Raw genomic sequence first — 115,343 nt, forward strand, 5'->3', positions numbered from 1 at the left:
TCAAGAACAAATAGACGCAATGCCGTTTGAAGTGAAAATCTACACTGATGGTGCTTGTGAACCGAACCCTGGGGAGGCAGGGACGGGCCTTGCGGTATATGAGAACAACAAGCTAACCGAGCTCTGGTATGGTCTGTACCAATCATTCGGTACTAACAATACTGCCGAGCTTCATGGACTCAACCAGGCTCTACTGCTTGCAAAGGAAAAGCTAGCAACAGGAAGTTCAGTTGGTATCTTTTGCGATTCAAAATACTCTATCGACTGTATTACAAAGTGGGCTAGTGGTTGGGAGAATAAAGGTTGGACTAAGTCAGGCGGTGAAATTAAAAATTTGGACATAATTAAACCAGCTTATTCTCTCTACCAAGAGATATCATCTCAAATTACGATTCACCATGTGAATGGGCATGTTGGCATTGAGGGTAATGAGTTAGCTGATAGGATGTCCATTCTGGCTATTGAGTCTCAGGATGAGAGTCTTTCTTTGTATAGAGAAACTCATAATATTCCTGAACTTTTGGCACTGCGTGCTGGTTGATAAATAAACATAACAAGAGACAATGGCGACAATAGCTAACTTAAACCACATCAGCCATCCCGAAGGCGTCATCCGGGCTGGCTATTTTGTCCTTTAAATCTGTGTGACTCAGTCCTCAGTTTGCGTCCGTTCAGCGATCCGCGCCTTCAGAGTTTGCACAAAGCTCCGTGATACCGGGATTGGATTATCTGCGCCTGCCAGCAGCACAAAGTGTTTGCGGGCCTGGTATTTAAGCGCTAACAGCTGCGTGGCATTAATGATGTAGCTGCGGTGCAGCCGGTAAAATTGTGACTCGGGCAATTGACTGCAAAAGCCATCAAGCGTTTGCTCAGAAATAATAGTCTCTGTGTTGTGTATGTCTGCTCCGGGCTGGGTCAGGTGCACCCGCCGATAGCGGCCAATACTTTCAATGTAATTGATGTGATCAAATTCAATGATCTTTTGCTGTGCATGATCACTGAGCGTCAGGCACGCTGCGGTACCCGACGGCTTACTCTGAATCTGCTGACGAATGATTTTGCCTATGCTTTTGGCAATCAGCTCCGGCCTGGCGGGTTTGATTAAGTAGTCGATGGCATTGGTGTCAAAGGCTTTCAATGCGTATTGTTCGTACGCAGTCATAAAAACCAGCTGATACTGCAAATCCTGCGTCGCTTTGGCGACATCAAAGCCATTGAGCTCTGGCATTTCAATATCCAGAAACACAATATCCGGGCGCTTAAGCATGATCTGTTCAATGGCGGATTTGCCATCGGCTGCCTCGGCAACAAGGGTGAGCTCATCAAAACCACTGATCACTTCTCTTAACTGTTGTCTGGCTGCCTGTTCGTCGTCGACGATCATCACGGTTTTCTTAGTCATACACGGCTCGGTTTGGTTATCGGGGTAGCTGGATAAAAGCGCTGGTGCCTTCATCGCAGGAAACCAGTTTGAAACTCGCGGCGCCCCGATAATGCAGATTCAGGGTTTCACGAATAATGCGCAGTCCCTCGCCCTGACTGAGCTGGGTGTCATCAAAAGGCGCGCCTGTATCCTGCACTTCAATCAGCAAGCTATGCTCCGTCGTTTCAATAATGATACTGATATGGCCTGCGCGTGCGTAGGGGGCAATGCCATATTTCACGGCGTTTTCAACAATCGGCAGTAACAGTAAGGAGGGAACCGGCAGCGGGTCGAGTTCACCCGGGCAATCCAGATCAAATGTCAGCCGATCGGCGAACCGTTTTTGTTGCAGCACAAGGTAAAGCTCCACCAGTTTGAGTTCCTGCTCAAGCGTAACAAACTGTTGTTTGGCCAGTTGAATGGTGTGGCGCAGTAGATCACTCAGGTCGTAAATCAGCGCTTTTGCTTTGCGCGGCTCTTGAGTAACTTCACTGGCGATCAGGTTAAGCGTGTTGAACAAAAAGTGCGGATTCGACTGCATTTTCAGCATTTGTAACTCAGCTTTTTGTGCCTGTAGCTGCGACTGAAAGTGATAGGTTTGCTGCTTGAGCATCAGCATGACCGCAATGTAGACCAGGGTCTCAAGTAACATAATCACTATGGGCAAAAAGGTCACCTGGGTCACTGCATCGCTGGTGGGCAAGCTGACGATGGGGCCAATCAGCACGTACAGCAGAATGATGGAAAACGGCCTGAGCAGCCAGATGTCATGACGACACCACGCAGGTAAAAACTGGGCGGGAAAAAACCGCGTACAGATTGACTCACACAGGTTAAACAGCAGGTAGCCTGCACAAAACCCGCTCCATATTTTCACTATCACCTGAGCAAACAGGGTCAGCGTAAATTTATCGAGCAGCAGCAACACACTGGATATCAGCAAGATGTTGAACCAGGGCCAAATCAGTAAAAATATCCAGGCCTGGGTGGTACTTTTGTTATAAAGCCCGGGCTGGCTCGCTGTGATAGGTGCTGTATTCACTCGGTGATCCATTCGTCATTGATAGAGTAAATGGTACAAGCAATTTTGCCTGGATGAAACGTTGCTACGACACCATTGGCGCAGACTTTTACACCATCTGCACGCAACAGGCTGGGGTGGCCAATTGTGTGGTGTTATTCCTGTGTCCTGATAAGACAAGTCATTGTCATCTGATACATAAGGAAAACAAACATGATTTACAACATTCGATCATCACAATTCAAATTAAAGCAGTCAGTGATGACTTTGCGTAAGGTCATTGGCGTATGCCTGTTCAGTAGCATATTGGTGGCCTGTAGTGACAACGATGATGACACGGCCAGTGTCGAAGAAACGGTCAGCGCAGATATCCCGGTAGAAACCCGGCCCGCAACCGGGCCGCTCAGTGAGGCCTGCCTGGAGGCAGAAATGGTGCCTTCAACCACCAGCAAAGGCGTGGAGTTTATCCGTACCCCGGATGCATGTTTTGATGAGTTACCCGGCTATGACTTTGCAGCGAATTATTTGGATATTGAAGGGCTGAGGCTGCATTACGTTGACGAAGGACCAAAAGACGGTGAAGTCGTACTCATGCTGCATGGCCAGCCGAGTTGGTCGTATTTATACAGAAAAATGATCCCCATTCTGGCAGAGGCCGGTTATCGAGTGATAGCGCTCGATAATATGGGGATGGGCAAGTCGGATAAACCACTCGATGTTGCAGCGCATCAGTACGAACATCATGTGGCTTGGACCAAGACGTTTATTAATCAGCTACAACTCACCGATATCAATTTGTTTGTGCAGGACTGGGGCAGTTTGATCGGGTTGAGAGTGGCAGGGAATATGTCTGAGCGCTTTGCCAGAATCGTCGTTGCAAACGGGGATATGCCGATATTTCCAACCGGTGGTAATCCGTTTCAGTTGCCAGACTTTAACATAGATGAGTCGCTAACAATGGATGCCAGTACATTCTTCGATACCCGATCGACGCACCCGATTGAAGGATTTCAGCAGTGGATCGATTATGCGGCTACAGCACCAGAGCTGATGGCGGGGGATGTGGTGCAAAAACTCTCTGCAATTGAACTGAGCGACGCCGAAGTCAATGCATACAATGCACCTTATCCCAATGTGCAATTTAAAGCGGCTATTCGCGCCTTTCCTTCGATGTTATCCGGCATAGAGGCTCAAAACTTAGCTGCGTGGCAAACTTTAGGCGCTTATCATAATCCGTTTATGTTTAATGCGGGCGAATATGATAAGGGGTTGGGGAGTGAAGCAAATCAAAGCAAGTGGGTTAATCATGTTCCAGGTGCAAAAGGAGTGGAGCATAGGCGCTTTCAGGCCGCACACTTTATTCAGGATGATGTGGGTGAGGATCTGGCGCTGCATTTGCTAGCCTTTATGCAAACGACTGCGCCGCAAGCACCATTGGTAACGGGAGGAGCAAATTACAATATGCGGTACTGCGAGATCTTATTACCTTATATGCAAGACGATAAAGTGATCGCTCAGGTATGGGGCACGCCGGGCGTGAATATGTGCGAGCAATCTCAGTGGGAAGCCATCGACTTTGAAGAGGTAGCAGCGCAATACGATGCCTTGAGTGCTATCCCAAACGGTCCGCGCTTTTTTGTAGTGGATGAAAGCCGGGGTGGGGACGTCATTACGCAAGATGCTGATACGCAATTTCGCCTTTTTGGTGAGTTGAAAATGCGCTTACTGACCACCGCTGACATGAGTGCTGCGCAGGGCGAGCAACTTCCTTATGTCGCCGGTGAAGTATCTAGAAGCAATACCTGGCACTTCTATAAAGGCAGGCGTATTTATGAGCTGACCGATAACACAGGTCAGGTTTTTGTGATGCAGTCGTTCAGCCGCATTTCGGACGCCTCATTGCAGATGGATGACTTGGCAAACCTGGGAGATAAACTCTCGCTGCCAGAGGGTTGGACGTTTTCAAGCCGTATTTTGACGGAACCGCTTGATGTAACAGCCGTTGAGGGCATTGCCTATGTATTGCAGGATGAGCTGGGCAATAGTTATCAGCTTCGCCAGTAATACCCTTGGTCACCTTACCTGAGGGGGAGGTGGCCGAACTGCCTGTAAGGGACGCATGAATAATTTTACTGATTTCAGAGAGTTCAAAGCACTCGTTTTTATTTCGCTACTTGTATATTTCTTATATGCAATTGCAGAGGTGTTTGTCTGGATAGCGGTTTTTGACTTTATGTATACCAATGACTTTACAGACGCTGAAATGGATGAGGCAATCATTAGATCTCCTGTGGTCATTGGTGCTCTTCTGTTCATTGTCGGCTTTTTTAACGCGCTCACCGCTTATTTTGTAGCAGGCTATCTAAAAGGCAATTTCGTAAAGTCAGCAGTGCTGACAATTATGGTGGTAGAAATGATCGATTTGCTTGTGGTTTATTTTTTACCTGTAGATGATATTGTGTTCCCTGTCTGGCGAAATATTATCTTTTTCACAGTTGGCTGGGGAGCGATTGTACTTGGCGCATGGGCAGCGTGTTATAAGCGTGAACGACAAGCCAAACTGAGTTGAGATGCGTAAAGCGCTCGGCCTGGCTGCTTGTATTATTTTAATTTAGATTGGCTAGTCTGGACCAATTCTCAGCACGTAAGCGATACCAGTCGGTTATTCTTTTCATACAGGGGTCTGGATCAGCCATGGGGTTTTCGTTGTTCAGGTAAAATTAAAGAGTCAGGTCAGGATGGAACTACTTACTTTAGCCATAGTTATTACCGCATTTATCTGTATTTTTACTCTGGAGGTCATTGCTCCCGCGTCTAAAAACAGCTGTGATCGGCGCTGGATGATCCTCGCCTCAGGTATCAGCTTATTTCAATCGATCAGTACGGTCGGTGCAGGTCTGATTTTTGTTGATGTATTTAGCACTGTGTCTTTACTGAGTTTTAGCAGCGAAAACATGTTCCTGCAGGGTTTGCTTGGTTTCTTGCTCACCAGTTTTGTTGCTTATTGGTGGCACAGAGCTATGCACAAGTTTGACTTGTTGTGGCGTGTCTTTCATCAGCTACATCATAGTCCCAGACGTATTGAAGCCCTCACGTCTTTTTATATGCATCCTTTTGATGGCGTTGCTGCCACGTTTTTGAATGCCTTGTGTTGCTATTTTATTCTGGGCCTCGATGCCTATGGGACTGCCGTAAGCCTGATCATTGCGGCTTTGTACAACATTTACATACACGCAGATCTGAAAACGCCATACTGGCTGGGCTTTGTGTTGCAACGCCCTGAAATGCACAGAGTTCATCATAAATATATGCATCATAAGCAAAATTACGGATTAGCTATCTGGGATCTGTTATTCGGCACTTTTTCCAATCCAAAAGCGTATGTCCGGCAGGTTGGTTTTGATAAAACACGTGAAAACAGGGTTTACGACATGCTCAAGACCAAAGATGTCTATAAGTCATGAACTGTGATAGACAGTGTCAATGCACTCAGTGATCCATGGCGGTTGATTGAGCACGCACAGAGTGTGCTTTTTAGTCTCGTTTTTCTTATTGTGATTTTTATCCTGCATTGCGTATTGCAATAACGCAATTGTTAAAAATAAAACCCCTTTAAAATCAGTGCTATAAAGTTGGCCTCATGCTTGCAATCTCTCTAACAGCAAATCAAAGCGTTGGAGAGTCACATGAAAAAGATATTGTTCGGAGCCTGCGTGTTTTCCGCAGGACTATCAGCCGCCCCATTCGACACATGTCCGTCCAAGGCCTTTTTGGTGCAGGGCAACACAGCAACTATGTATGGCGTTAACCTGGTCTCAGGTTCGTACACCACGTTCGCTGAAAATGTTGGTACCAACAACAAGCTCAATGGCATCGGGTTTAGTGTCCACGACCGTTACATTTACGGCTGGGATTACAGCAACAAAGACATCGGTCGGGTGGGAAAAGACTACGTGCTTGAGCCTATCATGACATCGGGATTCCCCGATACCAACTTTTACGTGGGTGATGTCGCTATTCACGAGAATGCATTTTATGTTTACAAGAAAGGCAGTAGCTTAGGCCTGTATCGCGTATCGCTCGACGAAAACAGCGACGACTATTTGCAGGCAGAGCGCATTATTGATGGTAGCGCGTTGAACCTGAATATTTTTGATTTGGCGTTCGCGCCCAATGAAAATGCCAGCCTGGCGTATAGTGTAGACAGCAATGGTAATCTGCACCGCATTGATGTTTCTAACGGCACCAGCACCAACCTTGGCAACGTGGGCCAGTCCGGGACATTCGGTGCCGTCTATTTTGATGTGGAGAGTAATTTTTACATCAGCAGAAATCAGGACGGGCATGTTTATAAAATAGATATAAACGATACAAATAATACCCAGCTTTTCGCGTATGGTCCGGTTTCCAATACTAACGACGGTGCACGCTGTGCAACGGCCCCGATTATTGATGATACAGAAGACCCAACCATAGACTATGGCGACGCACCGGATAGCTATGGCACCTCGCTTAACGCCAATGGTGCGCGTCATAATGTGGGTGACTTATTTTTTGGTCAGAGTGTCAGTGCAGAATATGTACCTAAAGCCACAGACGACGACAACGGCATTAGCTTTTTAACAAACCTTGAAACAGGCTATGAAACGCTGGTTTCGTTCACGCTATCAAAATCAGGGTATGTGAATGCCTGGATTGACTGGAACGGTGATGGCCAGTTCCAGGAGTCAGAGCGTGTGATACGCGAGTACCAGGGGGTTGCCGGTGAAAACCGTGTGCTCATACCTGTGCCTGTTGATGCTGTTGCAGGCAGCACCTGGGCCAGATTCCGGGTCTCGAACACCAGTGATATTGCACCACAGGGCGGGATTGATAACGGTGAAGTGGAAGATTTGAATGTCTCTGTTGTTGCCAGCAGCCTGATCCAGAACTCGACCTCGTGGAAAACCGCCGCGTTTGAAGACTTATGGCCGCAAAAAGGTGACTATGACTTTAACGACGTGGTGGTTCGATATCGTGTGACGACCAGCCAGATTGGTAACCAGGTTGTGCGTTACAACATTGAAGGTGCGCTGATTGCAGTCGGGGCCGGTTATCACAATGGCTTTGCCATTCGTCTAAAAGACATTGCCCGTAAGCATGTGGATGAAGCCCAAATTGAACTGACTATTGACGGTACGCCGCAGACGGGCAGTCCGCTGGAAGCTAACAGAAACGAAGCGATAGTCGTTATATTTGCCGATACCAGAGAGATGGTGCCGGTTCAGCCAGGCTGCAAATTCTTCAGAACTGAAACAGGCTGCAGTGATATCCAACGAGCACCTTATTCGTTTGAAATCACTATCCCCTTGGCAACCAGCTACAACGCGAATATCGCGACAAACAGCAAGGTTGACCCGTTTATTTTTGCAGTAGATGGTCATTACCACGGGCCATTCGTAGACCAGAACAATGGCCGAGGCTGGGAAGTCCATCTTAAAAATCATGCGCCAACCGAAGCGTTTGATAGCAGCTATCTGGATCAGGGGGATGACACCTCTTCAACCAACGGCTACTTCCAAACGTCTACGGGTTTGCCCTGGGCACTTATCATTAATTCTCAGTGGGACCATCCAATGGAGCGCGTTGATATGTCTCTTGCGTATCCTCAATTTGTGGAATTCGCCCAGTCAGCAGGCGCACAGAACGCAACCTGGTTTGAGAATCCAGTTTCTGATTACCAGTACACCATCAGCAACGCAGCGCAAAACTAGGAGAGCATCATGAACAAATTAATCGTAACTCTAATCACTTTATTATTAACGGCTTGTGGTGGTGGTTCTGGTGACTCACAGGGGCAAACTCAGACAAACAATACTGCATCAAGTGCTACCAGTAACGCGGGGCAAAGTAGTGCAGCCAATACCGAGCAAACACAAACAGCTAATGCTGCTGAGCAGGATAGCAATAGCGAAACGCAGGAAGGCTCTGCAGAGGAAGCGCAGAATGACGACACGCAACCAGCGCAAGACAGTGGCAGTACGGAAGGCATGGAGGCTGTGATCGTTGATGAAGCTTTCGACTTTCGTACTGATGTGCCCGTGGCTGTGTCAATTGCGTCCAATGTTGTGAATAGCCGTGCATTTATTAATATTTGTCAACAGGATGCCCCATTGACGGACGACGACACGTGTTTTTTAAGAGCGCCTGTCGATAGTAACGGTCTGTTTGTTCAAATTGTGTTGCCACACTCAGAGCAAAAGCTCAAAGCCGAGATCTGGTATTACAGCACCGATGTTGAGCCGCTGGTGTATAACTGGGAGTTTGACGGGTCGCAACAACAGCAAACATGGGAAATAAACTAATGTGCACTAAGTAATTCATATTGTGGTGACTCACAATAATCCAACGCAAAGCATATCCCTGCCCAGAGATATGCTTTTTTCTTTAATTGGTTAAATATGCAGCTTTCAGCCCTATGCCATATACATTAAAAAGTTCATCATTCACAAATGAATTGTTGTTTGAGGCGGTAACTATTGGGTGATGGTTTTTGTTCAGTTACTATTTATTCTTACAAAGTTTAGCTTGATGATCAGCCTGAACACTTAAGCCAGCTAACAGGCGGTTAAATATTGAGGTAATAAAGGACAATTGTATGAATGACGAACCATGGGTTAATAGTGAGCTTTTTAACGGGGAAGCGATCACAGGTAATAGAGCGGGTCTGGAAATGCTGAAGGCTGCGATTGAACAAGCGCTAGACAATACCTCTGGCTCTCAGTGTCACGATGTTTGTACCGAGAATATTGTTGTTCATCTGGCCGATAAAGAAAGCTATTATAATCAACTCAATCTGGATGAGCGCTCTGTACTTCAAAAGTTAAGGGATCAACTACTCGCAGTTACTTTTGTTATTTGGTTTTTCTTGTTGCCTTTTATTGCCGTTGGCTTAATGATTTACAACACCTATTTTGAGACAGTGAGTGCCGTTGCCTGATACCCGCTCAGCCAATTCAGGGGACCAAAATGCCCTGGTTACAGTAAATCAGGTGAGTGCTTTATGGGTTTAAAGAGAACTGTAAAAATCAGTGGAGTGATGTTACTGGCTTCACTATGCTGCGTCGGGTTTTTGATGCCTGAGTTTATCAATAAAACCGACTGTAAACGCGATACCAGCCAGCTGCATTTTCGACAACTGGGTGATGCATTAAGCATGCATAAGTTACAAACCGGCCAATATCCAACTAATAGGGAAGGGCTTGCGCATCTGACCTCTGCACACACCCATGGACATCAGGGGAAATTTATATCTACACTGCCCCAGAATAGGTGGAGGAACGACTATTATTACTTTAACCTTGAAGAGCGCCTTATTTTACTTTGGGATTTGGGGGCTGATTCCTTACCTGGTGGTGCAGAAGGAGGTCAGGACTTATGCTACCTCGTAAATCAGCATACAGATAACCCGGAGTTAACCTCACATATTGAGGCCGTTTTAGCTAAGCTACCTAAAGAAGCTGCACCTGTTTGCACCAAAATTTACTCGGGTGCTGCTCATCACTAATAACAAGAGTACAAATAAAGCTTATCTGCACTCCTGATCTTTCTAGAGTTTAAAGCTTTCCACCAGTTTGATGGGCTCTCCATCGACGTCCAATACAGCGACAACCTTCAGTACCCCGTTTTTGAGCTTTTCAGGCTGGCGTAAGTGCGGTTGCCAGCGCTTTTTTTCGTATGGAGATAGGGTGACATCCTGCTGCCAAAGTGCTGGTTGAGCTGCGGGGCTCTGGTAGGGAAGAAACTGCACCGACAGTTTGCCATGGGTGTCTCCGGAATAGGGTCCGGTCAGACTTATCTGCAGATCCGAGTTGTCTTTGCTGAGCTGGGCATTCAAATACACGCCATCAAATTGCTGATTTTCCAAAGTGATTTGACCCGTTTGTGTTAGGCCCTGCCAGCTCAGGGTGTAGCCTGCCTGGCTCTGAGTTACCGACAACGGCAGTTTGTGTCTTCCCGGCGTTAAAGAGAAAGATTTTCCGCTTTGAAGCTTAATGTCGGCAGTTTGCTGACTGGGGTTGTTTACCGAAATAAAAGGCACGTCACCGTCAAACCGCAACGAGAGTTCGATACCACTGAGCGCATACAACGCATCATCAGAGAGCTGTTGTTGCCAACTTTCGAGCATGTTTTGTAAGTTTCGGTTCAGTGCTGAGTGCAGGCTTTGATTGGTTTGTTTTGCCAGCTGAGTGTCCAGTGTGGCCATACAATTCGGCAGTTGAGCCGAAAATGCGACACAGGTATTGAAGGCTCTGTGTGCCAAATCTGCGCCTGCAAAGTACCAGGGGTTAGCTGTGACTATCTCAAGGTCTGGTACTTCATAGGTATGACTATACAGATATGGCGTAACAGTGTGATTCATGTTGCGACCCAGCAGGGAGACCTGTTGGAAGTCGATTGCACTCAATACGTTGTCAGGTACTGTAAAGGCAACCTTTTGTGTGCTGTTAGCTGATTTAATCTCAACTTCCAGCCCTGAACTGGTTGTGCGCAGATTGAGACCCAGTTGCAAGGTTTGCTCTAAACTTCTGAGAATTGCCGGCGTGAGTGCAACCTCCTGTGTGGTGCCGCTGGTAGTATCAATGACTGATAGTCGCGTGCCATCATTCAGTAGCACTTGCAACATCTGGTCCTGAGTAAAATCAGCTTTTTCAGTCAATCCAGCACGTTGTGCAAGACTGTCATTGCTAAGTTTGGTTAGCAAGCCTACCCCAATTTCACCTCGGGTCCGTTGTTCAGGTTGCAGTGTTAATAAGGCCGCGAAAGAATCTTTGCTGACCGGGTTGATTGCAGGGTGTGGCTGAGGTGCGGGGAAATCCAGTACCGGGTGGCGTGTGCTACGAAACGGCGTAATATCTAAGCGTTGAAGGGCTTTTTCATCGTTGCTGCGCAGCCAGTAGCCCGGGCCATTTTGCTCCCAGGGACCTCGTACAATATAAAAGCTCGGCTTTGCTGTTTGAACGAACTGGACAAAGTCGCGCTCCAGCTGTGGCCAGTCTGAAAAGGTGGTTTTCAGTAGGGCATTGGCGGTTGGCAAGGTAGCGTCAGAATCTGGGTTCAATGCCATCAGGGTGCGCAGGTAGCGTTTAAAATACTGATAGCGCAGTGGGTCACTTAACAAAAAATGCACGATGAAAAAGTTAAGGCCACGGCGCAGTTGTGGGTCATCATTGATCTGCTCAAAGCTGGGTTGTCCATTCTTATGATACTGCGCCAGTCCCATGATCTGGTAGTTCATAGGGGCACGGTCGAATACCATGACTCTGAGTTGTTTTTTGTCGCTGTCATAGGTGTGGCTCGCGATTGCGTCGGCCATGCCTTCGGTGATCCAGCTTGGTGCCCAGGTTGCATGACCATTGAGCGCCATATGAAAAGCGTGCATAGTTTCGTGGATCACAATATAGCGTTGATGGTGATGTCGGTGGCTTGGAAAACTGTATCCGGCACGGTTGTAATACATGGTTTCGCCCCCGGCTGTTTTGTGTACGCCACGCAAAAAACCGTCGTCCAGCATGGCTTCACGTACACGCTCACGAGAGCTGCCGTAGACGACAGCAATGCGCTGATTATCAATGTTCGCGGGTGCCATACCAAACAGCTCAACGTAGTGGGGGTAAGACATTTCCAATAGCTCAAGATAGAGGCGGACTTTTTCCTCGCTCAAATCGCTTTTGAGCGCAAAATGTTTGCTGACCCACCAGTTATAGCCTCGGCTATTGGTTATCTTGCCATCGCTGTATGTACGCGGTATTTGTTTACCGACATAGGTAATGTCGATGTGATTAAGCGTGCTGGTTCTGCCCGCTACGTCAATATCCACACGCATCTGGGCTGGGCTCGGGATTGTCTGTTCTATCTGGCCAGAAACTCGAGCCACCTGACTCTGAGGCGGTTTTTCTAACGACTGGCAGCCGCTCAGGAGTGCCAACGCAATTAAACTCAATCGTAACATTTTGACTTTCTCTTATTAGTGTTTTATGTATATTGTATACAATAATAATCAATAGGATCCAAGTCAATGTCGATAAATACATCAACCAGGCAACGAGATACAGGGAGGCAAAGTACAGATGCTTCTGAATCAGGGTTTAGCCGTGCATTTTATGTCGCTAACCTCATGGAAATATTTGAGCGGTTAGCCTGGTATGGCTTTTTTGCGGTGTCTTCTGTGTATATGACCACGCCCAGTGCTCAGGGCGGGGTCGGATTTACCGATCTTGAGCGCGGCGCGGTACAGGGGATCATCCCGTTTTTTCTCTATCTTTTGCCCGTACTGACTGGCGCACTGGGCGATCAGCTTGGCTATCGAAAAATGTTTTTGCTGTCATTCGCCATTATGGCTCCGGGGTACTTTTTACTGGGTCAGGCGCAAAGCTTTTGGCCGTTTTTTGCTGCACTAAGCCTGGTTGCTCTGGGGGCTGCTTGCTTCAAGCCTGTGGTAGTCGGCACTATTTCTCACAGTACTAACGACAGTAATCGCGGCCTTGGGTTTGGCATTTTCTATACCATGGTTAATATTGGCGGTTTTCTTGGGCCTTTGCTTGCTGGAGCGCTCAGGGCGATAAGCTGGGATGCTGTGTTTATGATGTCGGCATGCTGGATCTTGCTGAATTTTATTCCTGTTTTGTGGTTCTACCGTGATCCGCCGAGCCTTAAGCGGGAGAAAGCGTCGCTTCGTGATGTTTTGCGAGAAGCTCAGTCTGTGCTTGGTAATGGCCGTTTTGCGTTGACGTTGTTAGTCGCCGTGGTGCTCTTGATGTGTTCAGGAATCGAGGCCCTCAGCTATATTGAAGCGTTTTCACTCATTGGGCTCTGGCTGGCTATTAATGTGATTTGGGATCAGACCGCCCGCAGAGTCACGCAGAAGAAAGCTGTCTGGTGGGCACAACCCATGAGGATCAGTAATATGCGATTTGCAGTGTATCTGGCCATTCTTGCAGGGTTCTGGACAGTGTACAACCAGCTGTTTTATACCTTGCCTTTGTTTATCCGTGACTATGTAGATACCCGAGATTTACTGAACTTTATAGCCTTTTTTGGCGAGGATGTCGTTGCTTTCTTTGCATATGTAGATAGCACGCAGCTACAAAATGCAGTTCAGGTATTACATTCACAATTACAAGCGGGCACTGTACCAGCCGTTGAAGCCCTGCGCTTGGAGTGGGTTCACCTTAAAGTAAATGTACCAACCCACGAATTGACAACCCTGATGGCTGATTTGAAAGCGTCGGAAACACTGACGAGCGCAAAGTTGCAACAGACCACGCTCGCACTGCTTGAATATCGGCAGATTAATCCCGAGTATTTGATCAACCTGGATTTCGCAGCCATTGTATTGCTCCAGATCCTGGTTAGTTATTTGTGTCAGCGGATAAAGCCGTTTTATGTGCTGACAGCAGGACTGGTTGTTATGTTTGGGGCCTTTTCACTCATGGCCATAGAGCTGACAGCAACGAGTGGGGCATTGATGGTTACAGTGATCTTGTTAATTGCATTGGGAGAAATGCTGACCTCACCTAAAAGTCAGGAGTACGTAGCCAGTATCGCGCCGCCTTCACAGGCTGCCCTGTATATGGGCTACTACTTTGTGTCTATGGCTCTGGGCTTTTTGTTTGCCGGCTTCTTATCTGGGTGGAGTTATGCCACCTTGGTCCAGCAAGATGGCCGACCTGACCTAATGTGGGGGTTGTTTGGTGTATTGGCACTGGCGACGGCTATTGCTTTATACCTGTTTAACCGTTTTTTGATTCAAAGGCCTTTACAACAGGTTTCAGTGGAGGAACAAGCCGCTTTATAACGCTGTTTGTTCCGACGTTTGGCGAAGTTGGTCGCACTTAGGTTGCCTTTGTTGTCTTGCCATGACTAGACTGAGTCGACTAATTACTACAAAAAAGAAGCGAATATGTTGAAAACAACTCTGATCAGTGCCGCAGTGCTTATGGCCTGTGGCAATGCCTTTGCCGACACATTGGTACTCAATGCCGACGCTGCACTGGATGTTAACACAGGAAAACTCATCCGGCCCGCCACTGTGGTAGTCGAAGACAACACAATCGTGTCGGTATCACGAAGCAACCGTAAAGCCTACCCAGAAGATGCCACTGTGATTGATCTCAAAGGCCATACACTGTTGCCGGGGTTGTTTGATATGCATGTGCACCTTACCGGTGATGCACAAGTTCATGGTTACAAGCGCTTGCAGCGCACTGCACCGCGTTCGGCAATCACAGGAGTGCGTAACGCCAAGCGCACGCTTGCAGCAGGGTTTACGTCTGTGCGTAACCTGGGCGCTGGTGGCTATGCTGATCTGGCGCTGCGTGATGCTATCTATGATGGTGATGTACCAGGACCTCGCATCTTCGCATCGGGCCCGGCGCTGGGTATAACGGGCGGTCACTGCGACAATAACCTGTTTACCCACGAGCACAAGGTGGTAGCACAAGGGGTGGCCGACGGCCCCTGGGCAGTCAGACAAAAGGTGCGTGAAAACATCAAATATGGTGTGGACGTAATTAAGTTCTGTGCAACTGGAGGTGTATTATCCAAAGGCACTAAAGTGGGTGCACAGCAATATTCGTTTGAGGAAATGCAGGCGCTGGTAGCAGAAGTGCATTTACGTGGCCTAACCGTGGCTGCTCATGCGCATGGAACAGATGGCATTAAGTCAGCTATCCGTGCCGGGGTGGATTCAGTTGAACATGTCAGTTTTTTGGATGATGAAGCTATCAAGCTTGCCAAGCAACATGGTACTTATTTCTCAATGGATATTTACAATACCGAATATATCCTGAGTGAGGGAGAAAAAGCCGGTATTTTACCCGAAAGCCTGGATAAAGAACGAAAAGTTGGCGGCACTCAACGAGCCAGTTTTACGAAAGCCGTTAAGGCCGGTGTGAACATGGTGTTTGGCTCAGACGGTGGAGTGTACCCTCATGGTCAAAACGGCAAACAATTTAGCCGTATGGTCAAGTTTGGCATGAATGAGCTTCAGGCGCTTCAGGCCGCGACTATCAATTCTGCGACCTTGTTAAAGATGCAGGACAAGCTCGGTTCTCTGGAGGCGGGTAAGCTGGCTGATATCATTGCTGTACCGGGAAACCCGTTAAAAGATATTCAGGTGATGGAAACCGTAACCCTGGTAATCAAAGACGGCAAAGTGGAAGTGGATAAACGTCAGTAAATTTAATTACGCTCAATTGAAAGTGGCCTGTGCGGTTTTACCCGCAGGCCGCTTAACCTTACTTGAAAGGGCGAATTAACAAATTAAGACGCTGTGTTGTGAGGCTGCTTTTTTGCTTTGAGTGGATACAAGATGAGCAATGGTAGCATGAGTGCCAGCATCCACAGGTAAGCGCCAATATGCAACTGCAACAAGACCACACTTATGGAAGAGCCAATCATGGCAACGGGGTGGACGAAAAACACCACCACAATCACGGCAGTACAGAATCCCGCAATACGACCCAGTTTTTCCTTATAAGTGACCAGGCTTATCAGCCAACTGATATTTGCCAGCCAGGGTAATATCAGCAGTAGTCCGAGCCCGGGCATTTGAGGCAACATAACAAATCCAAAAAAAACCTGTGCAGGTCCCAGTATGAGTACTTCATAGCCATCGATAAGGTGTTCTGCTGAAGATTCCAAAGGAGAAATAGCAGGCAGGCATAGAGAAATAAGGTAAATGGCGATAGAAAGTTTGAGTGTTAGTTTCATAGAGTCCTTTGTGATTTAAGGTGGTAAAACATCACTTGCCCGCCACTCGCTGACTATCGTATATTTAATCTAATACTTTGTAAAATATACACTTTGATAGTTGTTCAATTCGCCTTGAATAACATGGCGTCTATTTCAGCTCGTTGGTTGCACCCCTTAGCTGTTTCCAATATGCTACCACTTGTCGTTTTTACGTTTTTGAGAGAGCTTAAATGAGTGTGTTAGGCACGCTGATCTACTCTAGTATGCTGGGTATGCTGTTACTGGCGTTGCTGCAGGCGGTTAATAAACCCCGACAGAGACAAACTACTTACCTGATAGCGTTACTCGCCTTACTGATAGTTCATGTGTGCGGTGAACTGGTAGTGTATTCCGGTGCATATCGTTACGTGCCCTGGCTGGTGGGTGCGCAGTTTCCCGTCCGTGTACTGTTAGGTCCGGCACTGTATTTTTACGCCTGTGCGACCATGTCTCCTAATCCTGAGTTTTCGAAACGGACTTATGCATGGGCGCTATCTGGCCCGATTTTGGTGATGGCGGTGATGGCTCCGTTTGTGTCCGGCCTGAGTTCTGCTGAGAAACTGGCACTGGCGGACCCGGCAACCCGAGATCCTCAGCACTACAAGCTGGCTTTATTCTCTTGCTTTGCCTCAACGCAGATCTTTGTTTTGTACACAGCGGTTTATTTTATTAGCGCTTTAAAACTTCATGCCCGTCACCGGCAGCAATTAATGGAACGTTTTTCTGACATTGAGTCACGTTCAATCAGTTGGTTTGCCGTCATCTTATTGCTGTGGGGCTTGGTTTGGCTGTGTTATGCCACCGGTTACATTTCGGTGTTCTTGGGTTGGCGCTGGTTTGGACAGGGGGTGATACTACCGATTTTTGAGGCTTGCGTACTACTTGCCTTCGCCTATCTGGCACTTAAACAACCGATTTTGACTCCGGCCGACAAAGGAGAGCCGAGAGCCCGGCAGCCTCGTACATCGACAGTAAGCCTGGATAGAATGCAACGTATTTCGGCTAAACTGGAAAAAGCGATGGAAGAAGAGCAATTGTTTATGGAAGAGGATTTGTCTTTGAATAAACTTTCCAGTGCAATTGGCGTAAGCGAAAATCACATTTCAGAAACTCTGTCTCAATTAATGCAGACCAACTTCTTCCAGTTTGTAAATCGCTATCGAATATCACAAGCTGAAAAATTACTCAAAGAAACAGACATGCAGGTGTCGAGCATTCAGTTTGAAGTGGGTTTTAACTCTAAGTCGACCTTTAACACCGCGTTTAAGAAAGCCACGGGATTGACTCCTTCGTTATATCGTAAGCAACAGCATAACTGATTAAAACAGCTGAAATAAATGCCGCTAAACATACTCTGGTGCTTTTGAATTGCCAGCTTTGCGCCTGACCGATTCTGTATAGGATTAACCCTGTGATAATCACGGTCGGCTCATAGAAAAACCTGGGAGGTAAATCAAATGGAAAGAAAAACAGACCATGGATCAGGCGACCAAGTCCCGGAGGCAGCAGCATTACAGATGCAAGCAGTATCCAGTGTGCGTGTTTGTGTGAAGAGCCGGCGCTGAAAATTGCCCGATACATAAAGAATGCGAAGAGCGGGAAAAGGGCGATATCAAGACTCAACACCAACCTGAATATAACGCTGGTGGTGACACGTTCCTGGTATACGGTGGTGTATAAAACCACCGTTGAGACAATAAAAGCCAGCAAGACAAAAGCAAGGCAGTATCCAAGTGTTCGGTGCGGTATCAAGTGCTTTTGGTAAACCAGTGTTGCCTGGCTGAGCATACCGGCCACCCAGACAAAGGACAAAGCGCCGTGCCAGTGATGCATCGTAGTCAGTGATGAAAACTGCAGAATATAACTGGGGATAAACCCCAGCAAAATTATCAGCCCAATGACCCAAAGCCAGGTTACATAGAATGCAAAGGGTAAGTCAGGGGTCTGCGTCTGTGACGGATATTTATAATCGATTACGGAACCCATTAGTTGTTTTGCCGTGTATGGATGTTTATGTTTACTCTACCATCCAATGCCTTGAGCGTGCATTGTCCGCCAATGGGAACGGTGAAAATAGGTGTTGTATGACCAAAGTCGAGATTGCACACGACCGGGCAAGATGTCAGTTGCTCAAAACTGCTCAGGAGCTCTGTCAGGTCGTTAAGGTCTACTTTGCTGTCGGCTTGAAAGCGGCCGACCACTAAACCGGCAATATGCTCAGCGCCCTGATGAGACAACAAAGATTGCAGGTTACGTTCAAATTCCGTCAGGGTCAGGTCACCCAGCAGGTTATCTTCTTCGACAAATAAAACCGCTCCGGTTAAATCTGGCATGTAACGGGTACCCTGCAATAAATTGAATGAGCAAAGGTTGCCACCCAAAATGGTGCCTTCACACGTCCCTTTGTTGACAATGATGGGGCCCGGGTTGGGTATAAAAGTGCGACTGGTTTGATCGATAAACCAAAGATCATCAGACCAAAACTCGCTGGCGCTAAGCGCATAGTCCGTGCCACCCAGTAAGGCGAGCTCAAAATGTCTGAGGGTAAATTCCAAACCCTGTTGCATGCCAAAAGAGGAAAAATGCGGACCCAGATAAGTAATCTGGCCTGTTATGGCATAAATAGCGTTGAGCAGTACGGTGATGTCGGAGTATCCGCAAAGCGGCTTTGGGTTATCCCGGAGTATGTCCCAGTTTAGATGGTCGAGCGTCCTGTTTGCGTTGTGGCCGCCAATGGTACTTAAAATGAGCGCAACTTCTGGGTCTGCAAAGGCGTCATTCAAATCTTTTGCCTTATCGAGTATCAACTGGGCTGTTGTAACTTCTCGGTGTATGTAATGGGGAGCAAAGTCGCAATGGATACCCAGCCCAGCCAGTGTTTCAATGGCGGTGGCCGTTGTTTCTCGGGACAAGATCTCAGCAGATCTGCTGGGGGATACAATGCGTGCCCGTTTTTTATGTTCGTTCATATGTTTCCTTATACCTGATTACACTGCATGTTAGGGCGTCTGATTTGGTTGCAGAAAAAACTGCCGGATGATGGGGCCGACCAGCGCCGGTAACTCCTGATGAGCGGCATGGGTGGTGAAGGGAATATTTGCAAAGCTGACGTCTTTAATACGCGCTTTGAGTGCAACGGCTTCTTCCAGAGAAAAAAGAAAGTCGTTGTCACCTCGCATGATCAGGGTAGGGCAATCAATTTGTGCCACCAAATCACAAGGGTAGCCAGACTCCTTGGTATCAAGCCAGAGCGTTTTTACTGCCTCAACCAGGGCAGGAAAGTTCGGGGCTGGGTTCGATGCCTGATAATAAGCGACTCCCTCAGGAAACAGCTCAGTCCACATTTCAACGGTTAGGCCGCGCAGTTTTTCAACCGCCGGATCACCTTCTTCCAGACGCCAGGATGATCCCAGTGTCAGCAATCGAGTAACCTGAGCCGGGTTTTGCACCGCCAGACGATAGGCGACTATCCCGCCATCGCTGAAACCAAACAGAAAGTAGCGTGAAATACCCAGCCAATCAAGCAATGCTTGCACGTCGCTTTGATATTGTGCATAGCTCAAAGGTACATCGCCCAGGCTTGATCTTCCCTGGCCTCGCAAGTCAATGGATATCAGTCGGAAATGAGTACCCAGATATTCAGTGAGTACATCCAGATCCCGGGTTGAGCCCAAACCTCCGTGCAGCATGGCCAGAGGAAAACCGTCCGGATTACCACTTTGCTCATAGTGAATCGATATGCCATTGATATCTGCATAGGCTGACTGTTTTGTCATGATAGAGCCCTTTATGTGGGGTATTGATACTGTAGTTTGTGAACAGCTTTATGAGTGGGTTCGATCTTCCACTTCGTCAAAGGTTTCAACGGAAATTCGCTCAGCCAACAGGCGCATCTTATGCATTTGTTCGGGGTTGCTGTTATCCCAAAAGTGCACCCAATCTGCACGCGAACGCCATTTGGCTATAGTTAGCACTTTATTTGGGTCATCAGAGCTTTGTAGCATAAAACTGCCCAGCGCACCCTGAACGGACTTATGAATTGCATCCATTGTCGCGCGCCATGTTGCCTGAAACTCGGCGATATTTTCAGTGGGTACTTGCCACCGATAAATTACCCTAAACATAGGTATGTCTCCCTGAGTTAGCCTGCTCATACTAGCGTAATATTGACACTGATATTGGTTATGTCTTTGAGTTTTCAGACTATCATCAGGCGTATTGATACGCTCGCATTTTTTGTACGTGTGCCTATATCTGCTGACAGAGTGTGTCACTGACCGCTCTAAATTTGGCACGGAACAGGTTACTCGGCATGCAGGGCGATACAGTTTCCTTCAGAATCTTCAAACTCCGCAACCCAGCCAAATCCGCAAACGGATGTTTTGGGGTAGAGGGTTTTACCTCCCAGAGACAGCACCTTAGCCAGTGTTGCATCGATGTCATCGGTATGAAAATACAGCCGCGTGCCCGCTTTAGATGGTACATAACTGTCTCCTGTAACCAGTGCACCGGTTATGCCGGTTGCCTGATCATTAGATGGGAATAGTGCCATATCATGCCCATCGATGACTGCATGTTCGAACTGAAAACCAAATACGGCGTGGTAAAACGCCATCGCGCGATCCAGATCTGTGACTGGAATTTCAAAATATCCAACTGGGTTGTTCTGTGGCATTTCTTTTTCCGCTTTTTAAAGGGTCAATTTAGTATGGCACGTTTGTGCCATGCTTTTATCCTAAGCTATGTGATCACATACTTAGCTGTTTTCTCGTCAGACATACCATTGCGTCATATGTACCTGAGCGTTACTTTAATTTGGCAGTATTATTTTACTTTTTGGTGAATATCCGGGCGGTAATTAAGCTATTACTCCCTTATGGCGTCTGCCTGAAAAACGAACTGACCTTTATTATTGTTAAACCCAATTGATTCGTAAAATCGATGTGCATCTTTTCTTAGTATGTTGCACCTAACTCTGACTGTTCCCGGGTGTTGCGCACGCACATGGTTAACCAGCGTTCGGCCTATCCCTTGCCCCTGGGCGTCAGGAGACACAATTAGCCCTCCGATTTCATAGAAGCCGGCTGATGCCAGTCTCCGTGCGTAGAACACATGTATCCAGCCCACGATTAGGCCATTTCGCTCTGCAACGTAGAGCTTGTCCTGAGGAGAGTTGAGTAGTGCATGCAGGTTTTCGTATGCCTCTGAGGGAGATAATTCGGTATAACCCAGATGGCCAGAGACTTGGTGAATTGCCTTTGAGTCCGATGCCTGCGGTTCTCTGATAATTACGGTCATATGGCTTTTCCTTAAAGTTTCAATTTCACAGTGTGATACCTGCCGTAACAGCTGCATGTTTTTATCGGGTATTTAAACATTGAGTGCGGGGAACTGGCTAAATAAGGCATAGTTAAGGATGCACTGCTGCGCCTCCAAAGGCTTCTGCCAGATAATTAATGATTGCTTCAGGTTGTGTGAGCGTTTGCTCATCGTCCAAAATAAGCACAGGCAACCACTGATTGTCCTCGCCAAGAAGTTCAACTACAGCTTTTCTTGGTTTCGCAAAATCAACGCGACGTACATCCACTTGGTCTGCCCAGTGAGGGTTTACAGTCAGTGCACCTTCAATCATGGCACAGTGGGAGCATATCCACATTTTTCCGGGCCCATCTTCAAAGGGCATGCTGAGTACAAACAAAATGGGTTTCACCTAAACTCCTTACAATAGGTTTTATTTCGGGAACAGAGTACATCAACTAATGTCAAAAGTGTCTGTTTATTCGACGAATGACGAGTTAGGTCCTGCATCCATGATCTATTACTCATGGGTTAAACAGTTGATGTAGGTGAGCAACTTAGCCAACACGACCAGCTAGCCAATCCAGTCGTGTTAAAGGAGAGTCAGTTTTGTGGCGCCTGTTAGCTGCTGAGTTTATCCAACAAGGTAGCAACTGTTTTGTGATTTCTGGTGGTGGCTCTGACCTTAAGTTTGCGCTCAAAAAAATTGGTATGTATTTTAGTTCTGCCATACCCGTTGGGGCAATAAACGTAAACCATAGTGCCACAGAGACGGTATTGATCTGGCAAGAAGGCTTGGTCGTCCATCTGCTCAGTCAGTTTGGTATCAGGTATGTCATTGAGGAAGGTAAAATGGCTTTTACTTACATCCTGATCAGAAACAAATGTAGGCATCTCATCGTAAATGGCTTGCAGTGCATCAAAGGTAAACAGGAACAAATCGACATCCTGATAGTCGTAGGCATCACCAAGCAATTGTGTGATCGTGGCTTTGATCTCTGAACTGGTCAGCGAGGTGTCAAAGAGCAGATTACCAGATTGCAGATAATAGCTGACATTATCCATCCCCAGTTCAGCGAGTTGCGTACAGAGCGTTTTCATGTTTACTTTACGCTGGCCGCTGACGTTAATTCCACGCATCAGGCACACATATTTCATACGATTGATCCTTTTTTACTTATTGTTTTTAAATGGCATACCCCAATGCATGCTAACCCCGTGTATCCCTGGAGTAAATAGCCGCTTCTGATGCTGTGAAGTTAGTCTTAAATGTAAAGGCATAGGGAGTATCTCCCTCTTGTCTCAAGTGCATCAGACGCGCTAATGCTTCTTCTTGCGTCGGGATATGATCTTCCTCAATCCACCATAGCACATAAGTATCTTCTGCCAGGCGATGAAACCATTCGCCTTTTCTGCGCATAAAGTCACGATGGTGGGTCCGGAACATGAAGTTTTTAAGCGCATCAACAGACTCCCACACCGACATATTGACAATAATACTGGGGTCGTCAAACATCTGAATGTGAGTTGCGTCGCCCGATTCGTCTTTCAGTCGCCAGACAAACCCCTCACTGTCTTCAGCAATACCATTTATCAGCTCTAAGTTGTCGACAAAATCTTTTATCTCGGGGGCATCTAGCGGGTATTTTGTTTTAGCTATATTTAACTGGGCCAGTTTCATGTGTGCGCTCCTTGAGGTTCTTGTAAGCCTTGATGTGGCGGTTGATGTTTTTTTATTCACGACCAATGGAGGATATAAGGTTGTTTTTCAGGAACACAAGGGCGCAGCTTTTGGATCATACCTGTACCGTTTTGTGTTGATTTGTCAATTGACTGAATAATAAAAGCTGAGGACATTGATTGCATAATTCCTGCTGAGGTGGGGTTGTAGATCTGCTGTCCATAAAGATATGTGCGTTATATATCGAGCAAGTTTGAGCGCGCTGAGTCTGCTTTTCATGCACTAGTTAACGTGCGTGGAAGGGGCTTCTTAGCAACAGGCTAAACCAATTTACTAGTAGTGCACTTTCGATATGACGAGACGGTATCAGAGCAGAGTCTTTCTGTTGTGCTACGCTCATATATTGACGGTGTATGTGAACGCATAGTTACAAGGATTATACCACTGTACAACACAGTGGCAGGGTTAGAGTCAGCTCAAAGGTTACTCTTTTACGCTCATATTCACACCTTCTGATGCTAAATAAAACCACGGTAAGCCTTTCATTGCATTAGCCTGGTTTAATACGTCTTCTTGGAGCACGTGCTTATGTTAAAGAAGCTAAAAATTGGTGCGCGAATATATCTAATGGGTACCTTACAGCTTGTCCTGATGCTGGTCATGGGTTTGGTTGCAGCCTCTCAAATGGTAAAAATTGGGTATGAGCTTTCTGATATTGCGGAAGAAGACATTCCGCTTGCAAACTTTGTTACTAAAATTACTGAACATCAGCTTGAACAGGCAATCATATTTGAACGAGCATTGTTTCATGGCTCGCTATCTTATCAGGGGCAAGCCGGAGCTGAGCAGACGTTACAGGAATTGAAACAACAATGGTCGCTGCTAAATAACAAGATAAATCAAGAATTCAAAGTCATAGAAGCATTTACGCAGCAAGCCATAACAAAGGTTCATTCAGACGAAGTCGAAGCCAAATTCAGGCAAGTGGCTGACTCAATAAAGTTAATAAATAAACACTATCAGCACCTTGTAAAGGAGTCTGATCATGTCTTGAGTGTTATAGGTAACGTTTCTATGCAAGAGCTGACAGACAAAGCGCACAAAGTAGAAGCGCTGGAAGACAACCTGAAAGACGAAACCATAGCCTTACTTGATGATATTCAGGCTTTTACTCAGAAAGCGGCTTTAAAGGCAGAAAGAGATGAACAGAATGGATTAAAATGGATATTGATAACGCTGGGTGTTGCGTTAGTTTTTAACTTGATTGCTCCTTTCGTGGTAGGGCATTCGATTACCAGCCCGATTTCAAATTTGTCAGAACGACTGCATGAGATAAGCGAGGGAGATGGCAATCTCACCATTTTGCTCAATGACACTGCCAAAGATGAAACTGGTGATGTAGCAAGGGCTTTCAATCAGTTTTTGAGCGTTTTAAGGGGGTTGATTTCTAAAACCAATAAACACGCTTTTGAACTGGGCAGTTCATCGCATCAGGCCTTAGAAATCATGCGCCGAACGGCTACGGATTTAGAACAGCAAAAACATCAAACTGCGTTGGTTGCGGCGGCAGTGACCCAAATGGCGGCAACAACAAAAGAGGTTGCACAGAACACCAGTCATGCAGCAGATGTCACACAGCAAGTTATTGGGAGTGTAGCAAGTGGCAAAAAGGTTGCGGAGGACTCGCAGTATATTATGACTCAGATGGCCGAACAGGTGTCTGAAGTATCAAACGTGATAGCAAACCTGGTTGCTGAAACAAACAATATTGGCAGTGTATTGGCATCTATTCAGGGGATTGCGGAACAAACCAATTTACTGGCACTCAATGCGGCGATAGAGGCTGCGAGAGCAGGGGAAAGTGGCAGAGGTTTTGCGGTGGTTGCTGATGAGGTCAGAACGCTGGCTCAGCGAACTCAGTCTGCAACTGTCGATATTCAGGATCTACTGACCCGGCTTCAGAGTGAGGCCAATGAGGCTGTACTCAGTATGAGCAAAGGCAGCGATAGTACCCAGCTGTGTTTAGAGAAAAGTGCACTGGTTAGCAAGGCATTTGCTGATGTTGAAAACTCCGTAGAAGAAATTGTTCAGCTAAATGTTCAAATTGCTACTGTGGCTGAGCAGCAATCTGTGGTGACGGAAGAAATAAATCAAAATCTTGTGAACATCAGCACATTGGCGGACGAGACCGCGCAGGGAGCAAAGGAAACGGAAAGTGCCAGTGAGAGTATGAAACTGAGGGTGAGTCAATTACAGACTGGTCTGGATTCTTTTAGTGTTTGATAAACACAGGAAGCTTACATTGTATTCAGAGTGGCCTGCAGCGTCTGGTTTATCATACAACACTTAAAGAAAGAACGGGAAGGCACTTTGGTCTAATTGTCAAAAGCGTCTTCGCTCATGCCTGCCTGATATAGATTTGAAGCGAGTTTTTTATATCAGGGACCGTTGTGATGGACTCGCGCCAATTGACTGCAATACCATTGAATCCAGAAAATGCGCCGGCAATTTGACCACCTATTGTCGCTGTTGTATCGGCATTATTGCCAAATTTGTGGTACGTAATTCAGCCCCGTTCAAACAAAATCCCGGCTCGGTGGCCGGGATGAGGGTATGGCTGGCTACTTGGTTTTGGGTATCACTTTATAGATCCCGCTGCCATCTATTCCCAGGTAAAGATCACCGTTGGGATGGGTCGCTATGCTGCGCACACGGCCGGCGCCTTCGAAGAGCTTACTGTGACCAACCACTTTATTGCCGTCAAGTTCAACCAGTACCAGATGGGCGAATTTCATTGAACCGACAACCAGATGGCCTTGCCATTGTGGGTATTTGTCGCTGGTAATAAATTCCATACCGGATGGTGCAATAGAAGGAACCCATACCCAGTCAGGTTGTTGCATTCCATCTCGGGTGGTTTCGTCGGTGATCTTTGTTCCGTTATAGTTAATTCCGTATGTGATCACAGGCCAGCCATAGTTCAGGCCCGGCTTGATGATATTGATCTCATCGCCGCCCCTAGGGCCATGCTCATGGGTCCAGATCTCGCCCGTTTTGGGGTGCATAGCCATACCTTGTGGGTTGCGGTGGCCATAGGAATACACACTTTTACGCGCATCCTTTTGTTTTGCAAATGGGTTTGAATCGGGGATAGTGCCGTCGGCATTGATACGATGAATTTTACCTGCATCATGATCTAAGCGCTGCGGGTGCACGTCCCGGTTGCCCCTGTCTCCAATCGAAAAGTACAGGTAGCCATCTTTGTCGAATTCAATGCGAGAGCCGAAATGAAAAGAGGGCTTGGTATTTGGAAAACCATCAAATATTAACTGCTTATCAACCAGCTTCATATCTTTGAGGCGTGCACGCATGATAGACGTATTGCTGCCTTTTTCTTCGCCTTCAAAGCCGGAATAAGAAAAATAGATCCAACCGTTTTCGCTATAGTCAGGGTCTACCTCGATATCCAGCAGGCCACCCTGGCGCTCAGCATGTACCTCTGGCACACCTTCGATCGGTTTGTCGACCAGCTTGCCCTCTTTGATCAGGCGAAGTTGCCCCGATCTGTCGGTGACCAGCAGCTCTTTGTCGTTTAGCCACACCATTCCCCAGGGGATCTGAATACCCCTCGCAACCAGTTCCAGTTGATAGTTATCAGCGCTCTTTGCAACTGGGATAGTTTGAGGCTCAACCGCCTGGATGCTCTGGGCAGAGATAAAAAATAAGCTTAATGCAATGTTGTTTAATGTTTTCTTCATGCTTGCTCAACTTAAGTCGACAGAAAGAGGCTCACAGATTAGCGCGTTTTGGTCAAAAATGTCACCGGGTGCGGTAAGCGGCAGGTTGCCAGCGGTCAGAGCGGGTGAAAATTGTTCGAACAATTCTTCTGGGCTAAAAATGGCTCAGAATTGCCAATAAACCGTTTACTGGTAACTATTCACTAACTTTAATGAGGGCGGTATCTCACGGGGTATATATAAGTAATTGATAATTAGCTTTATTATTCTTGGTTCTCTTGATGTTTTAGGTAAGAAGATAAAACAGCATAACTGCATTTTCACTACAGAATTTACAAACTGAAACCTCCATTGCACAGTGTTTTACATCCCTTACATTCGGGCGAAATTCTTTAATTTGAACGTGTCAGCGTTGTCATATAGGCTTGCGCGAATTTTTTAGCTTTACCCCGGAATGTGTCTCTATGTCATTTAATTCCCGACGCACTATTTTGTTTTCGAGTGCCCTGATCATTGGCTCTGCCTCCGTTGATACGAACGCGACAGAGTTAGATACGCTGAAGCGTGAACTTGTTAATTTGCAGCAAAAAGTGGTACAGCTTGAAGCACAACAAGAAGCGGACAATAAACCTGCTGAGCAGGGTGTAAAGGTAGGCGGTGCTATTCGCTTTAATTATGGTATGAACTCCTACGATCAGGACAGTGAGCGTCGTGGTGGTGACATCGACTTTGACCTGGCTCGTATTAATTTATCAGGTAAGGTTACTGATATCGGTATCAATGCGGAAGTGCGATTTCATGACTACATGCGGGTTGTGAAGTTTGCTTACCTGGACTACGACCTCACACCGCAGTGGCAGGCTCAGCTCGGCCTGGCTCCCGTACCATTTGGTAATACGCCGGTTGCATCACACAGCTACTTTATGACACCCAATTATTTCGTTGGTCTGGAAGAGGACTATGATTTAGGTCTGGTGTTCAAACGTACTATGCAGGATAACTGGCAACTGGATCTGGCCTTTTTCAAAAACGACGCTCACGGTGGCATAGATGGTGCGGCGGAAGATCGCAAAGACCGGTACTCGGTGGATATCGTTGGTCTGCGCACTGCGGGTGAGTACGTTTACGACACGCCTGAACAAAAGCTGGCTGAGTATAACACTCTGGCAGGGCGCTTTGCCTATCAGCTGGATCACGCTTTTGGTACTACCCAGATCGGATTCTCAGCACTGCATGGCGGTCTGGACAATGGCATCTCTCGGGCCGGCAATTATCACGCCTGGGCTGTGCATGCGTCTAGTCGATATCACCAGTGGTATGTCCATTTTCAACACACCGAGTATGATTATCAGGTCGATGAATTTACCCAGATTGCGGTTGCTGCAAATGCGATGTATGACACCATAGCGGCAAAGGCTTCGTCGACGACTATGGGCGTGTCCTATGACTGGCAGGTTGAGTTTGGACCGTTAACTGAGCTGACCGTTTATAATGACTTTGGCTTAATGCATGGCAAATCTGATGACAGCGCAAACACCTGGATGAATATCACCGGTATGGCTGTGGCGGCAGGCCCTGTATTTGCCTATGTCGATTTGGTACATGCCAAAAATCAACCTTTTGTTGGTGGCACGCTTGTAGGTGACAGTGAAGGCTCTGAGCGCCGTTTTAACATCAATGTAGGCTATTACTTCTAATCCCGAACACCACACAACCTCTGAGTATTCAGCTCAGAGGTTGGGCCGTGCAGACTGAATTACAGCTTGCAGTAATCCCCAGAGCAAGCCAGTTTTGAGCACTGCTGCGAGCAGTCCACCAGCGACGTAATCACACATAACACGCCTGCAGAAATAGACGCAGCTTGCTGACCGCCAGCAACCTGAGGTGTGGCGTGCTTTGCCAATCCAGCGTGTTTATCCGATAAACGTTTTAGTTGGGTCTTTTTAACCTTTAGTTTCATGATTATTCCTTGTTGATATGGGTATGTAATAGTCTCGGGCAGCGTCTTTTTTGGGTTGATTGAGTGCGCCGCCCACTGTATTTAATCGCATACAATTTAATTGGTCAAATAATTTTACTAAGTAAAAATATATTCAATGAATACAAAGCAGTAGTGTATTTTTGAGTGAGTATTTCACGGAAAGTTGGTCGACTCACAAAGTGATTGGGAAAATCATTTACCATGATGCATTGTTTTTATTTGTGTTTAATTGCTCAATGCCACTTGAAGTGAACCTGTGTTGAGTGCGAAGACGTGTATTGATTAAAGCAGGTTGGTTTATGGCGGCGCCGTTTGGAGCACGGCGCCTGAGGTTGATTAGTTATTTAACCCAAATGGATCGTCGATTGAATACGCTGGTTGGGTAAACCACTTTGGTCCGTCTGGCGTCATGTAAAAATGATCTTCCAGTCGGATGCCAAATTCACCCGGAAGGACCAGCATAGGTTCATTAGAAAAGCACATACCGGCCGCCAGCGGCTGCGGATTGTCTTTTACCAGATACGGCCACTCATGAATGTCCAGTCCTATACCATGTCCGGTGCGATGTGGACAGCCAGGTAACTGATAGTCAGGCCCCAGGCCTTGTTTAGCCAGATAGTTGCGGGCAGCGAAATCGACATCGCCACAAGGAGTGCCAATTTGCGCGGCCTCGAATGCGGCGAACTGGGCATTTTTTTCGTGTTGCCACATGGTGCGTTGATGCGCTGTTGGTTCACCGAATACATAGGTCCGGGTAATATCACTCAGATAGCCATGGAGCTTACAGCCAGTATCTATTAATACAACATCGCCCTGTTTTAGCGTCTGTGGGTCTTTTACACCATGCGGAAAAGAGGTGGCTGTGCCAAATAACACGATGCAAAAATAACTGCCGGTTGCACCCACTTTACGGTGCGCTTCATTGATGAAGGCTTCCACCTCTGTGGTGGTGATCCCCTCATGAAGTATCGAGGCTGCTGCTTTGTGCACTGCGAGCGTCATGTCCATGGCCCGCTGGATAAGGGCCAGCTCTGAGTCAGACTTATGCATGCGACAGTGGGCCGTGACGCACTTGGCGTTGATCAGGTTGAGCGCAGATCCGGCCTGACGAATGCCATCGGCGATAAAAAAAGCGGCGCTTTCATCAATGCCCAGCGTCGCATCCGGTGAAACGCCCAGATCAGTCAGCACCTTGGTCAACAGGCTGTAGGGGGACTGCTCTTCCTGCCAGGTATGCATAGGGCCTTCTATCACCTGATAGTCCTTGACCGAACCGACTTCAAAAAACGGTACTATAAACTGTACTTCGCCTTGCGCTGGTAAAATAGCGCCGACCATACGCTCGCTCGGATACCACTGTAACCCCGTAAAATACTTTAAGTTAGTGCCAGCATTCAGATAAACAGCAGCAATATTGTGCTGGCGCATAAAGGCTTGCGCTGTTTCTATGCGGTGTAAATACTCTTCGGGTTTAATTGCAACCACATCCCGTGTCATATCTGTCAGTGCGGCCAGTGCCGCTTCACGATTCTGGTAACCTATGCCTTTCATAGTGATTCCTGTTTGTTATTCGTTATTGAAAACGCGCAATACTGTAGGGGCCAATATCCAGCGTTGTTGGTTGACTTGCAATGCACTGTGCGATGAGCTCACTGGTGATTGCGGCCTGAGTCAGGCCCAGATGCTGATGTCCCAGTGCAAAGTAAATGCTCGGATGATGCGGAGCTTGTCCTATCACCGGCAAAGAGTCGGGCAGTGAGGGCCGCGATCCCATCCAGTGTTCGCCCTGTTGCAAATTGTTGTTGTCCTTGAGTATGGCCCGGGCATGGGTCAGTAACATCTCTGCACGCTCATAATTAGGGCGGGTGTTCAGACCTGCAAACTCCACGGTCCCTGCCAGACGAAGACCATGTTGCATGGGGGTCATGATAAACTGGCGATCGGCAGAGGCCACCGGACGGCTCAGGCCACTTGAGACCGATAGCATAGTGTGGTAACCACGCTCTGCTTCGATTGGGAGTTTATAGCCAAGCTGAGCACACAGAGTTTTGCTCCATGCCCCGGTGGCCAATACAAGCCGGTCAAAGGTGCGGCAACTTTGTGTCAGTGTGGTTAGCTTTACCTGAGCCTGGTCAGGGCTGCTTGAACAATCACCCTGGGGGGTGATAGCACATACTTCGGACTTAACGAAGGTTCCTCCCAGTGCTGTAAACTGCTCAAATAAAGCCTGACTTAGCTGATAAGGGTCGGAGGTATGGCCCACTTCAGTAAAGTACAGCGCGTAGTGAATACTGCGACTCAGGCCTGGCTCCAACGCAAAGAGTTGTGTGTGGTCCAGCAACTCAACGGCAACCCCTTGTTGCTGGTACTTATGCTGTATGGCGCGGATCTCTTTGATTCTGTCATGTTCAAAGGTCAGCAGGCTGCCATTCAGGCTGATGTTGCTCTCAAAGTCCTCCTGCAAAAGCTGCCTGAACGCCGGTAAGGCTGCTTCGTTTAGTGCCCGCAAAGCCCGGGTATGGCGTTTAAACCGGCTCGGCAGCATATTCAGGCAAAAGCGGCTCAGCCAGGGAAGTGCTTTAATAAAGTATTTGTGATCAATGCGCAGGGGACTGAGCTTATCGAGCAGCATCATGGGTAAGCGAGGCAGCAGGGCCTTGTCAGCCAACGGAAATACTTGCTCGGTTGCGAAGTGACCGGCATTACCCCGCGAACATTGCTCACCAATACCTGCCGGGTCATACAGCGTGATACTGTGTCCCTGACGGGCGAGTTGTAAGGCATTACACAAGCCAATTACACCAGCTCCCACAACTGCAATTTGAAGTGAATGTGTCATTGTTATTCTCGTTTGTCAGATTGCATGTTATCAACCAGATGCCACTGTAAAGCTAACCAAAAAATAAACCGTTTAATTTTCATTGATTTACTAATTTGTGTGCTGCAATTTTTGACGTTCTGGCAATTTTCTTAAATTTGGATATTGATTATTGTATACAATATACCTATGATGGCAAGCACAAACTAAGCAGAGGACTTATCATGAAAGTAGATTGGCAGGGTGTTTATCCCGCAGTAACGACCCAGTTTAATGACGACGAAAGCATCAACTTTGACACCACCAAAGCGATGATCAACACCCTGATTGAAGAAGGGGTGCACGGTATTATTGTATTAGGCACAGTGGGTGAAAACTGCTCGCTACGTGCTGAGGAAAAACGCGATGTATTGCGTGCAGCAAAAGAAGTGGTTGCAGGACGAGTACCCGTTATTTCGGGTGTGGCCGAAACGACCACAGCACTGGCTGTTGAGTTTGTGCGCGACGCTGAAGAAATCGGTGTTGACGGTTACATGGTACTGCCTGGCATGGTTTATCGTTCTACAGAGCGAGAGGCCATCCACCATTATCAGCAGGTTGCACGCAACACCACCTTGCCTGTCATGATATACAACAACCCGGTGACTTATGGCGTGGATGTCTCAATTGAAGGCATGAAAACCCTTGCTGAAGAAGCCAATATCGTGTCTGTGAAGGAAGCAACAGAAGACACTCGCCGGATCAGCGAATTGTTCTCGGCCTTTGGCGATCGCTATGTGGTGTTCGGCGGGGTAGATGATATCGCACTGGAAAGTTTAATGCTGGGTGCAACCGGGTGGATCTCTGGCCTGACAAATGTATTTCCCCGTGAGTCTGTCGCTATCTACAAGCTGGCTCAGCAGGGCCGTTACGAAGAAGCGCGTGAACTGTGGCGCTGGTTCTTGCCTTTGCTACGTCTGGACACTATTCCAACTTTGGTACAGTGCATCAAATATGCAGAGCAACTGGCTGGACGCGGCAGTGAAGTGACTCGCTCTCCGCGTTTACCGCTGACCGAAGATGAGAAAGCCTATGTTCGTCGTTTGTATGATGAGGCACTGACTAACCGGATTGATTTAAGCAAGTTTAATCTGGATTAAGCCTATGAATAAGGGAACATTTTTCTGCATTGACGGGCACACCTGTGGCAACCCGGTACGGCTGGTAACCAGTGGACATCCACAGCTTAAAGGCGCGACCATGAGTGATAAACGCCAGCACTTTTTGGCCGAATATGACTGGATCCGTCGCGCACTGATGTTTGAGCCCAGAGGGCACGACATGATGTCAGGGTCATTCTTGTATCCACCTACCACAGCAGACGGTGACGTAGCTATTTTGTTCATCGAAACCTCTGGCTGTTTGCCCATGTGCGGGCACGGCACCATAGGTACCGTGACATTTTCGCTGCAGCAGGGGCTGGTAACACCAAAAGAGCCAGGACGTCTCAGGTTAGATACCCCTGCCGGGCGGGTCGACGCTTATTATTCGATGCGCGATGGCAAGGTGGAATGGGTCAAGCTGTTTAATGTTCCCGCATTCTTGGCACACAGGAATGAGGTGGTCTCAGTTCCCGGAATAGGGGAGCTGCAGATCGACATTGCCTATGGGGGGAATTTTTACATAATTGTTGAACCTCAGGACAATTTTAAAGGCACGCATGCGACGAGCGCCGCTGAGCTGCTGGCGATGAGCCCTAAAGTCCGTGATGCCGTCAATGCGCAGATTGCCTGTGTACATCCATTAGATCCGACTGTATGCGGTGCCTCTCATGTGTTGTGGACAGGGGACCCCAAACAGCCTGATTCCAGTGCCGCCAACGCGGTGTTTTATGGTGACAAAGCGATAGATCGCTCTCCGTGTGGCACCGGTACCAGTGCGCGTATGGCTCAGTTGTTTGCAAAAGGCGCACTGCAAAGTGGCCAGGACTTTATTCACGAAAGCTACATTGGCAGCCAGTTTATTGGTCGCATCGAGGGCACCACAGAAATCGCCGGTCACAGTGCCATATTGCCCAGCATTCAGGGCTGGGCCCGTGTTACAGGGCATAATTGTATTACCGTGGATGACGACGACCCATACGCATTTGGGTTTCAGGTGCTTTAACCGTGAACAGGCTGATGCCAGCCTGTTCACTCCATTTGTCTTAAGGAGACAGCCATGACTTTGACAGGACAGAGTTTTATTGCCGGGCAATGGCGCGGTAATGCAGACAATGGGCAGTTTTTTGCGTTTTGCCCGCAAACCAATGAGAGACATCACCAGGCGTTTTTTAATGCCAATCATGCACAGCTGAACGACGCAATTTCTAAAGCGCAAACCGCATTTAAAACCTATCGCCGAATTGCGTATGCACAGCGTGCAGCCTTTTTACGTAAAATTGGCGAAGAGATCCTTGCGCTGGGCGATGATCTGATTGAAACCACCATGTTGGAAACCGGGCTACCCAGAGCCAGGCTGGAAGGCGAGCGCATGCGCACGGTAAATCAACTCAACGCATTTGCTGCAGCGCTTGAACAGGACTTGGCTCCACTGGCGCTGACACGTCAGGATCCCGCAGATCCAGACCGAGCCCCCTTACCTAAACCTGCCACCGAATTGCGTTATTTGCCTGTCGGCGTAGTGGCGGTTTTTGGTGCATCTAATTTTCCTTACGCTTTTTCGACGTTAGGTGGTGATACAGCAGCTGCACTGGCCGCGGGTTGTCCTGTGATTGTGAAAAGCCACACCGCACATCCGGGTACCAGTGAGTTAATGACGCGTGCCATTGAGCGTGCCATTCGTGATTGCCAAATGCCAGATGGCGTGTTTTCGATGATCCAGGGCGCAGACTACGCACTCTCCCATCAACTGGTTGGTGCTGCGGCGGTTAAAGCGGTTGGATTTACCGGATCGCTGAATGTGGCCAAAGCTTTGCTTGAGACCATCCATCAGCGTGAAGAAGTGATCCCCCTGTATGGTGAACTGGGCAGCGTTAATCCGCAACTCATTTTGCCTGAGTATGCGCAAGCGCAGGGCACAACACTGGCCACAGCATTGGTTCAATCTTTGCTGATGGGCAATGGTCAGTTCTGCACCAGTCCGGGCCTGTGGCTGGTTCCTCATGGACAAGCTCAGTTTGAAGCGACGGCCGCAAGGGCAATTGAAGCCGCACCATCGGATACTTTGTTAACGCCAAGAATTTTGAGTAGTTTTGATAAAGCTATGGATGAATTGAAGCGCAATCCTCATGTCAGCACACTGGCTTGTGCTCAGCAGAGCCAGCCTTTTCATGCCAACGCCCATTTGTTTGCCTGTGAGGCGGAAGATTTCATCAAGGATGCCAGCTTGCACGAAGAAGTGTTTGGTCCCAGTGCCCTGATCGTTCGATATCGTGATGAAGCACAGCTGTTGCGTGTTGTAGAGCAACTGGAAGGCCAGTTAACAGCCAGTGTGCATGCCACTAAGGCGGAAGCCGCGGTGCAGGAAACGCTTTTGGATGAATTGAGCTACAAAGTAGGCCGTCTCATCTTTGGCCAGATGCCAACCGGTGTTGAGGTGTGCGGGTCGATGAATCACGGCGGACCGTATCCGTCATCGACGGATGTCCGTTCGACTTCTGTCGGGATACAAGCGATGACGCGGTTCTTACGACCATTATGTGTACAGAGTTAGGCAATCACAGAAGATAGAACGTCTGTAACCCCCGTGGAGTGCGGTTGCATAAGCTTGTTTCTTAGCTTGTGCAACCGCCTATTTGATCATGATATCATCTCATAGCGTGCGAACTATGTGCCTCACAGCGTGCAATTTATGGCAATGCACGTATAATGTATCCCAATGATAATAATTAATTAACCCTATGGCGATTGTACATAAAACCCGAACTCAACTGGTTGCGGAAGCGATCCGAGAAAAAATCCTTTGTGGCGAAATTAAAGCCGGAGAACCTTTACGTCAGGCCGCACTGGCCGATGAACTGAATGTCAGCCGGATCCCTGTCAGAGAAGCACTGCTGCAGTTAGAAGCGGAGGGGTTGGTAAACTTTGAAGCACACAAAGGGGCTACCGTGACCCGATTGAGCGCAGAGCAAATTGATGAGATTTTTGATTTGCGCGCGATTTTGGAAGCGGAGTTACTGAGCCATTCAATTGAAAATCTGACCAAACGAGACCTGCTTGAAGCTGAAGCGATTTTGGCCGATCTGGAAGAAGCGACCGATGCTGGTGATACGCAGTTGGCAACGGGTAAACTCAATGCCGAATTTCACAGCAAACTGTATAGCCGAGCTGAGCGCCCTCAGACTCGTGAGCTGGTCGATGTGTACAGTAAAAATTCAGAACGGTATGTTCGTATGCATATATTGCTTGCTGGTGGTTTGAAAACGGCGCCAGAAGAGCATCGCACTTTACTTAAGTTGTGCCACGAAAAAGACAAAGCCGGTGCCTGCGAGTTTCTGAAAAAGCATATTATAGGTGCCAAAGACGACATTAAAGCCCTGCTGTTGCGCCTTGAACAGGAAGCGAAGTAAGTCCACAGACATTTAACCCAGCACTTAGCGGGTAAGCAAAAGATGCACTCTAGCCAGGGCACTATGCACGCTGGCTAGCCTTCATATTCAAGTCAGAATAAGATCCCTTGTTCATTAAGAAATAACTTGGCTGCATCGGTATGAGGCGCAAAGCGTTTCCAGCGCCCGATTGCCCGGCGGTTGAGTGGCTCTCGTACTTGTACTTTACTGGCCGTCGATACCGGCGCATCGTTAAGGTGAAAGTGCATACAGCTGTCTTGCCAGGGGAGCTCGCAATAAGCCAAAAGCTTTGAGATTTCTTGCTCCGGATTATCGACCAGCGATTCGTACTGCATCATATAAAACTGCTCGCCATGGAGCTGTTTCCAGTGCTGCATTAAGTGATTAAAGCGGGCATAGAGTCGTGCCGTATCCATGAGATCCAATGAGTAGGCGTAGTAGGGGTTATTGATGGTAAAAAGCTGGCGGAAATTACCAATACAGGTGTCCATAGGATCACGCATCAGACAGACTATTTTGGCATTAGGCAGTGCCCGGCGGATCAAGTCAACATAGAAAAAATTAAAGGGTAACTTGTCAACAAAATGGGCGTGACTACCTGTGACTACCCGGGTCGCATCCAGATAAGTTTGTCCAAGTTGCTGCGCACAGCATTTATAGGCCTGCTCCAGAGTGGTGGGATCCAGTACGGTTTGGCTGGTCGTCTGAGCCAGACGTTTCACACTGATCCCAAAATCTTGTAGCTCACCGGCAGACATCACCTCACTGTGACTGGACAAGATCCGCTCAACCAGAGTGGTGCCGGAGCGCGGCATACCCAGTACAAAGATGGGCTCACGGCTTGAGTGGCCGGCGTTCTGATCATAGGGCTCAGCCTGACTGAGACTCTGAATGCGCTCAAAGAGTGCTTCATTGCCTTTGTGGTCAAATGGGCGTGCCGCATGCAATGCTGCTTTGCCCTGCTGTAGTGCATGATAGGCGTCATTAAATTTGCCAAGATCCTGATACTCTTTGGCCAGAGCATGACCCAGGTGCAATCTGGATTCAGCAGAACTTGCCCGCTCGAAGGCTCCCTGTAAACGCCCAATATGATGTGCATCAGGGGTCGCTTTTTTTAGATCTGACAGCGCAAAGTGCGCTCTGTGGTGATCAGCGTCCAGTGCGAGTGCCTGCTCAAACGCTTGTTCAGCCTCATTAAACAGTCCGACAAATTTCGCACTTACGCCAAAGTTATAATAATACTGGGGATTATTCTGGGTCAGTTGCAGAGCCTGGCGGAAAAAGGCCAGAGCGTTTTCATGCAACCCCACATGGCTGAGCGCCACGCCAAAGGTGTCGGCATCGAGTGCTCGGGTGAGTGAGCCCGGGTTTGTCTGCTCTGCTGTTTTGCGGGCCAGCGACAGCTCTCCCTGCAAGGCATAGCATCTGGTTAATTGCGCGCGGTACTCATCACTGCTGTGCAACCCCAGGGCTTTTTCAAACAGTCTGACTGCCTTTTTTAACTGCCCGACCTGAAGGTTGATCACACCAAGCAGAAAGTAGCCGTCGGCATAGTCGGGCGCATCGCGCAACAGGTGTACAAGGTGCTGATGGGCCGTTTCCAGCTGGCCCTGATTCAGAGCTGCCACGGCGCTTTTATGTCGTTGCTGGATTGATATCATCCTGATTGGTCACTTTTAATAACATAAAGGCTCATCACTATGGATGAGCCTGGGAGTGGGAGAGTTAAATTTACTAAAGTTCAAATTGATAGTCGAACTTAATCCCGACTGTCAGAGGCTTATTGAGGTAATGGCCATAGTTTCGTTGGATCTCAGCACCATTGGCGGTGGTGATATCCCGAACGTCCCGGCGCACAGAGGTAAACGCATACTTATTGAATAAGTTGTTTACGTACAAAGTGGCAGACCACATATCGCCAGTCAGCTTGGCTGAGAGGTTGCTGATCCCATAACCAGACAGGGTTTCGCCGCTATCGCGCAAACCTACTTTGGAAATGGTATCGCTCTGCGCGGTTAAACCATAGTTGATATCTAAGGTCTTATCGCCCATCACTTCTGTTGAGTAGTTTACGCCCAGCGAGAACTGATGTTCCGGAGAACCTGGCAGCCTGTCGCCATCTTTGGCGCCATCTGTGCCGTCGACATTAAACAGGAAAGGTGCATCTGCGGTTAACTCAGCCTTAGTGTAGGCATAGGTTGCATACATACTGATATAATCATTCACAATAGCACGTGTGGATATCTCAACCCCTTTGGCATTGGCAGAACCTGCATTAGATGTATAAGGCAGCTGCCCGATAACAGTGGCACCAGAGATTTGGGCATTGTCCCAGTCAACGTTAAACAGCGCCGCATTAAAGTGTAAGCGGTTTTTTAACCAGGTACTCTTTAGACCCACTTCATAGTTTGTTGTTGTGTCAGCTTCATAGAGCATCTCATCGGGCATGCCACAGCCGAGCTGTTTGTCTGGCAATGGATCCGGGCAAGGATCCAGACCGTTAGAGCCACCAATACGGAGCCCTTCACTGACTGTGATATAGGCCATGACAGAATCTGTAAACTGATAGTTGGCATTGAATTTAAACAGGTTGCCGTCGTCATCGGCGTTACTATCTTTAAAGTCCAGTGTGATGTCGTCTGGTTTGGCGCCACTATATAACGTGTTTGCCAGCGGGAAGTCTACGGCAGACGCTGCTTTTACTTCATACTCATAAAAACGTGCACCCAGCGTGATAGTCAGTTTGTCGGAGACCTGATAGCCAACTTCACCAAACAGTGCCTGTTCGGTTATTTCACTGCGATCGACCGAGAAATATTCAAGGTTGTCCGGGCGGGTTTGCGCACCCTCGAATTCGGCAACGGCAAATTCACCAAAACCTGGGGTAAATTCTTTACTGCTGGCATCACTTTCAAATTTGTTGTAGAAACCGCCTACAATCCAGTTCCAGTCGGAGTCGCCCTGCGATACCAGGCGGATTTCCTGAGTGAAGGTATCTTCCTCTTCTTCTTCGCGGGTAAATGCTGAGAAAGAGGGGAATTCTTCATAGCCGTAATCAAGGCGGATCAGCAAGTCTGTTTGATCGCGTTGACCGTCGGCTTCAAAGCTCGACCAGCCCGACGCTGAGACCAGTTCGGCAAAGCCCAGATCGGCTTTTAGCTCCAGGCTAAGCAGATCGTCTTCTTTGTCTCTGGGCTCCTCGTAGCGATAACCTGATTCGTACTTGCCGATACGATCATTCAGTCCGTTTGCAGGATTGAGTGACTGATAATGCACGATAGAACGGCCTTCACTTTCTTGTTTCTGATAAAAGTAGTTGAGCGTGCCGTCAAACCAGTCGTTTGGTTTCCAGCGCACAGAGATGCGCCCTGTGGTGGTGGTCTCGCCGTTCGCGTCGGCAACCCGTCGAAGGTTGTTATCTACCGCACTTTGATCTGTCCAGTCGGGATCGGCTTTTGATACACCGGCTTCGCGTACCACATAGTTATAATCAATAAACCCGGGGTCGTTATAGTGATTCAGGCTGGCACGCAGCGCCAGTTCATCTTCGATGATGGGAGCGTTAAAGACAAAACCGCCTTCACCGCCTACAGAGTCGCTTTCTTTGTTCTGAAACATATCACCATACAGCTGAACCGTGGTGATATCTAACTCAGGCGCTTTAAGCATGTAGCGAATGGCGCCACCTAAGGTGCCTGCGCCATACAGGGTGCCCTGGGGGCCGATCAATACTTCGACTCGCTCTACATCAGTCAGGCGCATATCTAGTGACACCGGTATTTCATTGATATAGGTAGCAACTGTACCGCCATCAGAGCCGGGGCCTGATGAGTTGGTGTTGAGACCTCGTACTATGATAGGTGAGCCTGAACGACCCCCCTGATCCGTCACTGTCAGTCCCGGCACCCAGCGTGCAACATCGGCCAGCTCACCGATGTTCTGATCTTTCATTACGTCTGCATCAAGCGCAGTAATGTTGAGCGGAGCTTCTTGTACAGAGCCACTGCGTCGGGTTGCCGTGATCTGAATAACTTCGAGTGATTTTTCTTGCACACCGGCTTCGTCGGCATTAACTGCGGATGACAGCAGCAGCGAGCCTGGCAGCGCACCGGCGATGGCCAGAGAAATGAGTTTAGGTTTTAGCATTGTAGCGCATCCTGAAATGTACTGGTTGTTGTTTTTATGCAAACTAAGAAAGCATAAAGTGAATCAGGTAACAAGATCATTGAAAAAGGTACGTGAATTAATATTTATTATATTTGCAAATATATTCACTATCAACGGGTTTTTAGGCAAATTCATGCATGAAATTTCAATAAAAAAATTTTCTCGATAATTAGTGGTTTTGTGGGTTTGTTTATCTTTCATCTGGTCAATATATGCAGTTATTTGAATTAATTATGCGGGTTATGTTTTGGTTGATTGTTGTTTAGTCTTTGTGCCAGCGAAAAAGTATGCACTGAGTGTAAAACCTCACCGTTTCACATACATTGTTGAAAGGCTTGATGTATGGCTATGTCAGCACAAAAGGTCGCGGCTGGTTGCTATGATTAATTTTAAATGAAAGGTGAATAAGTATGCCAATGAGTGTGTCGGTGTGAGTATTGGTACTGAATAGGATTGCAAAATGACAATGCACGTTAGGTGGGTTTGGGTGGCAAAGTTGCATTTAGCTGACTTTGTTCTTCTGACGTCAGCGTATCGCGCACATGGGCACTGTCGTAAAAAGAGTGGATCTGACTAATGGTCCCATTTGCAATTGTCAGCCAGTCGCAAGAAGGAATAATTCCCGCTGGAGTGTGATTTTCAAACCAGATGGCAGACTCATCTGGTCCGGCAATAACCGAAACTATGGTTAGTTTTTGCACACTCTTAGCCGCCAGAGGTGCCACTGTGTTCAGGTAGTGTTCGCGACCTGTTAACCGGCCAAATGGACTAATATGCAGAAAGTCTGGTGCAAGATAGGTGTTCAACCATGCCATATCCCGGTCTATCCAGGCCTGTATCCAGCCGCGCGCTAATTGCTCGGACGTAAGCGTGTGTGCCATAGCATGTGCTTATTATGATTGTGTTCGAAAGTGGTGCCCCAAGTATAGTCGGGTTTTAACGGGTCGCACCAAGGGAACATCAATCCGCGCTACTTAGAGAATAACACTGCAAAGACTTGGTTGTATTGATATTTGTCGGCATACTGAAAGTCCGTGTTGTTATTGAAGACCTTACTATGCGATGTCTATTTTTATGTTTGCTCGTTGTCTGTTCCTTTCATTTAAAAAGCGCCGAGCTTTACCCAGGGGCACCCGCAGCGGCCAGCGACTATGCGTTCTTGATAGGACACTGGCAGTGCCGCTATGAGCAGCTGGACCCGCAAGGGAAGACACTGTTCTCAGCGCCATGTCGCTGGCATGCTCACTATGCCTTTGACGATAAAATGGTAGTGGACGATTTCAGCCTGCTGGATGCACAGGGTAATGTAACCTACGCAGGCAGAACACTCAGAACCTTTTCACTCCAGGACAAACACTGGCATCAGGTATTTCTGCCCGTACAAATGAGCGCAACCCTGAACCCATTTACTGCACACAAAGATAAAGAAGGTGTCCACCTTGAAGTTGAACAGCGCCTGCCAAACGGCGAGCTACAACCCGCACGTTTTCGCTTTAGTCAGATAAGTGACAAGGGCTTTGTTTGGGAAAGCAGCAAGCAGCTTGAAGGTAGTGAGAAGTGGTATATTGATATGAGGATTACGGCAGAGCGGGGTGGGGGGAGAGATTGATGTTAGAACATAACTTAATTGCCATTCTGGCCCTTAGAGTCCACTAATTCTATGGCTAACAATAAGGAATATAGTCAATGCCTAAAAACGAATTTTAGTTTTCGCACTATTCTTGCCTCTTGTTGCCAACGGTGAAGTGATGGGTAGCCGTTCAATTACCACTACTGTAAACGGTGTAAAGTCATCGAAGACTTATAACTTAGTGATCCCTGATTCAGTCGCACGGTCTCAACCAGATTTTGACCCGCTAATTAATATATCTATGCCAATGGAAAAGGCGATACATAAAGCTGAAGTCGCCTTTTTAAAAAAGACTGGACAGAAGTATTATCAAATAAAGTCAGTCTCATTACGTCCATTTCACTCAAATAGAAAAAGCTGGTATTACGATATATTTATCGGGCAAACCAGACTGGTTGTGCTTTCTAGCGGACAAGTCATTTTTGAAAAAGAGCGAAAGTAGAACACCAAAATGCTAAATACTGGAATCAAGCAAGAACTAGAATGAAAAACATTGTCTCTATATTAACCCTTATAGCTTTCATGTCATTGGGTTATCATTTTTTAGATGAAGAACTGTTGAGCGGTTTTGAGTACTGCTAAGAGTTGGAATAGGATGAAATATTAGGTGTTTATGACTAGAAGAGGAAGGAACAGGATATTGAAATTTAAACAGCATTTTTTTGCTTTTATTTCAATGTTTATCTGTCTTGGAGTACAAGCAACAGAGAGTAACATGTGCCAAAATGAGTAGTTAAAACCTTTTAATAATTACCTGTACTATTTGTATAGTTCAAAAGAGAGTAACTTTAACATTTCAGACTCTGCTGCTTATTGGGATATAGAAGCTATTAATGATGGCTATAGAAGCAACTACCCTACAGAAAGTGATGAAACTGTCTTTATTGAAGTTTTGAAGAGCATTTTCGGTTTTACGAATATTTTGTATGAATCACGTGAAGTTAAGAGGTTGGGGTCAAGTAAGAAAAATGATGTTACAGAACTAACTCTTGAAGTCGTAAATAACTATTTGCCAGCTTACAAATTCATTCGTGTCCAATACTCTGAGAGAAACAAAATACAAGGTATTTTAGTTACTGATGGTTTAGACTTTTTACCTGAGTACTTATGTGAATTTACTTTAGGTGAGAAGTTGTTGTAGACAAAAGTTGATTGAATCAGATCTTACATTGGAATAGAGCTTTGTGTCATACGTTAAGCAAACACACGATTGTATCAAAGGACCTCTTCCCGACGGTCACTTCCATTGGGGCTATCATAAAACAAAACCCCGGATTACGCATTGGTACCCTTTGCCACTTGGTGATAAAATTTGGCACACAAGCATTTTGGTCAGCATAATCACAAACTGTGACCAACACTGAGACCAGAAAGTAAAAATGAGAATGTCTCAGGTCGATATATATGAAATTTAAAGGCTTTTTATTCTATGTGTGAACTTTTGGGCATGTCTGCCAATGTACCCACAGATATTTGTTTTAGTTTTTCCGGGTTGCTGGAGCGTGGGGGGAATACCGGGCCGCATAAAGATGGCTGGGGGATCACGTTTTACGAGGGGAAAGGGTGTCGGACGTTTAAAGACCCAGAGCCAAGCTGTCAGTCGGAAATTGCTAAGCTGGTTAAAGCCTATCCGATTAAGAGTGTCTCGGTGATCAGCCATATTCGCCAGGGCAACCGCGGCAGAACCTGCCTTGAGAATACCCATCCTTTTACCCGTGAACTGTGGGGCCGGGAGATCACTTATGCCCACAACGGCCAGTTGTCTAATTATAAGGACCTGACTACCGAGTTTTATAAGCCGGTGGGCAACACTGACAGTGAGCTGGCGTTTTGCTGGATTTTGGACAAGATCCGTGAAAAATACCCGAAACGGCCAAAAAACATGGCGACCGTATTTCGCTACGCAGCCAAGCTGGCAAAGACCCTGATGGACAAAGGAGTCTTCAATATGCTGCTGACCGATGGCGTATTTGTGCTGGCGTATTGCTCTAACAATCTGCACTGGATCACGCGTCGTGCACCTTTTGGTAAGGCAACACTCATTGATGCGGATATGGTGGTGGATTTTCAAAAAGAAACCACCCCGGATGACGTGGTGACAGTGATTGCGACCCGGCCACTGACGAATGATGAGCTGTGGAATAAGATGGAACCTGGGGAGTCTGTGTTGTTTAAGCTTGGAGAGAAAATATAGCGCCGACCTGTCGAGCCGGCTTTCTGAATGAACGACACAAAAAAAGCCCTGACTATCAGGGCTTTCCTATATTACTGAGCCGGCTGCTCTGCATCAAAGCTCTTTAGCTGGATCATAAACTGCTCCACACCATCTTTACCTTTGAACATTTGTACAACCGAGTAGTGGTATGCTGGTGCCAGCCAGGCCATGGCCTGGCGCTTGTCATTATCGTACAGACGCTTTATTTTTATGGTTTCTACATTACCGATAGGCAGTGTGATGGCCTCGGTGCCAAGCACTTCAAAATCATAGCTGCGGACATTGCCATTTTTATCCACAATGGGGTAGCTCATTTTGGTTTTACCGGCTTTCACATCATTGCGCAGCGCTATCTGGTATGACAAAACATCCTGGCGCTTTTCGTTCCAGTCGGCATTGACGGGATACTTTTCGTCGTCTTTAAAGAGTTGCTTATTTTCTCTGTCAAAGCGGATCTTGTAATTTTTATCGGGGCCAGTGCCTTCGCGCTTTAGCGTATACAACAAAGGTTTTGGCACTTTATCATGATAAGTAAACAGAGAGTTTTCAGTTCGCTCGTCTGAGAAGATCATCCATTCGATATTGCTTTCGTAGTTGAGTGAGTAGGTGTCGTTTGAGACTTTCGAAAGCTCTCTGATGGCGTTGCCATGAACCTCGCCTTTGCGCAATACGTCATATTCAGCGCGGTAGGGTACAATGTCACTGGCTAATAAGGAAGATGAGAAAACAGCGCTTAAACCTAATAGTAAAGCGCTGTATTTTTTATTCTTCTGGGTAAGTTGCGCCTTGAGCTGGAAGGGGGTGATTGTCAAAAACGGCATAGTCTGCTTCCATCGTTAGTCTGTGTTCGCTGAACCACTTGACCACCAAAGGATAGATTATATGTTCTTGTTCATGAACCCGCTGTGACAGCGTGTGCGCAGTATCATCAGCCAGGATTGGCACCTTAGCTTGTACGATGACCGGTCCACCATCTAGTTCTTCTGTCACGAAGTGAACACTGGCGCCATGAAACGTTTCTTTTGCATCAATCGCTCTTTGGTGGGTATTCAGCCCTTGGTACTTAGGCAACAAAGAAGGATGAATGTTCAACATTTTTCCTTTAAATTTTTGCACTAAGTCTGCAGTTAGAATACGCATAAATCCAGCTAATACAACTAAATCTGGATTATAAGAGTCAATTAATTGCGCCAAACGTTGGTCATAGGCTTCGCGGCTGTCAAAGTCTTTATGACTTAACACTTGCGTTTCAATGTCCGCTTGTTGGGCTCTTTGCAGCCCGTACGCGTTGGCTTTATTACTGATGACGGCACAGATCTCGCCATTGATGTCGTTGCGTTGACAGCCATCCATAATGGCCTGCAAATTAGAGCCACTACCAGATATCAACACAACAATACGAATTGGAGATCGGTTGGGTGCCATTACTCGGCACCACCCAGGATTTCAACTTGCTCTTCGCCTGCATTTGCAGCCTGAATTTCACCAATGTGCCAGGCGTTCTCGCCCTGTGCTTTTAGGATCTCCAGACTCTGCGTTAGCTTGTCGGCTGGTACTACCAGGATCATACCAACACCACAGTTGAATGTACGGTACATTTCGTGGGTGCTGATGTTGCCGTTTTCTTGTAGCCAGTTGAATACTGCAGGCCATTCCCAGCTATCGCCTTTTACAACTGCTTTGGCTGACTCTGGTAATACGCGTGGGATGTTTTCCCAGAAACCACCGCCTGTGATGTGTGACAGGGCATGTACGTCTACCTCTTTCAGCAGCTCCAGAATCGGCTTAACGTAGATGCGTGTTGGCTCTAGCAGGTGTTCAGACAGGGGTTTGCCTGCAAACTCTTCGCTGGTATCTGCACCAGATACTTCCAGTACTTTGCGGATCAGCGAGTAACCGTTTGAGTGTGGACCGCTTGAAGCAAGTGCGATAAGTTGGTCACCTTCGGCAACTTTAGTACCATCAATGATCTTAGACTTTTCCACTACACCGGTACAAAAACCAGCCATGTCATAGTCTTCGCCTTCGTACATGCCTGGCATTTCAGCTGTTTCACCGCCGATCAGGGCGCAGCCTGCCAGCTCACAGCCAGTACCAATGCCTGTGACCACGTCGGCAGCAGTGTCAACATCCAGCTTACCTGTTGCGTAATAGTCAAGGAAAAATAGGGGTTCAGCACCTTGCACTATCAAATCGTTTACACACATGGCAACCAGGTCGATACCTACGGTATCGTGCTTTTTAAGATCGATGGCCAAACGCAGTTTAGTACCCACACCATCTGTGCCAGCAACTAAGACAGGCTCTTTATATCCGGTTGGTAGTTCGCATAATGCGCCAAAGCCGCCAATACCGCCCATCACTTCAGGGCGACGCGTCTTTTTAACTACCCCTTTAATGCGCTCAACCAATGCATTGCCCGCATCGATATCAACGCCTGCGTCTTTATAGCTAAGAGACTGTTTTTGTTCGCTCACAGGTTTTCCTCAAAAATAACAGAATGGATTTGCTTAGAAACGCGCGTATTTTACATCAAATGCGCCAGTGCGGCTAGTCGATTTGGTTGGCATAAGCATGGATAACCCAGGTAGCTGATGGTGCTAAATCTTCACTTGTCAGATCGATGTACCTTGTATCTGCAACGCGCGATAGTGATTTGTTCACTATACTCAGTACATTTCAGTCGGTGTGAATGTGGTAGATGTGGAAAACCTGAGCTTAGGCCTTATTTTGACTGGGTTCCTGCTATTGGTAGCAGCGTTATTCCCTGCAACACATATCTGTCGGATTGCGCAAAACAGAGGCTGGCAGGTGTTATTTGCGCTGGTGTTATTTTTTATCTGTGGTTACCTGGCCTTTGCACATCAAGTATATCACACCGAGAACGACTTCCCGTTGGTATTAGGTTTGTCAGTGATCCTGATGCTCGGTGCGGTCTTTGTTATTGTGGTGGTTCGGCTTAGCCGTGCCAGCCTGCTTCAGCTTCAGGATATTGCTGAGAGTGAACGCTATCAGGCTCGCCACGACTCTCTGACACAACTCGAAAACCGTCAGGAATGTACCAAGTACATTGAGCAGTGTATTGCCAAAGGTAGTGCATTCAGTGTGTTACTCATGGATATCAATAACTTTAAACAAGTAAACGATGCGCTCGGGCACTTTTTTGGTGATAAATTGCTCATTGCTTTTGCAGTCAAAATGCGGTCTTTGAATCCCCGTGGGTGCAAGGTCTTCAGAATGGGTGGAGATGAGTTTGTCATCGTCACGCATTCGGCAAGCGAGACAGAGTTATTTGGACTCAATAATGCGCTGCTCAAAACATTTAATGACGGTCTGGTGATTGATGATGTTCAGGTCGACGTATTCTACAGCGCAGGTGCCTGTATCTTTTGTGTAGAGGAAAAGCCCTCTGTTACTCAACTGCTTAAGCACGCCGACATCGCAATGTATGCAGCTAAAAGCAGCCGTCAAAGCCTGGTGATATTCGACCAAACTTTACACGATGACGTGGAAGCCGAGTTTGAATTGTTTAACGCGCTAAAAATGGCGCTTAATAAAAATCAGCTCGAGGTGTACTATCAGCCACTGGTTTGTGGGCATAATAACGAAGTGCATGGACTAGAGGCATTACTTCGCTGGCGCGGTACCGATGGCGCTTTTATCAGCCCGATGACCTTCATTCCCATTGCCGAAAAAAACAATTATATAAAACTGGTCAGCGCATTTGTGATTGAGCGTGTATTCAACGAGTTAAGCCACTTTCTGACCATAGAGCCAAACGTGACTGTACATATCAACTTATCCTGTCAGGACTTTCATGGTCGTTATCTCATCAACCAACTTGTTGAGCTTCAATCAAAGTACAATATCCGACCCAGCTGTATTGTATTTGAGTTAACAGAGAGTATGGTTATGGTCGATGTTGATCAGGCTAAGTATATGATAGGCATGTTGATTGATATGGGGTTTTCAGTCAGTATCGATGATTTTGGCACTGGATTCTCGTCTTTTTCTATGCTCAGGGAATTGCCGATCTCTCAGATTAAAGTAGACCGTTCATTTATTACGAATTGTCTGAGTAGCGACAAGGATCAGGCAATCGTTGAGACGACCATTTATCTGGCGAACCGACTGGGTTGCTCTGTGGTGGCTGAGGGAGTTGAAGATAGCAAAACCGCGGCCTACCTTAATAGTAAAGGGTGCCAGTACTTGCAGGGCTATTATATTAGTGAAGCGCTTGAGCGAGAGAGCGCAAAACAGTGGCTGCATTCTCACCGGGTGGTTAAGAAAGTACTTAAACGTTAAATAGAGATCATCTGTGCGCTTCTGTGCACACTGGGTTAACCTGACCTGTTCCTGAATTTGAACGATTTCCATACACTTTTTCACACACTCAACATGACTTTAGCGTTACAGTTAATAGCACACCATCTGACTCTATGCTCTGCGCTGGAGCTGGACCAGGAAGTCAACTAATAAAAGTATCGAGGAACGAACGTGAACAAGTTACTTGTCGGAATTTTCTTATTGCTGTTTTCATCCCTGACATGGGCCTCTAAAGCACCCTTGGCGCTCATCAATGAGGTGGGGGAAACCCTGTTTTCAGATATCAAACAAATCAATCAGGATGGTCAGGCGAGCCCACAAGAAATGCGTAAATTAGTGAGGACACACCTGATGTCACATATTGATATTCGGTTTGTGTCCTATAAGTTGCTGGGCAAACACATTAAAGGTCTTACAAAACCGGAGGCTGTTGCGTTTATTTCGGCGGTTGAACATTATCTGGAAGTGAGCTACGCAAGCGCGCTGAAGCAATACAAAGGCCAGCAGGTAAAGTTTGAGTCTATGCCCATGGATGAACAAAGCAAGTATGCAACCGTCAAAGCGGTAATTAAGCAACCTGCGGGTCCTGATATTGATATTCACTTTAAGTTTCGCAAAAGTAAAAAAGGGCAATGGCGGGTGTATGACCTGGTTGCGGAGGGAATTTCTTTACTAAGTGCGAAACAAAAAGAAATCTCGGTGCGTATTTCACAGGTCGGTCTGGCTGAGGTGACGGCTGAGCTGAATGCTAAAAGCTAATTGAGTAGCCATTGTTGGCTACTCAGGCTGAGATAAATCTGTATGACGTTAGAAATCTCTCGGGGAGAGAAACTCCCCGCTGCTGATCTTTTCCCAGGTTTCTGCTGCCAGGGTATCCAAAGCACCCAAATCTTTGCCGCTTGCGGAAAGTTTATGTTCTAACGGCAGAATATCAATATCCTCAAAACCAGATAGCTGTGCCACGCGGGCAAAGATATATGCATGCTTATACTTGTGCTGCTTATAAAAAATACTCACCATGCTGGCAAATACCTCAGGATCCGGAGTTTCTCCTGCTTTGTTAAGTTCAAGCACTTGGTACAGAATATCAATGGTTTTGTCGTCGTCTATTTTCGCGTAAAAAGTAGCAAGAAACAGCTGTATTTCCGGGTCACTTTTCACATTGTCCTGATCTTGCATATTCAACAGCTTGTTCAGTGCGAGCCGGTTGTTCTGTCTGGACCAGTGGTAATAAAGCAGGCCAGGGTGCTCCGTATTAACTGTGTCCTGATAAATGCGAGTCATTTCTTTAAGGCTGGTCAGATGACCTTCAACGCGTGACGTGGTTTTTTCTTTTAGTTTGATATGCTCAATTTGCGCGGCCAGAGAAACACACTCGTTATATTGTTCAAAATTTTTCAGCAACGTGTATCGGTTGTCATCAGTAGGCGCTTTGTATTCTTGATAGCGCGCAAAAATCACCTCTGCGCGTTCCTCTTTACAATGGCTATCTTTGTTGAGATCTTCACAAAACCCAGGGGTCTCAGTGCAGATTTTATTCAGCGTGATTGTGTCATCGCAGCCACTGAGCAACGCTGTCGTAATACACAGGCCTGATATTAGCCACCACCTCATTGTTGTACGTTCTCCAAGTCTTTGTTGTTGCGCGTGTATAGTACCAATTTCGACAATTCTGGCCACCCTTTATTTACCTCAAGTGTAGCAAGGGATTGCGACCAAAGCGTGTCTCAGCTGTTTTTCTTATATTTTAATGCTTATATGGCAGGTCAAACTATGTGAGGTTAACTGTGGAGTTAATTTTACAGTAACAAATCTCAGTAAGTGGTGGAGAATTGCAGCCATTTCAATTAAAATGTCGCTGCCTTGGGGCCTGTTGACTCTCAAATTATGCAATACATCAGGCTCGGTTAGGCTATCCGTTCAAAAATTGTTTATTAGGCAGAAAAAATGACCTCATCTCACGAGCAAGAATATCAAAACAGCTGGCAAGAACGTCAAGACTACGCAGAAAGCATGCAACCGATCATTGGTCGTTTGTATCGTAATCTGGGTGTTGAAATTGCGGTTTATGGCCGTCCTCTTGTAAATACCAGCACTATCGATGTTATTAAAGCCCATAAGACAGTTGCACGTTTCGAAGAAACTAAACTGCGTTTGCGCGAGAGCTTCCCTTTCCTGGAAGCCATCAGCAAGATGGAACTGGCACCTGGCCGTGTTGACTTAGGTAAACTGGCATATGCTTACATTTATAAAAATGCAGGTGAAGGTCGTTCAATCGAAGAATACCTGAACGCTGAGCTTGCTGATCTGCTTAATACAGGCAACCGTCCGGCCCCTCGCGACGTTGTTCTGTATGGTTTTGGCCGCATCGGTCGTCTGTTGGCGCGTTTGTTGATTGAACGCGGCGGTTCTCACGCTGACCTGCGCCTGCGTGCAATTGTGGTACGTGGTGGTCGCGATGGTGACCTTGAAAAACGCGCAAGCTTGCTTCGTCGCGACTCAATTCACGGTCCATTCAACGGTTCAATCACTGTTGACCATGAAAAAGGCGCTATTAAAGCAAACGGTAACTACATTCAGATTATTTATGCAAACTCTCCTGAGGAAGTGGATTACACTCAGTACGGTATCGAGAATGCACTGGTTGTAGATAACACGGGTGTATGGAAAGATGAAGACGGCCTTGGCAAACACCTGAAGTCTAAAGGCGCTTCCAAAGTACTTCTGACTGCACCAGCTAAAGGTGACATCAAGAACGTGGTTTACGGTGTTAACAATGTGGATATTCTGTCTGAAGACAAAATTGTGTCTGCTGCAAGCTGTACTACTAACGCCATCACGCCTGTACTTAAGGCACTAAACGACAAGTTTGGTATCAAGAATGGCCACGTTGAAACAGTTCACTCTTACACCAACGACCAAAACCTGATCGATAACTACCATAAAGCCGAGCGTCGTGGTCGCAGTGCCGCACTGAACATGGTTATCACTTCAACAGGTGCTGCTAAGGCTGTAGCAAAAGCATTGCCTGAGCTAGCTGGTAAACTAACGGGTAACGCAATCCGTGTTCCTACGCCAAACGTATCAATGGCTATTTTGAACCTGAACCTGAATGCTGAAACAACGGCTGAGGAACTAAACGAGTTCCTGCGCGAAACATCTTTGCATTCTGAGCTTCGTGACCAAATCGATTACACTGCGTCGACTGAAATTGTATCAACTGACCTGGTTGGTAGCCGCTACGCCGGTGTGGTTGACTCGCAAGCGACTATTGTTGACGGCGACCGTGTAGTACTTTACGTATGGTACGATAATGAGTTTGGCTACAGCTGTCAGGTTGTACGCGTAATGCGCGATATGGCTGAGGTGGAATTCCCGAGCCTGCCGCGTTAATTCACGCTTTGTCCAAAAAAGCCAGCGATTGCTGGCTTTTTTTGTTTTTGTCTCGCACCAGGTGTGTTAGGCTTGCAGCAGATTTATTGCTACAAATCACTAACAAAAATCATCAAGGTTAAAACAAAATACCTTGACTGTGTGACGTGCCGTCAGGCGCTTTGCTCATAACATCTGACGCAATGAGATGGTTTTTTTATTTAGGGTATATGATGAAGATCACCAGTAATTTTGACAGCGGAAATATCAAAGTAATTTCTGCTGAGGCTCCACTAGATATTCAGCTGGAAATTAACCACGATAACGATTCTGAATTTTTTCAATGGTTCCACTTCCGTCTTGAATCGACGCCATTTGTAGAACACAAGCTTCATATTAACAATCTGCAAAACTCGGCTTATCCAGAAGGGTGGGATGATTATCAGGCTGTGGCCTCTTATGACAGACAAACCTGGTTCCGGGTGCCGAGCACCTATCAGGATGGTCAGTTGGTGATCGACTTTGAACCTGAGTGTCATCATACTTATTTCGCTTATTTTGCTCCGTATAGTTATGAGCGTCATTTGGATCTGGTGTATTGGGCACAGAGCCATGATGCATGTCGCGTAGAAACACTGGGTGAAACTCTGGATGGCCGTGATATCAGTTTGCTGTGTGTCGGTGAGCCGGGAGATGAAAAGAAAAAAATCTGGATCACCGCACGTCAACACCCTGGTGAGACGATGGCAGAGTGGTTTGTAGAAGGCCTGCTGCACAAGTTGCTGGACGACGAAGATCCGCATGCTGCAGCTCTGTTGTCGAAAGCGGTGTTCTACGTTGTGCCAAATATGAACCCGGATGGCAGCGTGCGCGGTCATTTGCGTACCAATGCCAAAGGGGTGAACCTTAATCGTGAGTGGCAAACGCCGTCGCTTGAAAACTCGCCTGAGGTTTTTCATGTGTTAAACAAAATGCATGAAACCGGCCTGGATTTGTATCTGGATATTCACGGTGACGAAGCGTTGCCCTACAACTTTGTTGCAGGTAGCGAAGGGATCCCAAGTTATGATGCCCGTCTGGCTTCGCTGGAAGAGCAATTTAAGCAGGCTTTGTTGACTATTACACCAGAGTTTCAGGATGAGTTCGGCTACCCGAAAGACGAGCCAGGTCAGGCTAACCTGACTGTTGCATCTTGTGCTGTGGGCGAAGCCTTTAAAGCCCTGGCATATACCATTGAGATGCCATTCAAGGACAATGCAAATTTACCTGATCCACATTATGGCTGGTCTGATCGCCGTTCATATCAGTTTGGTCAGGATACGTTAGCGGCCATCGTCAACGTGGTCGATAATCTGAGATAATCATCATCACAGGCAACCTCATGGGTTGCCTGTTTGCATATAATAACAACGAAGAAGAGGAAGAGTCGTGGACGCGTTAGGAAGTTTTCTGGATAGTCTGGATGCCTTGTTAGGGGGCTCCTGGTGGTTCCCCTATGTATTACTTGGAGTGGGTCTGTTTTTTACCCTGTATTTAAAGTTCCCACAGATCCGGTATTTCAAGCATGCCTGCAAAATTGTCACCGGTAAATACGATAAGAAAAGTCATGAAGGGGACACGACGCACTTCCAGGCCCTGTCAACTGCTCTGTCAGGGACAGTCGGTACTGGTAACATCGGTGGTGTGGCACTGGCAATTTCAATTGGTGGTCCGGCAGCCTTATTCTGGATGTGGATGACCGCATTTTTTGGTATGACGACCAAGTTTGTTGAGGTGACCTTATCGCACAAGTACCGTACCAAAGCAGAAGATGGCACTATGGCCGGTGGCCCCATGTACTATATGGACCGCCGCCTGAATATGAAATGGCTGGCAGTGTTGTTTGCAATTGCAACCGTGATTAGCTCATTCGGCACAGGTAGCTTACCGCAGATCAACAACATCGCACAGGGTATGGAAGCGACCTTCAATATTGAACCTATGGTCACCGGCGCGGTGCTATCTATCTTACTTGCCTTAGTTATTCTTGGTGGTATCAAGCGTATTGCAGCGATCACCTCTCGGGTCGTACCTTTAATGGCGGCAGTTTATATCATCGGTGCATTGGCCGTTATTCTGTATAACGCTGAAAACATTATACCGTCTTTTGCTGCAGTATTTATGAATGCGTTCAGTGGTTCGGCTGCTGTGGGTGGCTTCCTGGGCGCATCTTTTGCTTATGCCTTTAACCGGGGTGTCAACCGCGGTCTGTTTTCGAACGAAGCAGGTCAGGGTTCAGCACCGATTGCGCACGCATCTGCCAAAGCAGATGAGCCGGTTTCTGAAGGTATGGTCTCTATTCTGGAGCCCTTCATTGATACCATAGTGATCTGTACGCTGACCGGTTTGGTTATCTTGTCCTCTGGTGTGTGGACAGAAAAGTTCGAAACGACCTTTGAGCGTTCATCAATGACCATAGTGCACGGCAACTATGTTGAATCGAACGACAGTGACCGGGAAGAATTATACAAATACCTCAATGGGATTGATGGTCATAGTGTTGAGGCATACAGTGGTAACATCCGTGTTGTCGAAGGTGTTGCGGTCAACAAAGACTTTACTGTCATTCACTCGCGCTCAATCGGTGAAGATATCCGTTTTGGGATCACGGCGAAACACCGTTATACCGGGACTGTTGAAGTCGACAAGGGCATGCTGGTCGATAACAGTATTAGCATTAAAGGTAAGTCACTGGTTCACTCCGCTGAGCTGACAACCAAGGCATTTACGCGAGGCTTCTTTGGGGAAAATGGCCAGTATATAGTTTCTATTGGTCTGCTGTTATTTGCATTTTCTACGGCAATTGCCTGGTCATATTATGGTGACCGAGCAATGACGTATTTGTTGGGCTCACGTTCGGTAATGCCATATCGTGTTTTCTATGTAGCAGGGTTCTTCTGGGCATCATTTGCAGATACAACCTTGATCTGGAAGTTGGCAGCGGTCGGCATTGTTGTAATGACGCTGCCAAACCTGTTCGGGATCATGTTGCTGCGTAAAGAAATGAAAGACTCTGTTGATGAGTATTGGGACAAGTTCGATAAAGAGCAGAGCCAGTCTGAAGGAAATACCGGGGTACAAAAAGACAATTCAATGCATTTCCAAAAAGACAAACCTTAATAAACCAAGTAGAATAGGGCGCCACATGGCGCCTTATTTTTTGGTCTTACTCTTTATGAAGCAGTCGTACCACAGGGGCTTACTATTGCTTGATTTGACAGCAGCTTTTTGCTCAGTCAGCGCGATACTAAGTACTCAGGTATCAGCACTCTAAAGGTGGCCGGCGTGTAAATGCTAGTTTTTCGTTAGGAGTCACTCGAGTATGGCAATTGCCCAATGCCCCAGTTGTAACAAGCCCATTTCTTCTATGCACAAAACCTGCCCAAATTGTCATTTTGATCTTGCGAATATGGATGAGGAATCTCTGTACAGAGAAACGGTTCGCAGACGAATTAAGAAACAGCAAACTATTATGAATTATTCATTTTTGGCGCTGATCTTATTTCTCGGAGGGTTCTTATACCTTTACTGGCAGCAGCCTGTAGAAGGGACATGGGAAATGTTGGCAGCCAAGGGCGCAATTGGTGTTGGCCTGGTTTGGTATTTGGTAAACCGAGTGATTTTAGTGGTACTGAAAAAGAAAAAGTGAACATGAATATAGACAGTTTAGTTAAAAATATAACGCCGGAACTTTATGAGCGACTGCAGTATGGCGCCGCTACCGGGCGCTGGCCGGATGGTACCGAGCTGAGTGATGCGCAAAAAGAACAAACAGTTCAGCTGGTCATGTTATATCAGGCAAAAGTGGCCAAAAGCACAGAGCAGTTCACTATCAATGAGCAAGGTGAAATGGTGCAAAAATCCAAACGCGAGTTGCAACAAGAATTTAAAGCAGACAATGAAATAGCCAGGTTTAGCGAAAATGATCTTTAAAAACCTTTTTACTCCTAAATGGAAGCACCCGAAAACACAGGTGCGATTAGCCGCTGTGGACAAACTGGACACAAGCAAAGACGCCGACGTGTTACAAACACTCGCGCTGGAAGACGACTCAAGTCAGATCAGGAAAAAAGTCCTGGATAAAATGAATGATCTGAGTTTGTGGTGGAAGGTGTATAAGCGAGATCAGGAATTGAAAGAACTGGCAGAGCAGCATATTTCTCAGGCTGTGTTATCAGGTTCCAATTCGCTGAGTCAGGAGATCCGTGACGAGTACATTGACCGTTATGCACCCGCAAAAACGTTGGAAAAAGTCGCTTTTAGTGATATCGCTAACGAGCAAAAGGCAAAACTACTCAAGCGCCTCGCCAATGCAAAGTTGATTGAAAAAGCATTTAAAGAAGGTGGTGAGCCATTACAGGTACAGTTACTGCCCTTGATCGCTCAGTACCAACTTGAAAAGGCTGTACTTAAGGCAGCCTCAGGGGAGGCGCGTACTGCGCTTGAGCATACGCTGGAGCAGCAACGTTTGAGCCAGATTATGCCAGCACAGGTGACTCAGGAGGCCAAGTTGGTTCTGGCCAAGCTGAATGCGCTGCGTGACAAACAGGATTATGAAGTGGTTGCCAGCCAGTCTGATACATTGACGACACAATGGCAGGCGCTTGAAGTACAGTGGCTGAGCGAAGAAGCACGGCAGGCTAACCAGGAAAAGTTTGAATCTATCTTGGCAAAGCTGAGCAAGCACCGTGAGGTATTGCAGCTTGCGTTTGAACAGGCACAGCAGCAAGCTGAGCAGGCTGAAGCGAAAGCGAGCGCAATAAATGCGTTTGAAACTGGGTATGAGGCGTTAGAGCAGGCACTGTCTGATGCAGTGACAGCTCTGGACCTGACCGCTCAGGATAAGCTGCATACACAGCTGACCCAGCTTAAAAGTGATATCGAAGCGTCTGACTACCATGTTGAGCCTGAACTAAAGGCGTTACTTGATAAGGTGCGTGACAGTGCCAAACAGCTGGAAAGCTTACCTGAGCTTGTAAGCGCAAAGGAACAATTCGATAAGGCATTGAGTGCACTTAAAGAGGTTGCGCCAAGCGAAGAGCTGGCACAGCTTGATACTGTGTTGGCAACTCAGAAGCAGGCTTATCAGCATGCTCAAACACAACTTCGCCAATTACCTGCGGCTTTGAAGAAGCATGCCTCAGAACAACTCAAGGAAATCAGCACCCAGTTCAATCAGACTATGAAACCCCTGGTTGATGTGCAGGATAAACATCTCAAAGAAGCGCGCAAAAAAGCGCGTGATGTACAAAGATTGCTTGACCAGGGTCGTTTTAATGTTGCGTTTGGCGTGTTTAATGGCTTTATGGAAAGCTATGAGCAGTTGAGTGAAGGCTTTAAACAGCAACTTGCAAAACAGTTCACAACTTTGAGCGAAGCCCTGCAGGAGCTAAAAGACTGGCAAAAATATGCGTCACAACCTAAGCGTACTGAGTTATTGCAGCAGCTTGATGAGATGCTGACGGAGCAGGAAGTCGATCCTAAAGCCCGTGCAGCACAGGTTAAATTGCTGCGAGTGCGCTGGAATGAACTCGGACGCGTTGAAAGCGACGAGGAGAAAGCGCAGGCAGCTCAGTTTGATGAGAAAATTGAGGTCTTATTCGCCCCTTGTCGTGCGTATTTTGCTGAGCAAGATGAACAACGTAAAAAGGTAATTGAACAGCGCGAAGAACTCGTCGGACAGATGGCCGCACTCATCCCATTGACGCAACAGCCTGAAGCAGACTGGCGTCAGGTTGAAAGTGTGTTTAATCGGGTCAACAAACAATGGCGCGGTGCAGGTAGCCTGGATGCGGCAACTTATCAGGCACTCAATAAACGTTATCGTGACGCTTATACTCAGGTTAATGAGCAATTGAAAGCCCGTCATCAGGCTAATGCACAGTTGAAGCAAAAGTTGGTGGCGGAAGCGCAGGAGCAACTGGAGCTGGAAGATGTCGGTCAAGCCTGCGATACGTTGAAAACCCTGCAAAAACGCTGGCAAGAAATTGGCTTTGCCGGCACTAAGCAGGAACACACATTGTGGCAGGAATTCAGAAAGCACAACGATGCGGTATTTAGCAAACGTCAGGAGCAGAAAAACGCGGAACGTGAACAGGCTCAGGCGCAGGAAGCACAGCAACGTCAGTTGCTGGCTGAATTGGACAGCCAAATGATCGATGCTAAAACCCAGTCAGAGCTGCTGTCGGTCAAAGAGGCAGTGATTAGCACAGAGGTGCTTGCATCGCTGAGAAAAACCAAACAGCAGTTGTTAGAACAGATAGAAGCAAAGTTGAATGAGCTATACTCGGCGCAGAGTCGTGAAAAGTTTAATGAGCTGGTTGAGGCCGTTCGTGTCGGAGATACACCACCAGGCAACTGGCTGAGTGGGAATGATTCAGGGCTAACTGCTGAGCAATTATTGCTGCGACTTGAAGTGATGACGAACAATGATTCTCCTGCAAGCTTTCAACAAGCTAGAATGGCAGAGCAGGTAGCGTTGCTGGAAGCCAAGTTACAGGGCGGCGCCCAGTCACTGGAGTATTACCTCACTTGCTACCTGTCACAGGTCGTGAATGATACTCAAAATGTTGAACAGGAAAGACTCATTAAAGTTTTGACTGCATAAGCAAGGCTTATATGTAAAAAGCGCCGTAAGGCGCTTTTTTATTGTCTGTAATAAGCAAAGTTATACCTATTTACTCCTCAAATTGAATAGGAGTTGAGTGAAATGTATATTAATGTAAAAGTTGCTGTAATGCTTCTTCAAGGTTTGGATAACGAAAACGGTAGTTGGCCCTGAGCGCGCGTCTTGGCAACACACGCTGGCCATAAATAAGTAGCTCTGACATCTCACCAAACATAGCTTTAAGCACGAATTCAGGCATAGTAAACATGGCCGGTCGCCTGAGTGTCAGCGCCAGGCGCTCAGCAAATTCTTTGTTCGACACGGGAGCCGGGGCTGTGGCGTTAAATACACCGGACAACTCCTGATGCTTGAGTAAGAATAAGAGTAATTGCACCATATCGTCGATGTGGATCCAGGACATCATCTGTGTTCCGCTGGCCATCGGACCGCCCATCCCAAATTTAAATGCGGGCAACATTTTTTTCAGGGCGCCACCATGTTTCGACAATACTATGCCCGTTCTGACAATACAGACTCGCGTTTTTTCGCTCTGAGCATGATTAGCCTGTTCTTCCCATTCTTTACACAGCCGGTGACTAAACTCCTGGTAGGGCTCGTCGAAATCTTCCCCCACTTTGACGGTTGCACTTTGCCTGCCGTAATAACCAATGGCGCTACCTGATATAAAGGTATGTGGTGGGGTTTGGCAGTCTCGGATCCGCGCGCTTAGTTCACGCGTCAATAAAACTCGACTGTTCACAATGCGTGCTTTTTGTTTGTCCGTCCAGCGTTTGTCTGCAATGGGTTCTCCTGCCAGGTTAATCACGACATCCAGCTCATTGAAATTAACCTGATCCAGGCTATCTATGGGTTCAATCTTGCTGTCCAGCTTGCGTCTGGCTCCAGACACATTACGTGTTAAGACGATTATTTTGTGTTTGTTGACTAGGAACTTGCAAAGTTCTGAGCCTATCAGTCCGGTGGCGCCGGTAATTAATACATTCATGTATAACCCATTTTTAATAATTTAGTCTCTTATACTCAGTGCAGTGTATTGACGATCAATTTAATAGTTGTGCGTGCTTTGATGCTAAATTCCGTTACAATGAAGCACCCGGACGGCCATTTTTTGTTAGGAATTGCCCAATGCCCGGGTCATATACCGGGAATAATCACCGGTTTCGCACAGTTAATGTAAGGAAAAGTCGTGTCTTCATTGTCTGGGATCACTAAAAGCTTAGTCGTTATCGCATCATTGTTCATTGTTTTAGCCGGAATAAAACTGGCCAACGAAATTGTTGTCCCTTTTGTTTTGGCGGCCTTTATTGCCATTATTTGCAATCCACTTTTGAAGTTTTTCGCAAATTACCGGATCCCTAAGGGGCTGGCAATTGTCCTGATTATTATGCTGGTCATGCTGATGGGCATGAGTCTGACAGGTCTGGTTGGCCAGTCGCTCAATGATTTTTCCAGCCAGCTACCCCAATATCGTGAAGCGCTGAGAAGCAAATTTATCTGGTTTGTCGATATGGCGGCGCAGTACAATATCTTGGTAGACAAACAACAACTGATCGCACTTTTTGATCCGGGCAAAATGATTGATGTTGCAACCAATATGCTCACTGGTTTTGGCGGCGTCATGGCCAATATTTTCCTGATCCTCCTGACTGTGGTATTTATGCTCTTTGAAGCACCAATGATCAGCACTAAAGTGCACCTGGCGCTGGATGATCCGGATATGAAAATGAAACAGATTGACCGCTTCCTGGATTCCATCAACAGTTACCTGGCAATTAAGACCTTGGTATCACTGGCAACGGGCGTGTTGGCCGCGGGCTTTCTGTGGGTACTTGATATTGATTACTTTATCTTGTGGGGCGTCTTTGCATTTTTACTAAATTATATCCCCAATATCGGTTCTATCATCGCCGCTGTTCCTCCGGTGTTGCTAGCGCTTGTCACTCACAACCCTATGGTCAGCGCCATAGTTGCAGCGGGGTATATCAGTATTAACACCATTATGGGCAATATTATTGAGCCTCGTTTCATGGGCAGAGGCTTGGGCCTCAGTACTTTAGTCGTGTTCCTGTCCTTGATTTTCTGGGGGTGGTTGCTCGGCACGGTAGGCATGCTACTGTCTGTACCACTTACTATGGTTGTTAAGATAGCGCTAGAGAACAGCGAGGACGGACGTTGGCTGGCGACTATGTTGGGTGGTGAAGAGCAACATAATGCCAGATAGCGAAGGCTATCTGGCAGCTCAATCAACTTAAAACCAATCTTGAAGCAAGGGTGTGTTGATTATCACTATCCGATACAGGCTGGTGTATGCTATGAGTTTTAGACAGAATTACCAGGGTTACTGGAGCAGAAAATCTGCTTGTAACTCATGTGTATGTTGCTTAATAAACTCGATTTTACAGCGTTTATAGACTTTTGCTGCCATGGTTGCGTTGGGCATCTGTTTTAGATAGCGCCAGCGGCAGGCATCTTCCATATACCGTTCCTGATTGATAAAGCTACGTTGAATAATGGGCAGCAACTGGGAGTTGCCGGTTTCTTTTTGCAGGTTTTCGGTGTCCATCACCAACTTGGTTATCCAGGTTTTCCTCTCGCGCTCAAGCAACTCAATATTACCATCCAGGCACATTAAGTAACGTTTGGCTTTTTCAGGGTGATCTGAATTGAGGTGGTCGCACTGCTGCAGGGTTAGCCTGGCGGCGTGTGCAGACACGCTGAGCGTTAACAGGGTAAAAAAGCACAGTGTTTTATTGGTTCTGTTCATAACTAAATTCTATTGTAAACTGAGCGCCGCCCAGCTGGCTGTAATCAATGTCTATGCTTCCATGGTAGGAAGAGACGAGGTCAGACACAATGGCCATCCCTACACCATGACCACTTTCGTAGGTGTCGAGTCGTGTCCCTCGTTGTAGCAAGGTCTCTCTGTTTTGTTCGGGTACCCCGGGACCATCATCACTAATGATAAAACGTACACCTTTGCTTTGATTATATTTCACTTCTATATCGACCTGAGAATTACAGGCTTTACAGGCATTGTCGATCAAATTGCCCAAAATTTCCATCAGATCGGTCTTATCTCCCAAAAAAGCCGCCTCTTGCGGGCACTCAGAGCTAAAGTTAATATGCTTATCGTGATAGACCTTGGTCATAGCATTTAGAATAGAACTAACCACAGGCTGTACGCGAGTTTGCTTTTTCCAGGCATCAGAGGCGCCGGATGCCGCCCGCTTTAACTGGTGCTCAATCATAGCATTGATACGGTCAAGCTGTTCCTGAGCCTCATCGTTCTTTGCCATTGGGCTCGATTTTAGCACTGCCAACGGGGTCTTAAGCGCGTGCGCCAGATCGCTCAGTGAGGCACGGTAACGTTCTTTCTGGCGTCTTTGCGAGTCCAGCAGTAAATTGAGATCCGCTTTAATGGTATTCAATTCAACCGGATAGAGGCCACTGATCTTATCTATTTCACCGGCTTCAACCGCCTTTATTTCCTTGTCCAGCCTTTGCAGTGGGCGAGCACTCCAGATAAAACCAAATGCCATCAGTGCCGCGATCATCACGCCCATAACCAGCATCCAGTTCACCAGGGTGTTACGAAACTGTGCCATTTGCGCAACCAGAGCCGAATTTTTCTTTAAAAGTATAAACTTAGCTTGTTGTGAATGGCTGGCATTGCCAAGAATGACGGTCATACTCAGCTGCCAATAAAGTTCCTGATTGTATTCAACTCGCTCGAACTCCGCCGCCCCGGCTTTACTTTGCGAGATGTCTGGCGTTACGGTTAGATTCATTGCTGATTCTGAGTGCCATACCAGCGCATTTTGCTGATAAATAAGTGCGTAAGTATCTGAATTAAGGCGGTTCAGTTCAGGTGCTAAAATGCTGTTTGGCATTTCCATTGTCACAAAGTCGACTTCGGAAATCAGTGAGTAGAGGTGGGCTTCCAGCGTTTTTTCTGTGGCGTCTACTAAAGTGGCATAGTAGGCACGGCCAATCGAGAAAAACAACGCGGGGAGGGCGACAATTAAAACAAAGACAAGGATAAATCCTTGCCTTATTTTTAGAGAGATCTGAGCGCGATTTACCACTGGTTTTTAAACCTATAACCTCGACCTCTGAGTGTTTCTACGGGATTCAGTGTGCCGTCCGGGTCCAGCTTCTTCCTTAACCTGAGCACGAAGACTTCAATTACATTCGAGTCCAGATCAAAATCCTGATCGTAAATATGCTCTGTCAGCTCCGATTTTGAGATAACCTTGTGCGGGTTGACCATCAGATATTCAAGCACCTTGTACTCATAAGCTGTTAGTGTCAGCTCCCGATCTTCTACCCAAACTTGCTGAGAGCGAGTGTGGATTTTAACCGGGCCAATACAAATCTCAGGATTCGCTTGTCCGGCACTTCTGCGGATCAAGGCATTACACCGAGCGATCAACTCCTCTGTGTGGAACGGCTTAGTAAGATAGTCATCGGCACCGGCATCCAGCCCTTCGACTTTTTCCTGCCAGCGATCCCGAGCGGTCAAAATTAAAATGGGTAATTTAATATCTTTTGCTCGTGCTTGTCTGATGAGTTCAATGCCATCGAGCTTAGGTAAGCCCAGATCGACCACTGCCAGATCAAGCGGGTATTCAGTTAAGTGAAAAAGACCGTTTTCTCCATCGTGGCACAGGTCCACACTATATTTTTCTTTCTCCAGCGCGGTACGCAGGTTCTCAGCCAGTTGTATATCATCTTCTATTACAAGAATTCGCATTGTTTAGTCCTTCTTCACTTCGCCCGTAACCTGGTGAACTTTTAAATCTATGATCCGACCATCGTCGCGTAAAATGCGCACAATGTAATAGTCTCCCTGCTTGGAGATTTTGAGGGTTTTACCCGCATACTGGTCGGTTGCAAGTTTAACTGCTTGTTTTTTGCTTATTGTGTCTTGCTTCTCGGTGGCCTGCGCAGAGTGTAACCCCAGTAAACAACAGATCAGCGCTGTAGCAAAACATCTTGGCAACTGCATTTAATAAGCTCCACGGTTAGGGTTGCTTAACATCTTGTAGCACAGGCTAAGACTGATCGACTTAACCCATGCTGAACTTGTTAAGGCAGTACTTTCTTGTATGGTTTAACCACGCTGTTAGCATAGACACCAGCTGCGATGTAGGGGTCTTCCGCAGCCCAGGCTTGGGCCTGTGCAAGGGAGTCAAATTCAGCGATGACCAGCGAACCTGTGAATCCGGCTTCACCTGGATCCGGGCTGTCAATGGCGGGCAACGGTCCTGCGGCAAACAAACGTTGTTGCTGTGCAAGCTCGTCCAGTCTTGCCAAATGCGCAGGGCGTGCAGCCAGACGCTTCTGTAAAGAGTTTTCAACGTCAGTTGAATAGATCATGTATAGCATAAGGTGCTGGGGATTATTTTGTAATTTGGGGCTATCATAGACTGAATCTCCCCTTGGTGTAAATGCTATACACTCTTGTGAAGCATTAACCAATAAGCTGTCTGGCATGGATAAGGCCATTTGGTTTACGCTTCTGCGCGACGGATTAGACGTTTATACTTGAAATTCCTTGTGGATGGCTGGTAGAGTCCTTCGACTATTCTTATAAAATAATAATAAGGTTTTTCTTGTGAGCGCAAATCGTGAGCACTTCAGCTCGCGGCTAGGATTTATCCTTGCCGCAGCGGGTTCCGCAGTAGGGATTGGTAACCTGGTTGGGTTTCCCGTGTCCGCAACAAAAAATGGGGGCGGTGCTTTTTTGCTGACTTACGCCCTGTTTGTTATCTTTATCTGTTTGCCAGTCATGATGGCAGAAATGGCGATGGGTCGAAAAGCACAAAAAGACCCTTATGGCTCTTACAAATCGCTGACGCAAGGTGATAAAAAATGGTCCCTTGCGGGTGCAATCGCTGTGCTAACGCCGTTTATGATTGCGGTATTTTATATGGTGATCACCGTCTGGATTTTCGGTTATTTGGTACAAACAGTAACAGGTAACCTCGACCTGTTAGCAAATCCGGGCCACTTTGATGCGTTTGTGAACCAGTACTCTATGTTCATCTACATGGTATTTGTTGGCATTATTGTTAACTTAATACTGATGGGGGGTGTAAAAGAAGGGATTGAAAAAGCGGCCAGGTTTATGATGCCGGCACTGTTCGTTCTACTGATAGGATTGGTCGTTTATGTACTGACACTGGATAATGCCATGGTCGGGGTGCGTTACTACTTGGTGCCTGATTTTTCCAAAATGAATGCCAGCGTACTCAATGGTGCCTTATCTCAGTCATTCTTTTCATTGTCTTTGGGCATGGGTATCCTAATCACTTATGCATCATATATCTCCAAAACAGATGACATTATTGCCAGTTCTAAAATGGTTGCGATTACCGACTCTTTTGTTGCATTTATTGCTGGTCTGATGGTTCTGCCTGCAATCTTTAGTTTCAATCCAAATACGGATCCCGAGCAATTAAGCGATTCATCTGTATCAATGATATTTGTTTATTTGCCAAAGTTATTGCTGGCACTGCAATCTGACATCGGTTACTTCGGTGCGTCTGTCGTGGCTTCGGTGTTTTTCTTGTTAGTGTTCTTTGCTGCAATCACTTCGTTAGTGTCCATTATTGAAGTACCAACCGCGACGCTGATGGAAGAGAGAGACATTAGTCGTAAGAAAGCACTGGGTCTGTTGGCGTTGACTACGGGTGGCTTAACCGTGTTATGCGCCATGTCTTTTGGTATGGTTGGCTGGCTGACTGATTTTATTAATTATGGTGGTGCCAGCAAGAGCATGTTTGCGTTGGTTTCTGATGTATTCTACGAGACCATTTTGCCATTTAATGGTCTGCTGGTTTGTTTATTCGTTATGTATCGCTGGAAAAAACACAACCTGTCTGAAGAGTTGGCACAGGGCTCTCCCAATTATAAAGGCAGTTTAATGGAAAAGTACGTGAACTTTTCTCTATCCACCTTTATTCCGGTTATCCTGTTGCTGATTTTTGTCAATACAGTAACCACTAAGTTTCTCTCTTTCAGTCTGTTTGGTTTTTAATTACCGGCACGACAACCACTCTAGGGCGTCAGCAAAAAATGGCGCCCGAACTCCCTAAAAAGTGACTCCTGAATCCAGATAATGACCTAATCCCAGTGTAAACACCCACAGGCCCCAGAGGCTATGCTCAAGCACGCATACCGCTAGAGAGCGACTGTGTGCATAGGTATAGGCAAACAGCAACCCACCTGCAAAAGACAGTGCTATCGCAACCCAATTATCATAGACACAGTGAGCCAGGGCGAAGACAGCGGCACTGAGTACAACCCGAGCAGTTTTCTGAGGCAAAATGCGCTTATAGCGGTGGAAAAAGTAACTTCTAAACACGAGCTCCTGGGGGAGCACCGATAATATTGGATAGGCTATCAAAAGTATCAACCAGTCATCGGTGGAATTGAGTGGCATATCAAACCAGCTCTCCTGATTGACCAGACCATAGAACATAGCCGAAAACAAAGCCCCGATAAAAAATGTTGAAAACAATCGCCGTTTAACCGTCGAAAAGGTTCCGAGGCTGGTAAGGCGAAAACGTTTGAAATGAGGATCGGTCAGCAACAAATATGTACACACAGCTGTGAGTATAATAAGTGCCGGAAATAACCAATTGGCGAGTTGATGGCGAAATGCATAGGCAATAACGGGTAACAGAAAAAACACCAAGAATAGTTCGCACCAGCGATATTGGTTTGCGTTCAATGTGACCTCTGGGTAAGTCTGAAAGCGTTAGCCTAACTATAGTCAAGGCAGCTCAACTCGGGTATGGCAGGGCAAGGAAAACTTTGTTTAATCCGCTCAAGATTGACATTTGTGACAGAAGTCCTTAGCCTGCCTCGCTTTGTTGTATAAAGACGGATTGCATGATGAATAAAAGTGAACTGGTTGCTGCCATGGCGGCACATAGCGAATTGACCAAAAAAGACACTCAGGCGGCACTGGGGAGTCTGTTGAAGCTTATCACCAAACGTCTGTCCGAAGGGGATCAGGTCCAGCTCAATGGAATGGGAACATTTACTTTAAGTTATCATCCGGCTAAACCGGGCAGAAACCCGAGAACCGGCGAAGAGATCATGATTGAAGGGCAAAACAAAGTGCTGTTTAAGCCAGCCAAAGCATTCAAGGATGCACTGGCTGACAAATAACGTGTTAACGCTGGGTCGCGGCTTTCATGTTGCGCACAAACGCACATAGCGCCTGATACATAGCAGGTTTGTCATCCAGGTGCTGTTCAATGATTTTGACTACGGCAGAACCAGAGATGGCACCTGCGGCACCAGAGTCTAATGCGGCTTTCACATGCTCTGGGGTTGAGATCCCAAAACCAAGTAAGGCCGGCGCAGCATGGTATTCGGTGAGTTTGGTAATGATCTCTCCCGTGGGCATCTGTACCTGACTCTCTGTGCCTGTAACTCCGGCGCGAGAAAGCAGGTAAGTATAGCCTCTGCCATAACTGGCACATTCACGCAGTGTATCGTCACTGGCATTAGGCGTTGCAATGAAAATCGGCTCAATACCGGCATCTACTGCTGCTCTGCGGAACAGTTTGGATTCATGCAGTGGCACATCGGCAACTAACACTGAGTCAACACCCGCGGCTTTGGCTTGCTGGTAAAAACTCTCCAGACCTCGTGCGAAAATCAAATTAGAGTACAATAACAACCCGATAGGAATATGGGGATATTGCGCTCTGATGGCACTGATCACCTCAAAACAGTCCTCTGTGTTGATACTTTGCTCCAGCGCACGAATATTTGCGGCCTGGATCACAGGACCATCGGCAATGGGGTCTGAAAATGGGATCCCTAATTCCAAAGCGTCAGCGCCGCCTTCAATCAGGCTTTTAATGATCGCCAGGCTAGTTTCCTTGTCGGGGTCGCCGATGGTCACAAACGGCACAAAGGCACCTTGCTGCTTGTCTTTTAGCTGCACAAACATGTCATTGTAACGGCTCATAGCTCACCTCGCGCTTCTAATACCTGATGGACATGGGCCAGGTCTTTGTCGCCGCGGCCGCTTAGATTTACAACAATCACAGTATCCTGCTCCTGTGCTTCTGCATATTTCAGGGCATAAGCCAGAGCATGGCTCGACTCCAGCGCCGGAATGATCCCTTCGTGTTTGGCCAGTGACTGGAACGCCGCCAGCGCTTCATCATCGGTAACGGCAACATACTGTGCACGGCCGGTTTCATGCAGGTAGGCATGTTGAGGGCCGACTGCAGGGTAGTCCAGACCTGCCGATACAGAGTAAGACTCTTCAATCTGACCATCCGGATTTTGCATAATGTAAGTGTAAGCGCCATGCAAAATGCCTTTAGTGCCTTTACACAGTGCAGCACCATGCTCTTCGGTATCCAGACCTTTCCCGGCGGGTTCGATACCAATCAATTTAACACTTGTCTCGTCAATAAAGTCGGCGAACATGCCAATGGCATTTGAGCCGCCGCCGACACAGGCCATTACCACATCTGGCAATTGACCTTCAGCCTCGAGGACCTGTTGTTTGGCTTCTTCACCAATCATTTTCTGGAACTCACGCACCAGCGTTGGGAAAGGGTGGGGACCTGCTGCCGTACCGAGCAGGTAGTGGGCCGTTTTATAATTGGCAGACCAGTCGCGCATTGCTTCATTTACAGCATCTTTAAGCGTACCAGACCCCGCAGTAACCGGAATGACTTCGGCACCCATCAGACGCATACGGAATACGTTCGGTTGCTGACGTTCAACGTCTTTTGCGCCCATGTAAACGCGACATTTCAGACCCAGCAGCGCACAGGCCAGTGCTGTTGCAACCCCATGTTGTCCGGCGCCCGTTTCTGCGATGACTTCCGACTTACCCATACGTTTGGTAAGTAGCGCCTGACCAAGCACCTGGTTTGTTTTGTGGGCGCCACCATGCAATAGATCTTCACGCTTGAGATAAAGTTTCACTTTCGGGTTTTTAACCAGGTTTCTGGTCAACGTGAGTGGGGTCGGGCGACCTGCAAATTCATTCAATAGCTGATAGAACTCCTGCTGAAAAGCCGGATCGTTTTGTGCCTTGTTAAACTCCTGCTCAAGCTGTTTGAGCGCAGGAACCAGCAATTCTGGGACAAACATGCCTCCAAAATCGCCGTAATAACCTGTATTAATCATTTCCACCTCAGTATTTACGAATTGTGTTAAAAGCTTTGTTCAGTTTATCTGCGCACTTTTTGCCAGGGCTGCTCTCCACGCCAGAATTCAGGTCGAATCCGGCTGCGCCCAGGAAGGTTGCGTGTGTTAAGTTATCTGCGTTCAGGCCGCCCGCCAGCATGAAATCGCCGGACGTATTGCTCAGCAATTGCCAGTCAAACGTTTGACCTGTACCACCTGTCTGGCCTTTGATTTTGGTGTCGTACAGGTGTTTGTCAACGCCTTGTAAAGGTTCTGGCAGGCAGTCCGTGATCCCTTGTGCTTTCCAGATCTGGCAGTTAACGGGCAGCTGTTGACGTAATTGTTCGATATAAGTTTGTGACTCAGTGCCATGCAGCTGTACAGCACTGAGTGTAAGAATACGGACATGTTCAACGACATGATCAAGCGGCGCGTCAACAAAGACACCCACATAATTCAGCGGTGCGCTGTCTACGACGGCTTTGGCGCAGTCAATGTCCACATAGCGCGGTGACTTGGGGTAAAAAATTAACCCACCATACACGGCGCCAGCCTCGTAGGCAGCAATGGCATCCTGACTGCGGGTCAGGCCACAGACTTTGTTTTCTCCGAGGATCAGCTTGCGGCAGGCAGTTTCCAGGTCCTGCTCCGCCATCAGCGAGCTGCCAACCAGGAAGCCGTTGCAGATAGGGGCCAGGCGCTTTACATCGGTGTGCGTGTAAATACCAGACTCGGAGATCACGGTTTTATCGTCAGGGATCAACTTGCGTAAACGCTCGCTGGTAGCCAGGTCGGTACTCAAGTCTCTGAGGTTACGATTGTTGATGCCAATCAGCTGAGCGTCCAGTGCCAGTGCCCGATGTACTTCTTCTTCGTTGCTCACTTCAGTCAGCACGGCCATGTTCAGGTTGTGAGCCAACTCTGCCAGTGCCCGGTAACGCGCATCGTCAAGCACGGATAGCATGAGTAAGATGGCGTCACCACCGCTTAAACGGGCGAGATAAACCTGATACTCATCAATAAAAAAGTCTTTGCAAATGAGTGGCTGAGAAACCTGAGTGCGTACATAGCTAAGATAGTCAAAACTACCTTGAAAATACTTTTCGTCGGTCAGTACGCTGATACAAGAAGCGTAACGGCCATAGACGCTGGTGATTTCGTCCAGGTCGAAATGCTGACGGATCAAACCTTTCGACGGTGAGGCTTTTTTACACTCCAGGATAAATTGGGTGCCGGGCTGGCTGAGTGCGCCGTAAAAATCACGATCACTTGGCGTTATCTGCTCAATAAAGCTAGCCAGAGGGCGAGTCTGCTTTCTTGCCGCGACTTCGACTTCTTTGTCTGCAACAATTTTTTCCAACACATTAGCCATGACTGACCTCCACAATATCAGCGAGTTTTTCTACGCAGCGTCCCGATGCTAGTACTTGTGCAACCTGGGCGCTGGCTGATTTAAGATCCGATGCTTTATTTGTCATTACCATCAGTGCGGCCACATTGGCAATGATGGCCGCATTGTGTGCCTCTTTGCCGTTTCCACTCAGGATATCGCGCGTCGCCTGGGCATTAAACTCGGGTGTGTCGCCGGCAATGGCATCGAGCGGGTACTGTTTTAGTCCAAAGTCTTCGGGAGTGAGAGTATATTCTGTCAGCACGCCCTGGTTTAGTTCAGTCACCAGTGTTTCGCCGTGTAAAGCAATTTCGTCACATCCTGAACCATGCACTACCATCGCCCGCTGTGTGCCCAGCTTATTCAGCGTTTCTGCCATGGGGCGACACAGATTGGGATCATACACACCCAGTAGCTGTACCTGAGGCCTGGCGGGGTTTGCCAGCGGCCCGAGAATATTGAACAGAGTACGGGTTTTTAATTTAGTGCGTACCGGCATCGCGTGTTTAACACCTGTGTGATAGTGCGGCGCAAACAAAAAGGTAAAATTGGTTTGTTGCAAACATCGCGCGCCCGCCTGTGGGTCCATATCCAGATTAATTCCGAGCGTTTTTAACAGATCCGCAGATCCAGACTTACTGGACACACTGCGGTTGCCATGTTTAACCATAGGTATGCCACAGGTCGCAGCCACGATAGCCGCTGTGGTGCTGACATTAATGGTGTTGGTGCCATCGCCTCCTGTGCCACAGCTGTCTGCGCACAGCAGGCCTTGTATATCAAATGCGATGGCATGGTCGCGCATCGCTTTTGCCGCCCCGGCTATTTCTTCGGCTGTTTCGCCTTTGATTTTCAGTGCGACCAGGGCTGCAGTGAGTTGTACTTCATCAAGTTGCCCTTGCATAACGGCGCCAAAGAGCTCAGTGGCGGCGGCAAAATCCAGCGATTTTTGTTCTAGTAATAAATTTAAACTTTCCATGTCTACTCCTGGGAAGTGAGGTAGGCGATGCTTTGCTTTAATAGCTGGGCGCCGCATGGGGTTAAAATTGATTCAGGGTGAAACTGATACCCGATCACCTTATCATTCGGGTGGAAAATCGCCATGGGGATTTCTTCATACTGGGCGATGACCTCAAGGCAATCGGGTACCTGAGTCGCCATCAGTGAGTGGTAGCGCGCTACCGGAAACGATTTTCCCAGTCCGTCAAAAACAGGGTGTGGCGTCACGGAAATATGAGACGACTTGCCGTGCACTGTTTCTCCGGCATGGCCGATTGTGCCGCCATAGCTTTGCGTTAGTGCCTGCTGGCCCAGGCAGATCCCCAGCATGGGATATTTGCCTTTGCACAGGGCTATCAGCTCAAGCAAACAGCCTGCATCTTTTGGCGCTCCCGGACCCGGAGACAATACCAGGATCACCGGGTCGGTTTCTTGTTCCATCTTTGCAAAAATAGTTTCAGCGTCCAGGTGATTACGATACACCACCAGTTCAGCGCCAAGGAGCGACAGTTCATCCACCAGGTTGTAAGAGAAGGAGTCAAAGTTATCAAGAAAATATATCTTAGGGATCATGCCTGCTCTCCTACATAAGTCGACTGAATTGCTTTGATCACGGCGCTGGCTTTGGCGCGGGTCTCGTCGGCTTCGGCTTGTGGGGTTGAGTCATAGACGACACCAGCTCCGGCCTGTACCAGAGCCTGGCCGTTTTTTACAAAGGCTGAACGGATCACAATGCATGAATCCATTGCGCCATCGCCTGTCAGGTAGCCAACCGCACCGCCATAGCTGCCGCGTCGTTGCTGCTCTGTATGTCTGACCAGCTCAGCCGCTTTGACTTTTGGTGCGCCAACCAAAGTGCCCATGTTCATACTGGCCTGGTAGGCGTGCAACGCATCCAGATCCGGCTTAAGCTGGCCGACTACACGAGAGACCAGGTGCATCACCTGAGAATAGCGGTCAACTTTAAGTAGTTCTTTGGCGTGGCGGGTGCCTGGTATGCTGATCCGCGCCACATCATTACGAGCCAGATCTACTAACATCAGGTGTTCAGCTCGCTCCTTCTGGTCGTCTCTGAGTTCCAGTTCGATGCGACTATCCAGATCCGGGTTAATGCTGCCATCGGCAAATTTTCCGCGTGGGCGCGTGCCAGCGATAGGGTAAACTTCAACCTGATTGCTTTTTTCGCAGTATTTCAGTGCAGACTCGGGGGAAGCACCGAATAATACAAAATCCTCGTCACGCATGTAGAACATATACGGGCTTGGGTTTTGTTGCTTGAGCGCCATATAGGCCGACAAAGGATTTGCACAGGGCAAAGTAAATGTTCTGGAGGGAACAACCTGAAAGATGTCGCCATCCACGATATGTTGCTTCAGTTTGATAACCTGTTCTTTATACGCTTCATCGCTGATATCAACATTGACGTCGCAGCAGCCTTTGACTGGCTCAGGCGCAAAGGCTTGTAGATCATCGCACTGACGGTTAAGTACTTCCAGCTTACGGCCAACTTCAAAACAGTTGGCGTGAACATCAGGCCCATTAAACACATTGCCGATAAGCTCTGTGGTTTGCGCCTGATGATCTATGATCAACAAGGTTTCAGCAAGGTAGAATACGTAGTCTGGACAGCTGTTGGCGCCATCGGCAACGTCGGGAAGTTGCTCGAAGTTGGCTACCATATCGTAGGCAAATACACCACCCAGAAACAGCGAAAACGGTGTTTCTGAGTTGCACTTTATTTGGTTTATACAGGTTCTGAGCGCACTAAATGCGTTATCAGCCTTGAGTTTCGCGTATTCATCCAGGTCTGCCGGTGTATCCTGGTAAGTAATAGTTAGCACTGAGTTACCAAGTTCTACATCACAGTTTTCGACTTCCTGTGCCAGGTAGGGCAGTAGTTGTTCACCATTATTTGACAGAGCACGGACTATCACGCTTTTACCCTGGCACTCAAAGCGCAGTGCCGTGTCGACCAGAATAATGCTTTTCACATTATCCTTGGAGTCTATTTCGGCAGACTCTAGTAACAGCGAATTGGGTTTGTCCAAAGCTGCGTACAGTGACAGGGGACTGGCGATATAGTCTCGCCGTAACCGAATGCTGGTTACTTCTCCGGGTTGTGTCGTTATATGACTAAAAATCACACCTCATTCCTCGTAATTTTTATAAAATAAGCTAAAAAAAACCCCCGTAAGCGGGTTGCTTGCGGGGGTCTGTTTATTAGATACAACAATGCCGTCCCGCTAATTCAGGCACCACCACCAAGACATAGATACTGTGAGGTTTACTGTGTTGTTGCTCATTTTAAAACTCTTAATTAATCGAAAAAAACCTATAAAAAAACCCGCGGGTTTAGCGCGGGTCTATAAAATCTTGTATGCACAACGATTCACCCGCTAATTACGAGTGCCACCACCAAATGTTTAAAGTTGTTTGTGTTTTCATTTGTTAAGTCATCGTTATGTCAATTCAGTGCCAACAGTAAACCGTACTAAGGGACAAAGTGTCAAGGGCAAAGTCGAAAAAATCCACTGTGTACCTAAAAATGGTTATTTTGACTGACTAATAAGCTGCTATCTCGCCGTTTGGTGTCATGAGATAAACACACCTGACAGTGAAGAACATGATATACTAAAACCTGCAAATTTTTATGAGGTTATGAGAGTTTGATAAAATACGACTTACACAGTCACAGTACTTTTTCGGATGGTCGTTTGGCAGTGAGCGCTTTACTTGAACGGGCAACCGAAAGAGGTGTGGACGTACTGGCCATTACGGATCACGACACGGTGGCTGGTCTTGCCCCAGCGCGTGCCTATATTGCAGATAAACAGCTGCCGTTATCTTTGGTTTCAGGCGTAGAAATCTCAACCAAATGGGAGAGTTTCGAAATCCACATCGTTGGTCTGAATATTGATGAAAACGCTGATGCGTTAAACGCACTGCTTGCCAGTCAGCAGCAAAAGCGCCGGGAGCGTGCCAAAGAAATTGGTGCGCGGCTTGCTAAGCGTGGCTATGAAGGCATATACGAAGAAGCACAATTGCTGGCCGAAAACGCCGAAATTACCCGCGCTCATTTTGCCAAAGCGCTGGTGGACAGAGGCGTCGCCAAAAACATTCAGGGCGTTTTTAAGAAGTATCTGGGACGTAACAAAATTGGTTATGTCCCCAGCAGCTGGTGCAGCATGGCACAAGCCATTGAGGCGATACACAGTGCCGGCGGTGTAAGCGTACTGGCGCATCCCGGACGCTATCAAATGTCGAATAAGTGGCTCAGAAAGCTACTGGACGAATTCAGTGGAGCCGGCGGAAAAGCAATGGAGGTGGCACAGCCTCAACAAGCACCTTCCGAGCGGCAGTTTTTGGGTCAGTTGAGTCGGGAATACAACTTACTGGCCAGCCAGGGATCTGACTTTCATTATCCAACAAACTGGTTGGATCTTGGAAAAAACCTATACTTACCAAAAGATTGCCAAGGGGTTTGGCAGTTCTGGGGCGCGACAGAGGAGTGACAGCGTGAGCCAATTTTTTCATATTCATCCCGATAATCCACAGGGTCGTCTTATCCGTCAGGCCGTTGATATCATTCAGCAGGGCGGGGTGATCGTCTATCCAACTGATTCGGGCTATGCCATCGGCTGCAGCCTGGGCAATAAACAGGCCAAGGAGCGTATCGAGCGCATTCGTGGCATCGAAAAGCACCATAACTTTACCCTGATGTGCCGGGATTTATCTGAGTTGTCGACGTATGCACGCGTCGATAATCAAATGTTTCGGATGATTAAAAACAATACTCCTGGTCCGTATACTTTTATTCTTAAAGGGACGAAGGAAGTACCGCGACGTTTGCTCAATGAGAAGAAAAAAACCATCGGGATCCGGGTGACTGAGCACCCTATTACGTCCGCTTTACTGGCCGAGTTGGGTGAGCCTTTGATGTCTTGTTCGCTGATCCTGCCTGATGAGCAATTTACAGAGTCAGATCCGGAAGACATCCGGCTGCGTCTGGAGAAGCATGTTGATCTGATCATTCATGGTGGTTATCTGGTAGAGCAGGCGACCACGGTAATTGATATGTCTGACGACGAGTTGGTGATCCTGCGCCGTGGGTGTGGCGATACGGCCCCGTTTGAATAATCATGGGTGACCAACCAGCACAAAAAAAGCTGCCACTGGCATTTTTACACGGGGAGGCCGTACTGGAAAAGCCGGAGGATCTCTATATTCCTCCGGACGCGCTGGAAGTGATACTGGAAACGTTTGAAGGTCCGCTTGACCTGCTACTGTATCTGATCAAACGCCATAAATTAGATATTCTCGAATTACCTATTCTGAGTATCACACAACAATATGTGCGGTATGTGGAGATGATGCAGGGTATGCAGCTTGAACTGGCCGGAGAGTATCTGGTGATGGCTGCTTTGCTGGCACAGATAAAGTCTCGTCTGCTATTACCTGTGCATGAAGAGCTGGAAGACGAAGAAGACCCTCGCGCGGAGTTGGTCAGAAGACTTCAGGAATATGAACAGTTCAAAAAAGCCGCCGAAAACTTAGACCAGTTACCTCGTGTTGATCGGGAAATTTTTGTTGCTCGCGCTTTGATGGAGGAGTCTGAGGAGCCTCTGGCGCGCCTGCCGGATATAGAAATGGCAGAGCTGCTGCTGGCGCTCAGTGACGTTATGGCCCGGGCAAAAACCTTTGAGCATCACCAGATCAGTGCTGAGGTGCTATCCACTCGTGAGCGTATGGCGGCAATCCTTCAGTTTTTGTCGGAACAGTCGGAGCCAGTAGAATTTACCCGGCTGTTTACTCTGTCTGAAGGACGTAGTGGCGTAGTGGTGACGTTTATCGCCATGCTGGAGCTTTTAAAGGAGCAGTTAATTAATTGCTTACAGGTAGCACCAGCCGTTACTCCTGCCAGTGCAATTTATTTGTCATTAAAGCTACAAGAGTGACGCGGGCTCTGTCATAATACGCCGCTTTAGACTAGCCTTATCCTACTTGCATGAAACGTCGTATCAGTGATGAACAATTGGTTGAACTGGTGGAAGCTGCCATATTCGTTGCTGACAAGCCTTTATCACGCAAACAACTGAAAGAGACCGTTTTACTGGACATCAATGTATCGGATAAACGGCTTCGTGATGCACTGGACACCCTGAGTGAACACTATCAGACCAGAGGCGTCAAACTGGTTGAAGTTGGCACCGGTTATCGTTTTCAGGCTTGTGCCAGTTTAAGCCCCTGGCTCAGTAACTTGTGGCAGGAAAAAGCACCTAAGTACTCCCGTGCCACACTTGAAACATTGGCCCTGATAGCTTATCGACAGCCTATTACGCGGGGCGAAATCGAGCAAGTACGTGGCGTGACCGTCAGCTCTAACATCATTAAGAGCTTGCTGGAGCGTCAGTGGATAAAAGTGGTGGGCTATAAAGAGGTGCCGGGCAAACCGGCATTGTATGCAACGACCAGACAATTTTTAGACTACTTTTCGCTTAACGGGCTGGATATGCTCCCGGAGCTGCCGCCACAACAGGGCGAAAAGCTAGATCAGATGTTAGATGATCCTTCTGTGAGAGAACCATCAGAATGAGTGAGAAGTTACAAAAAGTTTTAGCACGCGCAGGCGTTGGCTCGCGTCGTGAAATGGAAAAATACATCGAAAGCAACCGCGTCAGTGTTGATGGCAAGGTGGCTAAACTGGGTGACCGCGTAGAAGAAAACGCAGTGATCCGGGTCGATGGTCATATTGTTAAGGTAGAGCAACAGGAAGAGCGTATCTGCCGTGTGCTGATGTACCATAAGCCGGAAGGCGAGCTGTGTACACGTAAGGACCCTGAAGGGCGTCGTACTGTGTTTGATCGCCTGCCGCGCATTGAAGGTGATCGCTGGATTGCCATAGGTCGTCTGGATATCAACACGTCAGGTCTGCTGTTATTCACCAATGATGGTGAACTGGCCAATCGCCTGATGCACCCCAAATACGAAGTAGAACGCGAGTACTCAGTTCGGGTGTTTGGAGATGTCACCAACGAGCACCTGCGCAATCTGAAAAAAGGCGTAGAACTTGAAGATGGCCCGGCAAAATTCCTGAAATTGGTGCCTCGCGGTGGTGAGGGTCTTAACAAGTGGTTTAATGTGACACTAACGGAAGGCCGTAACCGTGAAGTGCGCCGTTTGTGGCAATCACAGGAGCTGGAAGTATCCCGTCTTATTCGCGTTCGTTACGGAAAGCTTGAGTTAAGCAAGCGTTTGCCTCAGGGCGGCTGGGAAGAGCTCAAGCTGGAAGATGTAAACTATTTGCGCAAGTCGGTAGGTTTACGCCCTGAGACTCAGACCAAACTGTCTGTGATGCCTGAAAAGCGCAAAGATAAGCGTGCTAAAATCAACCGAATTCGAAAGGCAGTAAGTAAACACAACCAGCGCCTTAAACAGAGCAAACGCCGTTAAAACAGAAATTAAAAAAGCCGCTTTTTGCGGCTTTTTTAATTGGTATATATCAATTTGCTCCTTCAAATTGAACAGGTCTTAAGTGAAATAGGTATCACTTAGGTTGGGCGTCGAGTGACTGGCCGTTGACCTGAGCTGAATCGTCAGACATCAGATAGAGGTAAGTCGGCATCAGATCTTCTGGCGTTTTTAACTTATCTTTGTCTTCGCCCGGATAGGCGGTAGCACGCATGCTGGTGCGAGTGGCACCCGGGTTAATACAGTTTATACGAATGTTGGTTTTGCCCACTTCCGCCGCCCAGGTTTGCATCATGCCTTCAGTGGCGAATTTAGAAATTGCGTAAGCGCCCCAAAATTCGCGGCCCTGACGACCTACGCCTGATGAGGTGAACACAATAGACGCACTGGGTGCTTTGCGCATCACCGGAAACAGGTATTTAGTGATCATTGCCTGTGCGGTCACGTTCACCTTCATGATATTTTCGAATGTAGAAACACAAAAGTGCTCAAGCGGGCCCAATGAGCCTAAAATAGAGGCGTTATTTAACAGTCCGTCAAGTTTGCCAAATTGTTGTTCGATTGTGGCGGCAAGGTCGCGGTAGTGTTGTTTTGTGGCACCTTTCAGATCTAAAGGGACGATGGCTGGCTGTGGGTACCCTGCGGCAACGATTTCATCGTAAACACATTCCAGTTTTTTGGTGGTTTTACCCAGCAGAATTACCGTGGCACCATGTCTGGCATAGGTCAGTGCGGCAACACGGCCAATGCCATCCCCTGCACCTGTGACCAAAATCACTTTGTTTTCTAAAGCATTCTCAGCTGCTTGATAAGTATGCATTGTGAACCTCTGAACTAAATTTTCAGCATATTTTACCACATACCACAGCCAAGTTATCGAATTTATTGTAAATATGGCTGGCGAAACGCTACACTTTGCGTTAACTTAAACTGGTCTAATGTCTTATTAAAAGCAGATTTACCTTTAAGTACCTTTTTGCAAAGGTTTTAACTAAAAATTCTCTGATCGCTCAATTTATCAGCTAAATTAAGCAGTTAAGTTGGATTCAGGGCTAAGAATAATAATAAGATTATGTCGGAGCCAAATAAATGAAAAAAATGCTACTCTCACTCGCGGTTTCTGCAGCCTTAGCTGGTTGTGGTGGCGGTGAAACCCTTGATGACGTAAAACAAGAAAGTACGGCTGTAACGCCCAGCGCCTCGATTAAATTCGACCCCTCAAATGGCGTGATCTCAGTGCCTAATGACTTGCTGTTTAGCGGGACTCAGGATGGCACGCTAAATATCCCCGGTGAGCTGAATGACGATCGCTCTCCTAAAATACAGCGTGTTCAGTATGCCGATCCTTCACTCGCTTTAGGGGCGCTGGATGGCTGGTCAACGCAAATGCCTTTTGCTATCGATTTGACCGTTCCTGCTGGTGTTGAAATTGATGCTGCCAGTGTTGCAACGCCTGGCTCTGTGCGTATTTTTGAAGTGGTGATGGGGGCAAGCCTGACCGATGCAGAGTGCGCTCAGGTACCAGCAGGTATTGCCTGTAAAGGTGTTGCTGAGCTAACCTTCGGCCCAGCTGGTGACTTTATTGCCCAGCTAGGTGCTGATGGTAAGAGTATCAATGTTATCCCAATGAAGCCATTAAAGTCGGGGACATCTTATATCACTGTTTTGACTACGGGTCTGAAAGACAGTTCAGGCAGCATCGCACCGTCTTCGACCTATACGCTATTAAAGCAGGAAGCACCTTTGGTGACAAAGGCGCAGAGAGACTTACAGGGTGTGATCAAAAGTTATGAAAGCGCAGTGACATCGCTTGGAACGGTGACCAGCGAGGAGATCATCTATTCTGCGGCAATGACGACTCATTCAACTTTTGAAGTGATGGGAGCCGTTAAGCAATTACTGGCTGCGTCTATTACTACCGAGAAAAGACCTGTATTGAGTGTGGGTGAACAGCCTGCTGACGGCCTAACGGTGGCCGATGTACTGGGAGATGCTTTGCCAGAGCAGGTACGTCCTTTGTATCGCTCAGTCCGATACCTTAAAGGCAACATTGTGTTACCGCTTTATCTTACAAAGCCTCAAACTAAAGATGACGCTGCGTTGGCTGATACCTATTGGCAGGCACAGTGTGATAATGCTGCCGCTGTGAATGCATATAAAGAAGCGATAGGTGAAGAGCCAGCACTAAAAGAGGGTAATGACACTGTCTGTGATGCACTTTCTAATGGTCGTTTGAGAGACCTGGGCCTGGATCAGCATAAATTTGTTACTAAGTACAACCCAATTCCAAATTCACCTGGTGCAGAGAACATCCCGGTCCAAATCACTATGCCAGCAGATGAAACTAATCGCCCTGAAACAGGCTGGCCGGTTGTTATTATGCAGCATGGTATCACCAGTAAAAAAGAAGATATGCTGGGTCTGACGCTGGCGCTAACCCAGGCTGGTTTTGCAACAGTTGCAATCGACCACCCGCTACATGGTGAGCGTGGTATCGATGTAGACGGCGACGGTGAAGATGACTTCAATGCGTCGACTAAGAGTGTACTGCATTATATGAATCTGCAGTCACTACTGGTTGCACGTGATAACCTGCGTCAGTCGACCGCTGATTTATTAGGTTTGCGTCTGGGTCTGAACTTTATCAACCAGGCAACAGCGGTCCCATTATTGTTCAATACTCAGGATGTAAGCTTCATCGGCCATTCTTTGGGTTCTGTGGTAGGCCCGGGCTTTATCGCTATGGCAAACACACCATTGGATGAGCAAGTTGATGCTTTGTTCAACGTAAAAGCAGGCGCCTTATCAAGTGGTGGCTCAGGTATTGCCAATTTCCTGGTTGAGTCCGCTTCATTTGGCCCGGTAGTGAAAAGTGCGGTGCTTTCTGCTGCAACCGATCTGGCTGTGTCTAAGCAATTTAACGCTTACATGACAGAAGGCGCGATTAGCGACTGTGGTCAGTTTGCAACAGATGCTGGCGCATTTACCAACTGTGCTTACTCGACCTTTACCGCTCAGCTTGAAGCAAATGGTGACGCGGTTGCGCTTGGCGCGATTAATGCGACAGTCACGCAGTTTGCCTACGCTGCACAAAGTGTACTGGGCAGTGCTGATGCAGCCAACTTTGCTGGCGCGGTGAAAGCGCTGGGCACACCTATTTATATGGGCGTGGTTGTGGGTGGTGAAAACGGCAACAAGAAAGACCAGGTCATTCCGCCGTCAACTGAAAGTAACCCGCTGTCGGGCAGCTTGCCAATGGCAGCACTGATGGGGCTGACGCCGGTGAGTGAGTCTCAGATGTCGACCGATGGCACTCCGGGCAGCTATGTTGTTAGCTTTAGCCAGGGCCACCACAGTTCATTACTCACAACAGGCTTTGATGAGCGCTCGGGTGGTACTGCTGAAGGTCATGCGGCAGCAACGATGGAGATCCAGCAGCAGCTGGCCACCTTCCTGGCATCTAAAGGTCTGACGCTACCGATCACTAACGATGCTGTTATTGCAAAATAATCGCATTTAAGAGATTATGGAAAAGCCGCTGTTTCAGCGGCTTTTTTTTACTTAAATTTCAGGAGTAGAAAGTTGGCATTTTTATACGAGTATGGATTATTTTTGGCCAAGGCCGTGACACTGGTCGCTGCGCTTGGCGCAATCATCGCGATGATTGTTGCTGCAAGCCATAAACCAAAGTCTCAATCAGGTGAAATCGAGCTGACGGATCTGTCAAAGCGTCTGGACGAAGCGAAAGAGCAGTTTCTGGCGCAAACACTGGATAAAAAAGCGCTCAAATCTCATGTCAAGCAACAAAAAAAGGCTGAGTCGGAGCAGTCCGATGATACACAAAAGCGGGTCTTTGTGGTTGAATTTTGCGGCAGCATGGATGCCCATGAAGTGGAAAACCTCAGAGAGGAAATCACTGCGATTCTGACCATTGCTGATACTAAACAGGATCAGGTGGTGGTGAATCTGGAAAGTGGAGGCGGGGTTGTACATGGGTACGGACTGGCAGCTTCTCAGCTTCAACGTGTAAAAGATGCTGGCCTGCCACTGACAGTGTGCGTAGATAAAATTGCCGCCAGTGGTGGCTATATGATGGCCTGTGTGGCGGATAAAATTGTTGCCGCACCCTTTGCCATTGTCGGTTCTATTGGGGTAATTGCCCAGATGCCAAACTTCAATAAGTTGCTGAAAAAGAACGACATCGACTATGAGCAGATTACGGCTGGTGAGTTCAAGCGGACCCTGACTCTGTTTGGGGAGAACACGGACAAAGGACGCGAAAAGTTTCGTGAGGAAGTTGAGCATACCCATGGCCTGTTCAAGCGCTTCGTCAGTGACAACCGCCCCAACATGGACATAGACAAGGTGGCGACTGGTGAGCACTGGCTGGCCAGCCATGCTTATGAGTTTGCTCTGGTAGATGAACTGCGTACCAGTGATGACATATTGCTGGATCTGAATAATGCACATCAGCTCTACCAGGTGCGCTTCAAACTTAAGAAGCCACTGGCAGAAAAGCTGGGTGTAGGATTAAGCCTGAGCCTGGAGAAAGGGGCAATGCGGCTGTTTTCGAAGTGGCAAAAATCAAGTTACTAGTGATACCAATTTCAGTTAATACCTGTTCAATTTGAAGGAGCAAATATGACGCTGACGGCGTTAAAAATTTCTTATTTAGAACCTTTGCCTAAGGTATAAGTTCGCAAATTTTTTCCTCGCCTACATGGATGTAGGTGCCTCAGCGATAGCAGGACGCGGTAGCGATGTTATCGACCCTATTTTCTCGCCTCAAAATAGAACACTTAATTAAACAAATTGGTATGACTTCTTCAGCGTCAGATCTGGATCACAGGGTTTGGTGCAAATTGGTTTTAATACGGATTGGTATTATGTGCACTTCATTGCACAACTGAGAGAATGACTTTAGACAGTGCCTCCTGGAACCGGAGGCACTGTAAACAGGCTAGTGTAGCTAGTGTATCTGGTACATGGCCGCTGAAGTAGACAGGAGCAGGTTCAGCTTCCCTTTACTATCTTGTCGGGCTTTAATCGCATTGTCTGACACTACCCCCGGTAATGCCGGACTTGACCATAAAGGATTACCTTTGGAATCAGTGTAGAAGATCTGTGATGAGACTTCAGAATCCCAATGGTTGTTGCCGTTTTGTGTTACCAGAATGAGCTCTTGTGAGGTTGTCCGGGTTGGAGATACCATAATATCTTTGACCTGCATATTGAGGCTCCGCTGATGAACCTGCTGCAGAACATTGTTAACAATCTCATATATGTAGATCGTTGCAGTATGCACTTGATAATAGTGTTCAGACACTTGCAGGCACAGCAGCTCTTGCTCGGGGTCCTGGTCATAGTTAAAAAATGCAATACGGTTGCAACTTTGATCGACGAAGCTTAGCTGTTCAAAGCTGTTGCCATTTGATTTAAGCAGTTTGAGCGTATCCTCAGCGACTGCCAGATTAAGCGCTTCACCATAATGTGCGCTAAAGTCAGACAGGTTGTATGATGATGTGTTGTAACTTGCAATTAATGACTCGTTGTATACATCAACAAACTCCACGCTACGAGAAGTACTATAAATGGCATCCGGGATGTTATCGCCATTAGCATCTGCCCCTGTAACGCGCTTCAGCGATGCGCCTGAATCGATATTCAGCTGGTAGGATACTGTTTCAGTTTTGATGTCCATTACAGCCAGGCTTGTGGAATATACTTCCGTTGTCGGTAGCAGTAGCTGGGCAACGCCGTTTTGATAAAAATCTGCTGCATGCACAGATGCGTCATAGTGCCAGTTGCTGGAAATTGGCGCTGACAAGCCGTAGTTACCAGTTGTATCCATTGTCAACACACGGCTGTTGTCATAACCTGAATTTGTTCTGGGAACAAAGAAGATGGCACTATCCGATGCTTGATCAAGACTTGACCAGCCGGCCGGAACGTAGGAATCCAATTGCGTCGCAATCGCATCTTTACGCACTGTGGGTGTTGCATCGTCTATATCGGCTGTGACCAGCATATCTGCTCCGCTATGGCTCAGACCGCTGCCCCAGAGCAGCTCCAGCTTACCATCATTATCACTGTCACCTGCGGTCAAGGAGGTTGAGCCATGATCGACCATATCAATTGACCATAACTCCGAGATCGTATTATCCGCTGTCACGTCATATGCGTGAATATTACCCCACTGACAATCACCCACTAATAATTCATCATCTGCATCATTGTCCAGATTCGCAGCAGCGATCGAGCAGGTTCCGCCGCTATATAAAGAGTGAGTTGCTAACAGCGATTTAGTCTCAGGTGAGTACAACGCCAGTCCATCTCTTATACCAGCTAATTCTTGCGAACCATCTCCATTGAAGTCTCCAGTGGTCATCAGGCCACTGTAAAACGTCGTGCCCATTGCCCATTGATTCTGCCAGTCTTTAGTATCATAAATAAGTCCTGAGTTGAGTATCAGTTCAAGCTGGTTATCGTCATCCAGATTGGCAAAGTGTACTGTTTTTGTGTCATTAAGCGCTGTCTCAAACAACATTTTCGTGGTGTCCTTAAGACTGAAAACGCTGAGTGACGCTGCATCACCGTAATAGCCTTCACCGTGAAGCAATGCAATTTCAACGATGCCATCGCCATCGGTATCTTGAACGGTACCGGCAGAGATTTTTGTCTCAGAGGTAAAAATGCTGACAGCTTCACTGTTGAGGTCATTAATCAGGCTCACGCCGGATTCAGTGATAACAATTATTTCACTTTCACTGTCCGCATCCGTATTTGCAGCGGCGATTTGCACCACTTTTCCATTTGTGGGTAGCTTGTACGGATAGAGCCACTTTTGCTTGGCCTCTTCATTTTGTTGTTCCAGCAACATAATGCGCCAGTTGTTATCTGTTGTCAGTATGTCGTTTTTATTGTCTCCGTCAAAGTCGGCAATCACGATATTTCTCTGTCCCGAAGGGACCTCTATTCCGGAGCGAGCGATGGGCAGTGCTTTATTGGTTGTCACCCTGACTTTTTCAGTAACAATGGAACCTTGCTCACTGTCCTCTCCAGGCGTAGAGAATGAAAAATAGTACTCCTGTGAAGAGAAGAGCGTATCCTCAGGGGCAGTCCAGGTTATCACGCCATCGTCATTCATAGTTGCGCCGTCTGGTGCCGAAATAAGCTGAGTTACTGACGTATCGTTTGGTTTGTCAGGATCTGAAAGAACGGGAGTAAATGATACTGTTTGCCCTGCTGCAATCGCTCCATCTAGTCCCTCTAGCGTCAGTTGAGCAGGAGAATCTTGAAGTTCCAGGCTTAATGTAGGGCTTAAAACGACATTCGCTGAATCTGAAACGACCATGGCGACTTCGAGCGTATCTCCAAAAACGGCAATACCTGCAGGGAGCGTATTGGATGTTTGTCCTTCAATAATTTGGCCATTAAGGTACCAACGAAAACTGACTTCCAATTGATCCATAGCCGTATCAGGATCTTCGTAATAGCCATTCTCGACACTGATGGGACTGGTTGCGAAATATACATCGCTATAGTTTCGCTCTGGGGAGTACGCAATTGGCGGCAGGGACATTAAATCGAGTGCCACAGGTGTTATTTCACCCAGTTTAGCAGAGACAAACTGCTCCATATTGGTAAGGTATGTGCCCAGATCATACTGACCATCTTTATTGCTGTCTTCATAATAAGCAGTATTTGAGTAGTTGAAATCCAGGGTTATATTTTTATCACTCCCTTCAAAACGCAGTTCACCTTCTTGGAAATTAGGTGAATAGCCGTACATTTCTTTTCCGGCCAGGGTCAACACGCCCTCATTACTGAACGTCAGAGTACCTTCGAGCTGCAAGTTTTCATGGTAATCCATGTGGTTATTGTAATTACTCTCGCTGACCGTGAGCTCTGAAACTATTTGATTGCTACCATCCACTTCGACCAGGATATGCTGTTTGATGCTACTTGTATTTTGTCCAGTGGCAGTGTCATAACCTGAAGAAGTGATGAAGCTACCGGTTAATTTGATTTGTTGCTCTGTACTTGAACTGGTCAAATTGTTAAACAGCATTGCCACTTCACCATTGGCACCCGAATTAGAAGCGATAGCGACGGTGACGGAACCATCGATTTTTTCATTCTCATTGTACGTGACACAGTTCGAGAACTTTGCCAGCACGGCACCATTGCCTTGTCCGTCAACTTTACCCTGATAGCTAACCTGACCGGATGTGGGGCACTGAGAAGTACCGCTAATTGACCCATCACTGGAAACGTGATTCTGTAAATAAGGCATATCCATGTCTGAGAACCCGGCGGTTGAACCATCAAACAGATGTATAAACCCTTTTCTCAGCAATTCATCATCCAGCTTGGCTGGCGTTGTTGCTCCTTTGTATCTGTTACTTATCAGCGCTGAAGCTGCTTGTGATAGCTCAGCAATAGATTTACCCGATGGGTCGTCCAGGACTCTGATTGATTCATTTTCTATTTTTTGTTGTTCAGTCTGGGTTTGATTACCATCGCCGCTGCCACCGCCGCAACCGGAAAGTATGGCCGTTAAGGCTATCGTTAGAGGAGTAACTTTGAATTTGTTCATATTTTTGCTGTCCCTGTTTTATGGTTTTATAAATCGGCGATATTCTAACAGATTTGAGCGTGGAATCTAAATGTGTACAAGTTTAATTGGAAGGGAGTTCTGGTAGTGGAGTATTCGTTGGGTAAGGCATAACGGCTCTAAGTTCTGTTGGGACGTCGACGGGTCCGAGGTACTACAAGACTGTCATGAAGGTTTTATGCTTAATCTGATAGTTCAGGGCGAAAGATTACTTGCTGTAAAGAAACTGTGTCTGCTGCCAGTTTATGCCACTTCGATACTGTTACCTGCAACTCGACATAACCTGCTGTGACTATGTTGTCAAACTGGACCGTATTCAGGTGATTAATCAGGCTCGTTATAGCCGGGTTGTGGCAAACCACAGTAACGTCATTACATTCATCAGGTAACAGGTGCAGGCAGTCCATCAGGTCGTGTGCGTCAAAGGTATAGAGCGCCTGAATTATTTCAATCGGTTTAGTCATATTACACTGGGTATGTAGTATGCGAGCAGTGTCGTGGGCACGTTTTGCCCGGCTGGTAAAGACATGCGAATCAGGCAGAGGACCCAGTTGCCGGGCAAGTGCCTGGGTGCGACGAACACCCTTAGGCCTGAGGGGGCGGTCAATATCGTGCAGCGTCGGCTCCTGCCAGCTCGATTTAGCATGGCGAATAAGTCTGAGAGTTTTATTCATAGAAGCCCTGACTGCATATAAACCCAATTTCACTTAATAGCTTGTTCAATTTGACGGAGCAAATACGACGCTAACTGTGTTAAAAACTTCTCATTTAGAACCTATACCTTAGATATAGGTCACAAATTTTTGCCTCGCCTATATGGACGCAGGTGCCTCAGCGCCAGCAGGATGCGAGAGCGGTGTTATCGACCCTATTTGCTCGCCTCAAAACAGAACACTTAATTAAGCAAATTGATATCACTTTTTCTAGTGTAGCCTATGGTGTAGCAAACAGCTGGTTTTCGAGTGTATTGCCGTTGATCAACTGTTTATATACCCAACCGTGATGATGGCAAAGTTCAAGCAGCGCGATATCCAATGCTACTTGGTGAGTATCGTATTCAATGACAAACTCATCAGGCTGTGACTGACGAACGTGTTTCACACCGTCTAGCCGGGCAATATGTGACTGCATCTGGCTGTCTGGTTGCTTCACTTGCAGGGTTAAGTATGCGGTGTCTGAGCCATTTTGTCCGTATCTCTGGTGACTGGTGAGTTTTCCTTGCTCCAAATACAGGACTGTATCGCACAGGCGTTCCAGTTCGCTCAGGTCATGAGAGCTCAGTATAAACGTCATGTCTTTGCTCAAATCGGCGACCAATGTTCTGATCGCTTTAGCATTGATGGGATCCAGACCCGCCGTTGCTTCGTCCAATAGTACAATTCTAGGCTTCCCAATCAAAGCTTGCGCAATACAGATGCGTTTTCTCATACCGTGGGACAGCTCTGAGGCCTTTGCATTGATTTGATTGCTGAGATCGACTTGTTCGAGGACCCGTGCAGTCTCATGCTGAGCTTGTGCACGACTTAAGCCCTGTAACTGGCCATAAAACGTTAACTGCTTACCCACTGAAAAACGCGGATCAAGTTGAGCATCCTGTGGCAAAGCACTGAGTACACCAAACAAGGAGCTATCGCCGGGTGTGTGGCCCAATACGCGAACGGCCCCTGAGTCGGCTCTTAAAAAGCCGCACAAGATACTAAACAGTGTGGTTTTGCCTGCTCCATTGGGACCAACCAATGCAATGGTATGGCCCTGATCTATGGTGAAGCTCACTTTATCCAGCGCACACTTGCTGCCAAAGTGCTTGGTCAGTTCGTTGACTTCAATGACGAATGACGTTGACGTACTCATAGGTCTTTCCTTTTCATTAGCCAGTATGCGGCGCTAAGTAGTGCCAAAGATTGCAGCAGGGGTATCACAATGGCGTGCCAATCGATATTGTACCAGGGCGCAATACTACTGATATGCACTCCGGGCAGCAGATAATATAACCAGTCAGCCAGTTCAATGTGAGATACCAGATATCCAATCAATAAGTTTCCTACCGTGAATAACAAACTGGCATAGATGATACTCAGACGTGCAGAGCTTGCCAGCAGGTTGAGTAAACTCATCAGGGCGATAAAGGGTAGTGTGGTCAGCACCAGAAACGCGATAATTGAGGTCAATTTACCGAGTCCACTGAACGCCAGCGCAGTGTCTCGTGTTAGCATAAGGACCCAGGTTGCAAGGGCTGAGGCCAGGATTAATGCCAGTAGAATGAGCGCCTGCCCTGCAAATCGACCGAGCATGATTTCACTGCGAGTGGCCCGTAATGTCAAAAATCTGAGCGTACCACGCTTGCTGTCTTCTACGGTCTGATCAGCGCTGACGAATAAGGTAAAAACCGGAAAACTGAACAAAGCTATGATCCAGTAGACCGACAGTTCTGCCTCGGGCCAGCGTGCGAGCGAATATAATCCCACTGAGCCGGCTATTTGAACGGCAATATCGGAAAACTCGGGGCTATTTAGTACTGAAACCGAATGATAGATTGGGTAGCGTAAGATCATCAGCCACACCATAATGAAAGCCGCCAGTGCCAGCCAGCCACGTTTTGTGGCAAACAAGCGCGTCAGTTCAAACTGACTTAATAACATGATTCTTTTTAGTGACATAGTGCACTCCTTTTGCCGATACCTTAACGCATAAGTGAGTGATTGGAAAAGCTGAGAATTGTTTCAGAGTGTGGCGCGTTTAAAAAAGGAGCCGATTGGCTCCTTTTAAAAGTGTTTAAGCTAACGGATTACCAACCGCACTGGCGGTTTTTGTTTTGCTCATCCAGATAGGTCTGAAGTGGTGCAAAGTAATCCAGGATAGCGGTGGCATCCATTTGCTGGCTACCAGTGACGCTTTCCAGCGCTTCCTGCCATGGACGGCTGCTACCCATTTCGAGCATCGCATTCAGGCGCTCGCCAGCTTCTTTTGAGTTGTAAACAGAGCAGCGGTGAATGGCCTCTTTGTTACCTGAAATTTCGCACAATGCTTTGTGGAATTCAAATTGCAGAATATGCGCCAGGAAGTAACGTGTGTAAGGGACATTACCCGGTACGTGGTATTTTGCACCTGGATCAAAGTCGTTTTCAGTACGCGTAACTGGCGCCTGAAGACCCTGATATTTCTCACGTAATTCCCACCAGGCTTTATTATATTCAGCCGGGCTGATCTCACCTGAGTATACTTTCCAGCGCCATTGGTCAACTAGCAGACCAAAAGGAATGAAGGCAATTTTGTCCAGTGCCATCTTCATCAGCAGACCAATGTCTTTTGACTCGTCAGGGACTTGTTCCAACAGGCCAATTTCTTTCAGGTAGCCAGGTGTAACCGACAGGGCAATCGTATCACCGATTGCTTCATGGAAGCCGTCGTTGGCACTTTCCTGATAGTACAGTGGTAGCTTGTTATAAGCGCGTTGATAGAAGTTGTGTCCTAACTCGTGGTGGATCACAGAAAATTCTTCACCAGTGCGCTGGATACACATCTTGATACGCAGGTCGTCTTTATTATCCAGGTTCCAGGCAGAAGCGTGACACTGTACGTCACGATCCTGTGGTTTGGTGAACAATGAGCGTGTCCAAAATGTTTCAGGCAGTGGTTCAAAGCCCATCGAAGTAAAGAACTTCTCTGCACCTTTAACCATTTTAATTTCGTCGTAATTGTGCTTTTCAAGCAATTCGGTCACATCATAACCTGGATCAGCGTTTTCAGGCGCAACCAGGTCATAGATGTTGCCCCATTGCTGGGCCCACATATTGCCTAGCAGGTGAGCCGGAATAGGCTGATCCTGAGGGACTTTATCTTCACCATATTTTTCGCCTAACTTGGCACGTACATGACAGTGCAGCGAGTCATAAAGTGGTTTGACCTGGCCCCAGATACGATCTAGTTCTTTGGCAAAGTCATCAGCAGGCATATCGTACTTGCTGCGCCACATGGCTCCCGTATCACGATACCCTAGTTCCTGTGCCCCTTCATTTGCTAAAGATACGAGATCTTTATAAAGCGGGCGCATTTGTGGAGAGACCTGGCGCCAACCTTGCCAGATATCCAACAGTTCTTCGTAGTTACGACTGTTAGCCATTTTGGAGGTCATGTCACCCAGGCTCATGCATTTGCCGTCTTTACAATACTTTCCCTTACCGTACATGCCGTCAAGCTCAGCAGATAGCTTAGCGAGATCGGCTGTTTTTTCTGCGTCTTTAGGGGCTGGTAAAGTCAGGTTCAGTTTAAGCTTATCCAGTTTGCGACGGTTATCATAGCTCAGCTCCAGCTCATCAAACTTTGCAGCTTCATTAGCCAGTGCAACCAGCTTTTCGGTGTATTCCTGACTAACATCGGCTGCCAGTGACGCGGTATCTTCGGTGATAAAGTTAGCGTAGATCCAGGCTGAACGTGCACTGCGATAGCTTAAATCCTGGAGCTCTTTTTCTGCTTTGGTCAGAAACGCTTCCGCGTCTTTTTCCGTTAAGGTTGAACTGGTTGTTGAGTTACATCCACTCAGAGAGAGTGCCCCGGCAACCACTAAGGCGCCCAGGCTGAGTTTGAATTGTAGTGCCATCATTGTTCCAATTATCGTTATTAGAATGTTGATGATACCAGTGTCGAATGAATGCGACAATTCACACCAGACAAGCGGTGTAAAAATATTGAGATAAGTAGCATTTGTTCCATACTTAAAGCGCCATTAACTGGAAGGTGCTCATACCATGTGGTTACTGATACTCGTCATTATTGCAGTGTGTTTCATTTTTTATATCAAGGAAGTCAGGCTGAAAGTCGTGTCGGGCCCGGCCATGGCGTACTTCAAGCGTGCGCTCCCACAATTGTCACAAACCGAGCGCGAAGCGATGGAAGCCGGGGATACCTGGTGGGACGCCAGTTTGTTCAGTGGCAAACCAAACTGGTCGCACTGGTTACAAACGGGTAAACCTGCACTGAGCGAACGGGAGCGGGACTTTATCGAGCATGAGCTGGCTGAACTCATGACGATGTTGGATGAAAGTCAGATCTGCGCTGCTGGCGACTTGTCGCCAGATGTTTGGCAGTTTTTGAAAGAAAAAGGCTTTTTTTCTTTTATCATTCCCGAAAAATTTGGTGGGAAAGCGTTCAGTGCTCAGGCAAATTCGGCCATTGTCGCGCAAATTGCGACCCGAAGTTTATCGGCGGCAGTGACTGTGATGGTGCCCAACAGCCTTGGGCCTGCTGAGCTGCTACTTCATTTCGGTACAGCGCAGCAACAGCAGAGCTGGTTGCCCAGGCTTGCCGATGGTTCCGCCTTGCCTTGTTTTGCACTCACATCGCTCGAGGCGGGATCCGATGCTGGGGGGATCACGGATTTTGCTGTTGTGTGTAAGCAAGAATTCAATGGCGAAATGACCTTAGGTCTCAAGGTGAGTTGGCAAAAGCGTTATATTACGTTAGCACCCGTGGCGACCGTATTGGGACTGGCTTTTAAAGTATACGATCCCGACCACTTGCTGTCTGAACAAAGTGAATTAGGTATTACCTGTGCTCTGATACCGACTGACCATGAAGGTGTTAAGGTTGGCCCCAGGCATGATCCTATGGGTCTGGCGTTCATGAACGGCACGACTGAGGGGCAGGGGGTGTTTATTCCGCTAGACTGGGTCATCGGCGAGCAAGAGGGCATAGGAAAAGGGTGGCGTATGTTGGTGGCTTGTCTGAGCGCAGGGCGGGGTATCTCTTTACCTGCGTTGAGTGCCGGTACAGCACAACTGAGCGCCAGAGCAACGACGGCGTATTGCAGTGTAAGGCGACAGTTCAAACAACCTTTGTGTCGATTTGAAGGAGTTCAGTCAGTCTTAGCCCGAATTGCCGGGCTGAGTTACAGCATAGAAGCGACGCGGCAAAATACTGCTTTGGCGATTGATTTGAATAAGAGCCCGGCAGTTATTACGGCAATTGCCAAGTACCACCTTACTGAAATGGCACGGATAAGTGTCAATGATGCAATGGACTTACATGGCGGCAAGGCGATTCAAAGAGGCCCCCTGAACTATCTGGCTCTGCATTATCAGGGGATGCCAATTAGCATTACGGTTGAAGGGGCAAATATCTTGACGCGTAACCTGATGATTTTTGGTCAGGGGGCGACCCGTTGTCACCCTTATGTGTTGAAAGAAATGGCGGCAGTACAAGAACAAGATGCGGAAATAGCGTTGTACCAGTTCGATAAAGTTTTGACAGATCATCTGGCACACAGTTGTAAAACTTTTCTTAAAGCGTCTTTTAATGGGCTGACCTTAGGTTTCTTTTCAACTTCACCCGTTGGCGGCGAGGTTGCGAGGTACTATAAGACTTTAACCTGGTATAGCCAAATCTTAGCGATTCACAGTGATCTTGCGATGCTTGTACTCGGCGGCAAGTTAAAGCTACAAGAAATGCGTTCAGCCCGATTAGGGGATATGCTAAGTCACCTCTACCTGGGTTCTTGTGCACTGAAAAAGTTTGAGGATGATGGTCGACAGTGTAGCGATTTACCTCTGTTGCATTACGCAATGCGCTATCACCTGAGTGCGTTTGAGCAGGCCTGTAAGGGCTTTGTTGACAACTTTGCACCAGATGGACTTAAAACAATTGCAAGAAGGTGGTTTATGCCTTTTGGTAGTGGTTTTTCGGGGCCTTCGGATAAGCTCGTGATTGAGTTGTGTGACAGCTTGTATCGCAATAAACTGACTCTTGCCCGCGTTAGCAGTTTGTGCTGTACTTCTGGACATGCCGGGCTGGATGCACTAGAGCAGGCGTTTAAGTTGTTTCCAAAATGTGAGCAAGGGTTACATAAGTTTGAACGTTGGCAGAAAGCTCATCAAACAAATTTGCTGGCTTTAAGCACCGATGAACAACTTGCGATGGCAGTCGCTGAGTGTGTTCTCAATGAAGAAGAACGCGAATTACTGGTCGATTGGTTTCGATTGAGTCGCAAGGCTTTGAGTGTGGATGAAAACGCCTGATGTATTTGTATTTAGCTGTGTGGTAACCAGACTATGTCATTACTGAGTTTTTTTGTGTGGGCCGCCTTTGTTGGACTCACACAAATGAAGCTGTTACCACTTGATAGCGAAATTAAGTTGAAGTACTGAGTTAACGGGCAAAAGGGTCTGCATTAATTTTATCAACGTACCACTCGCCCTTGCGCCTGATAAGTTGAACGCTGCGCATGTCGTCAACCTGCTCTCCATGTAACATGCCGGTGAAAATCAGGTTGATCCTGGCTTCGTTACCATATTGTTCTCGCAGGCTCTGGTTGGTCATATCCACCTCTATGGTCACCTGATCGTACTGCATGTTTACCAGATTCCTGGCAAACTGAGATGGCGTGCCGTATGAGCGCATAATCCTGCCCATACGAGGGGTGGAGCGACTTAGCGCCAGTTCCATGTCTTTCTTATTGTACAGTGCGTCAAAAAAAACCGTAGCTGCATATCCCGGGGTATTTTTATCTCCACGAGCCGCATCATCATCACCACAGCCGGACAACATCAATAGGATTACAGTTGAAAAAGTAAGTAGTAATTTCATATTAGTAGTGATTAAGGTGATTATGACTTTAGTTTGTCTTCTAATCGGGCTTTTGTAAAGTACAGGCTGGTAAAATACGGCGTGATATGCCGGGAATCACAACAGATAAGAGGCTAGTGATAAACAGTTGCGGTATTTTACCGCAACTGTTTGAAAGATAACTTACTCAATGTCGCATTTTAGAGTCCCGCGACGTGTTCGGTAGCAAATTTCTCTGGTGTAGAGCAACAGGTCTTGCGGTAATACGTTTTCGATTAGCTTGGTTTGCGTGTCACCGTCATAACACTTGATGTCTTTGTTACTAACCAGACAGGTGAGGGCCCCGTTTGCCAGCACTTTATGTACGGTTGCATTTTCCGCAAGTAGATCCGTCAGCTCGGTGCCTCGACTACCCCAACACTGCCAGCTGGCATCGCTTAGCTGAGCACATACATTGTTTGCGTCGACGGCGTTAAGTTTTGTTGCAAGCAATTGTGCAGGTACGTTTTTCACTGGATTATCGCCCTTAGCATTACAAACGACAGCACCATAATTGCCAAGCAAGCAGGCATAGTCGCCTTTAGTGATCATTTGCTTGAGTTCAACAGGCGCATCCAGGGGGAGTGTTTGACCCAGTATTTCACGACAAGATTCAAATTTACCACCCGTCACTTTGCAAACATAGTCATCCCCTCGGACAATGTAGTTGTTTTCATATCTCAGTTTGACATCACTATAGTCGCTCTTGTCATGCTCATCTGTGGCGTGAAATTCAAACGTCAGCGTGCCTTCTGTTTCACCATTGTATTTGATAGAGGCACTGGTATCAGACACCTGCTTAATGGTTACATTATCATCTGTATTCTGTGCCTGCCAGTGACTCGGCATGCCTGGTTTATTATTCAGGTGGAAAACCTGTCCAAAGACCTGTGCTTCGCTACCCATTACATAGGTCTCTTCTACGCCTGCATAGGGGACGACGATGGCGTCATGAGCCGTGCCAAGGAGTGTACTTTCACGCACAATATCACCGGCTTTAGCTGTGATCTTGATGACAGCCAGGCCTTTTCGGGTAATCGTTTTCTTATGCAGGTTCAGCGTTAAATTCTGACCCGTATGAATCGTTTGAAGGGTATCATAGGGGTCGTAATCACTGCTTGAGACTAAGACTTCTTCGATATCAACGTGGCCATTAAATGCCAGGTCTAACGTGGCTGGGACGTCCGGATAAATGGAAAATTCGCCGGGGTCTCTGACTATCATCAGGGTTTCAGCTGCTGTTCTGTTTACATAGGTGAAATAAGCATAGGTGGATCGTTCAGTACCATTTTTGAGCTTCACTTTGTACTCAATTTGTGGAGAAGTTTGAATGATGTCTTCGTCCGGGATGGTAATCACGAGTTTATCGTTCGATTTTTCCAGTAGGTCATCTCTAAAGTTAGTAATATTCCATGAAACACTTTCAACATCATCGAAATTCGTTAAATTGGAATGCACTGTGATTGTTTGTCCCGGCACCGCGAGCGAGCGGTCCATGGTGAGCTCAAGGCCCTGCAAGTCGGTGACGTTTTGCACCACAACGGATGTCTCAGCCGTTTTTTTGATGTTGCCCTTCATCGTCACCGTGAGCAGCAGGGTAAAAGTCTGGTTTTCACTTACTTCTGGGGCGCTAAAAGTATAGGCAGCTTTGCCCTGAGTTTGTTGAGAAGGCTGAGGTGTACCCTGCCATTGCCACTCATAGCTGATTATGTCATCTGTATTGACTGTTGTTGCCTGGATTGTCAGCGAATTTTTTTCATTCACAACAACCTGCTCAGGCAGGCTGACACTGAGTGATGGTTCAGATTCTGGTGCCAGTGTGGCTTTGATGGTTTTGGTGATGACTTCGTCACTGGTTGTAATTTCGAATATAATGTCAAAGTGCTGTGTTTGAGTGATTTCAGGTAGTTCGAAACTAAAGGTACTTTCCCCTGCGCGGGTATCAAAACCCGATTGGGTTGTCTGATTGGCCAGTTCAAAGCCATCGGTGCGCCAAACAACTTTTTCGATATCAGAGTTCATCGCAAACACAGCTGTGATGGAAGCATGCCCTCCACTGTACAGTGTCAGGGTGTCGGCAAGTTCTATGTATCCAGCTGTTGATTTTGGCATAACAGTGACTTGCCAATTTTTGCTGACCTGGTTTTCGTGGCTGTCTGTCACCGTATAGGTCAAGGTGACCTCAGTTTGCTTACTGACGTCCGGGAAGATGACATGATGTAAGGTGTTGCTTGCTGTGACGAACTTCACACCAGGCAGTGAGCTTGTCCATTCCCCCGTCACAGTATCATTCTCTGGGTCCGATACTGAGGTGGTAAGAGACAATGTGTCACCAGCATTAATGAGTGTGTTACCTGTTAAGCTGACCAAGGGCGCTTGATTTACGTTTGTTTGGGCGCGATCTGAAGCCGGGGCTTGGTCACCTCCGGAAGAGCCGCCACAGGCAGCGAGGATCCCAAAGGTAGAGAGCAGTAGGTAGTTTCGCATTTTTCATTCCTTTATTGCGTTTTTATTTCGAACAGCAGAGTACACCAGAGTGGTGTGATTTTGGAAACGTTTATTTGTGAAATTGTGTATTTTAAACGAACGATAAATTTAAACGAATTTGCAGCCAAATGACGTGAAAATAAAAGCCCAGTGTAATACTGGGCTTAGTTGGTTGGGTAGAACTATGAATCGTGATTGCTAGTTTTGTTGCAATACCTCTGTGCTTGTTGGCTGTTTTTTGAAGCGCTTTATCAGGCGCTTAAGATCTTCCAGCGCGACGTATTGGCAGGGGATCAGAATTAACGTAATCACCGTTGCGAACAACACGCCAAAAGCCAACGAAACAGCCATGGGTATAACTATTTGAGCTTGCAGACTGGTTTCCAGAAGAATAGGGACCAGGCCTATAAATGTGGTCAGTGACGTCAGTAAAATTGCTCTGAAACGTCTGCACCCAGCCTCAACTACGGCTTCTTTAATGGTCATACCTTGCTCACGTGCCTTATTCACAAAGTCAACCATCACCAGAGAGTCATTGACGACCACACCTGCGACAGCAATGATGCCAAAGAATGACAGGCTACTCATGGTCATGCCCAGTACCATATGGCCAAATACTGCGCCAACTACGCCGAATGGGATCACAGACATGATCAGTATCGGCTGAGAGTAAGAACGTAAGGGGATAGCCAGCAGTGCAAAAATAATCATTAATGATAAAGCAAAATCACGAATTTGCTCGGCTACACTGTCCATTTCTTCCTGAATACGACCTGCAACACTACTGCTGACACCCGGGTAGTTCTGAAGTAGTGATGGCAGGTATTCATCACGGATCTCTTCAGCTATTTTGAATGGTTCAGCCTGATCTGTGTCAACGGACGCCCAGACATTGATGGTACGTTTAGCATTTTCACGACGGATCCGGTTAACCCCTTCGACCAGGTGGATATCGGCGATTTCTCCAAGCGGTACTTCTGCGCTACTTGGCGTAATGATCCTGACCGCCTGAATATCGCTGATTGTGTTACGCTGCTCTTGTGGGTAGCGGATCATCACTTTGATTTCTTCACCACGGCGCAGTATACGCTGTGCTTCCAGACCGTAGTAACTGAAGTTTACCTGAGAGGCAACATCAGCCAGTGTCAGCCCCATGCTGTAGGCCAGAGGTTTAAGCTCGAGTTGTACTTCTTCGGTACTCGATTGCATAGAATCATTGACATCACCGACCCCTGCAATGGTACGTAGTTTCTCTTTAAGTTTGCCCGCTACTTCCTGTAAAGTTTCTTTATCTTTACCCTCCAGGCGGAAGCTGATATCGCCGTCATCCCGTCCGCCATTCATAATGCTGTCCTGAATGTTTAGCGACTTCACACCTGGCAGGGGGGGCATATTTTCACGCCATAAAGCACTGAGCTCAAAGGTATCGATTGGGCGTTTGTGGGGTTCAACCAGAATAGCCATGATAGATGCCGTAGTACGCCCGCGCAGGTTCACAGACAGATCTTTGATCATCTTAGTGCCATATTCAGCCTCAAGCTGTTTCTCAACATCCAGAATTACCTGCTCAACTTTTTTAGCTGTAGCCAGTGTTGCTGATTCGGAAGATGACAGGTTCATATCAATTGTGATGCGAGGGAAGTCATGGGGGATTTTCGGGTTTGCAACGAACTTAACCAGGCCGCCTGCAAACATACCGCCACTCACAATGATGATAGACAAAAATGCCACAATCACTGTGTATCGGTAATGAATACATTTTTCTATAAACGGGCGATAGAGATTTTCAATGAAGTTTTTCAATGCACCATCAATGAGTGCTCTGACGCGATGTAAAGGATTTTTGGGATTGTCGGGGCGGTCCTTCATGGCTGCAAGGTGTGCTGGCAGGATCAGTTTAGACTCAACCAAAGAGAACAGCAGGCATAAAATGATGACGCCGCCGATGGCCTTAGAAAATGCAGCCGCCGGACCCGTTGCAAAAGTCTGAGGTAAAAACGCCGCGACCGTGGTCAGTACGCCAAATGTGGCTGGGATTGCAACGCGTTTAACACCCCGAACCACATTATCCAGACTATGGCCGTGTTTCTCAATCTCGGCATGAGCGGACTCACCGACAACAATCGCGTCATCAACGACGATGCCAAGCACCAGAATAAAGGCAAATAGAGAGGCAAGGTTAATTGTGACGTCCAGCATGCCCATTGGCATAAATAAGAACGCACCCAAAAATGATACTGGCAGGCCCATCATGACCCAGAAAGCTAAGCGGACGCGTAAGAACAAAGCCAACATTAGCATAACCAGAATACCACCCCACATCATGTTTTCTATCATCATGTTAAGGCGGCCTTCGAGATAGTAAGTCAAATCAATAAAGGGCTCCAACTCAACGCCCTGGGGCAGTTGGGTTGCTTTATCAGCCAGGTAAGTTTTCATGACCTGAGCGACTTTGGTGATATCTTGATCTTTTGACGCCCGAACCTCGAATACCAGTGAATTTCTGCCGTTATAGCGAGAGTAAAGCAAGCCTTCCTCAAAGCCGTCGGTGACTTTCGCAACATCGCCTAATTTAATTTGCGCGCCATCTGCAAGTGTCAGTAAAGGGAGCTGTTCAAACTCATGCCCACGGTAGGCCTGATTTTCAACCCGCATAGAAATATAGCCATTGTCAGAGCGGATCTGTCCGGCGGACATGTTTGCTGAAAAGTTTTTAACAGCTTCAGAAATATCTCTGAATGTCAGGCCATACTCACGCAGGCGATCTGGACTGATTTCGATACTGATCTCGTAGTTCAGGCCGCCATTAAAGTCGACCAGGTTTACGCCCGGCAGGGCAAGCATCTCATCGTGTATTTCATTCCCCAGTTGTTTTAGCTGGTGGAAATTCATCTCACCATTGAGTGACAGCCACATCACTTCCTGCTCAAACTTATCACGGCGAACGATAGGTCGTTCCATCCCGGCCGGGAAGGTCGAAATGGAGTCAACCTGCATTTTTACTTCATCCAGCACTTCCTGTGGATCATACTTTTCTTCGACTTCGATCCAGGTTTGTGAGAATCCGCGGTTGGAATAGGTGATCAGGCGCTTGATGCCTTCCAGCCCTTCCATGGATTCCTCTACTTTGATGGTGATCCCTTCTTCCACTTCCTGTGGCGCAGCCCCTGGGTAGACAGCCTGCACACTCAACCAGTTATTCTCAAACTGGGGAAACATTTGCTTGCGGATAGTAAAGGCGCTGAGTAAACCACCCACCAGAATAAAAATCATCAACAGGTTGGCTGCAACTGGGTTGCGAGCAAACCAGGCAATTAAGCCTTTTTCGCGAGAGCCTTCCATAGGTTACTCCTCCTTCAGTGCCAGTTGTGTATCTGGTGCAATGACAGGCGATGAGTCAAGACGCAGTTGCATTCCCTCCGAAGGGTATTCCAGTGCGGATGTGATCAATTGCTGACCGTCAGTCAGGCCCTCAGTCGCTATCGCATATCCGTCGACTTCACGGATAACAGAAATGGGCTTAAAGGTAAGCTGCTGGTTGTTGTCGAGCAACGCAACTTTCCCTTCGTGGATCAGATGACGGGGAATACGCATTGCGTTAGCCACGGAGATCCCCTGAATTTGCGCTGTCAGGTAAGTGCCAAAGCGCAGCGGCTGTGCCTGATCCTGATAAGGCGCATTCACCTGAGCAACCAGATAAGTCATCCGGCTTTTGTTATCAACAACGCCTTCGCTACGTACGATTTTTCCTTGCCAGGAAACGGGTTGTCCAGCCACTTTTGCAGATAAAGTTACCGCAGCATCAATGCCATTGTTATTCAGGTACCTAAGTTCATGGTCTGCAACGGGCAAACGGATTTCTGCTACTGATGTTGCATTCAGGACACCCAAGGTACTACCTGGGTTGACAACACTGCCCAGACTTAAAGAACGGCTGGTAATAATTGCGTCATAAGGGGCTTTGATATAGGTACGCTCAAGGTTACGTTTTGCTCGTTTAACACTGGCCTGAGCTGCTTTGAAACGTGCCAGTTTTTCTGCCAACTGTGGTTTGCGCAAATAAAGCTCAGAAGGGATCGTCGATTGCGCATTGTCTTTAATACGTTGCCACTCTGTTTTTGCAACATGTGCCTGAGCCTGTTCGATTTCCAGCGCAGAATGCGCCTGAGCCAGACTGGCCTCGGCCTCTATCAGCGCTGCCTCATAGTCATTGGGGTCAATGCGAGCCAGGGTTTCTCCTTGTTGCACAAAGCCGCCTTTGACGAATTTGTCTGACAGTGCAATAAGCTGCCCACTGACCTGAGCGACCAGCTCGGTACTGTATTTAGGAGCAACGAGCCCGTATGAGTCCACCATCAATTGCATGGGAGCCATATCAATTGGCTGGACTTCAACCAATGGATGAATGACTTTTTCGGGTTTTTCTTCGGGCGGTTGCTTCATTGCTGAAAATGCAAAAGCGGTAGCCAAGCCACCTACGAGCACCGCAACGGGTAATAGGATTTGTTTTTTACTAGCCACGAGTTATTCCTTCCATCAATAACGGTTGAATCGATTTCTCTAACCTGATTAAGGATACGCGAACAGATGTGTCTGGGTGTTTTAAACATTTCAAATTGTGTAACAAGGCATTGCAAGGATGTCAGCTTGCTTACGTCTGGCAAGATAATGACCTTAGTGTTTTCGTTGATGAGTTGTCGTATAATGATGCGCTTTATTATTTACCAAAACTAAATTGTGAAGGGTCAGATGGAGTGTCGTTTAGGCTGTGGAGCCTGTTGTATTGCACCAAGTATCAGTTCGCCAATCCCAGGGATGCCGCAGGGCAAACCTGCGGGAGAGCGCTGTGTACAACTAAATGATAACAACTTGTGTAAATTATTTGGCGATCCTCGTCGGCCCAAAGTATGTGGTGACTTCGTGCCCTGCGAAGATGTCTGTGGTACGGATAACGCGCATGCTATGTGGCTTATTACTGAGCTTGAGCAATGTACTTAGCACCAATCAGCATGAGCAGATAATACACACTAGAGACTAGCTCTCTAGCTAACTGCAATAAATGTTCTCTTCTTAGACCAAAATCAGCAAGTTTTTCATATGTAATGGCCAGCACTCAATTGCCTCTGGGCTGAGGTTTAATTGGTTTGACTGATATTGGCTAACAAATCCGCTACATTTTCTTCTTCTCTTAGGGTCAGAACATCGCATCCGCCGGGCGTCACCAGAATAGTGTGCTCTGCCTGAGCCGACAGTGCGCGATCTCGTGTCACTACGGTCCAGCCATCTTTGAGTGTCTTAACTTTGTGACTTCCCTGATTGAGCATAGGTTCAATGGTGAATGTCATGCCAGGAACAAGCTTCATCCCAGTGCCCGGTCGTCCGAAATGCAACACCTCTGGCGCCTCATGCATCTCCATACCAATTCCGTGGCCGCAATATTCCCGCACGACACTTAAGCCCTTAAGCCGGGCGAAGTCCCCAATCGCATAGCCAATATCGCCCAGGGTAGCACCGGGTTTCACCTGATTGATCCCACGCCAAAGTGCGGTGACGGTGTCGTTCACCAACGCCCGTGCCGCGTCACTGGCGCTCGGCATCACATACATTTTACTGGAGTCTGCGATATAACCTTGGTGCTTGAGAGTGATGTCTACGTTCAGAATGTCCTGTTCGCTTATGATGTGACGTGCACTGGGCATACCATGGCAGACGACTTCATTCACCGATGTGTTAATGGAGTAGGGGTAACCATATTGCCCTTTGCTTGCAGGTATAGCTCCCAATACGTCCACTATATAATGTTCAACAAACTCATCCAGTTGTAGCGTTGTCACGCCGGGTTTTACTTGCTCATCCAGGGCTTTAAATACTTGTGCTAACAGCGCACCGGATTCGCGCATTTGCGCGATCGCTGCCTTATTTTTGATCGTGACCTGAGTCAATGGTGTCACTCCTTGCGTGATTAAGCTGCTGTTTGATTATTTGTGCAAAGGTCTTGTCGGGATTCAGTTCTGCCAGCCGACCCATTTTGATCCAGAACTCAGCTTGTGCATTGATAGAGCGGGACATAACCTGACTTGCCTGTCGCAGCTCTTCGTGTATTTCGTCTGAAATTTTAACGATACCCATGGTTATTCATTGTGTATATGTTTCGTATATAAATCATATAATGATATTAAGCAAAGACGCAATACTATTCTTTGTGGTTCTGATTGTGACAGATGAAAAGCAGGTTGAGCTTAATGTCAGCACCGAGCTCATAGGGTGGATAGTGAGATAAGAAGCAGCTGGTGTTAGAGCGCGTTGTGGTAGACGCAATTCCGAGTGTAACGAACAGTCATTTTTGTACAATCGTACAGATAAAAAAACGCCCGACTCTGTGTGAGTCGGGCTTAGGGAAAGGCTCAAATTCGGAGCCGTGCGCTAACTTAAAAACACCTTCTAATTACAAGGGAGAAGTAGAAAGTCATTTAAGTGTAGCTAAGGCTTCATAAAATTTACAAACATTTGAAATATTAATTATTTCAATAAAAACAATGCATTAATTTCATATGAACGAATCGTCTTAAAATTATCAAAACCTTTTGTTCAGGTTATACCCAAGTTATCAACTGGCCATTTAGGACTAAATCCCGCGGAAGCTTGTTCTTGATTTTAGCCTTCTGCCATTTGCCAAGCCCGACAGGTGCACCACATAGCGTAAGTACCACCTCACCTTGGGCAGGACCCACAGTGTCAAGACGAATATCCTGTCCCTGAAAGTAAGCTTTTGCCTGACTGGCATTCAGTGCGAAGGTATTGTTGGTTGCCAGGTGACCCAGACAAGTTGCAAACTCATGCTCCAGTTTTACGCCATTTTTGTGAGTCGTGGCGACTTTGATACCTATGCGTGAGTATTTTATCTTTTCCTGAAGCTTTTCCATATCTTGTGGAAACAACCATAGCTCTTTATCCCGGCCCATCAGTTGGCCGGGCAGGGCTGTGATCCCAAACTGTTGCTTGATACTGGTCTCAAATGCTTGTAAGTCTTTCTTGGCGCAGGATGAAAAAGGGAATTGCCCTTTCTTTTTCTTTTGTTGTGAATGCACAACACTGCCTGTTTTTTTGAATTTGGCGATGAAAAAGCCTTCACTGTCGTAGATCTGTGGCCACACATGCAGATAACCTTGCTCAGTCGCTGCTTTATTGGCCTCGGGGAACAGGTCATGGAGTGATATGATCTCGATATCTCCTGCGAAGGTGTCGAGCAGATGATCACAGATCTGCTGGTTTTCCAGGGGGGTCAGGGTACAGGTCGAATACACTAAGGTTCCACCTGGCTTAAGTGCCATAAAAGCACTGTGGATCAGTGTTTTTTGTACCTCCGCAATCTCCTGATTGGATGCCAGCGACCAGTTTTTAAATGCGTCAGGGTCTTTACGGACCGTGCCTTCTCCAGAGCAAGGCGCATCGAGTAAGATATGGTCAAAACTTTCATACATGTAATCACCAAACACCTGACCATCAAAATGCGACAGTGCACAGTTTGCAACGCCCATGCGTTTGAGGGTAGCTGCCAGTGTTTTCAGTCGGGATGAGGAAAGCTCATTAGCGATCAGTATTCCCTGGTTATCCATTAAAGCGGCCAGCTGGGATGTTTTTGACCCTGGCGCTGCCGCCATATCCAGCACAGTGTCTCCGGGTGTCAGCGATGTGGCCAGTGCCATAGGAGGTAGCATGGAGCTTGCCTCCTGAACATAAATACAGCCGCTAAGGTGCAGCGCTGTATTGCCGATAGGCAGGTTCTTTTCTTCTTCATCAGGGCGGGTCAGCCAGTAGCCGTGTTCACACCAGGGGATAGGCTCAATTTGCCAGTGCAGTTGTGCAGCCTGATGTTCAAATTCTTGTTGTGACATTTTCAGCGTATTGACACGAATCGCACGTCTTAAGCCTTTGCGGCAGCTGGCGATGAAATCGTCCATAGTCAGATGCGCAGGTATGTAGCTGGCGACATCATCAATAAATTCATCGGGAATATAAGTTTTATTGTCCAAAGTCATTATCTCTTGCACTTTATGTGACTAGTTTATCACTAATTGACACCACACGGGGATAGGCTCATCTCTACAGGCTATATTCTTTGTTGCGAGGATGTACTAGCCTATTTGTCTTGAATATATGAAAAAACATATATAATATAATTCGCATGTTTGGAAGTATGGAATCTGAGGTTTCTTCTGAGGGGGCTTAGAAGAGGTCAGCTTTATTAAAAAAGGTAATTCACATGACTATTAAAGTAGGTATCAATGGATTCGGACGCATGGGCAGGCTCACCATGCGAGCACTATGGCAAACTGCAGGCATTGAAATTGTTAAAATCAATGACCCAGGCGGCGATGCGTACACACTGGCTCACTTGATGACTTTTGATTCAGTGCATGGCAAATGGGAGTGGGAAGCCGAGGCCAGCGATGAGAAAACCATGGTGATTGCAGATAAACGCATCGCGGTGGAGCAGCAAACTCAGCTGGAAAAAATTGACTGGTCAGACTGTGATTTAGTGATTGAAGCCAGTGGTAAATTGAAAAGCAAAGAAAAGCTGTCTGGCTATTTTTCTCAGGGTGTAAAACAGGTGGTTGTAACTGCGCCTGTTAAAGAAGAGGGGGTTCTGAATGTCGTGATGGGCGTTAACCATCAGCTATTTGATGCTGACTCTCACCCAATTGTCACAGCGGCCTCATGCACGACTAACTGTCTGGCGCCTGTAGTTAAAGTTTTGCAGGACAACATCGGCATTAAACACGGCTCAATGACAACCATCCACGACATCACAAACACCCAGACAATTATCGATGCGCCACATAAGGACTTGCGCAGAGCGCGCGCCTGCGGCAGCAGTTTAATACCGACAACAACAGGGTCGGCAACAGCAATTACCCATATTTTCCCGGAGTTGAAAGGCAAGCTGAATGGTCATGCCGTTCGAGTACCACTGACTAACGCATCAATTACAGACTGTGTGTTTGAAGTCAATCGTGAGACCACAGTGGAAGAAATCAATGGCTGGATGGAGCAGGCTGCACAAGGGGAGCTTGCAGGTATTTTGGGCTATGAAACGCGCCCTCTGGTGTCTGTCGACTATAAAACAGATCCTCGCAGTGCCATTGTAGATGCACTGTCTACCATGGTAGTAAATGGTACTCAGGTTAAACTTTATGTGTGGTATGACAATGAATGGGGTTACGCTAACCGTACCGCAGATCTGGTTCGCCATGTGATTGCACAGCGCTGGGGGTAAGCGTGTTACAACAGCTTTCTGCGCCCATTAAGCAGTATCTGGTTATAACTGGCAATTATTGGTCGTTTACCCTGACCGATGGGGCACTACGTATGTTGGTGGTGTTGTATTTCCATCAGCTGGGGTACAGTCCTATCGCAATCGCCTCGTTATTTTTACTTTACGAAGTGTTTGGGGTCGTGACTAATTTGGTTGGTGGCTGGCTGGGTGCCAGAATGGGCCTGAACAAGACTATGAATGTGGGCTTGTTCCTGCAAATTGTGGCCCTCCTTATGCTGGTTGTGGACCCGCAGTGGCTTAGCGTCGCGTATGTGATGGTGGCCCAGGCGCTATCCGGTATTGCCAAAGACTTGAATAAAATGAGTGCCAAAAGTGCCATTAAGCTGCTGGTGCCTAAAGATCAGGATGGTGTACTGTTTAAGTGGGTTGCTATTCTCACAGGGTCGAAAAATGCGCTAAAGGGTGTGGGATTCTTCATGGGCGGCCTGCTCCTGACACAGCTAGGCTTTCAGGGCGCGCTGTGGTTTATGAGCACTATGCTGCTGGTAACCTGGGTACTCAGTTTACTATTACTCAAGCAAGACCTGGGTAAGAAAAAGCACAAGCCTAAGTTCTCAGAAATGTTTTCGACCAGTAAGCAGGTAAACTGGTTATCCGCCGCGCGGTTATTTTTATTTGCTTCCCGTGATGTCTGGTTTGTAGTGGCTTTGCCGGTCTATCTGGCCAGTGTATTTGGCTGGGATCACTGGTGGGTTGGCGGTTTTATGGCAAGCTGGGTCATTGCTTATGGGCTGGTTCAGGCCAATGCCCCCAGGCTGCTGGGTAATCGACGCTCAAATACGCAACAAGCTTTTGTCTGGGTGGCTCTGTTAACTCTGTTACCTGCGCTAATTGCCCTGGCATTGTGGTCCCAATGGTATGTACAAGTGTCGATTGTCGCGGGTTTACTGATATTTGGTGCCGTGTTCGCAGTGAACTCTTCTCTGCACAGCTTTTTGATTGTGCATTTTGCTGATGAAGATGGGGTGTCAATGGATGTTGGCTTCTATTATATGGCGAATGCGATGGGTCGCCTTGCGGGAACCATATTATCGGGCCTTGCCTATCAGTATGGCGGGCTAGTTAGCTGCTTACTGATATCAAGTGTTTTACTCATGCTTGCGACTGCGCTTACCTATGGGCTTAAACGCCACACCAGGTAGGGCTTTAAAAGTAAGACAAACCAGGAGGTTTGTCTTACTTTATGAGCGCATTGAGATGTTTATGGCAACTTAAAGCTCGCGGTGATTTGCTTGAGCTTTCTTGACTGTTTATCCAAATCCAGGCTGGCACTGGCCACCTGATCTGCGCCTGCTGCGTTATCCAGTGCGGCTTGTTTAATAGCGTCAATATTGTAACTGATCTCTTCAGTGGTTGAGGTCTGCTGTTGTGCTTCCTGAGCGATTCGTTTTGCACTTGCCGAAATTTCCTGAATTTGTGCGAAGCTGGTTTGCAGGCTGACAGCACTCTCATTGGTTGCTGAGATGGATGCTTGAGCAACTTCGGCAGACTGATGCATTTTATCAACCGCTTGTGCGGTCGCACTTTGTAGCTCCTGGATCATGGTTTCTATGTCACCGGTAGACTGTTGAGTTTTGTAGGCAAGCTGGCGTACTTCGTCTGCAACGACGGCAAAACCACGGCCATGCTCGCCAGCTCTGGCTGCCTCTATGGCGGCATTGAGCGCCAACAGGTTGGTCTGCTCGGTGATAGCCTGGATCACCTCAATCACTTTACCTATGTTCTGAGCACCTGATTCTACCTCTTTGATCGCTTGCTCAGAGTCGCTGATCACCTGATCGAGAGTTGTCATTTTAGAAACGCATTCCGCCAATGTCTGGCTCGCAGCCTGAGTACTGTCTTGTGTGTCGACGCTGAGCGTTGCAACCTGATTGGCGCTATTCGCGACACTTTCGACTGACTGAGCCGTGGCGGCTATGGCAAGGGCGACTTGCTCAATGTTTGCATGTTGCTCCTGCAAGCTGGTGTTGGCCTGCTCACTGGCGGCACTGGTCTGGCTGGCCGTAACGGCAAGCTGAGAAGTTGTTTCACTGATAGTCCCAATCACGCCGGTGAGATAGCTGGTCATTTGCCTCATAGCGCCGTACACACCGGTCACATTGGTGTCCTGGCTAAAATCCTGGCGCAAATCACCTGAAGCAATACGCTCACTGATGTCGCGCATTGTGCTGGGCTCTCCACCTAGTGGGCGTAGTACCGAGCTTGCGATCAACCAGGTTGCTATGCTGATTGCGATAATTGCAATAGCACCTATTAGGGCAATAAACCAATACAATTGATAAATTGGCGCAAATGCCTCAGCTTTGTCAATCTCACTGAGTAACACCCAGTTCAGGTCAGCAAATTGAAATGGCATATAGGCCGACAAAACGGGGTTACCATTGTAATCAATAATCAGCTCTGTCTCAGAAAAGCCTTGCAGGCCGCGCCTGACTGCATAGGTATCAACGCCATTACGCGCTACCGAGCCGGCAAAACTGGCCGTTACACTATGCGCTGTTGGATCCAGGTAGGAGTCGGAACGCATTCTTAAATCTGAGCCTACCAGATAGGATTCGCCTGTTTTGCCCATACCATCACGTTGTTGCATGATGTCGTTAATCGTATCTATGGCGATTTGTAACGCAATAACGGAGTGAATTTGCCCGTCAACCTGAATCGGCACACCGATAAATGCCGCGGGCTCGTTATTACTCGGAGCGTATTGTTGGTAATCTGTGATGGAAAACTGACGACCATTGAGTGCGTTACGAAATAGCTGAGCAAGTCCTGAATCGCGATAAGGCCCGGTTCTCAGGTTGGTCTGATAGTCACTCTCTTTAGCGACGGTGTAGCTAATAAAACCGTTAGTCTCGATGATAAACAGGTCATAAAACCCTTTTTGCTCGATAAAATGCTTGAACAGAGCGTGATTATCTCGGGCGAGCTCAGCGGTGCCTGAGCGAGTCTTGGAGCTGGCAATTTGCTGCCATTGTGCAGCGATCAGGCTCAGATCTGCCTTACGGGCCTTGAAATAATCGTCGATTTGACGGTGTTTAATGTGTTTGATGGAGGTCAGCTGGTTATAAGCCTGGCGCTCTAATGCATCTGATGCGGTAATTAAGGATGTGATTGCCATAAACGCAGCGGGCAGCAAGCCAACGAGCATGAATGAAATCAACAAACGGAGTTTGGTGGACATGGGGTACCTGACTTAAGGTTGTTTTGCTAAATGCAATTAAAAATGATTATTATCACATATTGTAAACAAAAATCCCTTTAGTGGGAACTCTGACATCCGAAAAGTTAAAAAAAAGAAACTAAATTCTTATTTTTGTTTTCGTTCCAAGAGTGTTTACGTTTTTGATTGTGACTCTAAATGGCAGGGTTCTGCGAGGGCAGACACCGGACGCTGGCGCATCCGGCCTGTAACAACATTTACTTAACTAAGCTCTATTGCCTGGATCTGAACGGTTTGCTCGTCTTCTTCCTGTTCTGCGCCCGCGGGCATACTCGGGAATTCCGGCTTATCGAGCGCAATATCGCCACCATCAATAACGTCGTCTTTTTGCAAAGTACGGAAATCGAACAAAGCATGATCTGCCAGGTGTGAGGGCACGACGTTTTGCATGGCTGTAAAAATGCTCTCAATTCTGCCCGGGTGAGTGCTATTCCACTCATTGAGCATTGCTTTAACATGCTTACGCTGCAGGTTTTCCTGTGAGCCGCAAAGGTTACACGGAATGATAGGGAATGCCTGACTCTTCGCATAACGAGCAATGTCAGCTTCTTTACAGTACGCCAGCGGTCGGATAACCATATGCTGACCATCATCACTCATTAGCTTAGGTGGCATGCCTTTTAATTTACCGCCATAGAACATGTTTAAAAACATCGTCTCAATCATGTCATCACGGTGGTGTCCCAGGGCAATTTTAGTGGCGCCCATTTCTTTTGCAGTTCGGTACAGGATACCGCGACGCAGGCGTGAACACAGTGAGCAGGTTGTTTTGCCTTCGGGGATTTTGTCTTTGACGATAGAGTAGGTGTCTTCCTCAACGATTTTATATTCTACGCCAAGGGTATCCAGATATTCAGGTAAGATATGCTCAGGAAAGCCAGGCTGCTTTTGATCCAGGTTGATTGCAAACACATCGAACTTGATAGGGGCGACACGCTGAAGGTGTTGCAACACATCCAGCAGAGTATAGCTGTCTTTACCGCCAGACAGGCAAACCATAATGCGGTCACCATCTTCGATCATATTAAAATCGCCTACAGCCTGACCGGCCAGCCTTCTTAAGCGTTTTTGCAACTTGTTAAGGCTATATGCTTGCTTAGCTTCTTGTGAGTGAGACACTCGCCCCCCTATATCAAAATGACGGCAAAAATAAATAAGGGCGCATTATACCGTCAGACCAGTAAACTGCAATATAAGTGGTGAGATTACAATCGGGGGCAGGGAAGAGCGGGTCGACACGCAACTGCGTGCCGATCATAATGGTTTATTTACTGTGCGAGCGGGCTTTTATAGCCATCCGGTTTGAGTGCCAGTACATCACAGTCAAGGCTATCGATGACATGTTCGGCGGTGTTACCGACCAATGCCGCACTGAGGCCTGTTCGTCCAACGGTACCAATAACAACCAACTCTGCATTCTGCTCACTCGCAATATGGGGGATTACGTCTTCTGGTAAGCCCTCTTTAATAACACATTGTGCTTTGCTAAGACCAAAACGCTCTGCCAGTGCCCAGGTTTCCTCCTCATGGTGTTTCTTCACCGCTTCGTTGTATTGCGATGGATTAAACTCAGGGATCTCAATGGCGATGTTTACTGGTGTTGCCGGATAGGTGTTGACCAGACTCAGAGATGCGTTGGCCAGCTCACATAAAAATTGCGCATCTTTGATGATACGATGATTCAGCGCCTGATGTTGTTCATCATCACTGACAGCATTGACTGCTGCAAGTATTTCGCCTTTTTCTGGCCAGGCATGATCTTTGACCAATAAGACTGGGGCAGGGCACTTTCTGATCAAATGCCAGTCTGTAGGAGTAAAAATCACGGATTTGAGCGTATCATGCTGATGAGTGGCTTTGATCACAAGATCAAACTGTTGTTCAAGCACGGTTTTGATAATGGCCTCGTAGGGGCGGTTGTGCCAGACTACTTTGGTTTCAATATCGATGTTTTGATAGCCGCTGGTAAGCTCCGCAATCCAGGCCTCACGGTCTTTGATTACCGCTTCCCTCATCGCCTCACGTTCTTCTCGCGATAACATTGTGGTCATCTCGTAAGAAAAGTCATAAATGGATAAAAAGGCGGTGATTTTTGCACCCGTTTTTTGCGCCAGACTGATAGAACGATCCAGGCTGTTCTGTTGTTGTTTGGTCGGATCTATGACGGTGAGAATGCGTTTGATTTGTTCCATAATGGGCTCCTTAATCTTGCACGGACGATTTCAACTCTGTTTACAGTGTAATCGAAATCGCCGTGGGATAAAGGAAAAGTGGGCTGTTAATTGCCTTAGATCAAAGAGAAATTGCTGCGGTCTTTGCTAGCGTATCAATATCCAGAATGGTAATGAATTTGCCCTCTACTTTGATAATTTCCGCCTTTTGGAAGCGGCTAAGCAATCGGCTGATTGTTTCAACGGTCAAGCCCAGATAATTGCCAATTTCACCGCGGGTCATGGTAAAACGGAACTCTTTACGTGAGAAGCCTCTCTCGCCAAATCGATTAGACAGATTAAAGATGAAAGTCGCAAGACGCTCTTCGGCTGTCTTCTTGTTTAGCAACAGCAGCATCTCCTGATCGTAGTTGATCTCGCTACTCATGAGGCGCATGATCTGTTGCCTGAGTTTAGGTAGCTTGCCCGCCAGTTCATCTAAAGTATCAAATGGGATTTCACACACCATGGACGTTTCAAGTGCCTGAGCAAAACTTTGATGCTGCATCTTATTGATGGCATCAAATCCAACTAAGTCTCCCGCCAGGTGAAACCCGGTGATCTGCTCGTCACCCTGTTCTGAGATAGTATAAGATTTGAATGATCCGGAACGAACGGCAAAGATAGCATTGAGCTCGCTCCCGGATTCGAACAAAAAGTCCCCTTTGTGGAGGGGTTTTTTACGCTCGATGATTTCATCTAGCTTATCCATTTCGCTGCCGTTTAAAGAGAAGGGCAGACACAATTGGCTGATGCTACAGTTATTGCAGCTGATAGTACATTGACTTTTTGAACGATTACTTAAATCCATAACAAATCCGTTATCTATGACGCACGTTAATGACATTCTATTAGATGCGGTCATATTTTAATACTTGAACTTTTCAATATCTGTAATTCAGATATTCTTCTACTATTGCAGGCGTTGCGACTAAAGGGGGTTAAGCGACTACCACCCGTCGATCACTGATTGCCAAAAAATTCCCATTCTCTGACTCAGTTTAATGACGCTCATCTAATAGTATTACCACTGCTAGATTAATGTACTAGTTTGTCGGTTGCAATGATTAGTAGATAAAAGCCATACCAAATAAAAATATTGCCAAGCGCAATACGTGTAGCCTTATGATTCAAAAATGTATTGAGCAGTTGGGCGGTTTGTCCTACCGCGAGCATTGCAGGAAAAGTGCCCAGTGCAAAGGCGGCCATCGTGAGCGCACCGCTGAAGCTGCCATCTGCCTGAAGAGTCCAGGTCAGTGCCGAATAGACCAGACCACAAGGCAGCCAGCCCCATAGAGCACCGTATGCCAGCGCCTTTGTCTTACTGTCGACTGGGAGTAAATACTTGTTAAGTTGCACCAGGCGTTGCCAGAGCAACCACTTTCCTGCTTTTTCCAGCCAGTTTAACGTTGCTGCCAGGCGCATCACATAGACACCAACCAGCAACATAAATACGCCACTCAGCACATTCAGGATGTTGGCAAATAGGGTGCTTTGTTTCGCAAATGCGGCTCCGAGTCCGGCAACCAATGCTCCGGCCACCATATAACTGCCTAATCTGCCCAGATTATAGAGCAGTGCGGTTACAAACGGCGACTGCTTGGTTTGAGCTAGTTGCAGGCTTGATGCAATACCACCACACATGACCAGACAATGGCCGCTTCCGACCAAGCCCATCACAAAGGCGCTAAACAGGCTTATCTCGGTCATTACTTTTATTATGTTGCTCTTTGTCGTCTTCGAACAGAATGCTGTGTCCTTGCTTGTTCAGATCAGAGAACTGTTCGCTTTTGACGGCCCAAAAAAACACCCCGATTGCGATAATGACAAACAAGATCGCAATGGGAATAAGGATATAGATAATACTCATAGCTTCAATAACCTCAAAGAGTTAGTGATCACCAGAATCGAGCTCGCAGACATCCCAATGACGGCCACCCAGGGTGGCACAAGTCCCATCGCTGCGAGCGGTAATATTGAGCCATTGTAACAGAGTGACAAAGTGAGGTTCTGTTTTATTACTGTTTTGGTCTTTTTAGCGACCTGATGCAGTGTTTGTAGTGATTTAAGGTCGCTGTTAAGCAACACGACATCCGCCGTATTTTTGGAAATATCTGCGCCGGTCTCCATTGCAATGGACAAGTGCGCACTATTAAATACCGGACTGTCATTAACGCCATCACCGACCATGCCAACAATATGCTGCTGTGCAGACCAGGATTCTACCTGCTGTTGCTTATCCTGCGGAGAGCAAGCGTTTTTGTAGGTATCCAACCCAAGTTCTAAGGCCAAGTTTTTGACCGCATTTGAGCTGTCACCACTAAGCAAATGGCAGCTTAGGCCCTGACCTTGTGCATAGCTGATGATCTCAGGCGCGCTATTTCTGACTTTGTCTGCAAGATAGAAATCTGCAACTGGTTGGTCATCGACAAAGAGGGTTGCTTGTGCAAAAGAGCTGTGATTGCCAAACCAGGCAGACTTACCAATGGCAACCTTTTGCTGACCACAGCGGGCTTTTACACCACTGCCAGTGATGACTTCCACGTCACTCAGCTTCCTGGGTGACACCACTTGTTCGGTGAAAGCTTTGGCAATCGGATGTTCTGAATAGCGTTCAAGCGCGACGGCCAGCGCCATTACGTCGGATTCCTGCCAACTTGTATCAAGCACGCTGATGGATTCAATTGAGAAGCGTCCTTCAGTGAGGGTACCTGTCTTGTCAAACGCCATTCTGGTGAGTTTAGGCACGGTTTCCAAAACATGACTTTCTTTGATCAGGATCCCTTTTCGGGTGAGTGTGGCAACAGCACATGTCAAAGCTGTTGGGATAGCCAAGCTCAGTGCACATGGACAAGTTGCAACCAATACGGAAATAGTGACCCAAAACGCATGGGGTGGATCTATCTGGTACCAGGCAACTGCGGTGATGGAGGCGAAAATTAATAAACAGGCCACGAACCACTGTGCTACTTTGTCAGTGACTTCGACTATTTTAGGCCGTTTTGTCAGGGCATTATGTTGTAGCTTAATGATTTGATTGAGCAGGGTGTTTTGCCCGACTTTGTTGATTTCAATGGTGATCACGCCATCGTGGTTGATAGTACCTGCATAGACCTGGTGAGTCTGATACTTTTTAACCGGCAGATGTTCTCCCGTCATCATTGATTCATCAACTGTGGTAGAGCCTGAGATCAGCACGCCATCGGCAGGGATGGTTTCACCAGGCTTGATCATAATCTGATCGTTCAGTTGCAGGCTTTTCGCGGCGACTATTTTTTGTTCACCATCAGGCAGCAGCTTACGTGCAGTCAGAGGGAGCAGTTTTTGTAGATTGGCAGTAAATTCACTGGCTTTCAGCCGGGCTCTGAACTCCAGATATTTGCCGAGCAATAGCAAAAAGGTGAACATACAAATTGATTCAAAGTAGACTTCGCCCACCGACATCACAGTGGCGTAACAGCTTGCCGCATAGGCACCAAAAATGGCCAGCGAGACGGGCAGATCCATATTGAGCTGCTTAGCTCTGAGGCCTTTGATGGCATTGGTCAAAAATGGCATGGCCGAGTAGAGGATCACCGGAGAGGCTAAAAATAAACTGATCCAGCGGAAGTATTGTTCGAAATTGTCTTCCATGCCGGAAAACATGCCAAAATACATGGCAAACGCGAACATCATGACCTGCATGGTCATGAGGCCGGCAACGCCTAGCCGACGTAAATAGGCTTTAGCGACGGTTTGTTTTTGCGCGGCTTCATCATCGGCCTGAAAAGGGTAGGCCTTATAGCCAATTTGATGTAGTGATTTGATGATATCACTGAGCTTACATTGCTGTGGGTGCCACAGGATCATAGCTCTGTGTGTCGACGTGTTCACATCAACCCGGGCAATGCCTTTGAGTCCAAGTAGTTGTTTTTCGATAAGCCAGGCACAGGCCGCGCAGCTGATCCCTTCAACACTTAGTAACACCTCTTGCAGTTCGCCTTGCTGACTTACAAAGTCTTGCTGGATATCGGCATTGTCGTAACTGAGCAGCTCTTTTAATTGCTCCGGAACAAGCTCTTCTACCTTGCCAGCACTGTCGGTGCGAAATTTGTAGTAGTCGCTCATGCCCTGAGCAAGAATGGTTTCGGCGACCGCCTGACAGCCAGTGCAGCACACTGGCTGCGGCTGACCTTCAAACTCTATGTG

99 protein-coding genes (2 of these 99 cut by a window edge) are annotated in these 115,343 nt (G+C 47.3%); 42 read left to right on the forward strand and 57 right to left on the reverse strand.

Annotated elements, in window-relative coordinates; translation table 11 throughout:
• Positions 1-541, forward strand: the 3' portion of a protein-coding gene (locus NH568_RS02085) for a ribonuclease H family protein (RefSeq protein ID WP_235411572.1). The gene continues 227 nt to the left of window position 1, outside the view; the window shows 541 of its 768 coding nt (coding positions 228-768); its start codon lies beyond the left edge, outside the window; it ends in the stop codon at positions 539-541.
• Positions 542-649: 108 nt separating this feature from the next.
• Here NH568_RS02085 and NH568_RS02090 read toward each other — a convergent pair whose 3' ends face one another.
• Together NH568_RS02090 and NH568_RS24155 are read right to left on the reverse strand one after the other, a co-directional pair.
• A complete protein-coding gene (locus NH568_RS02090) occupies positions 650-1,402 on the reverse strand; it encodes a LytTR family DNA-binding domain-containing protein (RefSeq protein WP_253044335.1) in 753 nt (250 codons plus the stop codon).
• 16 nt (positions 1,403-1,418) lie between these two features.
• Positions 1,419-2,465: a histidine kinase gene (locus NH568_RS24155; RefSeq protein WP_253044336.1), complete on the reverse strand. Its 1,047-nt coding sequence runs from the start codon at positions 2,463-2,465 to the stop codon at positions 1,419-1,421.
• A 192-nt stretch (positions 2,466-2,657) separates the two neighbouring features.
• Between NH568_RS24155 and NH568_RS02100 the strand changes: the two genes are divergently transcribed.
• From NH568_RS02100 to NH568_RS02130, 7 genes are all read left to right on the forward strand, one after another.
• Positions 2,658-4,508: a haloalkane dehalogenase gene (locus tag NH568_RS02100; protein WP_253044337.1), complete on the forward strand. Its 1,851-nt coding sequence runs from the start codon at positions 2,658-2,660 to the stop codon at positions 4,506-4,508.
• 55 nt (positions 4,509-4,563) lie between these two features.
• Positions 4,564-5,013 carry a hypothetical protein gene (locus tag NH568_RS02105; protein ID WP_253044338.1) on the forward strand — a complete coding sequence of 150 codons (450 nt, stop codon included), beginning with the start codon at positions 4,564-4,566 and terminating at the stop codon, positions 5,011-5,013.
• 169 nt (positions 5,014-5,182) lie between these two features.
• Positions 5,183-5,908 (forward strand): sterol desaturase family protein, encoded by a 726-nt coding sequence (locus NH568_RS02110; protein WP_253044339.1) that lies wholly within the window; start codon positions 5,183-5,185, stop codon positions 5,906-5,908.
• Between the two features lie 222 nt (positions 5,909-6,130).
• Positions 6,131-8,197: an LruC domain-containing protein gene (locus NH568_RS02115; RefSeq protein WP_253044340.1), complete on the forward strand. Its 2,067-nt coding sequence runs from the start codon at positions 6,131-6,133 to the stop codon at positions 8,195-8,197.
• 9 nt (positions 8,198-8,206) lie between these two features.
• Positions 8,207-8,788: a hypothetical protein gene (locus NH568_RS02120; RefSeq protein ID WP_253044341.1), complete on the forward strand. Its 582-nt coding sequence runs from the start codon at positions 8,207-8,209 to the stop codon at positions 8,786-8,788.
• Positions 8,789-9,081: 293 nt separating this feature from the next.
• The gene (locus tag NH568_RS02125) at positions 9,082-9,423 is read left to right on the forward strand and encodes a hypothetical protein (protein ID WP_253044342.1); all 342 of its coding nucleotides are present in this window, start codon (positions 9,082-9,084) and stop codon (positions 9,421-9,423) included.
• Positions 9,424-9,486: 63 nt separating this feature from the next.
• The gene (locus NH568_RS02130) at positions 9,487-9,990 is read left to right on the forward strand and encodes a type II secretion system protein GspG (protein WP_253044343.1); all 504 of its coding nucleotides are present in this window, start codon (positions 9,487-9,489) and stop codon (positions 9,988-9,990) included.
• Positions 9,991-10,032: 42 nt separating this feature from the next.
• Here NH568_RS02130 and NH568_RS02135 read toward each other — a convergent pair whose 3' ends face one another.
• Complete coding sequence (locus NH568_RS02135) at positions 10,033-12,435, reverse strand: hypothetical protein (RefSeq protein ID WP_253044344.1); 2,403 nt, start codon at positions 12,433-12,435, stop codon at positions 10,033-10,035.
• Between the two features lie 165 nt (positions 12,436-12,600).
• Here NH568_RS02135 and NH568_RS02140 point away from each other — a divergent pair, with 165 nt between their 5' ends.
• On the forward strand, positions 12,601-14,280 hold the full coding sequence (locus tag NH568_RS02140) for an MFS transporter (protein ID WP_253044510.1): 1,680 nt from the start codon (positions 12,601-12,603) through the stop codon (positions 14,278-14,280).
• A gap of 105 nt (positions 14,281-14,385) precedes the next feature.
• On the forward strand, positions 14,386-15,663 hold the full coding sequence (locus NH568_RS02145; protein ID WP_253044345.1) for an amidohydrolase family protein: 1,278 nt from the start codon (positions 14,386-14,388) through the stop codon (positions 15,661-15,663).
• A gap of 83 nt (positions 15,664-15,746) precedes the next feature.
• Here NH568_RS02145 and NH568_RS02150 read toward each other — a convergent pair whose 3' ends face one another.
• Positions 15,747-16,196, reverse strand: coding sequence for a hypothetical protein (locus NH568_RS02150; protein ID WP_253044346.1), 450 nt, complete (start codon positions 16,194-16,196; stop codon positions 15,747-15,749).
• A 212-nt stretch (positions 16,197-16,408) separates the two neighbouring features.
• On the opposite strand from NH568_RS02150, the gene NH568_RS02155 reads away from it, so the two are divergent.
• Positions 16,409-17,536, forward strand: coding sequence for a helix-turn-helix transcriptional regulator (locus tag NH568_RS02155; protein ID WP_253044347.1), 1,128 nt, complete (start codon positions 16,409-16,411; stop codon positions 17,534-17,536).
• Here the strand turns inward: NH568_RS02155 and NH568_RS02160 are convergent.
• The 9 genes from NH568_RS02160 to NH568_RS02200 all read right to left on the reverse strand — a co-directional run bounded on the left by NH568_RS02160 (position 17,481) and on the right by NH568_RS02200 (position 23,196).
• Complete coding sequence (locus NH568_RS02160) at positions 17,481-18,203, reverse strand: hypothetical protein (RefSeq protein ID WP_253044348.1); 723 nt, start codon at positions 18,201-18,203, stop codon at positions 17,481-17,483. The genes NH568_RS02155 and NH568_RS02160 overlap by 56 nt on opposite strands.
• The gene (locus NH568_RS02165; protein ID WP_253044349.1) at positions 18,203-19,186 is read right to left on the reverse strand and encodes a S66 peptidase family protein; all 984 of its coding nucleotides are present in this window, start codon (positions 19,184-19,186) and stop codon (positions 18,203-18,205) included. Before NH568_RS02165 ends, NH568_RS02160 begins: the two co-directional genes overlap by 1 nt.
• 30 nt (positions 19,187-19,216) lie before the next feature.
• On the reverse strand, positions 19,217-19,993 hold the full coding sequence (locus NH568_RS02170; protein ID WP_253044350.1) for an alpha/beta hydrolase: 777 nt from the start codon (positions 19,991-19,993) through the stop codon (positions 19,217-19,219).
• Between the two features lie 48 nt (positions 19,994-20,041).
• Positions 20,042-20,341, reverse strand: coding sequence for an antibiotic biosynthesis monooxygenase (locus NH568_RS02175; RefSeq protein ID WP_253044351.1), 300 nt, complete (start codon positions 20,339-20,341; stop codon positions 20,042-20,044).
• 179 nt (positions 20,342-20,520) lie between these two features.
• Positions 20,521-20,892 carry a VOC family protein gene (locus NH568_RS02180; protein WP_253044352.1) on the reverse strand — a complete coding sequence of 124 codons (372 nt, stop codon included), beginning with the start codon at positions 20,890-20,892 and terminating at the stop codon, positions 20,521-20,523.
• Positions 20,893-21,083: 191 nt separating this feature from the next.
• Positions 21,084-21,515 carry a GNAT family N-acetyltransferase gene (locus NH568_RS02185; protein ID WP_253044353.1) on the reverse strand — a complete coding sequence of 144 codons (432 nt, stop codon included), beginning with the start codon at positions 21,513-21,515 and terminating at the stop codon, positions 21,084-21,086.
• A gap of 112 nt (positions 21,516-21,627) precedes the next feature.
• The gene (locus NH568_RS02190; RefSeq protein WP_253044354.1) at positions 21,628-21,927 is read right to left on the reverse strand and encodes a DUF3088 family protein; all 300 of its coding nucleotides are present in this window, start codon (positions 21,925-21,927) and stop codon (positions 21,628-21,630) included.
• A 209-nt stretch (positions 21,928-22,136) separates the two neighbouring features.
• Positions 22,137-22,673 carry a DUF1697 domain-containing protein gene (locus NH568_RS02195; RefSeq protein ID WP_253044355.1) on the reverse strand — a complete coding sequence of 179 codons (537 nt, stop codon included), beginning with the start codon at positions 22,671-22,673 and terminating at the stop codon, positions 22,137-22,139.
• Between the two features lie 52 nt (positions 22,674-22,725).
• Entirely contained in the window at positions 22,726-23,196 is a 471-nt protein-coding gene (locus tag NH568_RS02200) for a DUF3291 domain-containing protein (RefSeq protein ID WP_253044356.1), read from the reverse strand.
• 588 nt (positions 23,197-23,784) lie between these two features.
• On the opposite strand from NH568_RS02200, the gene NH568_RS02205 reads away from it, so the two are divergent.
• Entirely contained in the window at positions 23,785-25,479 is a 1,695-nt protein-coding gene (locus NH568_RS02205; protein ID WP_253044357.1) for a methyl-accepting chemotaxis protein, read from the forward strand.
• A gap of 338 nt (positions 25,480-25,817) precedes the next feature.
• Here NH568_RS02205 and NH568_RS02210 read toward each other — a convergent pair whose 3' ends face one another.
• Positions 25,818-26,954: a PQQ-dependent sugar dehydrogenase gene (locus tag NH568_RS02210; protein ID WP_253044358.1), complete on the reverse strand. Its 1,137-nt coding sequence runs from the start codon at positions 26,952-26,954 to the stop codon at positions 25,818-25,820.
• Between the two features lie 443 nt (positions 26,955-27,397).
• Here NH568_RS02210 and NH568_RS02215 point away from each other — a divergent pair, with 443 nt between their 5' ends.
• A complete protein-coding gene (locus NH568_RS02215) occupies positions 27,398-28,630 on the forward strand; it encodes a carbohydrate porin (RefSeq protein WP_253044359.1) in 1,233 nt (410 codons plus the stop codon).
• A gap of 59 nt (positions 28,631-28,689) precedes the next feature.
• Here the strand turns inward: NH568_RS02215 and NH568_RS02220 are convergent, their stop codons facing one another.
• The 3 genes from NH568_RS02220 to NH568_RS02230 form a co-directional block, all read right to left on the reverse strand.
• Entirely contained in the window at positions 28,690-28,893 is a 204-nt protein-coding gene (locus NH568_RS02220) for a hypothetical protein (RefSeq protein ID WP_253044360.1), read from the reverse strand.
• Positions 28,894-29,250: 357 nt separating this feature from the next.
• On the reverse strand, positions 29,251-30,465 hold the full coding sequence (locus NH568_RS02225) for a Xaa-Pro peptidase family protein (RefSeq protein WP_290444064.1): 1,215 nt from the start codon (positions 30,463-30,465) through the stop codon (positions 29,251-29,253).
• Between the two features lie 22 nt (positions 30,466-30,487).
• A complete protein-coding gene (locus tag NH568_RS02230) occupies positions 30,488-31,753 on the reverse strand; it encodes an FAD-dependent oxidoreductase (protein ID WP_253044361.1) in 1,266 nt (421 codons plus the stop codon).
• Between the two features lie 203 nt (positions 31,754-31,956).
• Here NH568_RS02230 and NH568_RS02235 point away from each other — a divergent pair, with 203 nt between their 5' ends.
• From NH568_RS02235 to NH568_RS02250, 4 genes are all read left to right on the forward strand, one after another.
• Positions 31,957-32,871, forward strand: a complete 915-nt coding sequence (locus tag NH568_RS02235; RefSeq protein WP_253044362.1) for a dihydrodipicolinate synthase family protein — start codon at positions 31,957-31,959, stop codon at positions 32,869-32,871.
• Positions 32,872-32,875: 4 nt separating this feature from the next.
• A complete protein-coding gene (locus NH568_RS02240) occupies positions 32,876-33,877 on the forward strand; it encodes a 4-hydroxyproline epimerase (protein WP_253044363.1) in 1,002 nt (333 codons plus the stop codon).
• A gap of 54 nt (positions 33,878-33,931) precedes the next feature.
• A complete protein-coding gene (locus NH568_RS02245) occupies positions 33,932-35,425 on the forward strand; it encodes an aldehyde dehydrogenase (NADP(+)) (protein ID WP_253044364.1) in 1,494 nt (497 codons plus the stop codon).
• A gap of 187 nt (positions 35,426-35,612) precedes the next feature.
• Positions 35,613-36,281 (forward strand): GntR family transcriptional regulator, encoded by a 669-nt coding sequence (locus NH568_RS02250; protein ID WP_253044365.1) that lies wholly within the window; start codon positions 35,613-35,615, stop codon positions 36,279-36,281.
• Positions 36,282-36,373: 92 nt separating this feature from the next.
• Here the strand turns inward: NH568_RS02250 and NH568_RS02255 are convergent, their stop codons facing one another.
• From NH568_RS02255 to NH568_RS02265, 3 genes are all read right to left on the reverse strand, one after another.
• The gene (locus NH568_RS02255) at positions 36,374-37,942 is read right to left on the reverse strand and encodes a sulfotransferase family protein (protein ID WP_253044366.1); all 1,569 of its coding nucleotides are present in this window, start codon (positions 37,940-37,942) and stop codon (positions 36,374-36,376) included.
• Positions 37,943-38,015: 73 nt separating this feature from the next.
• A complete protein-coding gene (locus NH568_RS02260; RefSeq protein ID WP_253044367.1) occupies positions 38,016-40,427 on the reverse strand; it encodes a TonB-dependent receptor in 2,412 nt (803 codons plus the stop codon).
• 494 nt (positions 40,428-40,921) lie between these two features.
• Positions 40,922-41,329 (reverse strand): nuclear transport factor 2 family protein, encoded by a 408-nt coding sequence (locus tag NH568_RS02265; protein WP_253044368.1) that lies wholly within the window; start codon positions 41,327-41,329, stop codon positions 40,922-40,924.
• 176 nt (positions 41,330-41,505) lie between these two features.
• Between NH568_RS02265 and NH568_RS02270 the strand changes: the two genes are divergently transcribed.
• The 3 genes from NH568_RS02270 to NH568_RS02280 all read left to right on the forward strand — a co-directional run bounded on the left by NH568_RS02270 (position 41,506) and on the right by NH568_RS02280 (position 44,272).
• Entirely contained in the window at positions 41,506-42,057 is a 552-nt protein-coding gene (locus NH568_RS02270; protein WP_253044369.1) for a hypothetical protein, read from the forward strand.
• A 784-nt stretch (positions 42,058-42,841) separates the two neighbouring features.
• On the forward strand, positions 42,842-43,219 hold the full coding sequence (locus tag NH568_RS02275; protein WP_253044370.1) for a hypothetical protein: 378 nt from the start codon (positions 42,842-42,844) through the stop codon (positions 43,217-43,219).
• Between the two features lie 288 nt (positions 43,220-43,507).
• Positions 43,508-44,272 (forward strand): class II glutamine amidotransferase, encoded by a 765-nt coding sequence (locus NH568_RS02280; RefSeq protein ID WP_253044372.1) that lies wholly within the window; start codon positions 43,508-43,510, stop codon positions 44,270-44,272.
• Between the two features lie 71 nt (positions 44,273-44,343).
• On the opposite strand, the gene NH568_RS02285 is transcribed toward NH568_RS02280, so the two are convergent.
• The 3 genes from NH568_RS02285 to purM are packed head-to-tail and all read right to left on the reverse strand — an operon-like array spanning position 44,344 to position 46,770.
• Entirely contained in the window at positions 44,344-45,114 is a 771-nt protein-coding gene (locus NH568_RS02285) for a DUF3108 domain-containing protein (RefSeq protein ID WP_253044374.1), read from the reverse strand.
• Positions 45,056-45,718, reverse strand: coding sequence for a phosphoribosylglycinamide formyltransferase (gene purN, locus NH568_RS02290; RefSeq protein ID WP_253044375.1), 663 nt, complete (start codon positions 45,716-45,718; stop codon positions 45,056-45,058). Before purN ends, NH568_RS02285 begins: the two co-directional genes overlap by 59 nt.
• The gene (purM, locus tag NH568_RS02295) at positions 45,718-46,770 is read right to left on the reverse strand and encodes a phosphoribosylformylglycinamidine cyclo-ligase (RefSeq protein WP_253044376.1); all 1,053 of its coding nucleotides are present in this window, start codon (positions 46,768-46,770) and stop codon (positions 45,718-45,720) included. Before purM ends, purN begins: the two co-directional genes overlap by 1 nt.
• 226 nt (positions 46,771-46,996) lie before the next feature.
• Here purM and NH568_RS02300 point away from each other — a divergent pair, with 226 nt between their 5' ends.
• Both NH568_RS02300 and NH568_RS02305 read left to right on the forward strand, forming a co-directional pair.
• Entirely contained in the window at positions 46,997-48,598 is a 1,602-nt protein-coding gene (locus tag NH568_RS02300; RefSeq protein WP_253044377.1) for a bifunctional diguanylate cyclase/phosphodiesterase, read from the forward strand.
• Positions 48,599-48,790: 192 nt separating this feature from the next.
• Positions 48,791-49,378: an ABC transporter substrate-binding protein gene (locus NH568_RS02305; protein ID WP_253044378.1), complete on the forward strand. Its 588-nt coding sequence runs from the start codon at positions 48,791-48,793 to the stop codon at positions 49,376-49,378.
• 48 nt (positions 49,379-49,426) lie between these two features.
• On the opposite strand, the gene NH568_RS02310 is transcribed toward NH568_RS02305, so the two are convergent.
• Positions 49,427-50,233: a DUF2989 domain-containing protein gene (locus tag NH568_RS02310; protein ID WP_253044379.1), complete on the reverse strand. Its 807-nt coding sequence runs from the start codon at positions 50,231-50,233 to the stop codon at positions 49,427-49,429.
• A 333-nt stretch (positions 50,234-50,566) separates the two neighbouring features.
• Here NH568_RS02310 and NH568_RS02315 point away from each other — a divergent pair, with 333 nt between their 5' ends.
• The 6 genes from NH568_RS02315 (at position 50,567) to NH568_RS02340 (ending at position 58,637) form a co-directional block, all read left to right on the forward strand.
• The gene (locus NH568_RS02315; RefSeq protein WP_253044380.1) at positions 50,567-52,012 is read left to right on the forward strand and encodes a glyceraldehyde-3-phosphate dehydrogenase; all 1,446 of its coding nucleotides are present in this window, start codon (positions 50,567-50,569) and stop codon (positions 52,010-52,012) included.
• Between the two features lie 212 nt (positions 52,013-52,224).
• On the forward strand, positions 52,225-53,352 hold the full coding sequence (locus NH568_RS02320) for a M14-type cytosolic carboxypeptidase (protein ID WP_253044512.1): 1,128 nt from the start codon (positions 52,225-52,227) through the stop codon (positions 53,350-53,352).
• A gap of 67 nt (positions 53,353-53,419) precedes the next feature.
• Positions 53,420-55,150 carry an AGCS family amino acid carrier protein gene (locus NH568_RS02325; protein ID WP_253044381.1) on the forward strand — a complete coding sequence of 577 codons (1,731 nt, stop codon included), beginning with the start codon at positions 53,420-53,422 and terminating at the stop codon, positions 55,148-55,150.
• Positions 55,151-55,352: 202 nt separating this feature from the next.
• Positions 55,353-55,679: a hypothetical protein gene (locus NH568_RS02330; protein ID WP_253044382.1), complete on the forward strand. Its 327-nt coding sequence runs from the start codon at positions 55,353-55,355 to the stop codon at positions 55,677-55,679.
• 2 nt (positions 55,680-55,681) lie between these two features.
• Positions 55,682-55,963 carry a DUF1315 family protein gene (locus NH568_RS02335; protein WP_138552677.1) on the forward strand — a complete coding sequence of 94 codons (282 nt, stop codon included), beginning with the start codon at positions 55,682-55,684 and terminating at the stop codon, positions 55,961-55,963.
• The gene (locus tag NH568_RS02340) at positions 55,953-58,637 is read left to right on the forward strand and encodes a DUF349 domain-containing protein (RefSeq protein ID WP_253044383.1); all 2,685 of its coding nucleotides are present in this window, start codon (positions 55,953-55,955) and stop codon (positions 58,635-58,637) included. The genes NH568_RS02335 and NH568_RS02340 overlap by 11 nt, the downstream gene beginning before the upstream one ends.
• 109 nt (positions 58,638-58,746) lie before the next feature.
• Here NH568_RS02340 and NH568_RS02345 read toward each other — a convergent pair whose 3' ends face one another.
• Positions 58,747-59,643: a TIGR01777 family oxidoreductase gene (locus NH568_RS02345; protein ID WP_253044384.1), complete on the reverse strand. Its 897-nt coding sequence runs from the start codon at positions 59,641-59,643 to the stop codon at positions 58,747-58,749.
• A 201-nt stretch (positions 59,644-59,844) separates the two neighbouring features.
• Between NH568_RS02345 and NH568_RS02350 the strand changes: the two genes are divergently transcribed.
• The gene (locus NH568_RS02350) at positions 59,845-60,879 is read left to right on the forward strand and encodes an AI-2E family transporter (RefSeq protein WP_253044385.1); all 1,035 of its coding nucleotides are present in this window, start codon (positions 59,845-59,847) and stop codon (positions 60,877-60,879) included.
• A gap of 117 nt (positions 60,880-60,996) precedes the next feature.
• On the opposite strand, the gene NH568_RS02355 is transcribed toward NH568_RS02350, so the two are convergent.
• The 5 genes from NH568_RS02355 to NH568_RS02375 all read right to left on the reverse strand — a co-directional run bounded on the left by NH568_RS02355 (position 60,997) and on the right by NH568_RS02375 (position 64,046).
• A complete protein-coding gene (locus tag NH568_RS02355) occupies positions 60,997-61,422 on the reverse strand; it encodes a hypothetical protein (RefSeq protein ID WP_253044386.1) in 426 nt (141 codons plus the stop codon).
• Entirely contained in the window at positions 61,406-62,743 is a 1,338-nt protein-coding gene (locus NH568_RS02360) for an ATP-binding protein (RefSeq protein WP_253044387.1), read from the reverse strand. The genes NH568_RS02355 and NH568_RS02360 overlap by 17 nt, the downstream gene beginning before the upstream one ends.
• Positions 62,737-63,411 carry a response regulator transcription factor gene (locus NH568_RS02365; RefSeq protein ID WP_054013883.1) on the reverse strand — a complete coding sequence of 225 codons (675 nt, stop codon included), beginning with the start codon at positions 63,409-63,411 and terminating at the stop codon, positions 62,737-62,739. The genes NH568_RS02360 and NH568_RS02365 overlap by 7 nt, the downstream gene beginning before the upstream one ends.
• 3 nt (positions 63,412-63,414) lie before the next feature.
• Positions 63,415-63,666, reverse strand: coding sequence for a PepSY domain-containing protein (locus NH568_RS02370; protein WP_253044388.1), 252 nt, complete (start codon positions 63,664-63,666; stop codon positions 63,415-63,417).
• An 80-nt stretch (positions 63,667-63,746) separates the two neighbouring features.
• Positions 63,747-64,046 (reverse strand): YciI family protein, encoded by a 300-nt coding sequence (locus NH568_RS02375; RefSeq protein ID WP_253044513.1) that lies wholly within the window; start codon positions 64,044-64,046, stop codon positions 63,747-63,749.
• Between the two features lie 229 nt (positions 64,047-64,275).
• On the opposite strand from NH568_RS02375, the gene NH568_RS02380 reads away from it, so the two are divergent.
• Positions 64,276-65,700, forward strand: a complete 1,425-nt coding sequence (locus NH568_RS02380) for a sodium-dependent transporter (protein WP_253044389.1) — start codon at positions 64,276-64,278, stop codon at positions 65,698-65,700.
• 54 nt (positions 65,701-65,754) lie between these two features.
• Here NH568_RS02380 and NH568_RS02385 read toward each other — a convergent pair whose 3' ends face one another.
• Positions 65,755-66,396 (reverse strand): type II CAAX endopeptidase family protein, encoded by a 642-nt coding sequence (locus tag NH568_RS02385; protein ID WP_253044390.1) that lies wholly within the window; start codon positions 66,394-66,396, stop codon positions 65,755-65,757.
• A gap of 164 nt (positions 66,397-66,560) precedes the next feature.
• On the opposite strand from NH568_RS02385, the gene NH568_RS02390 reads away from it, so the two are divergent.
• The gene (locus NH568_RS02390) at positions 66,561-66,839 is read left to right on the forward strand and encodes an HU family DNA-binding protein (protein WP_138543859.1); all 279 of its coding nucleotides are present in this window, start codon (positions 66,561-66,563) and stop codon (positions 66,837-66,839) included.
• Between the two features lie 4 nt (positions 66,840-66,843).
• Here the strand turns inward: NH568_RS02390 and trpA are convergent, their stop codons facing one another.
• From trpA to NH568_RS02420, 6 genes are read right to left on the reverse strand one after another with little or no spacing between them, the layout of a single operon-like run.
• Positions 66,844-67,650 carry a tryptophan synthase subunit alpha gene (gene trpA / locus NH568_RS02395; protein ID WP_253044391.1) on the reverse strand — a complete coding sequence of 269 codons (807 nt, stop codon included), beginning with the start codon at positions 67,648-67,650 and terminating at the stop codon, positions 66,844-66,846.
• Positions 67,647-68,831 (reverse strand): tryptophan synthase subunit beta, encoded by a 1,185-nt coding sequence (gene trpB / locus NH568_RS02400; protein WP_253044392.1) that lies wholly within the window; start codon positions 68,829-68,831, stop codon positions 67,647-67,649. Before trpB ends, trpA begins: the two co-directional genes overlap by 4 nt.
• 7 nt (positions 68,832-68,838) lie before the next feature.
• Positions 68,839-70,203: a bifunctional indole-3-glycerol-phosphate synthase TrpC/phosphoribosylanthranilate isomerase TrpF gene (trpCF, locus tag NH568_RS02405; protein WP_253044393.1), complete on the reverse strand. Its 1,365-nt coding sequence runs from the start codon at positions 70,201-70,203 to the stop codon at positions 68,839-68,841.
• On the reverse strand, positions 70,196-71,200 hold the full coding sequence (gene trpD, locus NH568_RS02410; protein ID WP_253044394.1) for an anthranilate phosphoribosyltransferase: 1,005 nt from the start codon (positions 71,198-71,200) through the stop codon (positions 70,196-70,198). Before trpD ends, trpCF begins: the two co-directional genes overlap by 8 nt.
• A gap of 2 nt (positions 71,201-71,202) precedes the next feature.
• On the reverse strand, positions 71,203-71,793 hold the full coding sequence (locus NH568_RS02415; RefSeq protein ID WP_253044395.1) for an aminodeoxychorismate/anthranilate synthase component II: 591 nt from the start codon (positions 71,791-71,793) through the stop codon (positions 71,203-71,205).
• Positions 71,790-73,364, reverse strand: coding sequence for an anthranilate synthase component 1 (locus tag NH568_RS02420; protein ID WP_253044396.1), 1,575 nt, complete (start codon positions 73,362-73,364; stop codon positions 71,790-71,792). The genes NH568_RS02415 and NH568_RS02420 overlap by 4 nt, the downstream gene beginning before the upstream one ends.
• A 522-nt stretch (positions 73,365-73,886) precedes the next feature.
• Here NH568_RS02420 and NH568_RS02425 point away from each other — a divergent pair.
• Genes NH568_RS02425 through rluB form a run of 5 tightly spaced genes read left to right on the forward strand, consistent with a single transcriptional unit; the run spans position 73,887 to position 77,670 of the window.
• A complete protein-coding gene (locus NH568_RS02425) occupies positions 73,887-74,732 on the forward strand; it encodes a PHP domain-containing protein (protein ID WP_253044397.1) in 846 nt (281 codons plus the stop codon).
• Between the two features lie 4 nt (positions 74,733-74,736).
• Positions 74,737-75,357, forward strand: coding sequence for an L-threonylcarbamoyladenylate synthase (locus NH568_RS02430; RefSeq protein WP_253044398.1), 621 nt, complete (start codon positions 74,737-74,739; stop codon positions 75,355-75,357).
• 2 nt (positions 75,358-75,359) lie between these two features.
• Positions 75,360-76,175 (forward strand): segregation/condensation protein A, encoded by an 816-nt coding sequence (locus NH568_RS02435; protein ID WP_253044399.1) that lies wholly within the window; start codon positions 75,360-75,362, stop codon positions 76,173-76,175.
• 50 nt (positions 76,176-76,225) lie between these two features.
• The gene (gene scpB / locus NH568_RS02440; protein WP_054013868.1) at positions 76,226-76,813 is read left to right on the forward strand and encodes an SMC-Scp complex subunit ScpB; all 588 of its coding nucleotides are present in this window, start codon (positions 76,226-76,228) and stop codon (positions 76,811-76,813) included.
• Positions 76,810-77,670, forward strand: coding sequence for a 23S rRNA pseudouridine(2605) synthase RluB (gene rluB, locus NH568_RS02445; protein ID WP_138543753.1), 861 nt, complete (start codon positions 76,810-76,812; stop codon positions 77,668-77,670). Before scpB ends, rluB begins: the two co-directional genes overlap by 4 nt.
• A gap of 94 nt (positions 77,671-77,764) precedes the next feature.
• Here rluB and NH568_RS02450 read toward each other — a convergent pair whose 3' ends face one another.
• Positions 77,765-78,508, reverse strand: coding sequence for a YciK family oxidoreductase (locus NH568_RS02450; RefSeq protein ID WP_054013866.1), 744 nt, complete (start codon positions 78,506-78,508; stop codon positions 77,765-77,767).
• Between the two features lie 269 nt (positions 78,509-78,777).
• On the opposite strand from NH568_RS02450, the gene NH568_RS02455 reads away from it, so the two are divergent.
• Together NH568_RS02455 and sohB are read left to right on the forward strand one after the other, a co-directional pair.
• Positions 78,778-81,198 carry a VolA/Pla-1 family phospholipase gene (locus NH568_RS02455; RefSeq protein ID WP_253044400.1) on the forward strand — a complete coding sequence of 807 codons (2,421 nt, stop codon included), beginning with the start codon at positions 78,778-78,780 and terminating at the stop codon, positions 81,196-81,198.
• Between the two features lie 72 nt (positions 81,199-81,270).
• Positions 81,271-82,284 carry a protease SohB gene (gene sohB, locus NH568_RS02460; RefSeq protein WP_253044401.1) on the forward strand — a complete coding sequence of 338 codons (1,014 nt, stop codon included), beginning with the start codon at positions 81,271-81,273 and terminating at the stop codon, positions 82,282-82,284.
• 373 nt (positions 82,285-82,657) lie between these two features.
• Here sohB and NH568_RS02465 read toward each other — a convergent pair whose 3' ends face one another.
• The 5 genes from NH568_RS02465 to NH568_RS02485 all read right to left on the reverse strand — a co-directional run bounded on the left by NH568_RS02465 (position 82,658) and on the right by NH568_RS02485 (position 90,902).
• Complete coding sequence (locus NH568_RS02465) at positions 82,658-86,287, reverse strand: VCBS repeat-containing protein (protein ID WP_253044402.1); 3,630 nt, start codon at positions 86,285-86,287, stop codon at positions 82,658-82,660.
• Between the two features lie 200 nt (positions 86,288-86,487).
• Complete coding sequence (locus tag NH568_RS02470; RefSeq protein WP_253044403.1) at positions 86,488-86,979, reverse strand: phosphoglycerate mutase family protein; 492 nt, start codon at positions 86,977-86,979, stop codon at positions 86,488-86,490.
• A 259-nt stretch (positions 86,980-87,238) separates the two neighbouring features.
• On the reverse strand, positions 87,239-88,156 hold the full coding sequence (locus NH568_RS02475) for an ABC transporter ATP-binding protein (RefSeq protein WP_253044404.1): 918 nt from the start codon (positions 88,154-88,156) through the stop codon (positions 87,239-87,241).
• Complete coding sequence (locus NH568_RS02480) at positions 88,153-88,962, reverse strand: ABC transporter permease subunit (protein WP_253044405.1); 810 nt, start codon at positions 88,960-88,962, stop codon at positions 88,153-88,155. Before NH568_RS02480 ends, NH568_RS02475 begins: the two co-directional genes overlap by 4 nt.
• Before the next feature lie 128 nt (positions 88,963-89,090).
• Positions 89,091-90,902: a M2 family metallopeptidase gene (locus tag NH568_RS02485; RefSeq protein WP_253044514.1), complete on the reverse strand. Its 1,812-nt coding sequence runs from the start codon at positions 90,900-90,902 to the stop codon at positions 89,091-89,093.
• A 148-nt stretch (positions 90,903-91,050) separates the two neighbouring features.
• On the opposite strand from NH568_RS02485, the gene NH568_RS02490 reads away from it, so the two are divergent.
• Complete coding sequence (locus NH568_RS02490; protein WP_253044406.1) at positions 91,051-93,315, forward strand: acyl-CoA dehydrogenase; 2,265 nt, start codon at positions 91,051-91,053, stop codon at positions 93,313-93,315.
• Positions 93,316-93,445: 130 nt separating this feature from the next.
• On the opposite strand, the gene NH568_RS02495 is transcribed toward NH568_RS02490, so the two are convergent.
• The 4 genes from NH568_RS02495 to NH568_RS02510 all read right to left on the reverse strand — a co-directional run bounded on the left by NH568_RS02495 (position 93,446) and on the right by NH568_RS02510 (position 100,909).
• Complete coding sequence (locus NH568_RS02495) at positions 93,446-93,883, reverse strand: hypothetical protein (protein WP_049863006.1); 438 nt, start codon at positions 93,881-93,883, stop codon at positions 93,446-93,448.
• Between the two features lie 162 nt (positions 93,884-94,045).
• The gene (locus NH568_RS02500) at positions 94,046-96,388 is read right to left on the reverse strand and encodes a hypothetical protein (protein ID WP_253044407.1); all 2,343 of its coding nucleotides are present in this window, start codon (positions 96,386-96,388) and stop codon (positions 94,046-94,048) included.
• Positions 96,389-96,586: 198 nt separating this feature from the next.
• Entirely contained in the window at positions 96,587-99,730 is a 3,144-nt protein-coding gene (locus NH568_RS02505) for an efflux RND transporter permease subunit (protein WP_253044408.1), read from the reverse strand.
• A gap of 3 nt (positions 99,731-99,733) precedes the next feature.
• Positions 99,734-100,909 carry an efflux RND transporter periplasmic adaptor subunit gene (locus NH568_RS02510; RefSeq protein WP_253044409.1) on the reverse strand — a complete coding sequence of 392 codons (1,176 nt, stop codon included), beginning with the start codon at positions 100,907-100,909 and terminating at the stop codon, positions 99,734-99,736.
• Positions 100,910-101,137: 228 nt separating this feature from the next.
• On the opposite strand from NH568_RS02510, the gene NH568_RS02515 reads away from it, so the two are divergent.
• Positions 101,138-101,386 (forward strand): YkgJ family cysteine cluster protein, encoded by a 249-nt coding sequence (locus NH568_RS02515; protein WP_253044410.1) that lies wholly within the window; start codon positions 101,138-101,140, stop codon positions 101,384-101,386.
• Positions 101,387-101,523: 137 nt separating this feature from the next.
• On the opposite strand, the gene map is transcribed toward NH568_RS02515, so the two are convergent.
• From map to rsmF, 3 genes are all read right to left on the reverse strand, one after another.
• On the reverse strand, positions 101,524-102,330 hold the full coding sequence (gene map, locus NH568_RS02520; RefSeq protein ID WP_253044411.1) for a type I methionyl aminopeptidase: 807 nt from the start codon (positions 102,328-102,330) through the stop codon (positions 101,524-101,526).
• A complete protein-coding gene (locus NH568_RS02525) occupies positions 102,305-102,517 on the reverse strand; it encodes a ParD-like family protein (protein ID WP_253044412.1) in 213 nt (70 codons plus the stop codon). Before NH568_RS02525 ends, map begins: the two co-directional genes overlap by 26 nt.
• A gap of 464 nt (positions 102,518-102,981) precedes the next feature.
• A complete protein-coding gene (rsmF, locus tag NH568_RS02530; protein ID WP_253044413.1) occupies positions 102,982-104,421 on the reverse strand; it encodes a 16S rRNA (cytosine(1407)-C(5))-methyltransferase RsmF in 1,440 nt (479 codons plus the stop codon).
• A gap of 230 nt (positions 104,422-104,651) precedes the next feature.
• On the opposite strand from rsmF, the gene NH568_RS02535 reads away from it, so the two are divergent.
• Both NH568_RS02535 and arsJ read left to right on the forward strand, forming a co-directional pair.
• Complete coding sequence (locus NH568_RS02535) at positions 104,652-105,665, forward strand: ArsJ-associated glyceraldehyde-3-phosphate dehydrogenase (protein WP_253044414.1); 1,014 nt, start codon at positions 104,652-104,654, stop codon at positions 105,663-105,665.
• Positions 105,666-105,667: 2 nt separating this feature from the next.
• Positions 105,668-106,867 carry an organoarsenical effux MFS transporter ArsJ gene (arsJ, locus tag NH568_RS02540; RefSeq protein ID WP_253044415.1) on the forward strand — a complete coding sequence of 400 codons (1,200 nt, stop codon included), beginning with the start codon at positions 105,668-105,670 and terminating at the stop codon, positions 106,865-106,867.
• Between the two features lie 59 nt (positions 106,868-106,926).
• On the opposite strand, the gene NH568_RS02545 is transcribed toward arsJ, so the two are convergent.
• From NH568_RS02545 to NH568_RS02575, 7 genes are all read right to left on the reverse strand, one after another.
• Entirely contained in the window at positions 106,927-108,906 is a 1,980-nt protein-coding gene (locus NH568_RS02545; RefSeq protein WP_253044416.1) for a methyl-accepting chemotaxis protein, read from the reverse strand.
• Positions 108,907-109,146: 240 nt separating this feature from the next.
• Positions 109,147-110,064, reverse strand: coding sequence for a tRNA 2-thiocytidine(32) synthetase TtcA (gene ttcA / locus NH568_RS02550; protein ID WP_253044417.1), 918 nt, complete (start codon positions 110,062-110,064; stop codon positions 109,147-109,149).
• Positions 110,065-110,213: 149 nt separating this feature from the next.
• Entirely contained in the window at positions 110,214-111,137 is a 924-nt protein-coding gene (uspE, locus tag NH568_RS02555; RefSeq protein WP_253044418.1) for a universal stress protein UspE, read from the reverse strand.
• A gap of 100 nt (positions 111,138-111,237) precedes the next feature.
• Positions 111,238-111,966 (reverse strand): FNR family transcription factor, encoded by a 729-nt coding sequence (locus NH568_RS02560; RefSeq protein ID WP_253044419.1) that lies wholly within the window; start codon positions 111,964-111,966, stop codon positions 111,238-111,240.
• A gap of 227 nt (positions 111,967-112,193) precedes the next feature.
• Positions 112,194-112,865: a sulfite exporter TauE/SafE family protein gene (locus NH568_RS02565; RefSeq protein WP_253044420.1), complete on the reverse strand. Its 672-nt coding sequence runs from the start codon at positions 112,863-112,865 to the stop codon at positions 112,194-112,196.
• Complete coding sequence (gene ccoS, locus NH568_RS02570) at positions 112,843-113,025, reverse strand: cbb3-type cytochrome oxidase assembly protein CcoS (protein ID WP_054013844.1); 183 nt, start codon at positions 113,023-113,025, stop codon at positions 112,843-112,845. Before ccoS ends, NH568_RS02565 begins: the two co-directional genes overlap by 23 nt.
• Positions 113,022-115,343, reverse strand: partial view of a heavy metal translocating P-type ATPase gene (locus NH568_RS02575; protein WP_253044421.1) — the 3' portion only. The gene runs 54 nt beyond the window's last position; the window shows 2,322 of its 2,376 coding nt (coding positions 55-2,376); the start codon falls outside the window, past its right edge; the stop codon is at positions 113,022-113,024. The genes ccoS and NH568_RS02575 overlap by 4 nt, the downstream gene beginning before the upstream one ends.

The sequence above is a fragment of the Pseudoalteromonas sp. XMcav2-N genome, from assembly GCF_024124545.1.
Classification (GTDB): Bacteria; Pseudomonadota; Gammaproteobacteria; order Enterobacterales; family Alteromonadaceae; genus Pseudoalteromonas.

Coding starts and splice junctions, on each gene's coding strand:
- NH568_RS02090 (WP_253044335.1), bottom strand. CDS start 1,402: ATGACTAAGAAAACCGTGATGATCGTCGACGACGAACAGGCAGCCAGA.
- NH568_RS02100 (WP_253044337.1), top strand. CDS start 2,658: ATGATTTACAACATTCGATCATCACAATTCAAATTAAAGCAGTCAGTG.
- NH568_RS02105 (WP_253044338.1), top strand. CDS start 4,564: ATGAATAATTTTACTGATTTCAGAGAGTTCAAAGCACTCGTTTTTATT.
- NH568_RS02110 (WP_253044339.1), top strand. CDS start 5,183: ATGGAACTACTTACTTTAGCCATAGTTATTACCGCATTTATCTGTATT.
- NH568_RS02115 (WP_253044340.1), top strand. CDS start 6,131: ATGAAAAAGATATTGTTCGGAGCCTGCGTGTTTTCCGCAGGACTATCA.
- NH568_RS02120 (WP_253044341.1), top strand. CDS start 8,207: ATGAACAAATTAATCGTAACTCTAATCACTTTATTATTAACGGCTTGT.
- NH568_RS02125 (WP_253044342.1), top strand. CDS start 9,082: ATGAATGACGAACCATGGGTTAATAGTGAGCTTTTTAACGGGGAAGCG.
- NH568_RS02130 (WP_253044343.1), top strand. CDS start 9,487: ATGGGTTTAAAGAGAACTGTAAAAATCAGTGGAGTGATGTTACTGGCT.
- NH568_RS02135 (WP_253044344.1), bottom strand. CDS start 12,435: ATGTTACGATTGAGTTTAATTGCGTTGGCACTCCTGAGCGGCTGCCAG.
- NH568_RS02140 (WP_253044510.1), top strand. CDS start 12,601: ATGGAAATATTTGAGCGGTTAGCCTGGTATGGCTTTTTTGCGGTGTCT.
- NH568_RS02145 (WP_253044345.1), top strand. CDS start 14,386: ATGTTGAAAACAACTCTGATCAGTGCCGCAGTGCTTATGGCCTGTGGC.
- NH568_RS02150 (WP_253044346.1), bottom strand. CDS start 16,196: ATGAAACTAACACTCAAACTTTCTATCGCCATTTACCTTATTTCTCTA.
- NH568_RS02155 (WP_253044347.1), top strand. CDS start 16,409: ATGAGTGTGTTAGGCACGCTGATCTACTCTAGTATGCTGGGTATGCTG.
- NH568_RS02160 (WP_253044348.1), bottom strand. CDS start 18,203: ATGGGTTCCGTAATCGATTATAAATATCCGTCACAGACGCAGACCCCT.
- NH568_RS02165 (WP_253044349.1), bottom strand. CDS start 19,186: ATGAACGAACATAAAAAACGGGCACGCATTGTATCCCCCAGCAGATCT.
- NH568_RS02170 (WP_253044350.1), bottom strand. CDS start 19,993: ATGACAAAACAGTCAGCCTATGCAGATATCAATGGCATATCGATTCAC.
- NH568_RS02175 (WP_253044351.1), bottom strand. CDS start 20,341: ATGTTTAGGGTAATTTATCGGTGGCAAGTACCCACTGAAAATATCGCC.
- NH568_RS02180 (WP_253044352.1), bottom strand. CDS start 20,892: ATGCCACAGAACAACCCAGTTGGATATTTTGAAATTCCAGTCACAGAT.
- NH568_RS02185 (WP_253044353.1), bottom strand. CDS start 21,515: ATGACCGTAATTATCAGAGAACCGCAGGCATCGGACTCAAAGGCAATT.
- NH568_RS02195 (WP_253044355.1), bottom strand. CDS start 22,673: ATGAAATATGTGTGCCTGATGCGTGGAATTAACGTCAGCGGCCAGCGT.
- NH568_RS02200 (WP_253044356.1), bottom strand. CDS start 23,196: ATGAAACTGGCCCAGTTAAATATAGCTAAAACAAAATACCCGCTAGAT.
- NH568_RS02205 (WP_253044357.1), top strand. CDS start 23,785: ATGTTAAAGAAGCTAAAAATTGGTGCGCGAATATATCTAATGGGTACC.
- NH568_RS02210 (WP_253044358.1), bottom strand. CDS start 26,954: ATGAAGAAAACATTAAACAACATTGCATTAAGCTTATTTTTTATCTCT.
- NH568_RS02215 (WP_253044359.1), top strand. CDS start 27,398: ATGTCATTTAATTCCCGACGCACTATTTTGTTTTCGAGTGCCCTGATC.
- NH568_RS02220 (WP_253044360.1), bottom strand. CDS start 28,893: ATGAAACTAAAGGTTAAAAAGACCCAACTAAAACGTTTATCGGATAAA.
- NH568_RS02225 (WP_290444064.1), bottom strand. CDS start 30,465: ATGAAAGGCATAGGTTACCAGAATCGTGAAGCGGCACTGGCCGCACTG.
- NH568_RS02230 (WP_253044361.1), bottom strand. CDS start 31,753: ATGACACATTCACTTCAAATTGCAGTTGTGGGAGCTGGTGTAATTGGC.
- NH568_RS02235 (WP_253044362.1), top strand. CDS start 31,957: ATGAAAGTAGATTGGCAGGGTGTTTATCCCGCAGTAACGACCCAGTTT.
- NH568_RS02240 (WP_253044363.1), top strand. CDS start 32,876: ATGAATAAGGGAACATTTTTCTGCATTGACGGGCACACCTGTGGCAAC.
- NH568_RS02245 (WP_253044364.1), top strand. CDS start 33,932: ATGACTTTGACAGGACAGAGTTTTATTGCCGGGCAATGGCGCGGTAAT.
- NH568_RS02250 (WP_253044365.1), top strand. CDS start 35,613: ATGGCGATTGTACATAAAACCCGAACTCAACTGGTTGCGGAAGCGATC.
- NH568_RS02255 (WP_253044366.1), bottom strand. CDS start 37,942: ATGATATCAATCCAGCAACGACATAAAAGCGCCGTGGCAGCTCTGAAT.
- NH568_RS02260 (WP_253044367.1), bottom strand. CDS start 40,427: ATGCTAAAACCTAAACTCATTTCTCTGGCCATCGCCGGTGCGCTGCCA.
- NH568_RS02265 (WP_253044368.1), bottom strand. CDS start 41,329: ATGGCACACACGCTTACGTCCGAGCAATTAGCGCGCGGCTGGATACAG.
- NH568_RS02270 (WP_253044369.1), top strand. CDS start 41,506: ATGCGATGTCTATTTTTATGTTTGCTCGTTGTCTGTTCCTTTCATTTA.
- NH568_RS02280 (WP_253044372.1), top strand. CDS start 43,508: ATGTGTGAACTTTTGGGCATGTCTGCCAATGTACCCACAGATATTTGT.
- NH568_RS02285 (WP_253044374.1), bottom strand. CDS start 45,114: ATGCCGTTTTTGACAATCACCCCCTTCCAGCTCAAGGCGCAACTTACC.
- purN (WP_253044375.1), bottom strand. CDS start 45,718: ATGGCACCCAACCGATCTCCAATTCGTATTGTTGTGTTGATATCTGGT.
- NH568_RS02310 (WP_253044379.1), bottom strand. CDS start 50,233: ATGAGGTGGTGGCTAATATCAGGCCTGTGTATTACGACAGCGTTGCTC.
- NH568_RS02315 (WP_253044380.1), top strand. CDS start 50,567: ATGACCTCATCTCACGAGCAAGAATATCAAAACAGCTGGCAAGAACGT.
- NH568_RS02320 (WP_253044512.1), top strand. CDS start 52,225: ATGAAGATCACCAGTAATTTTGACAGCGGAAATATCAAAGTAATTTCT.
- NH568_RS02330 (WP_253044382.1), top strand. CDS start 55,353: ATGGCAATTGCCCAATGCCCCAGTTGTAACAAGCCCATTTCTTCTATG.
- NH568_RS02335 (WP_138552677.1), top strand. CDS start 55,682: ATGAATATAGACAGTTTAGTTAAAAATATAACGCCGGAACTTTATGAG.
- NH568_RS02340 (WP_253044383.1), top strand. CDS start 55,953: ATGATCTTTAAAAACCTTTTTACTCCTAAATGGAAGCACCCGAAAACA.
- NH568_RS02345 (WP_253044384.1), bottom strand. CDS start 59,643: ATGAATGTATTAATTACCGGCGCCACCGGACTGATAGGCTCAGAACTT.
- NH568_RS02355 (WP_253044386.1), bottom strand. CDS start 61,422: ATGAACAGAACCAATAAAACACTGTGCTTTTTTACCCTGTTAACGCTC.
- NH568_RS02365 (WP_054013883.1), bottom strand. CDS start 63,411: ATGCGAATTCTTGTAATAGAAGATGATATACAACTGGCTGAGAACCTG.
- NH568_RS02370 (WP_253044388.1), bottom strand. CDS start 63,666: ATGCAGTTGCCAAGATGTTTTGCTACAGCGCTGATCTGTTGTTTACTG.
- NH568_RS02375 (WP_253044513.1), bottom strand. CDS start 64,046: ATGCTATACATGATCTATTCAACTGACGTTGAAAACTCTTTACAGAAG.
- NH568_RS02390 (WP_138543859.1), top strand. CDS start 66,561: ATGAATAAAAGTGAACTGGTTGCTGCCATGGCGGCACATAGCGAATTG.
- trpA (WP_253044391.1), bottom strand. CDS start 67,650: ATGAGCCGTTACAATGACATGTTTGTGCAGCTAAAAGACAAGCAGCAA.
- trpB (WP_253044392.1), bottom strand. CDS start 68,831: ATGATTAATACAGGTTATTACGGCGATTTTGGAGGCATGTTTGTCCCA.
- trpCF (WP_253044393.1), bottom strand. CDS start 70,203: ATGGCTAATGTGTTGGAAAAAATTGTTGCAGACAAAGAAGTCGAAGTC.
- trpD (WP_253044394.1), bottom strand. CDS start 71,200: ATGGAAAGTTTAAATTTATTACTAGAACAAAAATCGCTGGATTTTGCC.
- NH568_RS02415 (WP_253044395.1), bottom strand. CDS start 71,793: ATGATCCCTAAGATATATTTTCTTGATAACTTTGACTCCTTCTCTTAC.
- NH568_RS02435 (WP_253044399.1), top strand. CDS start 75,360: ATGGGTGACCAACCAGCACAAAAAAAGCTGCCACTGGCATTTTTACAC.
- scpB (WP_054013868.1), top strand. CDS start 76,226: ATGAAACGTCGTATCAGTGATGAACAATTGGTTGAACTGGTGGAAGCT.
- rluB (WP_138543753.1), top strand. CDS start 76,810: ATGAGTGAGAAGTTACAAAAAGTTTTAGCACGCGCAGGCGTTGGCTCG.
- NH568_RS02450 (WP_054013866.1), bottom strand. CDS start 78,508: ATGCATACTTATCAAGCAGCTGAGAATGCTTTAGAAAACAAAGTGATT.
- NH568_RS02455 (WP_253044400.1), top strand. CDS start 78,778: ATGAAAAAAATGCTACTCTCACTCGCGGTTTCTGCAGCCTTAGCTGGT.
- NH568_RS02465 (WP_253044402.1), bottom strand. CDS start 86,287: ATGAACAAATTCAAAGTTACTCCTCTAACGATAGCCTTAACGGCCATA.
- NH568_RS02470 (WP_253044403.1), bottom strand. CDS start 86,979: ATGAATAAAACTCTCAGACTTATTCGCCATGCTAAATCGAGCTGGCAG.
- NH568_RS02475 (WP_253044404.1), bottom strand. CDS start 88,156: ATGAGTACGTCAACGTCATTCGTCATTGAAGTCAACGAACTGACCAAG.
- NH568_RS02480 (WP_253044405.1), bottom strand. CDS start 88,962: ATGTCACTAAAAAGAATCATGTTATTAAGTCAGTTTGAACTGACGCGC.
- NH568_RS02485 (WP_253044514.1), bottom strand. CDS start 90,902: ATGGCACTACAATTCAAACTCAGCCTGGGCGCCTTAGTGGTTGCCGGG.
- NH568_RS02490 (WP_253044406.1), top strand. CDS start 91,051: ATGTGGTTACTGATACTCGTCATTATTGCAGTGTGTTTCATTTTTTAT.
- NH568_RS02495 (WP_049863006.1), bottom strand. CDS start 93,883: ATGAAATTACTACTTACTTTTTCAACTGTAATCCTATTGATGTTGTCC.
- NH568_RS02500 (WP_253044407.1), bottom strand. CDS start 96,388: ATGCGAAACTACCTACTGCTCTCTACCTTTGGGATCCTCGCTGCCTGT.
- NH568_RS02505 (WP_253044408.1), bottom strand. CDS start 99,730: ATGGAAGGCTCTCGCGAAAAAGGCTTAATTGCCTGGTTTGCTCGCAAC.
- NH568_RS02515 (WP_253044410.1), top strand. CDS start 101,138: ATGGAGTGTCGTTTAGGCTGTGGAGCCTGTTGTATTGCACCAAGTATC.
- NH568_RS02525 (WP_253044412.1), bottom strand. CDS start 102,517: ATGGGTATCGTTAAAATTTCAGACGAAATACACGAAGAGCTGCGACAG.
- NH568_RS02535 (WP_253044414.1), top strand. CDS start 104,652: ATGACTATTAAAGTAGGTATCAATGGATTCGGACGCATGGGCAGGCTC.
- NH568_RS02545 (WP_253044416.1), bottom strand. CDS start 108,906: ATGTCCACCAAACTCCGTTTGTTGATTTCATTCATGCTCGTTGGCTTG.
- uspE (WP_253044418.1), bottom strand. CDS start 111,137: ATGGAACAAATCAAACGCATTCTCACCGTCATAGATCCGACCAAACAA.
- NH568_RS02560 (WP_253044419.1), bottom strand. CDS start 111,966: ATGGATTTAAGTAATCGTTCAAAAAGTCAATGTACTATCAGCTGCAAT.
- NH568_RS02565 (WP_253044420.1), bottom strand. CDS start 112,865: ATGACCGAGATAAGCCTGTTTAGCGCCTTTGTGATGGGCTTGGTCGGA.
- ccoS (WP_054013844.1), bottom strand. CDS start 113,025: ATGAGTATTATCTATATCCTTATTCCCATTGCGATCTTGTTTGTCATT.